Genomic DNA, 110,993 nt, shown 5'->3' on the forward strand with positions numbered 1-110,993 from the left:
GATCAGACGACCGATGGCCACCGCGACATTGTCATATGCGAGACCGACCAGGATGGCCGCGACGACCACCGCGAGCCCGCCGACCCGCGCCCGCAGACGCACAGCGACAATGCACAACCCGAGCATGGCGACGCCGATGGCCGCCATGATCAGGGAGGTCATCAGGCGGCGGCGAGCACGGAATCGATCACCGAATAGAAGAGTCCCAGACCGTCGTCGCTGGGTCCGGTCAGCGCCTCGGTGGCGTGCTCCGGGTGCGGCATCAGTCCGACGATGCGGCCGTCGGCGCTGGAGATCCCGGCGATGTCGAGTGCCGAGCCGTTCGGATTGCCTCCGGAATAGGTGAACACGATGCGACCCTCACCCTCGAGCTCCTCGAGTGTGGCCTGCGGTGCGACGTAGCGGCCCTCGCCGGACTTGAGCGGGATGAGGATCTCCGCGCCTCGCTCGAACCGGCTCGTCCACGTCGTCGTGTTCGATTCGACCTTCAGCCATTCGTCACGGCAGACGAAGTGCAGGCCCTCGTTACGGGTCAGCGCGCCCGGAAGCAGCCCCGCCTCACACAACACCTGGAAACCGTTGCAGATCCCGAGGACCGGCATCCCCTTGGTCGCCGCCTCCAGAACCGACCCCATCACCGGCGCGAACCTGGCGATGGCGCCTGCACGCAGGTAATCGCCGTAGGAGAAGCCCCCCGGCACGATCACCGCATCGACATTCTTGAGGTCGGCGTCGCCGTGCCACAGTTCCACCGGCTCGGCACCGGCCAGTCGCGCCGCGCGCACCGCGTCGATGTCGTCGAGCGTGCCAGGGAAGGTGATGACCCCGATACGAGCACTCATGAATCGGCCCTCAGTCCGCGACGCGCGAGACGTTGAAGTTCTCGATCACCGTGTTGGTGAGCAACTCCTCGGCGATACGTTCGAGCGCCAGGTCGTCGACCGAGTCGTCGACCTCGAGTTCGAACCGCTTGCCCTGCCGGACGTCGGCGATCCCGGAGAATCCCAGCCGACCCAGGGCTCCCACGATCGCCTGCCCTTGCGGGTCGAGGATCTCGGCCTTCGGCATCACGTCGACCACCACTCGCGCCATGGGCACTTGCTCCGTTCTCGCTGGTGCGCTGTTCAGCGAACACCTTACCGGGTGGTCGCGGGCCACACGGCGTCTGCATCGCTGCGCCGTGCTGCACGACCGGACACACACTCACATCGATCGGCCCGACTCCCCGCCGATCGGGGAATCGGGCCGATCGACGAGTCGACCTGCCGCCGTTGGGTCAGAGAGCCGCTTCGATGGCCGAGATCACCGCCGGGTCGTCCGGCTCGGTGCGGGGACGGAAGCGATTGATCACCGTGCCGTCGGCGCCGACGAGGAACTTCTCGAAGTTCCACTGCACGTCGCCCGCCTCACCGTCCGCGTCGGTCGCCTTGGTCAGCTCGGCATAGAGCGGGTGCTGGTCCTCGCCCTTGACGTCGGCCTTCTCCAGGAGAGGAAAGGTGACGCCGTAACTGGTCGAGCAGAAGGTGGCGATCTCTTCGGCGGTGCCGGGCTCCTGACCCATGAACTGATTGCACGGCATGCCGACGACGGTCAGACCGCGGTCACCATAGGTCTTCGCGATCTCCTCGAGGCCGGTGTACTGCGGGGTCAGGCCGCATTTGCTCGCCACATTGACGACCAGCATCGGTCCGGGGAGGGCGGAGAGATCGAGCGCGCTGCCATCGAGCGCCTTGACGGGGATGTCCTTGACGTTGCTCACCCCTTCGACGCTATCGCAGCCTGGAGATCGGAGGCGGATATCACCCCCGGTATGACCCCCGTCACTGCGCGGCATCCGTTATGCCGGATCTCACCGTTACTTGCGTTTCCGAAATAGTTGCGTAGGCGTTAGTTTTGTATCCGTGGCCGAAACCCCGACGCAGATCCGCGACTCGTCCCCCGCTCCCGCGGGTTCAGTCGACGCCGCCTGCGACATGCTCACCGGCTTCCTCGACCGGCTCGCCTGCATGGGCAAGGCGCACACCATGGACACCCTCGCCGCCACCGAGCTGACGTTCTCCCAACTGCGCGTTCTGTTCGCACTCGGAGCGCACGGTGACGGAGTCGAGTGCATGTCGGTCCACGAGATCGCCGATCAGGTCAACCTGTCGCTGGCCGCCGCGGGCCGGACGGTCGACAAACTCGTCGGTACCGGGCTCGTCGATCGCCGCGAGGACGCGGCCGACCGTCGGGTCAAACGGGTGTCACTGACCACTGAGGGCCGGCAGATCGTCGACTCCCAGCTGAGCATCAAACAGGACCTGATCCGCGGTTTCATCGGCCGACTTCCCGAGCCGCTGCGACGGGGCCTGTGCGGCGCCCTGAACCCCATCGTCGACAACGAGGTCGACTATTTCTCCGGTATCGGCGACCCGTCCCCGGCCTCCGATCCTGCCCCTCCATCGGACAGTTCACAGAAAGCCAATTCATGACCTCCTCGTCAACGCCGGCGCACGCACACGCGGGCCCGCCGGACACCAAGCTCGACCGGCACATCCTGATCGTCGCCGGCGTGGTCGTGCTGGGCGCGATCATGTCGATCCTCGACGTCACCGTTGTGTCGGTGGCACAGAACACCTTCCAGCAGGAGTTCGGCACCGACGCCGCCGGTGCGGCCTGGACGATGACCGGCTACACGCTGGCGCTCGCCGCGGTCATCCCGCTGTCCAGCTGGGCCGCAGCACGTTTCGGCACCAAGAAGGTCTATCTCACGTCTCTGGTGCTGTTCGTCATCGGTTCGGCACTGTGCGCCCTGGCCTGGAACATCGGATCGCTGGTCGCGTTCCGCGTCATCCAGGGTCTCGGCGGTGGCCTGCTGATGCCCATCGGCATGATGATCCTGACCAAGGCGGCCGGGCCGGAGCGCGTCGGTTCGGTGATGGCCGTGCTCGGCATCCCGATGCTCCTCGGTCCCATCGCAGGTCCCATCCTGGGCGGCCTGCTCATCGAGAAGGCCTCGTGGCACTGGGTGTTCCTGATCAACGTGCCGATCGGCATCGTCGCGATCATCTACTCGTGGTTCGCACTGCGCAACGACGAGGAGACCTCCCGGCCGTCCATCGACTTCGTCGGGCTCCTGTTGCTCTCCCCAGGTCTGGCGTTGTTCCTGTACGGCATCTCGTCGAGTAGCGAGGCGGGTACGTTCATCTCGGCCAAGGTCCTGGTGCCGGCCATCATCGGTGCCGTCTTGATCGCCGGGTTCATCTGGCACGCACTGCGTAGTGACAAGCCACTCCTGGACCTGCGGCTGTTCCGCAACCGCACCCTCACCGTCGCGGTGATCTCGATGACGCTGTTCATGATCGCCTTCTTCGGTGCGTCGCTCCTGTTCCCGCAGTACTTCATCGGCGTCCGCGGTGAAACGACGTTGTCTGCCGGTCTGCTACTGGCGCCGCAGGGTATCGGCGCGATGCTGACCATGCCGATCGCCGGCCGGATGACCGACAAGATCGGTCCCGGAAAGTTCGTGCTGTCCGGCATCGTCCTGATGTTCCTGGGCATGGGCACCTTCGTGTTCGTCGGTGCGGAGACGTCGTACCTCATCCTGTGCGGCGCGCTGTTCGTCCAGGGCCTGGGCATGGGCATGACCATGATGCCGATCATGACCGCCGCCCTGGCGACCCTGACCAACTCGCAGGTGCCTGACGGCTCCACGCTGGTGAACGTGGTCCAGCAGACCGCCTCGTCGATCGGTTCGGCCGTCATCGCGGTGATCCTGGCGACGAATCTCAAGAACGCGCCGGAGGGAATGCTCGCCATCGTGTCCAACACGGCACCGGACAAGCTCCCCGCCGGCATGCAGGGCGCACCCGTTCCGACCTCGTTCTTCGAGGCTGCGGCGAACGCCTTCGGTTCGACCTTCGTCGTCGGCGCGATCCTGATCGCACTCACGCTGATCCCCGCGTTCTTCCTCCCCCGCAAGAAGATCGCATCCTCGCTGACCGAAGAGGACATGGACCGCGCGCCGATCGTCATGCACTGACAGTTCCGGCCGGGGTGGTGACACCTCGAGATCGCCGGCCGGGTACAGAATCTGTGCCCGGCCGGCGATCACCGGTTCGTCAGTCGGGTACGTAGGCCCCGGTCTGCTGGAGAATCCACGCCAGCTCGAAGGCGACCTCTTCCCACTGCTTGTAGCGGCCACTGACGCCGCCATGGCCTGCCGACATCTCCGTCTTGAGCAGCACCAGATTGTCCGAGGTGCTCATTTCCTGTAGACGTGCCACCCATTTCGCGGCCTCGGTGAACAGCACGCGGGTGTCGTTGAGCGAGGTGAGGGCCAGGATCGGCGGATAGGGCTTGGCCCCGACGTTCTCATACGGCGAGTATGTCTTCATGTAGGCGTAGACGTCCGGGTCGTGCAGGGGGTCTCCCCACTCGTCCCATTCGATCACCGTGAGCGGCAACGACGGATCGAGAATCGACGTCAGGGCGTCGACGAACGGCACCGAGGCGAGGATGCCGTTGAAGAGCTCCGGGGCCAGGTTCGCGACCGCGCCCATCAGCAGGCCACCGGCCGAACCACCTTCGGCCACCATCTGTTTCGGCGTGGTCCAGCCGGATTCGACCAGGTACCCGGCCGCATCGACGAAGTCGGTGAAGGTGTTCTTCTTGGTGAGGGTCTTCCCGTTGTCGTACCAGTATCGACCCATCTCGCCGCCACCGCGGATGTGGGCGAGAACGAACACCACCCCGCGGTCGAGCATCGACAGCCTCGACACCGAGAACCCGGGATCGATGCTCGTCTCGTACGACCCGTAGCCGTACAGCAGCAGGGGTGCGGGACGGTTGTCGTCGACACCCTTGCGCCGCACGATCGACAACGGGATCCTCGTACCGTCGGCCGCCGTCGCCCACTCACGTGACTGCACGTAATCGGCCGGGTCGTATCCGCCGAGAACCGGCTGCCGCTTGAGCAGGGTGCGTTCGCCGGTGGCGACGTCGAGATCGAGCAACTCGGTCGGCTCGATGAAACTGGCGTATCCGATGCGCAGTTTCGGCGTCACCCACTCCGGATTGCCCCCAAGTCCCGCCGACGACAATTCCTGCTCGAACTCGATCTCGTGAAAGTCTGCGGGAGCAGGGATTCCGTCGATGGCACGCAGATCGGCAATGGCGAGCTTCGGAAGTGCCGCATGGCGGTAGGACAGCACGAGGTAATCACGGAAGGCGTCGAGATCCTCGATCCGACGCTGCGGGTCGTGTGCGATGAACTCACGCCGGGCCGACGGATCGTCGACCGGTGCGATGTCGATGGCGAAGTTCTCCGCCTTCACCCCGTCACGGATGTCGTTGTGCACGACCACGTAGTAGTCGTCGCCGGAGATCACGGCGTGCTCGACGCTGTATTCGACACCTTCGACCCGCGGCGCGATGCTGCGGAACTCTCCGGTCGGGTCGTCGGCGGCGAGCACGTACACCTCGGAGGTGATCTTGGACCCCACGCCGATCATCAGGTACTTGTCGCTTCGGGTGGAGCCCATGCCGACCCAGTACCGCTCGTCGGGCTCGTGGAACACCCGCACGTCGTCGGTACCCGCACCCATGTCGTGACGCCACACCGTGTCCGGGCGCCATGCGTCGTCGACGGTCTGGTAGAAGACGTGCTGGGCATCCGACGACCACACCGCACCGCCCGCGGTGTCGGCGATCTGGTCGTCGAGGAGTTCGCCGGTGCGAAGGTTCTTGAACCGCAACAGATACCGCTCGTCACCGACGGTGTCGGTACTGTAGGCAAGCCAGTCACCGTCGTCGCTGACCGAGAGTGCACCCAGGCTGAAGAAGTCGTGGCCCTCGGCCTCGACGTTGGCGTCGAGAAGGACCTGTTCACCCGGGAGCGTCGCATCCGCGACGACCTCCGGCGGAGTCCAGTCGTCGTCGGCGGAGATCGGGCAACGACACCGGATCGCGTACTGCTTGCCCTCTTCGGTCCGTGCGTAATACCAGTACCGGCCACGGCGGCTGGGCACCGACATGTCGGTTTCCTGTGTGCGACTCTTGATCTCGCCGAAGATCTGCTTGCGCAGTCCGTCGAGCTGCGCCGTGTGTGTCTCGGTGAACGCGTTCTGCGCCTCGAGATAGGCCACGACCTCAGGATCTTCCTTGTCCCGCAACCATTCGTACTCGTCGACGAAGGTGTCACCATGGTGGACACGTTCGCTCGGCACTTTCTTGGCCACCGGGGCGGCGACGTCGGACTTCACCATCATCTCCTACTCGTGATCCGGCCAGTCGGCGAAGGATCTCTGCGAAATCCACTCGTAGGCCTCGATATAGCGTTCTCGGGTTCGATGCACCACCGAGTCCGGCAACGACGGGGGTGGCTGATCGGCCACCCGATCCCAGCCGGAGTCCGGTCCCGTCAGCCAGTTCCGCACGATCTGCTTGTCGAAACTCGGCTGCACCTCGCCGGGCCGATACGTCGCCGCCTCCCAGTACCGTGACGAATCCGGGGTCAGTACCTCGTCGGCCAGCACGAGCTCGCCGTCGTCGCCGAGACCGAATTCGAACTTGGTGTCGGCCAGGATGATTCCGCGCTCGGCAGCGATCCGCGCGCCGCGCCCGTAGATGTCGAGAGTCACCGCACGCAATCGCTCCGCGCGTTCGGCGCCCTCTTGCTCCACCACCCTCTCGAAACTGATGTTCTCGTCGTGGTCGCCCTGCGCAGCTTTGGTGGCCGGGGTGAAGATCGGCTCGGGTAACGCGCTCGCCTCATCGAGTCCTGTCGGCAGTTCCACCCCGCACACGGCGCCCGTCGCACGGTAGTCGAGCAGGCCCGATCCGGTGAGGTATCCGCGCGCCACACACTCGACCTGCACCATCGGCAACTTGCGGACCACCATCGAGCGGCCGACGCACTCGGCCGGGATCCGCTCGTCGGTCGGCCCGCCTGCCAGATGGTTCGGCACCCCGAGCACATCGAACCAGTAGAAGCTCATCGCGGTCAGGATGCGGCCCTTGTCCGGTATCGCCGGACTGAGGATGTGGTCGTACGCCGAGATCCGGTCCGAGGCGACCAGGAGAAGGGTGTTCGCGTCGATCTCGTAGATCTCGCGGACCTTCCCCGACGCCAGGTGCGTGTACGACTGCAGTTCAGGACGCATGGCTTCGACCCTAGAGGTATGACATCCTGCATCGCATGTCCGGTCCGTTGATCTCCATCACCTACTGCACACAATGCAACTGGCTGCTGCGGGCGTCGTGGATGGCGAGCGAGTTGCTCAACACGTTCGGCAGCGAGTTGGGCTCGGTGACACTGGTCCCGGGCACCGGGGGTGTGTTCCACGTCGACGTCGATGGGCAGCAGGTCTGGGAACGCAAACGCGACGGCGGGTTTCCCGACGTGGTGACGCTCAAACGCCTCGTCCGCGACACCGCGTTACCCGACTGGGATCTCGGGCACGCGGATCGCTCGGCGGATCCTTCGTGACCTTCTTCCAGACGGGTCAGAGGATCGGTGCAGGCGCGTAACCGGCGGCGTCCGGGTAGTCGGCGATGATCTTCTCCGCGGCGGCGACGACGTCGGCCACCTGCTGCTCAGCTGCGCCGACGAACACCGTCTTGTCGGCGAGGAGCGCGTCGAGCTCGGCACGATCGAGCGGAATGCGGTCGTCACCCGCCAACCGATCGAGCAGATCCGGCTCCCGCCCCTGCTCACGCATGGCGAGGGCGACCGCAACCGCGTTCTCCTTGATCGCCTCGTGTGCGGTCTCGCGACCGACACCGGCCCGCACCGACGCCATCAGCACCTTGGTGGTCGCCAGGAACGGCAGGTAGCGGTCGAGCTCGTTGGCGATCACGGCCGGATAGGCGCCGAACTCGGCGAGCACGGTCAGGAAGGTCTCCATGAGCCCGTCGATGGCGAAGAAAGCATCCGGCAACGCGACGCGACGCACGACCGAACAGAAGACGTCACCCTCGTTCCACTGCGCCCCGGCGAGCTCCGCGGCCATCGAACCGTAGCCACGAAGGATCACCTGGAGTCCGTTGACCCGCTCACAGCTGCGCGTGTTCATCTTGTGCGGCATGGCCGAGCTGCCGACCTGCCCCGGCTGGAACCCCTCGGTGACCAGTTCGTGGCCGGCCATCAGGCGGATGGTGTGGGCCAGCGACGACGGACCGGCGGCGACCTGGACCAGCGCCGACACCACGTCGTGGTCGAGCGACCGCGGATAGATCTGACCCACGGACGTCAGGGAACGCGCAAAACCGAGATGATCGGCGACGCGCGCCTCGAGGTCGGCGAGCTTGGTGGCGTCACCGCCGAGGAGGTCGAGCATGTCCTGCGAGGTCCCCATCGGCCCCTTGATGCCACGCAGCGGGTAGCGATCGATGAGCTCACGTAGCCGGGTGAGAGCGATCATCAGTTCGTCGGCGGCGCTCGCGAACCGCTTGCCGAGCGTGGTGGCCTGGGCGGCCACGTTGTGACTGCGGCCTGCCATCACCACCGTCGAGTACTGCGCGGCCCGCTCGGCGATGCGCGCGAGCACCGCGACGCCGTGCGCGTGTACATGCTCGAGCGAGCGGAGGATCTGCAGCTGCTCGACGTTCTCGGTGAGGTCTCGGCTGGTCATCCCCTTGTGGATCTGCTCATGCCCGGCCAGGGCATTGAACTCCTCGATCCGCGCCTTCACGTCGTGGCGGGTGACCCGCTCCCGTTCGGCGATGGATGCGAGGTCGATCTGGCCGACGACCTTCTCGTAGTCGGCGATCGCACCGTCGGGGACGTCGATGCCCAGGTCGCGCTGGGCCTTGAGGACGGCGATCCACAGCTGGCGCTCGAGGGCGATCTTGTGACGCGACGACCAGAGTTCCGCGAGGTCCGCGGAGGCATAACGACTGGCCAGAACGTTGGAGATGGCAGGCTTCGACACGTGCACAGTGTAGTCGCGAGGGCCTCGACCCCTGCGACCGCGGTCACCCGAATGGCGTTTGATCGGCTCAGTCTCGTGATGAGACGTAGAATGACGAGATGCGTCGCGTGTCTTTCTCGCACTGGCCCTGCTCGATGGCTCGGACCGCCGACCTCGTGGGCGATCCCTGGACCGCACTGGTTCTCCGAGAGGCGTTCTACGGAACCCGACGGTTCGACGAGTTCCAACGCGAACTCGGCATCGCCCGCAACACCCTGACGGACCGTCTCCGACGGCTGGTCGACGAGGGCATGTTGGAGCGGAACCCCTATGCGAGCGAACCGATTCGCCACGAGTACGTCCTGACCGACAAGGGGGCCGACTTCTGGGACGTCCTGTTGGCCATGTCCGCGTGGGGTGACCGCTGGCTGGTCGACGATGCCGGTCCGCCGGTGACCTTGCGTCACACCGCCTGCGGACACGAGACCCGCGCACGGGTGGTCTGCGAACACTGCGGCGATGCGATGCCGATCGAGGAGTCCCGGATGTCCTTCGGCCCCGGTTACCCGGTACGGCTGCGGGATCGGCCGGACGTGAAGGCCCGATTCGACCGGATGTCCCGCGACTGACCCCCGGGCCACGATTTACAGGGCCTTGAACTCCACGGTCTCATCATGCAACCATCTGGGTGGGTTGACGTGATCGCGAGAGATTGGATCGGCAATGGAGTGGACAGGAGCCCGATACGCCGACGGGCCGACCGCGCAGGTGCACATCAGGGTGGCGGCGCCGCCCGTCGTCGTGTGGCAGGTCGTCAGCGATGTGGAGGCCATGGCCGAGATGAGTTCGGAGTTGCAGTCGGTCCGCTGGACCGACCCGACTGCCGAGCGGGGGGTCGGGGCGACGTTCATCGGCGCGAGCCGGCATCCCGCGATGGGCGAATGGTCGACGACCTCACACGTCGTCGAATGGACTCCCCTCGAGGCATTCGCCTGGGCCGTCGAGGATGTGGACTCCCCATCCGCCACCTGGCGGTTCACGCTCCAAGCCGACGGCGACGAGACGGTGCTGACCCAGTGGGTGCGGATGGGGCCCGGTAGATCAGGGCTATCCGCCGCCATCGACGCCATGCCGGACAAGGAGCAGAAGATCGTCTTCGTGCGGATGCGCGAGTTCGAGGCGAACATGACCGCGACCCTTGACCAGATCAAGGACCGCGCCGAACTTCTCGCGCAGGGTGCCGACCGGCAGGCCGGCGGCGCGACGACGACACCTGAAGCGCGGTCATGAGGACGGCGACGACCGTCGAGGTCTCCCGGGACGCGACGGAGACCACCACATTCGTCCTGGAAGCCGAGCGCCTGGGACTCGACATCTGCTGGGTTGCCGAGGCGTGGGGTTCGGACGCACCGTCCTACCTCGGCTACCTGGCCGCCCGCACCGACCGAATCCTCCTGGGCTCCGGGATCATTCAGATCGGCACGCGCACTCCGGTGGCGATCGCACAGGCGGCACTGACGCTCGCCGGACTGTCGGAGGGCCGCTTCCTTCTCGGCCTCGGCGCATCAGGACCACAGGTCATGGAGGGCCTGCACGGAGTCGAGTTCCGGCGCCCGCTGACCCGGATGCGGGAGACGGTCGACGTCATCCGGGAGGCGTTCTCCGGTGCCAGGATCTCGTATGCCGGCGAGACCGTGCGCATACCGCGCACGACGGACTCCAAACCGATGCGATTGTCGATCCCTGGCCGCGATGACATACCCATCTACCTGGCATCGATGTCGCCGAAGATGCTCGAGCTCACCGGAGAGATCGCCGACGGCTGGCTCGGCACGAGCTTCGTTCCGGAAGGGTCGGCCGCGTACTTCGATCATCTCGAGGCGGGACTACGTGCGGCCGGACGGACCACAGACGCCATCGATGTGTGTCAGGGTGCCGAGATCGCCATCTTCGACGATGCCGACCGCCTCGCTCAGCACGTCAACGGCCGGAAGAAGGAACTGGCGTTCAGCATCGGCGGTATGGGCAGCGCCGACACCAACTTCTACAACGCCGCCTACGCACGGCAGGGATGGTCCGAAGTGACCGGTGAGATCCAAAGTCGTTGGCAGGGTGGTGATCGCGAGGGTGCGGTGGAACTCGTCTCCGACGAGATGGTCCTGGCGACAACCCTGATCGGGACACGCCCGATGGTCGCCCGGCGGTTACGCGACTGGGCCGCGACCGGGGTCACCACCGTGAGGCTTTATCCCGCAGGCGATACGCTCGACGAACGGCTCTCGAATCTCGCCGACGGGATCGAACTCGCGGCCGGCACGGTCGCGCCCGCCCGGTGAACACCTCAGGTCAGAGCGCGAAACACGCCCATCCGGAGCCGTATCCCTGGTGCACACGCATCACCGCGACCGGCCCGCGGACCCCACCCTGTTTCGCATACAGCAACCGATCGCCGATCCGTCGGGGCACCCATCGGATCGTTGCGATGGCCCCGTCGGCCCGCGCAGCGCCGATGAACCGCTCCGGATACCCCTGCCTGCGCTCCCAGAAGGTGACCGGTCCCGACGCGTTGACATCGACGGTCAGGTTGTAGAGACATCCGGTTCCGTACACCACCGACGAGAACGGCACGCCCGCGTCGATCTTGCCGACCGGTACGGCCCCGGCCGAACCCGGTGGCACGATCGACAATCCGATTGTCGCGAGACCCATTGCGAGAGCCCCGGACAGCGCGGTCCTCCTGCGTCGCCTCACTGTGTGCTGCTTCGACACCTCTCCCCCTCCACTGGTCGCCTCGATCGTCATTCCCGCGGCGCGAGGACGTCGATGACCTCGTGCAGTGCTTCGCGTGCGGCGGCATACGGGCTGACCTGACGCTGGCCGAGTGCACCGACGACGGCGCCGTCCTCCACGGCGATGAGTTGCCGGACGTGCATCGGCTCGGCCAATCGGAACGATTTCTGCAGAACGTCCGAATGCATCTCGGCCAGCAGGACCCGGCGGTCGATCACCACCTCGCGCAACCGCGGATAGCGCGCCGCAAGGGCGATCGTCTCGTAGCGCGCGGCGAGGGTCTGGATGGTCGTATCGGGTCCGATGAACACCTCGGCGAGCGCATCGGCGGTTGCCTGCCCGCCACGTCGTCGTCGGGGTAGGGCATCGCGGCGCGTGGCGATGCACTCTTCGTCGTTGCGGCACACGTAAGCGGCCGCCTCCGCCATCAGATCCTCCAGCGAACCGAAGTAGTAGGTCGTCGATGCGAGCGGCAACTTCGCCCGGTCGGCGACGGCCCGATGACGGACCGCATCGAATCCACCTTCGAGCAGCAACGCGCCGGCGGCCTCGATCAGTCGGGACCGCCGTCGCAGTCCCTTCGGGGTTGCCGCCGACGTCATGGAATCATGCTGCCAAAGGCGTTACCTGCCACGGGTTGCTTTGACAAAAGCCGTAACGCGGTCAACGAATTCGCCCAACGTCGGACCAGTTGTCACGCTGCCTGCGACATGAACGTGCGCCGCGCGCACCGATTCCTGAGACGATGGCCGGATGGACGACGACGCGCTCCTGCGCCATGCGATCGATCTCGCCGCTGCCGCGCGCGCCCGCGGTGACCACCCTTTCGGGGCGTTGCTCGCCGACGCCTCCGGCGACGTGATCCTGACCGCCCAGAACAGCGTCGGCACCGACGACGATCCGACGGCCCACGCCGAGACGAATCTGGTGCGTGCCGCCGGCCGCCGATTCACCTCCGCCGAGCGACGGTCGATGACCCTGTACACCAGTACCGAACCATGTGCGATGTGTGCCGGTGCCATCTACTGGGCCTCGATCCCCACCGTCGTGTTCGCGTTGAGTGAGGCCGAACTGCGATCGATGACCGGCGACGATCCCAAGAACCCGTCGCTCGACCTGCCCTGCCGGGAGGTATTCGCACGCGGCGCTCACCCGACCGCGGTGCGCGGACCCTTCGACATCCCCGCCGCACGTGAGGTCCATGCGGGGTTCTGGCGGACATCGTGATCTGAGGGCGCGTCCCAGATCGCGTGAGGCGTTGTCCGGGCTACGAGTTGTCCGGGCTACGAGATGTCCGGGCTAGGAGAAGTAGTGGCCCGCGTCGAGGTCCTCGATCAGTCCGGGCAGTTCGGGCTTCCAGCCCATCAGCTCGCGGGTGATCTCCGCCGATGTCGGATTGTCCACCGAGACGAATGCCGACAGGAACCGGAACACTTCCGGGGCATCCTCGGGTTTCACTGTGCGCGTGGGAATCCCGACACCTCGACCGATGGCTTCGGCGATCTCCCGGAACGGGACGCCCTCATCGCCGACGGCGTGCAATCGCGTCCCTGCCGGGGCACTCTCCAGCGCGAGTCGATACAGACGGGCGGCATCGCGGGTGTGGACGGCAGGCCAGCGGTTGTCGCCGGTGCCCTGATATCCGGAAAACCCGTTCTCGCGGGCGAATCCGATCAGCGCGGGCACGAACCCGTGGTGGTCGAGGTCGCTGTGCACCGACGGCGGCAACCGGAGAACCGACGACCTGACACCGTGCTCGGCCAGTCCGACGAGCACGTTCTCCGCGTCGATGCGGTAGCCGCCGTCGAACGCATCCGACTCCGTTCCCGGCCGGCCGGTGACGCCCATCATCGGGATCATCGCGGTTCCCGATGTCCCGACCAGCGGCTTGCCCGTTCCGGTCAGCGCCGTCCCCAGTGCGTCCAGAGCCGCCAGGTCCGCGGCTGCGGCCGACGCCAGATCCCCGGCCGCCATCGCGTCGTGTTTGAACGCCAGGTGGATGACCCCGTCGGCGTCGCGCGCGGCATCGGCCAGACCCTCGAGGTCGTCGAGGTCGCCGCGACGGACCCCGGCGCCCAGATCCGCCACTGCCGCGGCAGCGGCATCCGAGCGCGCGAGGCCGACGACCTCGTGCCCGGCCTGCAACAGCTCCGGGATGACGGCAGACGCGACGTGTCCGGACGCACCGGTGATGAATACCCGCATGAGACCTCCTTGGCCCGTGATCCGTGAGCTGGTGACCCACGTTCGGCGATGTTCGTGATGTCATGTTCTGACATCACCGACTGTACTCCTGATGTCAGTTCCTGTCATCACGTATCCTCGGCAGCATGGGACGATGGCCGACGGGCTCGCGCGAGCGCCTGCAGCAGGCGGCGTTGGCCCTGTTCGTGGAGAAGGGCTTCGACCAGACGTCGGTCTCCGACATCGCATCGCGGGCCGGCGTCACCGAACGAACCTTCTACCGGCAGTTCGGCGAGAAGCGTGAAGTACTCTTCGACGGCGGCGAGTCACTCCAACTCGCCATCACCGAGCACCTTTCCACCTCACCCCCCGATGAGCGGCCACTGGAGGCCGCCGAACGTGCACTGATGCACGCCGCTACCGAATTCTTCTCCGACAGACTGCCTTTCGCCAGGAAGCGACAGTCCGTGATCGACGCGAATCCGGAACTGCAGGAGCGCGAGCTGCTCAAGATGGCCTCGCTCGTCGACGCCATCCGCGACTCTCTGGCATCCCGCGACGTCCCCGAGACCGCATCCCGACTCGCGGCCGAGATGGGCGTCGCCGCATTCAAGGTGGCCTTCGGCCGTTGGATCGATCCCGCCAATGGCCGCTCGCTGGCCGATCTGATCCGCGACTGTCTCGACGAGATGCGAGACGTCGCAGCACGCTGACCCTCACCACCGCACGGTCGTTGGCTTGCGGACGGGTCCATCCTTGCTGCCAATATACCCCCAGGGGTATAGTGGCAGCACAGGTACACCTCCCGGGTTCCTCACCCGGCGACTGACAGGACAGACACATGGTCGGCGACGAAGAATCGATCACGGTGGTACTCAACCGATTACGTCGCGCACACGGCCAGTTGGCCGGCGTGATCTCGATGATCGAACAGGGCCGCGACTGCAAGGACGTGGTCACCCAACTCGCTGCCGTATCCCGGGCACTCGATCGCGCCGGTTTCAAGATCGTGGCGACCGGACTGCGGGAGTGCCTCACGGGCGACGAGGCCGAAGGCAGCGAACCGATGACCGAGGAGCAGCTCGAGAAGCTGTTCCTCGCACTCGCCTGAGAGCCGCCACCGAAAGGAAAGATCATGCAACTCGGATACTCGACAACGCTAACGACCACCTTCGACGATGCGGTCTCCCGAACACGGGATGCATTGGGCAATCAAGGATTCGGCGTTCTCACCGAGATCGACGTGACCGCCACCCTCAAGCAGAAGCTCGACGCCGACATGGAGCGGTACCTCATCCTCGGCGCCTGCAACCCGTCCCTGGCGCACGGCGCCCTCGCCGTCGACCGGCAGATCGGACTGCTCCTGCCGTGCAACGTCGTGGTGCGCGACGACACCGACAACGCAGGCACCGTGATCGTCGAGGCGATGAACCCGGACATCATGGTCGAGGTCACCGACGCCCCGGGCCTGCGCGACGTCGCCGCGGCCGCGTCGGAGAAGTTGCAGGCCGCCATCGCGGCGCTGACCGACTGACCAAGACCCGGTCCGCCGAAGGTCGGCTCCCAGTTCCACCGATGACTGAGATGACACAAATTTGTGTTATCTCAGTCATCGGTGCATAGTTGAGTCATGCCCGATGACGCACAGCTCACATTCGCCGACCACATGGCCCGCTACTACGCGCGGCGCTTCAGTTTTCCGCCGATGGTCGGACGGGTCATCGGCTACCTGTCGGTCTGCGACCCGCCCGGCCAGAGCATCGCCGAACTGAGCGAGGCATTGCTCGCCAGCCGCAGCGCGATCACCGGCGCCATCGAGAACCTCGAGAACCTCGGGGTCGTCAAACGCACCCGCACTGCAGGCGAACGCATGGACCGCATCGCCATCGACCTGTCGACACCGCGATCACTGGGATTCGACATGAGCGAGTACGAGGAATTGGCGGACCTCGCCCGCGAAGGGCTCGAGGTCATCGGCGACGCAACCGCGGAACGTCGAGCAGCTCTGTCGGAGACAGCGGCGCTCGCGGACTTCCTCATCGATCGCATCCCCGCGCTCTACGAGGAATGGAAGAAACACCGGGCAGCACTGGTCATGTCGGGTGACCTCTACGACCCGAATGCCGACGGCACACCCGACGAGGACGGAGACCGGAAATGAATCCACGAAGTGTGCACGACCTGGCCATCGAGGCCCGCGGTCTGGTGAAACGCTACGACGACAAGCTCGTCCTCGATGGGCTCGACCTGACGATCCCGCGAGGCGAGGTCTTCGCCCTGCTCGGGCCGAACGGGTCCGGCAAGACGACAACCGTGAACATCTTGTCGACCCTGATCGACGCCGATGCCGGACGGGTCGTCGTCGGCGGTCACGACCTGGCCGACAACCCGAACGGAATCCGATCCATCATCGGGGTGACCGGGCAGTTCGCCGCCCTCGACGATCTCCTCACCGGCCGCGAGAACCTCCAGTTGATGGCCGATCTGAATCATCTCGGCCGCGGACCCGGCCGTGCCCGCGTCGATGCACTGCTGGTCGACTTCGACCTGGTCGATGCCGCCGACCGCGCGGTGTCCACCTACTCCGGTGGCATGCGCCGACGCCTGGATCTCGCCATGACCCTGGTGTCGACGCCGGAGGTGATCTTCCTCGACGAACCGACGACCGGACTCGACCCGCGAAGCCGGCGGACCTTGTGGGACACCATCAGCGGGTTGGCACGCGACGGGGTGACGGTCTTCCTGACGACGCAGTACCTCGAAGAGGCGGACCGTCTCGCCGACCGCGTCGCGGTGCTCGACCAGGGCTCGATCGTCGCGCAGGGCACGCCGTCGGAGCTGAAGAGCCTCGTTCCCGGATCGTCGATCCACCTCGTCTTCGCCGACGACGACACCTTCGACCGGGCACGGTCGGTATTCGCCGACGCCACCGCAGTCCCCGGCTCGCGCCGACTGGACCTGTCCACCGACGACACCGTCCGATCGCTGCGAGAAGCGCTGGGGCGCATCGAATCCGAGCAGCTCGACCTCACCGACGTCTCGGTTCACACCGCCAGCCTCGACGACGTCTTCTTCGCCTTGACCGGCCGCGCCGAGCCGCAGGCCGATGACCAAACCATCCCGCACGAAGGAGCCGCATGATGTCCACGCTCACCTATGCCGTCGAGGACTCGACGACGATGTTGCGCCGTAGTCTGCGTCGCATCATCCGCTACCCGTCGATGACAGTGCTGCTCATCGGCATGCCCGTCGTGTTCCTGTTGCTGTTCGTCTATGTGTTCGGCGGACAGTTGGGTGCGGACATGGTCACACCGTCGGGCAACACCGGACGTGCCGCCTACCTCGACTACGTGGTGCCCGGCGTCCTGCTGATCACGGTCGCGGCGGCGGTGCAGGGCACATCGATCTCGGTCGCCATGGACATGACCTCCGGGATCATCGCCCGATTCCGGACAATGGCCATCAGCCGGTCGTCGGTGCTCACGGGCCACGTGATCGGGAGCCTGCTGCAGACGCTGGCCAGTCTGGTCGTGGTACTCGCCGTCGCCCTCGCACTGGGCTTCCGCCCGTCGGCGACAGTGGTCGAGTGGCTGGCAGCGCTCGGCCTGCTGACCCTCTTCTCGGTGGCGCTGATCTGGCTCGCGGTGTATCTCGGGCTGTCGGCGAAGAGTGTGGAGACCGCCAGCAACACCCCGATGTTCCTGACCCTGCTGCCGTTCCTGGGCAGCGGCTTCGTGCCGACCGAGTCGATGCCGCCCGGTCTGCGCCAGTTCGCCGAGTACCAGCCGTTCACCCCGGTCGCGGAGACGCTGCGAGGCCTGCTCACCGGCACCGCGATCGGAACCGGCACCACCGTCGCCGCGCTTGCGTGGAGCATCGGGATCGCCGCCGTCTGCTACGTCGCCGCTCTCCGGACCTACGACCGGCGTCGCGTCGCCTGATCCGAATGCGAGGTACTGCCCGGGGTGATGTGCATCACCCCGGGCAGTACGCGACGCCGAGTCCAGTTGCGCCACATCCGTCACACCTCGGCGTGGCGGATCCGGCGTGTTTCGAACCGGTCGCCCCACACCAGTAATCTGTGGAGTCGATGAAGCCCCAACACGAGCCACCGATGCATCCGGCTGACCCGACCGAGCCCGGTCTCGGCCGGGTCACTCGTCGTTCGGTGCTGGCCGGGGGAATCGGTGCCGCCCTGATCGGCGGACTCGCGGCGTGCTCGGGTGAGGAACCCACCAAGGTCGAGCCTCGCAAACTGGAGACCCGCGCCGCCGACGATGAGCTGCCGTCGGAGACCAGCCCACAGACGATCGCGAGCGGTCCACCACTGGTCACCGGGAGTTTCGTCTCGGCGAAGATGGGCGGACGGCAGACCCGATGGGCAGTCGCCCGGCCGAGTGGTGTCTCGGGCCGGCTCCCCGTCGTGGTCGTGCTGCACGCACTGAACACCAACGAGAAGTCCATCTTCTCCTCGAAGCTCGAGATGCAGAACGTGCTGCAGAAGTATGTCGACGCAGGCAATGCGCCGTTCGCGCTGGCCGCGGCCGACGCCGCGCGCAACTACTATCACCCGCGCGTCGACGGCACCGACGCGGCGGCGATGATCCTCGACGAGTTCCTGCCGATGCTGGCGTCGAACCCTCAACTCGATCTGTCGACCGAACGGATCGGCCTGTTCGGCTGGTCCATGGGCGGTTACGGTGCACTGCGGCTGGCCGCGCTGCTCGGGGCCCCACGCGTGGCCGCGGTCGCCGTCTGTTCGCCGGCGTTGTGGGCGGACCCGCGCAACTACCCGCCCAGGGCCTTCGATTCACTCGAGGACTACCAGGCCAATTCGCTCTTCGGCCAGCAGGCCGCCTTCGCCAAGATCCCGCTGCTGATCTCGATCGGTTCGTCGGACCAGTTCTTCACCTATACCCGGCAGTGGGCCGCCGGACTGCACCCACCGGCTGCATTCGGGACGTCGGCAGGTGGTCACACCAACCGCTACTGGCGCAGTGTGCTCCCCGAGCAGGTCGAGTTCCTGGGCCGCAACCTCGCCCGATAACCCACCCCCAAACCCCCCCTCCGCAGCCGCGACGGTTTCCGTCAACCGCGACGGCATTCTGGGGGCGCGGTTGACGGGAACCGTCGCGGCTGCGGGGGGGGAGGGGGGGTTAGAGGGTTATACGGCCGTCGAGGGCGGCCTTCCCGATGTCGGTGCGGTAGTGCGAGCCGGGCAGCTTGATGTTCCCGATCCGGTCGTAGGCCTGGGCACGTGCCTCGGCGAGGTCGGCACCCGTCCCGACGACGGCCAGCACCCGCCCGCCCGCGGAGATCACCGCGCCGTCACCGTTGCGCGCGGTACCGGCGTGCAGCACCCCGTCGCTCTCGGCGCCGGTGATCACGTCGCCGGTGCGCGGCTTACCCGGATAGTTCTCGGCTGCGACGACCACCGTGACGGCGGCACCATCGGCCCATTCCAGCGGCGGCAACTGGTCCAGCGCACCGGTGGCGGCCGCGTTGAGCGCTTGTCCCAGTGGGGATTTCAGCAACGCGAGCACTGCCTGGGTCTCCGGGTCGCCGAACCGGCAGTTGAACTCGACGACGGACGGGCCCTGCGCGCCGATCGCCAGGCCGGCGTAGAGCAGACCGGAGAACGGCGTCCCGCGCTTCACGAGTTCCGCGGCGACGGGTTTCACCACGTCGTCGACGATCTGCTGGGTCACCGCGTCGGGCAGCCAGGGCAACGGTGCGTACGCGCCCATCCCGCCGGTGTTGGGTCCGGCGTCGTCGTCGCCGACCCGCTTGTGATCCTGCGCGGGAATGAGCGGCACCACCGTGTCGCCGTCCACCAGCGAAAAAAGCGACACCTCGGGTCCGTCGAGGAAGCTCTCCAGCAGGACCGGGTGCCCGTTCTCGAGTAGTTCGGCCGCATGGTCGCGCGCGGTCAGTCGATCTGTGGTGACCACCACGCCCTTGCCGGCCGCCAGTCCATCGTCCTTGACCACCCAGGTCGGGCCGAATCGGTTGAGGGCCGCATCGAGTTTGGCGGGGTTGTCGACGATCTCGCTGTGCGCCGTCGCTACTCCTGCAGCCGCCATGACGTCCTTGGCGAAGGCCTTCGACCCCTCGATCTGCGCCGCCGCGGCACTCGGGCCGAATGTGGCGAAACCTGCGTCTCGCAACGCATCTGCGACCCCGAGGACCAGCGGCACCTCCGGGCCGATCACCACGAGGTCGGCGGCGATGCTCGTCGCCAATGCGACGACCGCATCGGCGGACGCGACGTCGACGGCGTGATTGGTGGCGATCGCGGACGTCCCGGCATTACCGGGGGCGACGTGCAGGGCGGTCACCGAAGGGTCCGCCGACAGTCCGATGAGCAGGGCATGTTCGCGGCCGCCCGAGCCGATCACGAGTACGCGCACGGTGTCGACTCTAGTTCCCCGGTGGCACAGTCATCGAACCCATCCTTGATCATTCGCTTCGACGTCGGACGTCGAAAGGCACGTGCTGGTGTCGACGCAGCCATTCTGTCAGTTCAGCGGAAACGCATGCTCTTCGTGTGCACGGAATCTGCGTACACCGATCGGGGCCATGCCGTGGATCCGCTCACCGACCGATCTCGGCCCCCATCGACGCCAACACCTCGGCACGTCTCGGCACACCCATGACCTCGTCGACGACGACGATCATCACCGGCGCCAGGGTCGTCACGACCACGGCGATCACCACCGACACACCGGCCGCGGCGAGCCAGACACCGACGACGAGAAAAGCGACTGCACCCAGGGCGAGGATCACGCTCAGCGGATCGAACGGCAGCAGGTAGTCGTAGAAGGCGAGCAGACCGAGACAGTAGATGCCCAACGGCACCGCGAGCGTGGCGACGACCGCACCGGGACCGATGTGTGTCTCGTGCTCGATGTAGAGCGCCGCGACGTGCAGACCTGCACCGACTGCTGCGGCAGCCGTGAAGATGAAGATGTGTCCGTACCCCCAGACGAAGCTCTTCTCTCGATGGGCATGCAGCACATCCCCGACCGGGACGATGAAGTACATCCACCACATCGCGAAGGTCACGCCCATGGCGGCCAGGCCGAGAACTGCCGTCTCCACGGACCAACCCTCGGTCTCGATCAGCGCCCCCAGAACGGCAACCGTGCCGACCACACCCTCACCGAGGGTGATGATCGTCAGCAACGAGTAGCGCTCGGCGATGTGATGGGGATGCCAGGGTGTTCCGCCGCTCGTGCGCTCACCGAGGTAGGGCCCGAGGAGTTCGACCAGGATGCAGCCGATCATCGCGAACATGGTTGCCAGCGGCCGCATGTCGGCGATCAGTACGCCGACCCATCCGATCTGCGCGACGAGGGTCATCCCGGCGTAGATCAGCGCACAGCGCCGATGTTGTTCGCTCTGCACGGCGACACGCAGCCACTGCGCGACCATCCCGACGCGCATCACGATGTATCCGATCACCAGCACCCGGTTGTCGACGTGCTCGTGATGGCCCAGTGACTCGAAGATCGGCGGGATACCGAGCGCGATGATCGCGACGCCCACCATCTGGACCAGGGTCACCACCCGGAAGAACCAGTCGTCGGTGTCGAATGCCGAAGCGAACCAGGCGAAGTTGATCCACGCCCAGATCGCGGCGAACGTGCACAGCAGGTAGCCGAAGATGGCGACCTGGTAGTGGCCCTCGGCCAGCTGATGGGCGACCTGGGTCCCCGCAGTGGAGAAGGCGACCACGAAGACAAGGTCGTAGAACAGCTCGAGACTGGTGGCGGCGCGGCCCTCCTCATGGGGATCGCGTCCGGTCATCCGCCGAATGGGGTGTCCGATCGTGAAGCTCACGATCGGAACTCTAACGACATCTGGGGTCGCATCGGGGGCAACCTGGCCTCGCGTGAACGCAGAGACCTCACCCGTCGTCGGAGACCTTCTGCTGGGCAGAGGTCTCCGACGACAAGTGAGGTCTCTCGGCGGTGCCGTCCGGACGGCTCAGTCGGTGGTCGCGGTCAGGTCGTACACCGTGGTCCCATCGACATTCGTCGCGGTGTAGTTCTCCTGCACCCACGCGGCGATCTGAGCCGACGGCCGCGTCGTGTCCGAGCTGCCGAAACCGCGCCCACCGCCGATGAAGTAGTGGATCTTCTTCTCTGCCACCAGTTTCTGGAACTGCTCGAGGGTCGGCGATGGGTCCGTGCCGTTGAACCCGCCGATCGGCATCACCGAGTGACCGGATTCGAGCTGATAGCCCGACGCCTCGTTGGAGCCGACCGCCGCGGCAACCCAGGTGTACTGGTCGGCGTCGGTCCGCAACATCGCGACGAGTTCCTCGCTCGGCTTCGATCCGTTCAGCAGGCCGCCGGGGCCGCCCATGCCTCCGGGCCCACCCTCGGCGGACATGCCACCGGGACCCGCCATTCCACCGGGCACGCCCATGCCGCCTCCCGGCATGCCACCGGGTCCGTTGGCCCAGCCCGGTCCATTCGGGCCACCAGGCATCATGCCTGCCCCACCGGGCATTCCGCCGCGCATGCCGCCTCGGCGATGGTGACCGCCGGGGCCACCGCCACCAGGACCGAACTCGCCGCTGACGCGCGGACCGGCCGAGATGATCGATCCCTCTTTCGCCGTCGACACGGTGTCGATCGTGTAGGCGACCGGGCCGGCGAGTGTCGCAGCGAGCGCGGTGGCCACTGCCAGCGCCGACAGGTACGGCCGGTGCGCCACCAGCATCGCGGCACCGCCGACGACGCCGACGATCAGCACCATCCAGCGCAGCCACGGCACGAAGTCGGGCGACCGATTCAGGAGCGCGAAACCCCAGATCGCCGCGATCCAGACCGCAGCGGCGAGCACGATGCGTACCCAGAGCCGGTCACGAGCCGACCAGCAGACCGCCGCGCCACCTGCTGCCACCGCGGCGACCGCCGGTGCCAGGGCAGCGGTGTAGTAGCTGTGGAAGATCCCCGCCATGAAGCTGAACACCGCCATGGTGACCAGCAACCACAGTCCCCACACCGCAAGATATGCGCGCCGCAGATCGGTGCGGCGGGCCTTGCCGATGACGACCAGCGCGGCGATGGCCAGCACCAGCCCGGTGGGGATCAGCCAGGCGATCTGACCACCTTGGGCCGGCTGGAACATCCGGAGCCAGCCCGTCTCGCCCCACATGCCGCCCGCTCCGCCGGGACCACCACCGGGCGGTCCGCCCATCGCGCCCGCGTAGGCGTTCATGCCGGCGCCGGTGCCGTACCCACGGCCACCGCCGGGGACGACGCTGCCGGTCTCGTTGCCGTTGAGGCGCCCGAAACCGTTGTAGCCGAAGGTGAGTTCGAGGATCGAGTTGTTCTGCGAGCCACCGATCCACGGTCGCGACGACGCAGGCCACAGTTCGACGGTGAGAATCCACCACCCGGCACTGACGATCATGGCGCCCAGCGCCGCGACGAGATGACCGAGACGCTTCACCCAGGAGTGCTGCCCGAACGCGAGATAGGTGATCGCCAGCGGCGGCACGATCAGCATCACCTGCAACTGTTTGGTGAGGAATCCGAATCCGACGAACACGCCGGTCAGGATCATCCACCGGATACGGCCGTCCTCGACTGCCTTGAGCGTGGCCCACACTGCCGCGACCATCAGGAGGATCAGCAGCGCTTCCGGGTTGTCGAAGCGGAACATGAGTGCCGCGACGGGCGTGACGGCGAGCGCCGCACCGGCCAGGATTCCCGCCCAGTGACCGAGGTACTTCCTGGTGATGACGTAGAGCAGCGCGACCGATGCGACCCCCATCAGGGCCTCGGGGATCAGGATCGACCATGAGTTGAGTCCGAAGATCCGCACCGAGATCCCCGGAATCCACAGTGCGGCAGGAGGTTTGTCGACGGTGATGGAATTGGCCATGTCCGACGACCCGAAGAACCAGGCCTTCCATGACTCGGATCCGGCCTGGATGGCCGCCGAGTAGAACGAGTTGGCCCAACCGTTGGCCGACAGGTTCACGATGTAGAGCACACCGGTGCCGACCAGCAGGACTGCGAGCGAGACACGGTGCCACACATGGGCGTTCCGCCCGGACGCGGGAGCGTCGGGCGGAACGGAGGCGGATGCGGGACTGTCGACGACAGTGCTCATTCGGCTGCCCCCTCGGCGATCGGTTCGGGATTCGCTGCGGCCAGGTGTCCGCGGAAGACCCACCGTAGCCCGACGAAGCGGGTCATCGTCGCGACCAGGTTGGCGACCACGAGCACGACCAGTTCCAGATGCTTGGTGGAATCGGGGGCGAAGGCGTGGAGCGCGACCAGGGCTCCCGACGTGACGAGCCAGCCGAACACGAAGACCCCGAGTCCGAACAACTGGTGCCGGACGGCGCCCTCGCGACCCTGGATGCCGAAACTGAAGCGACGGTTGGCCGCGGTGTTGAGCACCGCGGTGATGGCCAGCGCGACGAAGTTGGACACCTGCGCACCCATGAACGAGTGCAGCAACAGGTAGAGCACCGCGTAGGCAATGGTCGACGCGACACCGATGACACAGAACCGGGCGAGCTGACCGACCAGGCCGAACGGCACACCGTCGAGCTGCGGACCGGGAGCCCGGTCCCGGCCGATCGTGTCGCGCAACTCGGCGATCGGCAACCGTCCGGTGGTGAGCGCGTACCCGACGCGGGCGCACCCCTTCAGGTCCGCGACGGCAGTCGACACGATGTCGACCGTGCTGTTCGGATCGTCGACCCAGTCGACCGGGACCTCGGCGATCCGCAGCCCGATCCGCTCGGCGAGGACCAGCAGTTCGGTGTCGAAGAACCAACCGGTGTCCTCGACGTAGGGCAGCACCTGCCGGGCGATGTCGGTGCGCATCGCCTTGAACCCGCATTGCGCGTCGGAGAACTTCGCACGCATCGTGGTCCGCAGGATCAGGTTGTAGGAGCGGGAGATGAACTCGCGCTTGGGACCCCGGACGACCCGCGACGAGCGCGACAGGCGTGTACCGATCGCGATGTCGGAGTGCCCGGAGACCAGCGGTGCGATCAGCGGCATCAGCGCGTTGAGATCGGTGGAGAGATCGACGTCGCAGTAGGCCACGATCTCGGCGTCACTGGCCCGCCACACCGCGTTGAGGGCACGCCCTCGGCCCTTCTGCTCCACGTGGACGACGCGGAGTCCGTCGACCTCGCCTGCGAGTTGCGCGGCGATCGCGAGCGTGGAGTCGGTGCTGGCGTTGTCGGCGACGGTGATGCGCGACGGGTACGGCACGTGGGTGCGCAGGTGATCGCGCAGGCGTCGGACCGATCCGGCGATGTCGGCCTGTTCGTTGTAGACCGGCACGACGATGTCGAGAACGGGCGCCGGCGTCGAACTGTCGGCGACGATCGTCGACGGCGAGGCGGCCATCGGGAGGGCGTCTGGTGTCATGGTCCAAGAATCGGGTGTCAAACTTCACCCACTCTGCGGCGACGCTGTCAGGTTCCTGTGAGCGGATTCGTGTCTGTGCACAACGGTGTGCCCCTGTCACCACCGCCCCTGTCACCACCGCCCGTGTCACCACCGGCCTGTCACCACCACCCGATAGGTTGGCGTCATGTCCTCCGAGACCGCGACCTTGTCACCCGACCAGCAGCGAGCCGCCGACAGGGTGATCGAGAGCCTGGCGGGTCCGGGCGCGCACCTGCGTGAGGATCAGCTGACCGCGGTGTCGGCACTGATGGCACCGGCTGCACGAGTGCTGGTGGTGCAGGCAACCGGATGGGGGAAGTCGGCGGTCTACTGGTCGGCGACGGCGATCCGCCGGGAAGGCGGTGGTGGGCCGACCCTGATCGTGTCGCCGCTGCTGTCGTTGATGCGAGATCAGGTCAACGCGGCCGAGCGGGCCGGGCTGCGGGCGGCGACATTGAACTCGTCGAACTTCGACGCGTGGTCGGCGATCGAGGGTGAGCTCCGGTCGGGCGAGCTCGACGTCCTGCTCGTCTCGCCGGAGCGGCTGGCCAATCCGGGGTTCGGGCGCCGCGTACTGGACGCCCTGGCCGGTCAGCTGGGCCTGCTGGTCATCGACGAGGCACACGCGATCTCGGACTGGGGGCACGACTTCCGGCCCGACTATCGTCGGGTGTCCGACGTGTTGCAGACGCTGAATCCGCAGACCCCGGTACTCGCGACCACCGCGACCGCGAATGCGCGGGTGACCGAGGACGTGGCGGCCCAGTTGGGTGACGACACCCTTGTGCTGCGCGGCTCGTTGGCGCGGAAATCACTTCACCTCAACGTGATCGACGGATTGTCACCGATCGACCGGTACGGCTGGGTGGCGCAGTACCTGCCGAGTCTGCCCGGGTCCGGCATCGTCTATGTGCTCACGGTCGCCGACGCCGACCGGCTGGTGGACGCGATCCGTTCAGTACACGGCGCCGACTATCCGATCGCCGCCTACACCGGGCAGCTGGACGGCGACAGCCGTCATCGGCTCGAGGATGCCTTGCTGCGCAACGAGGTCAAGGCCCTGGTCGCGACGTCGGCACTGGGTATGGGTTACGACAAACCCGATCTCGGGTTCGTGGTGCACGTCGGTTCTCCGCCGTCGCCGGTCTCCTACTACCAGCAGGTCGGTCGCGCCGGCCGTGCGCTCGACGACGCGGTGGTGATGCTGCTTGCCTCGCGGGCCGACGACGCGATCTGGGACCATTTCGCCACCGCGACCATCCCGGACCCGGACCGGATGGAGGTTCTCCTCGACACACTCGCAGGCGCCGACGGCCCGATGTCGGTGCCCCAACTGGAGTCGTCGACCGGATTCCGCAGGGGCCGGGTCGAATTGATGTTGAAGCAGCTCGCCGTCGAGGGCGCGACCGAACGCGGCCCGGACGGCTGGGAGTCGACCGGCAGGCCCTGGACCTACGATCAGGAGCACTACGACGGTGTGCTGGCCGTCCGGCGCCGCGAGGCGGACATCATGCGCGCCTACGTGGCGGGTCGCGAATGCCTCATGCAACTGTTGACGTCGTCGCTCGACGATCCGGCCGCAGAACCGTGTGGTCGCTGCTCGGTGTGCCGCGGCAGGCTCACCGAGCCATTGTCGTCGGAGGTGTCGCCGGAACTCGTCCGCACGATCACCGGGTCGCTCCGCCGATCGGCGCTGACCCTGGAACCGCGAAAGATGTGGCCGGGCGGCGCATTCGGGACCCGTGGCCGGATTCCCGCCGGACTTGCGGCCGAGCCGGGACGCGTTCTGGCGCACGCCGACGCCCCGGAGTGGACCGATCTGCTCGCCGCCGCACGGCGCGGTGACGGGCAGGCGTTGGCAGATCTCGGTGATGCCGCCGTGGCGACGTTGTCGTCGTGGGTGCGCGATGGCGGAATCCGGCCGGACGTCATCGCGTCCCTGCGGCTGACCGGGACCGTAATCGCCGACAAGGTCGCCGATCACCTCTGCGAGGTCGGGCGACGCCCTCGCCTGACGGTGCCCGTCAGGTCAGGAGACGGCGCCGGGAGCGCAGCGAGCGGGCCGAATCAACACGGCGCCGGGAGCGCAGCGAGCGGGCCGAATCAACACGGCGCCGGGAGCGCAGCGAGCGGGCCGAATCAACACGGCGCCGGGAGCGACGGCGCCGGGAGCGCAGCGAGCGGGCCGAATCAACACGGCGCCGGGAGCGCAGCGAGCGGGCCGAATCAACACGGCGCCGGGAGCGCAGCGAGCGGGCCGAATCAACACGGCGCCGGGAGCGGAGCGAGTAAGCACAGCACAGCGAGCGGAGCCACCGAGGCGGTGTACTGGCGTGATCGCCTCGGCGAGATGCCCGATGTCGCAGGTCAGAACGTGTTGCTTGTCGTCGACGAGACGTCGTCGGGGTGGCCGATCACCCTCGCGGCAGCGGCGCTGCGCGAGACGGGCGCCGACACCGTCCTGCCGCTTCTGATCCACCGGACGGTGTAGCCCGATCAGGCGTCGGCGACGTACTCGCCGTAGCCCGTGTCACGCAGGGCCGTGCGGATCTTCTCGGCGGCGGCGTCGAGTTCGGCCGGGTCGGGATCCTTCTGCGCGTTGCCGAGGTCGAAGGCGTCCATGCTCTCCAGCGGAAAGACGTGCACATGCACATGCGGCACTTCGAGCCCGGCGATCATCGTGCCGACCCGCGACACCCCGAATGCCTGCTTGACCGCGCGACCGACCTTCTGCGAGACATCGGCGAGGTGTGCGTAGGACGCGGTGTCCATCTGCTCCCAGTGGTCGACCTCCTTGCGGGGCACGACGAGCACGTGACCCGGGGTCACCGGGTTGATGGTGAGGAATGCGACGGCCTGACCGTCCTGCCACACGAACCGTCCGGGCAGTTCTCCGTTGATGATCATGCTGAAGACCGATGCCATGGCAGTCAGTGTAGGTGCTCACATGTCACGGGCCGTCGTGTTGTCGCGGTGGCTGTCGGGGGTCCATGACATTCTTTTCGTGTGAGTCGCCCAGAGTTCACCAGGACCGTCGTGTCGACGGAGGTCGTCGCGATGGCCCAGCGGTTTCCGCGGTTGCGGTACATGGGTTCCAAGTACCGGCTCCTGCCCCACCTCGAACGGACCTTCGCCGAGATCGGCGGCACGACGGCCGTGGATGCCTTCTCCGGGTCGGGCGTGGTGTCGTATCTCCTCAAGCGACAGGGTTTCCAGGTCATCAGCAACGATTTCCTGAACTTCCCGCACATCATCACCAGGGCGACAGTCGCCAACTCGAGCGTGCACCTCGAACCCGACCTCGTCGAGGAGATCTGCGGACCGCCCGCCGACGACCGGGACTTCATCCAGACCACCTTCGACGGTCTCTACTTCTCCGCCGAGGACCGCGCCTTCCTCGACTCGGCGTGGTCGCACATCGACCGGCTGCGCGGATATCGGCGCGACCTCGCCATCTCTGCGCTCGTGTTGTCGGCCGCGCGCAAGCAGCCGCGCGGAGTGTTCACCTTCACCGACTCGTCCCGCTATGCCGACGGACGCCGTGACCTCCGGATGTCGTTGCGCGACCACTTCCGGCTGCGCGCGGTGAACGAGTACAACTCCACCGTGTTCAGCAACGGGCAGTCGAACCGCAGCGTCAGCGGTGACATCTTCGACCTCGACGTCACCGGCCTGGGTTCGGCTCCCGACCTCGTCTACCTCGACCCGCCCTACGCGCCGCCCACCGACGACAACGACTACATCAAGCGGTATCACTTCCTCGAGGGGCTCAGCGCATACTGGCGCGGTATGACGATCATGGAACACACCAAGACCAAGAAGCTGACCAAGCGCTACACGCCCTTCGCATACAAGCACACCATCGAGGACGCACTGGTCCGGACGTTCGAGCACTTCGAGTCGTCGGGGGCCATCGTGTTGTCGTATTCGTCCAACGCGCTGCCCGGCGCCGATCGGATCATCGACCTGCTCGGCAAGGTCAAACCGTCGGTGGAGGTGGTCGCCATCGATCACAAGTACAGCTTCGGTACCCACGTCGCCGCGACCCGGCGCGACGTGAGCGAGTACCTGTTCATCGGGCGGGACTGACGAAGAGATGCCCTCAGCACGATGAGTGACGCGGGATCATTCGCCGACTATCTGAAGACGCTGGGCCGGTTGACCTCTCACGTCGATCCGACCGCGTCGACACCCGAGGCCGAACGCATCATCCAGGCCACCGGCACGCTGGGCGACATGCTCGACACCGATGTCGCGGGGCTGGCAGCCTGGGTTCGTGACCACCCCGCCGACGTCCCGGTGCTCGGCCTGGCGGTCGGGCTCTCGCAGGAGAAGTTGAAGAACGTGCTGCGAGACCGCTTCGGCACCACGGGCTGGCACGGCGTCGCGCGCTCGCAGCCAGTCGATCTGATCACCTGGCTGGACACCGAGTTCGACCTCGTGCGGATGCTCCGGACCCAGCTGGAACGCACCTACACCTTCGCCGACATCCTGGTGGCACGCGCGGGCAGTCGGGTGACCGCCACCCGGGCGGGGGCGTCCGGGCGCCACATCGAGGACGAGATCGAGGCCATCGCACACGATCTCGGCCTCGATTACGTGACCCGATCCCGGTTCACCGGCCGCAACGGCCGCACCGCGCCGGCGGATCTGATCATCGGCGACCCGGACACAGCCGATATCGTCGTCGCGGCAAAGGGTTTCGATTCGACAGGTAGCAAACTCACCGATGCCGTCCGCGAGATCGAGGAGATGGCCGAGGTGCGTCTGCCGAAACAACTCGTACTCGCGGTGATCGACGGCATCGGCTGGAAGTCACGACAGTCCGATCTCCGCCGTATCCATCAGCTGTGGGCGGATCGCCAGATCGACGGGATGTACACACTGGTCAGCCTCGACCGCTTCCGCGACGACGTCCGCGAGTTCGCAGCGCTGCGCCGCCTGATCTGACGCAGCCGCGACGGTTCCCGGCATCCGCGACGGGTTTTCGGGGGCGCGGATGCCGGGAACCGTCGCGGCTGCAAGGTCACTCGCCGTAGAGCCGCGCGAAGTCGGGTGAGTCGAGCCAGCCCGAGTAGGTCGGTGTCGTCGGCCAACCGTCTGGCATGTCCTGCCATTCCTCGCGACGACCTCGCGGCAGGGTGTCGATCAACGGGAACGTGTGCGAGAGCTGTTCCACCCCACGGCCCGACGTGTGCCAGGTGCGGTAGACCGTGTCGCCGTCGCGGAGGAACACGTTGACGCCGAACCCCTCACCGGGGGCGGCGTCGACGTCGGCGCCGAACGTGCTCTCGGCCGACGAGTACCACGCCATCGCGTTGCCGACTCTCGCCTTGTATGCCAACGCCTCGTCGATCGGTCCATTGGTGACGATCACGAATCGGGCATCGTAGTTGTCCAGGAAGTCGAGCCGGGTGAACTGTGCCGTGAAGCTGGTGCAACCACCACATTGGAACTCGGCGCCGTTCGACCACATGTGGTTGTAGACGATAAGCTGTGAGCGGCCGGCGAAGATGTCGACCAGCCGGATGGGTCCGTCCGGGCCGATCAGCGTGTAGTCGGGCATCTCGACCATGGGCAGTCGGCGTCGCTGCGCGGCGATGGCGTCGAGTTCGCGGGTCGCGGCCTTCTCCCGGACGCGCAGATCCGACAGCGCATCGCGCCACGTTCGATCGTCGACGACGGGTGGCAGGGCATCAGACATGGGGAGATCCTTTCGTCCTCCTCATACTGACCGCGCGGGCGCCGGGTAATCATCGGTTCCGGCGAGGTTGTCGATCAGCCGGCCAGCCGCGGCAGCCGTACCCAGAAGGTCGAACCCTCCCCCGGCGTCGAGTCCACCCCGACCGTGCCCTCGTGGGCGTGGACCAGTGCCGCCACGATGGACAGCCCCAGGCCGCTGCCACCGCCGCCGTCGCCGCGATGACGAGACGCATCACCGCGATAGAAGCGCTCGAAGACGTGTGACGCCTCCTCGGGAGTGAGCCCCTGCCCCGTGTCGGTGACGCGCAGGAGCACGTCGTCGCGGCCGTTCGTCTGGTCGACCCCGACGCCGACCGTGATCGAGGCCTCGGCAGGGGTGTGGGCGATCGCGTTGTTGATCAGATTCCGCAGCACCTGCAGCAGACGCGGCGAGTCACCCGAGACCACCGGCGGTTCCGCCGCGTCCCCGACGTCGATCCGGATCGCGCGGTGCGGCGCCGCAGCTTTCGCGCTGTGCACCGCATCAGCGGCCAGGGTCAGCAGGTCGACCGGCTGATGAGCGATCGGCCGGTGCGCGTCGAGGCGGGCGAGCATGAGCAGGTCCTCGACGAGCAGGCCCATCCGGCCGGCCTCGGCGTCGATGCGTCCCATCGCGTCGGTCGCGTCGGGGACACCGCCCTGTTTGTACAGCTCGGCGAACCCCTTGATCGAGGTGAGCGGAGTACGCAACTCGTGGCTGGCGTCGGCGATGAACCGCCGCATCTTCTCCTCGGAGGCACGTGCCTGCTGCTCTGATGCCGCGGTGCGCGCGAAGGCCCGCTGGATCTGACCGAGCATCGCGTTGAGCGAACCGGACAGACTCCCGACCTCGGTGTTGGGCGGCGCGGGCGGCACCCGCATGTTCAGGTTGCCTGCCGCGATCGCGTGAGCGGTCTCCTCGACGCGACGCAGCGGCCGCAGACTCGACCGCACCAGCAGGTAGCTCAGCACCCCGATGGCCACCACGACGAGGGCACCGATCCCGAGCTGCAACCACATCAGGCGCGACAGGGTGGCGTGTACGTCTCCGAGTGGGGTCGCGACGACGGATTCGCCGTACGGCGTGGACGCCTTGACAACTCGCCAGTCGGGGCCGTCGCCGTCGGCCGAGCCCACCGTGGTCGGCCCACTGTTCCCAGACGGCAGGCCGTCGAGGTCGGGCTCGTCGGAGAAATCGTTGTTGATGATCGTGTCGCCGCTGCCGATGGTGATCATCGAGTAGTACTGCGACGGTGGGCGGCGCGGCCCCGGTGGCATCCCCTGCGTCGGGGCGCTCGCCGGGTCGCGCGGGCGCGCCCACGTCTGGACGGCGTTCGTGAGCCCGTCGTCGGTGCGCGAGAGCAGATCCTGCTTCATCGCCGAGGTCACCGCCAGGCCCGACGCGAGCAGGCCCAGCACGACCAGCACCAGCGTCAACCCGACCAGGGACAACCGCAGTGGTACACCCCGCTTCGGTGTGTGGCCGGTGTCGGGGGCCGACGGCGCAGGCCTGCGGTCGGGAGGTGCGGTGGTGGGCGGACTGGTCACCCGCGGGGCTCGCGCATCACATAGCCCACACCGCGCAGGGTGTGGATGAGCCGCTTGTCGCCGGTGTCGAGTTTGCGCCGCAGATAGGACACATACGATTCGACCACGTTGACCTCGCCGCCGAAGTCGTAGTTCCACACGTGATCGAGGATGCGCGGCTTGGACAGCACCGTGCCCGCGTTCACCATGAAATACCGGAGCAAGGTGAACTCGGTCGGCGAGAGCGACACGAGTTCGCCGGCCTTCCACACCTCGTGGGTCTCGTCGTCGAGCTCGATATCGGCGAAGATGAGCCGCGCCGATTCTTTGGCCTGCTCGTCGAATCCGCTGCGTCGCAACAGGACCTGCAGACGCGCGACGACCTCTTCGAGAGAGAACGGCTTGGTGACGTAGTCGTCGCCGCCGATGGTGAGCCCGTTGATCTTGTCCTCGATCGAGTCACGCGCCGAGAGGAACAGCGCCGGGGCGGCGACACCGTCGGCACGGAGACGACGGAGCAGACCGAAGCCGTCCATGCCGGGCATCATGACGTCGAGGATCAGCACGTCGGGCTTGAAGGTGCGGCAACGGTCGATCGCTGCGGGACCGTTCTCTGCGGTCGAGACCTCGTAGCCCTGGAACTTGAGGGAGACCGACAGCAGCTCGCGGATGTTCTCCTCGTCGTCGACGACGAGCACCTTGGCGCCCTGACCGGCGCCCTGACCCTTCACAGCTTCGCTCATGGCATCACCTTCTCCCACCAGGCTGCCATGAGTCTGGACCATTGCTGGGAGATTTCTGTGAATGCCGACCTGCGGCGATGGTTGCTCTCGGCGGGAAACAGCTTGCTCGCGGCGATCAGCGGCGCATGAACGGTGCCGGATATCCGGGCGAGGGCCGGACGTCGCCGAGCCACTCACCGAGTCGCTCTGCTTCCGCGGCCAGCGCGCGGGTCGCAGCGCGTGGCAGCTTCTCGAGCGGATGCACCTCGATCCGGCCACCGTCCTTGTGTTGTCGCCAACCGCCCACGATCCGGCCGTCCCACCACGCGGTCTGCCCGCCGTTGCCGTTTCGGTCGAAGACGTGCTCGACGTGCGGGCCGAGATAGAAGTCCCGCTGCTTCCAGCCCATCGTGGTCGGGTCGAGTTCGGGGAGGAGAAAAGCGACTGGGTCCGCCGTGTCGTCGGCAGGGCCATCGCCCGGCACGTCATCGGCGAGGACATACCCGATGTTCCCGTCGTCGAGGTCGACCTCGACGACGTCGAGTCCGGCCAGAGCTGTTCGCACCGCCCGTTTCGTCGAACCCAGCCACCAGACGAGATCGGTCTCGGTACCCGGGCCGAACGACCGCAGCCAGCGTTCGATCATCGCGCGGTACCCGTCCTCGACCGACACCACGGGCAGTTGCTCATCGAGCCACGTGCTCATCGACGACCACGACGGCCTCGAAAGATGCCAGCCGGCGGAATTGGGTCCGCGCACGATATCGCCTGCCGCGCTCATCATGTTGAGCACCCTCGGCCCCATCGGGGCCCGCGCCTCCCACTTGGTGCCGACACCGTTGACAACATAACCGTCGAGAGCCGGCAGGCGTTCGCGGAGCTGCGTGGAGGTGCGCAGCGAGCCGTCGGCGAGATCGCCGCGAACGGCGGCGCGCGCGGTGTCGATCCACGTGTCCGGATCGTCGAAGCCGGGGCTGCGGCGGAGGTCGCGCAGCATGTTGGTGCGCTCCGAGGCCGTGACCCGCGGACCCACCGCCCCGACCGCGTCCGCGAGGACCGGACGGGTGAACACGAACAGGGTGCGGCGCATCGCGAGCTGTTTGATCAGGCTGCGGTCCCGATACAGCGCGGCGTCCATCTGCTCCGGCCGGAATCCCGCGATACGGGCCCACGCCGAGAGGTACACGGTCGAGGGGGTGGTCGCGTGGTAGCCGACAAGGGAGTCCGCGAGCTCGGTCACCGATGACGCGTGCCCGCCCGCGCCGAGACGATGTCGGCGGACCAGCCGTGCACGCCGTTGCGCGTCGCTGATCGCGGGCCGAGCGCCCATCAGGCGGGCAGTGCGGCGATCGCTTCGATCTCGACCACCTGTTCGTCGTAGGGCAGGACGGTGACGCCCATCATCATCGCCGGTGGAACGGCGTCACCGAACTGTTCGACGACCGAGTCCCAGGCGACCATGAGGTCGGCCTGCAACTGCTCGGCGACGTAGATGGTCAACTTCGCGACGTCCGACATCGACGCGCCCTGCTCGGTCAGGATCACCGCCAGGTTCTGCAGGCACGTCCGTGTCTGACCGACCACATCACCCGGTGCATCCACGGCACCGCCGGTGGTGAGTGGGCTGATCCCTGCGGTGAACAGCAGCGGACCAGGTGCGACGGTCGCGCTGTAGGCGAAACCCCCGTCGTGCAGAGCGGACGAACCGTTCAGGCGTACTCGCGACATGGGCCGATCCTACGACGGTGGTCCGACGGTCCCGACAACGATCGAGCCCTGCCGGACGTTTCCGGCAGGGCTCGATGTCGACCGTCTGGTCGGTGGTCAGTACTTGGGGAACAAGGACAGCGCCAGTTCGCCTGCCGGGCCCAGCTCCGGATTGGTGGCGACCGCGCGATCGATCCCCAGCTTGATGTTGTCGAGGGTCGGCGCGGCGTTCTCGACCGTCGGCTCGACCTTCGGCAGCGGTGCTGCGCTCGCAGGCGCCGCGGCAAACGCAAGCGCGCCCGCCATCGCCGCTCCGGCGATGCCCGCGCCGATGACCCGCCGTGCGACGCGACCCGAACGCCGCCGTGACCCCATGTTGATATTCCGGTCCATGTCGTCGACCGCCTTTCCCCCGCACCACGCGGAAGTCGTGATGAATGTCTGCAGTGCTCCAATGTATGCGGTCGGCGACGGTTGGCATGCGCCGACATGGGTCAATTCACACATCAGACACCCGGAACCGATGGAACCGACCCCACGAACGCGCATCGTCGATTCGACAACTGCCATCGGGTTTGCCGTTCCCGCCGACCTCGTCTCGCCTATACGGTGAGACACATGACATTTCAGGGCCGGGTGGCGCTCGTCACCGGAGCGACGAGCGGGATCGGACGTGCGACGGCGACGTTGCTCGCGGCGCGCGGCGCCCACGTCGTGGTGACCGGCCGGGACGTCGACCGGGGCCGGTCGGTGGTCGACGCGATCCGCGACGACGGCGCAACGGCCGACTTCGTGGCCGCCGACCTCTCGGGGGCGGCTTCCTGTCAGGCCCTCGCGGACGAGGCGATCGCGACCGCGGGACGGGTGGACATCCTGATCAACAACGCTGCCGTCGGCCCCCTGGGACCCACGGTGTCCATCACCGAGGACGTGTTCGACGCGTGCTTCGCCACCAACGTCAAAGCGCCGTTCTACCTGGTGGGCGCCCTCGCGCCGGCGATGGCCGAGCGCGGGGACGGTGTGATCGTCAATGTGAGCACCATGGTCGCGTCCTTCGGCAGCGCCGGTGCCGCGGTCTACGGGTCCAGCAAGGCCGCGCTCAATCTGTTGACCAAGTCGTGGGCCGCGGAGTTCGGCCCCCGTGGCGTCCGGGTCAACGCGGTCGCACCCGGTCCCACCCTCACCGAGGGAACCGTCGAGGTCTGGGGCGAGGCCGGACTCGAGAAACTCGCGCGCACCGCCCCGGCCCGCCGGGTGGCCGCGCCCGAGCACATCGCGGAGACCATCTGCTACCTGGCCGGTCCGGCAGCAGCCCTCATCCATGGCGCAGTGGTGCCCGTCGACGGCGGGCGAACGGCGGTCTGAACGCCGATCGGTCTAGCGAAAGCTGAGTACCTCGTCGCCCCAGGCGCGACGGATGCCGGCATCGAGGTCGTCGACGACGCGGTCGGTCTCGTCGATGACGAGTGTCGACCGGGTGTGTTCGTCGAACGGAGGCCAGGCAGGGTCGGCCCCGGCGCCCGGGTCGCCGCGATGGGCGAACGACGTCCAGCGACTCTGCATACGTGCCGAGATCTCCTCCCCGGTCTTGCGACCGCCGAGTCTGAACGTGATGTCGGCGGAACCCGCCACCAGGTTGCCCCACACGTAGGGCAGTTCGGTCGCGTGCGTCGCCCCGACCCGCAGCGCCCGCAGCATCCGGGTGGCCCAGTCGAAGCGGTAGAGGAACACCGGCGCGTGACGACTGTGCGACTCGGCGAGCCAGAGGGTCGGCATCCGGAAGGCGATGTCGCGCGCCACCCCGAGGCCGGCGACCTTGGGGCGCATCCCGGAGTAGGCCGAGGTGATCTGTGCGCGTTCGGGCAACGCCACGTCCGGATACTCGGCCATCATCGCCGCGAACATGCGCTCGATGTCGGAGGGCTTGATGGGCATCAACGGTGACTTCATCCACTTGAACGCGGACGCCTCGTCCTTGTTGGTGCCGATAAGCAGGGGGACGGACAAGGACTCACCCGCCCGGAACACGTCCATCGGGTGACGCGGCAGCAGATCACCGTCGATGACCGGCGCGAACGCGATGGTGCCGGGGTTGTCGAGGGGAACCGCGGTGAAGGCAGCCATGGTGGCCGAGATGATGCGGTCGACGCCGACGGTGTCGAGCTCGGCGGTGTCCTCCTGACCGATGCCGATGGCATCGAGGAATCGCTGCGCGATGCCTGCCGACCGCTCGTGGTCGTACATCGAGGTCGCAGGCGAACTCTCCGCGATCGCCTTGTGGAACAGACCGTCGGCAACCGTCATGGTCAGCAGCGTGGTGACCAGACCTGCGCCGGCCGACTCACCGAACACGGTGACGTTGCCGGGATCACCGCCGAAGCCCGCGATGTTGTCGCGGACCCAGCTCAGGGCGAGCAGGACATCGCTGAGTGCGGCGTTGGACTCGAAGCGCGGATCGCCATCGGGATCGTTGAGCGAGGTGAGATCGGCAAAGCCGAGCGCCCCGATCCGGTAGTTGAGGGTGACCACCACCACGTCACCGCCCGATACGAGGTCGGTTGCGTCGTAGAGCGCCTGACTCCCACTCCCGAACACATACGCACCCCCGTGTAGCCAGACCATCACCGGGAACCGGGCTGCGTCGGCTGCCGCGCCGCTCGGCGACCAGACGTCGAGGAACAGACAGTCCTCGTCCATCCGCACGTCCTTGCGGAGCAGGATCGCCGGATTCCGCTCCTGTGGGCAGACGGCTCCGAACGCGTCCGCATCGACGACGTGGTCGTGCGGCCGTGGCGCGCGCGCACGACGCCATCGGAGTTCACCGACCGGGGCGGCCGCGTACCGGATGCCCTTCCAGACATCGCCCCCCGGCCCCGCGGACCCGCGGACCGGTCCGTGGCCGGTGGGGACGACCGGTCGCTGATCTGTCGGCATGAATCCATGGTGTCCCATGACCGGCGCTCTCTGCCGGGACTGCGCAGAACACCGCCCGAGAGAATGCCGGACGTCCGACGGACACCCTACTGTCGGGAGTGTGCCGCTCACCGATGTGATCCCGTTGCCCGGCGGTGTGTTCCGGATGGGCTCCGACCACGACTACCCCGAGGAACGGCCACAGCACGACCGTGTCGTCGCGCCGTTCGCGATCGAGCGCCACCCGGTCACGAATGCGCAGTACGCGGAGTTCGTCGAGGCGACCGGTTACGTCACGGTCGCCGAGGAGCCCATCGATCCCGCCGATTTCCCGGGAGCCGATCCGGCCGAACTGGTACCCGGATCCCTGGCCTTCACACCGACATCGGGTCCGGTGGACCTACGCGACTGGCGGCAGTGGTGGCGCTGGCAGCCGGGGGCGTCGTGGCGTTTGCCGGATGGCGATGCCTCGGCGGTCGACCACCGGCCCGATCACCCGGTGGTGCACATCGCCTACCGGGACGCCACGGCATATGCGCAATGGGCAGGACGCCGCCTGCCCACCGAGGTGGAGTGGGAATACGCGGCGCGCGGTGGGCTCGACGGCCACACCTTCCCGTGGGGCGACGAGTTGCGGCCGGGAGACTCCGACATGGCGAACACCTGGAAGGGACGGTTCCCCTATCGAAACGACGGTTGGGGCACCACCTCTCCGGTCGGCAACTATCCGCCGAACGGTTTCGGCCTGCACGACATGATCGGGAACGTCTGGGAGCGTTGCGTCGACGTCTACGTGCCCCGCCACGTCCGCCCGGCCGACGGATCGGTGGACGCGGACGGCCGCCCTGACCTGCTCGCACCGACCACGTCGCCGCGCGTCATGCGGGTCACCAAGGGAGGTTCCTACATCTGCGCCCCGGAATACTGCCGGCGGTATCGGCCGGCCGCGAGGTCGGCCCAATCCGACGATTCCGCGACCTCGCACATGGGGTTTCGGTGCGTGATCTGACACCGGCGATCCGCGACAGATGAGTCTCGTCACAAGCGGGAACGAGACCGCTCACGAGAAGCGTTTCCCTTCGGGCTCGACGCCGAGGAAAACCGATGGAGCCCCCTGTCAGGATTGAACTGACGACCGCTCGCTTACAAGGCGAGTGCTCTACCACTGAGCTAAGGAGGCCTGCGTGCGCGAGTATATCGGCCGCGCGTTGGGGTACCTGAACCCCATCCACCTCGTCGGTGACCGTCAGGCCACCATCGACACCATCGAGCCCGGCAGCATCATGGTGTCGCCGCGCAAGCCGATCGACCGCTTCGACGTCGCCGCCATCACCGAGGTTCTCGATCTGGCGACGAAGATCGGGGCGGTACTGCTGGATTCGGGCACCGCCGCGACCGACACACAGCGCCAGATCGAATTCGTCGCAGGCGTCTACGGCCTCGAGGACGTCGACGTCGACGTCACGTACAACACCATCGTGGTGAGTGCGCGGCGCGGAGCCACGCTCCCGCCCATCACGACGATGGAACAGGTCTACTACCGCTCGATGGACTTCACCCGACTGGCCGAGATCGACCGGCTCGTGCGACGCATCCGCGACATGGCCCTCACGCCCTCGACGGCGCACCGTCTGGTCGACGAGATCATCACCGCGCCCCACCCGTATCCGCACTGGGTCGCCACCTCGGCGTGGGGCCTGATGGCCGGCGGTATCTCCGTGTTGCTGGGTGGCGGATTACTGGGCGCCGTCCTCGCCTTTGTCAGCACTGTCGCGGTGATCCTCGTGAATCGCCGGCTGAATCGGATCGGTACCCCGGTGTTCTTCCAGCAGTTCACCGGAGGCGTGATCGCAGTGGTGCCTGCTGCGATCACCTTCGGTCTCTCCGAACGCTTCGATTTCGACCTGAGTCCGTCGTTCGTCATCGCGGCAGGCATCGTGGTGCTGCTCTCCGGTCTGTCGCTCGTCGGCTCCGTGCAGGACGCGATCACCGGAGCGCCGATCACCGGTGTCGCCCGGTTCTTCGAACTCCTGCTCATGACCGGGGGACTGATCGCAGGCGTCGGTATCGCGATCCAGTTGTTCGAACATGTGGGCATCTACCTCCCGACGATCACCCCGGGCACCACGTTCCCCGCCGTCGAGCTGCCGTCCCGCATCTTCGCCGGGGCCGTCGCCGCGCTGGCCTACGCACTGGCGAGCTACGCCGAGAAACGCGCTCTGCCCGTGGCGTTCGTGGGTGGTGCCATCGGCGCGGCCGTGGTCGCGGTGGCGACGTTCACCTCGATCGGCGACGTCGTCGCGAACGGTATCGCCGCCGCGCTCGTCGGCTTCCTCGGTGGCCTGATGGCCCGCCGGGCCCTCACCCCGCCGCTGGTCGTCGCGGTCGCGGGTATCACGCCGCTGCTGCCGGGTCTGGCGGTCTATCGCGGTCTCTACGGCATCCTCAACGAACAGACGGTCGACGGATTCACCTGGATCACCAGTGCACTCGCGATCGGTTGCGCCCTGGCCGCCGGGGTCACCCTCGGTGAGTTCGTCGCACGCTCGCTGCGCCGACCTCAGCTGCCGGTCCGACCGGCCTGGATGGCGATGCTCCGACGCAATCGCGTGCACGGACGCTTCCCGGTGGGTGACCGACGTCGCCAGGTCATGGCCCAGCGACCACGACCGAGCAGGTAGAATCGGGTGTCGCGCCCACCACACCAGGCGCGGCGCCGCCAGCCACCGCTGGACACACGATTGCGAAGCAAGAGGAACACTTGCCTGCGAAGACAACCGACATCCCCGACGACGAGTTGGAGCCGGTGGCCGACGAGACCGCCAACTCGGCGCGCCGCGTCGTCGCCGCCTACGCGACCGACGCCGACGAATGCCGGATGCTCCTGTCCATGTTGGGGATCGCGCCGGGCGAGAACGCCTAGCGGGATGGCGGAGTCCGGGCACGTTTCGAACGGCGGGACCACCGCCGAACAACCCAAGGGAGACGCGCAGTTCGTCGTCGTCGCGAACCGTCTCCCGGTCGACAAAGAAGTGCTGCCGGACGGCACCGTCAACTGGAAACGCAGTCCCGGCGGCCTGGTCACCGCACTGGAGCCGATCCTCCGGGCGCAGACCGGGGCGTGGGTGGGATGGTCCGGCATCGCGGACTCCGACGACAACCCGGACATCGAGGGCGTCGAGATCTATGCGGTCCCGTTGTCGACCCGGGAGATCGCCGAGTACTACGAGGGCTTCTCCAACGCGACCCTGTGGCCGCTCTATCACGACGTCATCGTCAAACCGGAGTACCACCGCGAATGGTGGAACACCTATGTCGAGGTGAACCGCCGGTTCGCCGAGAAAACCGCCGCAGCGGCCGCCGAGGGCGCGATCGTGTGGATCCAGGACTACCAGCTGCAGCTGGTCCCGAAGATGCTGCGGATGCTGCGGCCCGACCTGAAGATCGGTTTCTTCCTCCACATCCCGTTCCCGCCGGTCGAGCTGTTCATGCAACTCCCGTGGCGGACCGAGATCGTCGAGGGCCTGCTCGGCGCGGATCTGATCGGGTTCCATCTGCCCGGCGGCGCGCAGAACTTCCTCTTCCTCGCCCGCCGGCTGGCCGGACAGGCGACCAGCAAGGGCTCGGTTGGCGTGCGATCCCGCTTCGGTGTGGTCCAGGTCGGATTCCGCACGGTGCGGGTGGGCGCCTTCCCCATCTCCATCGACTCGGGCGAACTCGACGCCAATTCCCGGTCCAAGCAGATCCGCAATCGGGCGCTCGAGATCCGCGAGGAACTCGGCAATCCGAAGACGATCATGCTCGGCGTCGACCGGCTCGACTACACCAAGGGCATCGATGTGCGGCTCAAGGCCCTGTCAGAGCTCTTGGCGGAGAAGCGAATCGACCCCGAGCAGACCGTCATGGTGCAGTTGGCCACCCCCAGCCGCGAACGTGTGGACAGCTACGTCCGGATGCGCGCAGGCATCGAGCAGCTCGTCGGGAACATCAACGGCGCCTACGGCAGCGTTGGCCAGCCCGTGATCCAGTACCTGCACCGCCCGGTCCCCCGCGACGAACTGATCGCCTTCTTCGTCGCCGCCGACGTCATGCTGGTGACACCCCTCCGCGACGGCATGAACCTGGTCGCCAAGGAATACGTGGCCTGCCGCAGCGATCTGGGTGGCGCGTTGGTACTCAGCGAATTCACCGGCGCAGCAGCAGAATTGCGGAGCGCATACCAGGCAAATCCGTACGATCTCGATGGGGTCAAGGACGCGATCGTCGCCGCCGTCGAGCAGACCCAGGACGAGGGTCGACGGCGGATGCGCGCACTCCGCCGTCAGGTCCTCACCCACAATGTGACGAAGTGGGCGGAGAGCTTCCTGGGCACGCTGTCGTCGTTGTCGGAGACGGCCGCCGACGCCAACCGTGGCGTCCACCTCGTCGACGGCGGTTCCGAATCGTCCGGCCGGGACGAATGAGCGCGACCGGAATCCCGGCCGACCTGCGCGAGGCGTTGCTCAGTGCCGCGCAGACGCGACGCCTGTTGGTGGCATCCGACTACGACGGCTGCGTCTCACCGCTGGTGTCCCGCCCCGAGGACGCGGTGCCCGATCCCGCCTCCGTCGCCGCGATCGAGGCGGCAGGCAGTCTGCCGGAAACCGCAGCCGCAGTCATCTCCGGGCGTGCGCTGTCGGTGCTCGCGGAGTTGTCGGGGCTCACGGCGCCGGTGACCCTGGTGGGCAGCCACGGTAGCGAGTTCGAATCCGGATTCGCGTCGGAGATCACCGACGAGCACCGCGTTCTGCTCGGCCGCATCGTCGACGAATTACGTTCCATCGCAGCCGATTACCCCGGCGCCATGGTGGAGACCAAGCCGGCGAGCGCGGTCATCCATGTGCGCAACGCAACACCTGCCGACGCCGAGACCGCTCTCCGTCGCACCCGATCGGGCCCTGCCACATGGCCCGGGGTCGAGGTCACCGAGGGCAAGGCCGTCGTCGAACTCGCCGTCATCGAGACCAGCAAGGGCCATGCGCTCGATGTTCTGCGCGATCGTTTCGACGCCGACGCGGTGATCTACCTCGGTGACGACGTGACCGACGAGAAGGCTTTCGCACATCTGCGAACCGACGACGGCGATGTGAGCATCAAGGTCGGCGCCGGCGAGACCACCGCCTCCTACCGGATCGAGGACACCGACGACGTGGCGACCGTGCTCGAGTTCGTCACCGGCCGTCGCCGGGAATGGTTGGCGGACAAGGCCTGACCCCGGCCCCGACCTCGCCGCCTGGCACACGATCTCGCCGATCGGTGAAGGCCAGTCAGGCAGACGTCATCGGGACGTCGACGAGGGGGTCGTGGGTATGGTGGCGCTTCGCGGTCTCCCGGATAACCCGGTGCACGAAGCCCAGTTTGCGGACCACCGGCTTCGGGATGTCGAACGGGTAGAGCGGCCGACGACCCATCGCGGCGTTGACCCGGTTGAACATCGTGGACAACCACTTCCAGTCGTAGAGCAGACGCTCGATGGGTTCGTCGGCATACGAGGCCAGCGGGACGATGTCGTGATCCATCGTGAAACGGACCTGGTCACTCTCCAGCATGAGCCCGGATTCCCTTGCGGTGTCTATGGTTCCGGTGATGTGCAGATAGTGGGCGAAGCACTCGGCGAAGTCTTCCCACGGATGCATCGTCGCATACTCCGAGATGAACGAATCCTGCCAGTTGCGCGGCGGCCCGTACGTGTAGTGCCGGGTGATCGCATCGGCGTAGCCGGCCCGTTCGTCGCCGAAGATCTCGCGGGCCTTGTCGAGGTATTCGGTTGCACCGTCGCCGGTTTCGACCAGGATGTGCTCGAAATAGTGCCCGACCTCGTGCCGGAAGTGACCGAGCATGGTCCGATACTGCTCACCGAGATCCACCCGCAGCCGTTCACGGTAGGCATCCATCGACTCCGCGAGATCGATGGTGATCACCCCGTTGGCGTGACCGATCATCACCGGACGCCCGGTGGTCAGACTCGACAGCAGGTCGAAGGCCAGACCGCCGTCGGAGCGCCAGAACGGTTCAACCGGCAACCCGAGGTCGACGAGTTGATAGATCAGCATGCGCATGTCCCGAGCGGTCGGGTTCAGCTTCTCGAGGGCGATCGTGTCGTCGGCCTCGGGGTGGCGACGCACCAGTGAACCGGGAAAGCAGCGGCCCCGCAGCCCGATCGAGCTCTCGTCGACCTCGGCCAGGGTCATCCAGTTGCAGCCGGTACCCGCCCAGTTCGAGCAGCGGACCCATCGTCTGCCGTCGATCTCGACACCGTCTTCGGAAGCCACCACCAGGGAACGCGACGGCAGGTGAACCCCCACCGTGGTGCCGCATCCTGGGCATTCCTGGTTGACGAAACCCGAGAGCGCGTTGCAGATCGGGCACGTGAGTGCATGCATGGCGTCAGCCTATGCGGATTCGCTGCTCTCCGGTGTCGACCGGAAGATCCCCCCGCACCGTCGCGGTGACCTTGTAGTAGTTGAGGTTGATCGTCCCGCGGTGATTGTCGAGAAAGGCGGTGTCGGCGGCGTCGCGGCCGGTGGAGATCCGGACGAGGCTCTGCCGGGGCGCGAGGCGGGTGGCATCCACGGCGACCCATTCGTCGTCGATGATGGCCTCGGCCACCGCGTGGAAGTCCATCGGGTCGCAACCCGGCGCGTAGACGGCGACCAGACGCGCCGGGATGTTGAGCGCGCGCAGCAGCGCGACGACGAGATGCGCGTAGTCGCGGCAGACGCCGGCACCGGCGAGCAGGGTGTCTGCCGCGCCGTCGATCGGGTCGCTCGCGCCCGGTATGTAGTTCAGCCGGCTCTGGACGAACTCGGTCACCTGGATGAGCAGCTCACCGGGCGGCAGGCTCGTGTCGAACTGTCCTGCGGCGAACCCGAAGAACTTGTCGCACTCCGCATACCGGCTGGGCCGTAGGTAGATGGATCGATCCGTCAGGCCGACCGGAATCGGATCGGCCGGTGTGGTGACCGACGCCGAGTACTCGATGGCCACCAGACCGGACTCGATCTGGAGGCGGTGGATGCGACTGCCGTGCTCGCCGACGATCTCCTCCGGCTGCACCGGGTTTCCGTCGATGGTGACGGTCAGACTTTCGGTCATCGTCAGACCGGGCAGCCGGGCGACTGCTATCTGCATCTCCAGCTCGGTGGCGGCGGAGACATATACCTCGAGAGACGCCGCGACGTCGCGTGGGGATGTGGTCATGGCACCACGGTAAGTCATCGACGGTCCGCCGGTACCGCGGGCATTGTCCGATCCGCTCAGTCGGTGGCGGTCGCTCCGACCGGATCGGCATAGATGACGCTGAGCGCAACCACCACCGCCGCACTCTCCTGCACGCGAATTCCGAAGCGGGACGGCGCGATCTCGAGTGGCCGCCGAGTGGTCGACGCCTTGTCGAAGGCGGCCTGCACCGGTGCCAGGCCGTCGGGATGTGCGGCGAACGCGTCGCCGGACACCACGATCGCGTCGGGGTTGATGACGTCGCGCATCATCGCGACAGCGGCGCCGAGCACCTCCGCACGATCGTCGGCGATCTGTGCCGCGTCGTCGGCGATCCCCAGCCGCTCCGCCGCCCGGCGCGCCGGACTGCTGCCGATCACCTGCTGGAGCGTGGCAGCGCCTGTGGGCGCAAGGACCGACGCGTTCACCGGTAGATGCCCGATGGTCCCGGCCCCCCGCAACGGCATGTGGACCTTGCCGTCGATGGTCATCGCCATGCCGACCGTCTCCCGCGCATAGAAGAACAGGGCCGTGCCGTCGAACTCTCGCGGGTAGGTCAACAGCAGTTCGGCCGCCGCCATCGCCTGGACGTGCTCGCAGACAGAGACCGGCACCCCGAGTTCTGCCGACAGCATCGTCCCGATGGGCACCCGGCGCCAGCCGAGCACCGGGTGGTCGATGACGCCGGTCGCGGCGTCCACCAGTCCGCCCGATGCGACACCCGCCCAGAGCAACCGTCGGCCACCGAAACGCGCGGCGAGCTCGCGCAACTGCCGGCAGAGGTCGCCGACCTCGGACTCGTCGTGCGGGGTGCGCACCGCGTGACTGTAGAGCGTGCGACCACCGAGATCGGCGATCGCCAGCAGCGTCCGGCGGGCCCCGATGTGCATTCCGGCGACACAGAGCTTGTCCCGATCCAGGGTCAGCGGATTCTTCGGCCTGCCGATACCGCCGGGGTCGACCAGATCGGGCCGCTCGACGACGAGGCCCAGACGCGAGAGAATCGTGACCTGCCGGTTGATCGTCGCCGGCGACAGTGATGTGGCCGCCGCCAGGTGGTCGCGGGTGACCGGCGCGTTGACCCGGACCGCCTGCAGAACCGCGGCCGCGGGGATCGAACCCACCTGCAGCGCCGCGGGTACGACTCCGGTGGGCAACATGCACTGAATCTAGCAATCCGCGAGCGCCGCTAAGCTGAACGCATGAGTAGCAGCACGGCACAACCAGGTTCGTCGGAGTCCGAGCAGAAGGTCGCGGTGGTGACCGGCGCGAGCTCGGGCATCGGCGCGGCGACGGCGCGACAGCTGGCAGCGCAGGGCTACCACGTGGTGCTCGGAGCGCGACGGACCGAATTGATCGACGCGCTTGCGAACGAGATCGGTGGCACCGGTCGACAACTCGACGTGACCGACGAGACCTCGGTGAATGCTTTTGTCGCAGGGCTCGAGAAGGTTCATGTCGTGGTGAACAACGCTGGCGGCGCCAAGGGGCTCGACCCGGTGGCCACCGCCGACCTCGACGACTGGCGATGGATGTGGGAGACGAACGTGCTCGGCACCCTGCGGATCACCAAGGCGCTGATCCCGGCACTCATCGCCTCCGGGGATGGACTCATCGTGACGATAACCTCGATCGCCGCGCTCGAGGCCTACGACAACGGATCCGGATACACCTCCGCCAAGCACGCGCAGGCGGTGATGCACCGCACCCTGCGTTTCGAACTGCTCGGAAAGCCTGTACGCCTCACCGAGATCGCGCCCGGCATGGTGGAGACGGACTTCTCTCTCGTCCGTTTCGAGGGTGACAAGGAGCGGGCGGATGCGGTGTACGAGGGTCTGACCCCGCTGAGCGCAGACGACGTCGCCGAGGTGATCGGCTTCGTCGCGTCCCGCCCGCCGCACGTCGATCTCGATCAGATCGTCATCAAGCCGCGCGATCAGGCATCGGCCCGCCGCAACGTCAAGACCGGCTGAACGACAGCCGGTTCCGGTGGATCAGCCGGGCGGCGCCGGTGCGGGCGCGTTGGACGTCGGCGCGCCGGACGGGGTGGCGGGTGCGGTGACCTGGGACGGGTCACCCTTGATCGCCGACATCCCGGTCCACGAGTTCCAGTCGTAGATCCAATCGAAGATGTCGCCGTCGGCCTCGGACAGGGCGATGCGGGTGCCGGTCACCTCCACCGGGTCGCCGTAGATCGCGGACTCGAAGTACCGCTGCGCGTTCTCCAGCGAGAGGTTGATGCAACCGTTCGTCACGTTCGACGAACCCTGCACGCCAATGGTTTCCGGGTTCGCATGGATGAACTCGCCGTTGTTGGAGATCCGCACCGCGTAGCGCTCCCGGATGTTGAAATACCCCGCGGCCGGGTTGCTCATGAAAAAGTCCTCGTACTTCTCCGTCACCACGTGGATACCCGAACGCGTGACGTTGCGATCGAGGTCTCCCCCGCCGTAGCTGCACGGCAGCGTCATCAACACGCCTCCGTCGCGCACGACGACGATCTGGTGCGACGTCGCCTCGGCCTTCACCACCTGCGATCGGCCGATGGCGAAATCGCTGGTGACATCGGCTGCGCCGTATGCTCCGCCGCCGTGATCGAGGCCGTACAGCTTGGCCGACATGTGCACCTTGGTCCCGGGTGCGTAATACTCCTTGGTCCGCCAATGCGCCCGCGATCCGTTGTCCTCGCCGAGCCACGCCCACGCGCCCTCGGTCGGCGGGTCGGTGGTCACGGTGAGGGCCTTCTCGACCGCTTCCTTGTCCTCGACGGTGCCGTTGAACTTGAGGATGAGCGGCGCCGCGATGCCGACCTCCTGGCCGTCGCCGATGTTCACCACCACGTTCATCTGCGACGCAGGCGACAGCGTCGTGAAGGATCCGGTCACCTGCGTGGCGACCCGGTCGTAGCCGACTGCGCTGCCATGCCAGGTGTACTGCGAGCCGTAGCCGAGCGGCTCGCTGATGGTGAAGGTCTTCCGATCCTCCGACAAGGTGCCTGCGACGGCCTTGCCGCTGGGATTGAGGAGCTTGACATCGGGGTTGAGCAGGCCGTTCTCGGCCTTCACCGAGACTGTCGCGGTCGGGTTCGGGGCGTCGTCGGAATCCAGCGCGGGCGTGTAGACGACCTTGACGGTGGGGGCATCGGGCTTTGCATCGTCGGTGCTGCCGGGCTTGTTGGTGGAACAGGCCGCCGCGGCCACGCCGACGGCGCCGAGACCGGCCGCTGCGAGGACGGCTCGACGTGAGAGGGGAGGGTGCGCGCTCATAACGTGTCCAGCGTACCGATGAAATCCGAGAAAACCCGGCCTGCCTGCTGTGATGTCGCTGAATTCACGTGTGTCCCATCTCGCCCGTCGGCGCGGCGCACGCGTACTCACCCGGGGATATGCGCCCGCTCACCATCGTGATCGAAGATCGACACGATCTCGGCGGGCCCGTCGACCGCGGTCATTCCGTGCGGAACCATCGTCGAGAACTCCGCCGCCTGACCCGGCGGCACCAGGATCACGCGTTCGCCCAAATGGAGGCGAATGGTCCCGGAGATCACGGTGAACCACTCCCGACCAGGGTGAACCCCGAGGTGTTCTGGATCGACGCGATGCTCCGGAGTCACCCGCATCTTGGCCACCGTCACCCCGCCGGGCGTGCCGTCGCGGGAGAGCTTCCAGACGGTCATGCCCGCCGATGTGTGCGGCTCGGGCCGGATCACGACGTCGTCGTCGCCGACCGGTTCGACGAGCTGATCGAGCGAGGTGCCCAGCGCGCGGGCGATGGGCACCAGTTGATCCAGCGCGACCCTGCGGTGGCCGGTCTCGATCCGGCTCAGTGTCGACGGGCTGAGAAAACAGCGTGCGGCCATCGAGTCGAGGGTCCAGCCCTTCGCGATGCGTAGGCCCCGAATGCGCTGACGGACGACGGCGTCGATTTCTTGCTCCATACGCAAGACTATATGCGCGTGGAGCATACCAGCGCTACTCTCGATGCCATGACGCATTCCCACGACACCCATCACCACACGCACGGACACGGGCACACGCACGGACACGGGGATCATCACGATGCCGAGACGATGGCGACGGCCCTCGACCTCGACGCCGCCGTGAACGGGCACTACCTCGACGAGGTCTCCGACCTGATCGCAGCGCTCGTGCCCGAGCCCCGCACCATCATCGACCTCGGCTCCGGAACCGGTACCGGGACACTCGCACTGGCACGGCGATTCACATCGTCGCAGGTCATCGCGCTCGACAACTCGACAGACCTGCTCGAACGCGTTGCCCGCGCCGCGCAGCAGGCCGGACTCGACGGCCGGGTCCGCACCGTGCCCGCCGACCTGGACAGCGCACTCCCCGACGACATCACCGACGTCGACGTCGCGTGGGCGTCGTCGACGCTGCACCATTTCGCCGACGCGCAAGCGCTGCTCCTTTCGACATTCCGGGCTCTGCGGCCCGGCGGTGTCCTCGCCGTCGTCGAGATCGAGCGGCCGCCGACCTTCCTGCCGCGGCACTCCGCCGAGGGTGAGATGGAGCAGCGACTGCATGAGGCGATCCTCGGCCGAGGGTGGAACGGCGGATGGAACGGGAGACCCGACTGGGCACCGACCATCACCGCAGCCGGCTTCGAGATCGTCGAGACCCGCGATATCCCGACCGACCTCGCCAATCCGCCCGCCGCGACGACCGACTATGCGGTCGAGTGGCTGTCGCGGGTGCGGGCCGGCCTCACCGACGTCGCCTCCGCGGACGATCTGGCAGCCGTCGACCGACTCCTGCACGACGACAACCCGGCCTCCCTGCGCCGGCGCGACGATCTGGTCGTGCGCAGCAGTCGCATCGCCTGGATCGCACGACGACCCGAGATCTCCTAGATCACCTGCCGAAAGTGAGAGAAACCATGAGCAGCAACACCTTCGACGTCGCCATCGTCGGCGGCGGCCCCGCAGGCCTGAGCGCCGCGACGACCTTGGCACGATCCCTGCGCTCGGTCGTCGTCCTCGACGCCGGCCAACCGCGCAACGCCCCGGCCGGGCACGCCCACAACGTCCTCGGCCACGAGGGCATCCCTCCCCTCGAGTTGCTCGAGAAGGGGCGCGCCGAGGCCCGCGGTTACGGCGTCGAGATCCGCGCCGCGGAGGTCGTCGACGGAACACGCAGCGACTCCGGCCGTTTCGATCTCACGCTTGGCGACGGCACCGTGATCACCACACGCCGCGTTGTCCTCGCGTCCGGTCTCGTGGACGAGCTACCAGAAGTCCCAGGCGTGCAGGAACTCTGGGGATCGTCGGTGCTGCACTGCCCGTACTGCCACGGATACGAGGTGCGTGGTCGGCGCATCGGCGTGCTCGGCACCAGCCCGATGTCGGTGCACCAGACACTGATGTTCCGCCAGCTGAGCGACGATGTCACCTTGTTCACACACACCATCCCGGAGATCGGAGACGAAGAGGCGGAACAGCTCTCGGCTCTGGGTGTCACGGTCGTCGACGGACTCGTCGACCATCTGGCGATCGCCGACGGCGCGGTGCGGGCCGTGGTCCTGGCCGACGGCTCCGAAGTGGAGCGCGAAGCCGTCGTGGTCGCGCCTCGGTTCGTGGTGCGCTCGGAGCTGTTCACCCGACTCGGCGGCACACTCGCCGATCATCCGATGGGCGGTCAGTACGTCGCGACCGGTCCGATGGGCATGACCGATGTCCCGGGCGTCTGGGCAGCAGGCAACGTCGCCGATCTCGCCGCCACGGTCGCCGTCTCGATGGGGGCCGGGGTGAGTGCGGGCGCAGCGGTCAACGCGGATCTGATCTCCGAAGACGCTCGCGCGGCAGTCGAGTCACGCCGGGTGCGGGCCTAGCGGTCCGGTGCAGTGACTCCTGTGCCGCATCACCATTCGCGATGCACCCGTACGGGCGTGGTCCGCCGCGATTGTCCCAACCGGCTACGCCGGGAAACCCTCCAGCACAGCGCGCGACGACGACAGTCCCAGCCGCGTTGCGCCGGCAGTGATGAGTTCGGCGGCGAACTCGGCGGTTCGGATCCCGCCGCTCGCCTTGACGCCGACGCGATCGCCGACGGCCGCGCGCATGAGCCGCACCGCTTCGACGCTCGCGCCGCCGGAAGGGTGGAATCCGGTGGAGGTCTTGACCATCGCGGCCCCGGCCTGCACGGCACGACGGCACACCTCGGTGACGGTGTCGGGACCGGTCAGCTCGAGCAGTGCCGCGGACTCGATGATGACCTTCAGCACGATGCCCTCCCCGATGGCCTCACGCACGGTCAGCACATCGGCGAACACCTCGTCGAATCGCCCGTCCACGGCCGCCCCCACGTCGATCACCATGTCGACCTCGTCGGCCCCGGTGTCCACGGCCAGCCGCGCCTCGGACGCCTTCACCAGCGAGTGGTGCTTCCCGGACGGGAACCCCGCCACCACGCAGGTCTTCTGGTCCCCGGTGTCGATCGGCAGCATCGACGGCGACAGGCAGACCGCGTAGACGCCCAGCTCGGCGGCCTCCGCGACCGCCGCCTCGGCCGCCGCTCGGGTCGCCTCGGGCTTGAGCAGGGTGTGGTCGATGATGGCCGCGACGTCGCGGCGGGTCAGGTCGCTGGTGGTCACACACACGAGCTTGGCACACTGACAGATGTGGCAGCACCCGAGACGCCCCCCGCAGCGACAACCTCCGACCGAACCGACCCCGAACATCGGTACGTGCTGACCCTCGGGTGCCCGGACCGCACCGGCATCGTCGCGCGGATCTCCGGCTTCCTCGCCGAGATCGGCGGCTGGATCACCGAGGCCGGCTATCACTCCGATGCCGAGACGGGCTGGTTCTTCACCCGTCAGACGGTGCGCGCCGGGTCGGTGGCGATGAGCGTCGACGAGATGCGGGCCCGGTTCGCCGACGAGGTGGCTGCCGAGCTGGGACCCGGGACCGAGTGGCGCCTCACCGACTCCGGGTCTCCGAAGTCGGTGGTGCTGCTGGTGAGCAAAGAGACCCACTGTCTTGTCGACCTGCTGGGCCGCGCCCACCGTGGCGAGTTACCGGCCGACGTGTCTGCGGTGATCGGCAATCATCGCGACCTCGAGGATCTGGTCACGCGGTTCGACGTGCCGTTTCATCATGTGCCGTTCGCGCCGGACAGCAAAGGTGCCGCCTTCGAGGAATTGGGTCGCGTCGTCGACGGCTATTCACCCGATGCGGTCGTGCTCGCGCGCTTCATGCAGATCCTGCCGCCCCAACTGTGCGACGCCTGGGCGGGCCGGGCGATCAACATCCATCACAGCTTCCTACCGAGCTTCATCGGGGCGCGGCCCTATCACCAGGCCTTTGCGCGTGGGGTGAAGCTCATCGGCGCGACCTGCCACTACGTCACGGCCGACCTCGACGCGGGGCCGATCATCGAGCAGGACGTCATCCGGGTCGACCACAGCGACACCGTGGCCGACATGGTGCGCCAGGGTCGCGACATCGAGACGCTGGTGCTGTCGCGAGGACTGCGGTGGCACCTCGAGGACCGGGTCCTCGTGCACGGCCGGAAGACGGTCGTCTTCAGCTAGCGTTTGCCGTCAGAAGTCGAACCCGCCGAAGTCACCACCACCGTCGAAGAAACCGCCGCCGCCGTCACCGCCACCGTCGAAGAAACCGCCGCCACCGTCGCCGCCGAAGTCGCCGCCGCCGTCGCCACCGTCTCCGCCACCACCGTCTGCTCCGCCGCCGTCACCGCCGTCGAGGGCACCGGCATCGGAACCGTCACCGGCACCGCTCTCGAAGGCGTTGGCGTCGTAGTTGACCCCGGCCATACCCGAGAACATCGCGGAGAACAGGAACATCGAACCGATGCCCCAGGCACCGGCGACCAGCGCGGGCTTCCACCACGGCTCGGAGTACCAGCCCGCGGGAACCGGCCGTCCTGCGACGCGACCGCCGGGGTAGTAGTTGGGCGTCCGCGACGACGGGCCAGGTGACGCCTCGACCTGTCGCCCTTCGAAGTCGACTGTCCGATCCTCGGTGACCGCGCCGGCACTCTTCTGGCCTTCCAGTTCCGGGATCGGCGGGCCGGGGTCGAGATTCATCGCTGTCCGCGCGGCGCGGGCGTAGTAGAGGCCCTCGATGGCGGTCTGCTTGGCCAGTCTCGCCTGGGCAACACTGCCGGCCTGCTCGATCTGGGATCCGGCTGCGTTGTAACGCTCCCCGGCATCGGCGAGTGCCTGCTTCGACGCCGGGCCGTCGCCGACCAGCATGAAGACCTGGCCTCCGAGACGTTCGATGGCCTGCCGGGCATCGGCCTTGGCATCGTCGAGCGAACGGGCGGCATTGGCACCCGACCGCTGCTGGGACATCACGACGATGCCGACGACCACCAGGACCACGAGAGCGATCAGGATCAGTGCGCTCATTTTCTCCTCCGTCTGGGTACACCTCACCCGTCAGCTCGGGAGCCGTCGGCATCCCACCAGACCGGTAAAATCGGACATCTCCCAGCGTACCGGCGATCCGCCGACACTCGCGTCGCCGCAGGTCCGGCGTCCGCGCTCAGCCCGGTGGGTGACGCGTCACGCCGCCTTGCAGTCGCCCGAACCGCCTGCGACCTGACCGCTGAGCTTCACGTCGTCGCCGTCCACGGCGAAGTCGACACCCTGATCGGTCACCTTCAGGTTCTTCACGGTGACCTGATTCAGCTGGCCGAAGAGCGAACCCGAGACGCTGTCGACGACCTGCTGGGCGAAGTCTGCGGGGATACCGAAGATGAATGCGTTGGCCTTGACGACCTCGAAGTGGACGTGGCCGTCCTGCAGGGTCGGTTTGATCGTCGTCGACACCGGGATCGGCAGGAACGCGAGCTGCACCGACGAGTCCACCTGGATCGTGCCGTCGGCCGCGTTCCCGGTCATCGAGTCGATGGTGGCGCCCTGCATCAGGCCCGCAGCTCCCGACTGCCCGGCTCCGGACGCAGACGAGTCGGCGCCGGAGGTCATGGATTTGCTCATCGCGACCACCCGGTCGAACGGGACGAAGCCGGTTCCGACCAACGAGTGGATGGTGGAGCTGTCGCCGTCGCCCTTGATGCCTTCTGCTCGTGCGTGCAGGCGCATCTCACCGGGCTTGTCGGCGGTGTCGACCTGCACGAACGGGATGTCGTTGCCAAAACCTTGCAACAACATCGGCTTTCGGCTCAGCGACACCGATGTCTCGGTACCGGTGAGGTCGGAGAAGGCGCTCTGCATGCAGTCGGTTGCCTTGTTGCGCAGGTAGAGCTCACTGCCGACGGCGGCGATGACGAGCAGGATCACGAGGGCCGCCGACGATGCCGCGATGATCTTGCCGGTGCTGCGTTTGCGCCGTGCGGGCGCCGTCGTCACCACACCGGGATCCGCGTTCGGCGGGATCGGGGCAAATCCGTCGGACGGCCCGAATCCCGTCGTCTGACCCTGGTCCTCGAACCGGGTGGTCTCGGCGCGGCCGACCTGCGAGTAGGCGCGCGGGGATTCCTCGGTCGACGGAGGGTCGAACTGGGTCGTGTGCTCACCGGTATCGGCCGCGCGTGGGCTCTCGCTTCCGGGCTGCCGGCCGGCCGGAAGGCCGCCTGCGGGCTGCTCTTTTCCGGTCTGATCGCCACCGGCGCCGCTGTCGGTTGGCCGGTCGCCGGGCTTCTCGCCGGCGGGCGTCTCGCCGCCGGTGTTCTCGCTGTCGGTCATGTCGTGAGGTCCTCAGTTGTCATGGGTGCCGAGGCCGGTCGGATAGGCCGTTGATTGTCGAGAACGGCCAGGGTGTTGCGGGCCTTCTCCACTGCGCGAGTATCGATGTCGTGGACACCGATATGCACGCCTTCGTCATAGTGTGCGACCACGCTACCGAAGGGATCTGTGAGTTGGCTGTGTCCTGTGCCGGTGGGCGCCGACGACTCACGCACCGACGAATCCGCAGGCAGCGCTTGTCCGACCGCCGCGACGAACGCCGTCGAATCCAACGCTCGAGCGGTCGCCAGCACCTCCCACTGGTGAACTTTCCCCGGCCCCGCGCCCCACGATGCCGGCACCACGATCAGCTGCGCCCCGCGCGCCGCCAGTTCGGTGAACAGCGCCGGGAAACGGATGTCATAACAGGTCGCGACACCGACCGTGACATCACCGATCTCGAACGTCAACGGGTCCTCCCCCGGCGCGACCGTGCGGGACTCGGCGAATCCGAACGCGTCGTACAGGTGGATCTTGTCGTAGGACAGACGAGTGCCGTCCGGCCGGGCGATCAGCAGTGTGTTGCGCACCCGATCACCGGCCGGGGTGAACATCCCCGCGACCACGGTGATCTCGTGCCGCGCGGCGATCTCCGACACCGCCGTCGCCCACGGGCCGTCCACGGGTTCGGCCACCGGCCCCAGCCGCACCCCGAAACGGCACATCGTGGCCTCCGGCAGCACCACCAGGTCGGCCCCGCCGTCGGCAGCGGTGTGCGCGGCGGACGCGACCAACTCGAGGTTGGCGGCCGGATCGGTGCCCGACGTGATCTGCGCCATCGCAATTCGCATGGGCACCAGGGTAGCCACCGGCGGACAGCTGACAACCATCCGAACAAACGGCTCCGCCGCGGCATCCGAACAAACGGCTCCGCCGCGGCATCCGAACAAACGGCCCCGCCCCACCTACCTCGGCGCGACCGCCGACCACGGCACCGTCAGAATATTGTCGACGCTCCGCCCCCGGGGGATCACGACACCGGTCCCCTGTGCATCGAGCAGCGTCAGCGCCTGACGCCAGCGAATCCGCGGACCGTAGGCGGCATGCGTCGCCGCCACGTCCCAGCACCGATCCGCGAGTTGCAGGAGCCGGTGGACGGGTTCGCCGGGGACGTTGCGGTGGATCAGCACCTTGGGTAACCGCTCCGCGAGTTCGGACGGCCGTTCGGTGTGCTCGGGCGACCAGCACAACGTCAACGTGCGCGGACCGTCCGCATCAAGGACAACCCAGCAGCAACGACGGCCGATCTCGTCGCATGTGCCCTCGACGATGAGCCCACCCGGCGCGAGTGCCGCCTGCATCTGCGCCCACGCCGTCGCGACCTCGTCCTCGTCGTACTGCCGCAATACGTTGAACGCCCGGACGAGCTGCGGGGTGAGACCGGCCAGTTCGAAACCGCCGAGCGCAAACCGGACACCGGCACGGGGTTCCACCACGCGTTCGGGATCGATCTCGAGACCGACCATCCGGAGTTCCGGAGCCACCTTCCGCAGACGCAGTGCCATCTCGACAGCGGTGTCGGGGCGTGCGCCGTATCCGAGGTCGACGACGACCGGCTGCGGCATGTCAGTCAGGACTCGGACGATCGCATCGTCGTGGACCATCCATCGGTCCACGCGCCGAAGGCGATTGATGTTGGTGGTCCCCCGAGTGATCCGACCGACTCGTTTCATCCGCCGCGCCCGGACGTAGGACTCAGAGGTTCTTGGTGACCCAGTCGGCCGCGTACTCGGCCTCGGCCCGGAAGAGATCGACCAGATTGACCAGCATCAGCTGCTCGAGCTTGCCGTTGACGAACGGGATGAAGACCTTGACCTCGCTGGTCTTACGGATGGTGCAGCCGGTCTCGGTGGGGAAGAGTTCCTGCCAGCCGTTGAGGCTTCCCGGGCCGGCCGGGATGGAGGCGTTGTAATTGCCCTTGGTGTTGTCCGGGTCGAAAACACCGAACGACTCCTCGCGGGTGATGACCATGTCCTTCATCAGGACGGTCTGTGCCAGCGGCGGGAGTTGGTCGCGCCCGATCGTCTGCTTGAGGACGACCTTCATACCGGTCTCGTCGGAGGTGAAGGACTCGACCTCGCAGTGTGGCGAGATCATCTGGAACCCCGCCATCATGTCGTCCCAGTACTGCCGGGTGTTCTGTGCCTGGTAGAGAGTCTCCGCGGGGTGGGTGAAGCGCGCCGAGTAGCTGAGCCGTCGTGCCATGGCGACCAGGCTACGTTACCGATTCGTTGCTTCCCAAGTCACCGTCTGCTCGCGCTCGGAATCGAGGAGTTCGACGAGCTGATCGATGATGGCCTTCTCGATCTTGCCGCCGACGAACGGGACACTGACCTCGACGTCGGCCTGATACGTCGCCGACGCCGGGTCGCCACTGGCCACCAGGGTTCCGTCGACCTTGGCCGGCGCGCCGGCAACCGTGGCGGTGATCTCGCCGGTGATCTGATCGCCGGCGAGGGTGAAGGTGCTCCGGCGCGGGATCTCCAGATCGCCCGGCCGGACCTTGGTGACGATGGAGGGCAGCTTTTCCTCGGGCACACCCTGCTGCATGGTGACCGTGATCGTGTCGTCGGCGAACTCGAACGACTCGAGCTTGCCGTGGCTCGAGTTGATCGCCTCGAGCAGATCGCGCCAGTACTGTTCGGTCGAGAGGACCTCCCAGAGCCGCCGTACTCCGAACGGGTAGGACACCGCGTGCTCCATCTTGCTGGCCATGAGGGGGAGAGTACCGGACCACCGAAATGCCGCTACGGTTACTCGGGTGACCGATTCAGGGGTGAACCGACCCGCGCCGGCGGCCCAGGGCACCCGTCTCGCCGAGCTCACCACGCTGCGCCTCGGTGGTCCCGCCCGCGCCGTGGTGCGATGTCCCGACACCCGCAGCCTGGTCGATGAGATCGCCGCCCTCGACGGCCGGGGCGAACGCACCTTGCTCGTCGGCGGCGGCTCGAATCTGGTGATCTCGGACGACGGTTTCGACGGCACCGCCATCGTCATCCAGAGTTCTCGGATCGAGTTCGGCTCCGGCCGGGAGTCGGGCCGTGCGCATGTCACGGCCGATGCCGGCGTCGACTGGGACACCCTCGTCGCCACCACGATCGGAGAGGGCTTCGGTGGGCTGGAATGCCTTTCGGGCATCCCGGGTGCCGCGGGCGCCACACCGGTGCAGAACGTCGGTGCATACGGAGTCGAGGTCGCCGATCTGTTGCGCAGCGTGCAGGTCCTCGATCGGCGGGCGGCCAAACTGCGGTGGGTGGCGCCGACGGAACTCGGATTGGGTTACCGCACAAGCAGTCTCAAGCACCGCGACGACCACGTCGTGGTGGCGGTCTCCTTCTGGCTCAACGACGATCGGGTCAGCCAGCCGCTGCGTTACCGCGAGCTCTCGTCGGCGCTCGGCGTCGAGGCCGGTGAGCGTGCGGATGCGGGCGACGTCCGCGAACAGGTACTCGCCCTGCGACGCGGCAAGGGCATGGTGCTCGACCCGGGCGACCACGACACGTGGAGTGCGGGATCGTTCTTCACCAATCCGATTCTCGCCACGGGCGCAGCCGGCGTCCTGGAGAAGATCCACCGCCGCGTCGGCCGCGACATCACCGTCCCCACTTACCCGGCCGACGACGGTGTGAAGCTGTCGGCCGGGTGGCTCATCGAACGTGCCGGCTATGCGCGCGGATATCCCGGCCCGTCGTCGCCGGTCCGACTGTCCACCAAACACACTCTCGCACTGACCAATCGCGGCGACGCGACCACCGATGAGTTGCTCGACCTCGCCCGGGACGTCCGCACGGGGGTGCAGGAGGCGTTCGGCGTGACGCTGCATCCCGAACCCGTCCTGGTGAACTGTTCGATCTGACGCGGGCGGTCAGGTCACCGGACTCGAGGCCCTCGCCGACTCCGCGACGATGTCGTCGAGGATCTCGTTGAAGCGCACGTCGGCCTCGATGCTCGACATGTGCCCGACGCCGTCCAGGACGATCAGTTCGCGGAGATTTCCGCTGCGCCGCAACACCTCCGCCATCTGCTCGGCGTGTACCGGCGGGGTCAACCGGTCATCCGTGCCGACGACCACGGTGGTCGGCACGGTGAGCGCGTCGAGTCCTGCGGTCACATCGAGCTTGCCCATCGCCGAACCCCAGCCTGCCCGCGACCGGGGCGGGCAGCCCGCGATCATCTCGTCGACGAAGTCGACATGGGCCTTGCGAGCGTTGGGGCCCAGCGCGATGTAGTGGGAGAACCGCGAACCGTAGGCGGTACGCGGGATCGGCATCGGAGTCGAGGTGAACAGTTTGCTGACGGCGCTCTCGAAAGGCTTGGTGTACCGCGGGAGGTCGACCGGGATCAGCAGATGGTTCTGCATCACGGCCTTCGCCGCGGTGGAGGTGAGCGCGACGCCCGAGACCAGCGAGCCCACCTTCTCCGGGTACTGCGCGGCCCACGACATGATGGTCATGCCGCCCATGCTGTGTCCGACGAGGATCGCACGCCGGCCCTCGGGAACCACCGCCGACAACACGGCGTCGAGGTCCTGCCCCAGCATCGCGATGGTCGGCCGGGTGCGACCGAGTTGACTCGTACCGTGGCCGCGCTGGTCGTAGGCGACCACGTCATGGGTGCGGGCCAGGTGATTGATCTGCGGGTACCAGTAAGCGATGTTGCAGGTCCAGCCATGCACCATCACGACGATGTCCCCGTCGCCTGCTTCCGCCGGCGCGTAACGCTCGACGTTCAGACGGGCACCGCCGACCGCGTCGACCGGGATGCGCTCCGGCTCCACGGTGGGCACCGCGAGCAGATCGTCAGGACCGTCATCGACAGCCCGTTCGGCACGCAGCGCGTCCCGGGCCAGGCCCGCGAAGATCGTTCCGATGCCGACTGCGAGCACGCCGGCCCCCGCGGCCACCACCGCTCCCGTCGTGATCGCCAGTGATCGTTTGTTCATCATCTCCCCCTCGGACCGCCGCAGTCATTCCGTGCGGTCGGCCACGGTCCGTGCCCCGTCGGTGTGTTCACCGACATCCACAGTGTCGGTGTCCTCGCCGCCCCCGGTGATTCCGGCGGTGTCCGGCGCTGCCGGATCCTCGTCCGTCGAGGCGTCGAAATAGGTGCTGGCCTCGCCGATCGCCACGGAGATCTGCTTGTCGAGCGCCTGGCGGAAAGTCGACTCGACGATCTCGTGGGCCATCGGCCGCACGGTCTGGATCAGTTCGGCCATCTTGCTGACCTGCTCTTCGCCCAGGTCCGGCAGGTTCTCGTCGAAGTACTTGTCGGTGATGATCGAGACGAAGCTCTTCGCGACGTCCTCGAGATCGTCCTGCACCCGAACCCAGCGGTCGAGCAGGACGTCGATGTCTACACCTGCCTTGACCAGGGTCTCCGCGCCTTCGAGGAGCTCGGGATTGCGGATCGCATAGTGTGCGCCGTCCTTGGCCAGCAGCCCGAGCTTCTGACTCAGCGCGATCGACCGGTCGGTGGCATTGAGGGTCTTGCGGAGTTCGGTGATGGTGATGGTCGCCGCGCGCTTGAAGTTGCGGAACCGTCCCCCCTTCGGGGTACCGCGCAAGATCTGCTCCACGCGCATCCCGTAATGGGCCGCATGCAGGAGTTCGCTGATGGTGGCGAAGGTGTACCCGCGTTCGAGCATGCGGGAGATCAGGTTCAGCCGGACGAGGTGTTCGTCGGAGTACCACCCGGTGCGCCCACGGATCGCCGGGGCAGGAAGCAACCCGCGGTCTTGGTAGACGCGGATGTTGCGCACGCTGACCCCGGACGCCTGAGCCAGGTCGTTGATCCGATACTCGGCCATTTCGCCAGTGTATTCAGTCGCGACCGATGACCCTAACGACCGGCCGTGACTCGGCCGGAGGGATCCGTCACGCCTTCTTGCTGAACCACCGCTTGCCCTGGATGTCGTCGATACGAGGGCGCACGTCGACGAGGTAGACGAGCATGGCCACCACACCGATCAGGCCGAGGAAGTTCACCGCGCCGAACAGCCAGATGAACAAGGTCGCGGCCGCGAGAATCGCCACCCAGATGACCTTGCTCTGCCGGTCGACGGCAGGAAACGCATCGGACCGTTGGAGAGCTGCATGCACCAGCGCAACTGCCGACGCGACGCCGGCGATCACGGTCAAGGCCAGCAGGATCAGGTTTTGCCCATACGCCATCACACTCAGAAGGTCCACGCCTCCACCTTAGACATGTCCCGCGGTTCGCGATTCGGACGAACCCGTCATGCCTTCTTGGTGGCGGCCTTCTTGGCGGCGATCTTCTTGGTGGCGGCCTTCTTGGCGGGCACCTTCTTCGCCGGGGCTGTCTTTGCCGGGGCTGTCTTCGCCGCCGCCTTCTTCGCGGGCACCGTCGCAGCCGTCGTCTTCTTCGCGGGAGTTTGCTTCGCTGCCACGGCCTTCCTGGCCGGCGCTTTCTTTGCAGCCGGCGCCTTCTTTGCAGGAGCCTTCTTTGCGGGAGCCTTCTTTGCGGGAGCCTTCTTGGTCGCCGCAGCCTTCTTTGCAGGCGCCTTCCTCGCTGCCGGGGCCTTCTTCGCCGGGGCCTTCTTCGCGGGAGCCTTCTTGGCGGGAGCCTTCGTGACCGGCGATCGTTTCGACGGCTCGAGTACCACCTCATCCGCCTTCCCGCCGGTCAGGCCGGCAAGGGCAGCGGCCCGTTCTCCGACCGCGCGAGTCTGGCCCGAGATGCTGCCGAGGGCATCCTCGGTGAGACCCACGGCGTCGTTGTAGACCTTCTCCAACTTGGGCAGGTTCTCTTCGACGAGCGGCTGGGCCTTGATCCGCTCGACCACCTCTTCGCCGCGTTCGGACAGTGCGGTGAGCAGACCGGCCGCGACGGCCAGGTAGGCCTCGGCGACCTTGCGGAGTTCCTCCGGGGTGAACCGGGTGCGCAGGTCCTCGATCTCGGTGGGGAGTTCCACCGGGAGGGAGGACAACTTGGTCCTCGCCTCCTCGAACAGTGCCAGAGCCGAATCCCGCGTCTCGTCGACCCGTGCCTGCGCCTTGCTCTGGGCGTCACCGAGTCGCTTCTGCGCTTCGTCACCGGCGGCCTCGCTGCGCTCGCGGAGGTCGGTGAGCAGGGCGGTCACCTGCTCGATCACGGTGTTCATCGGGTTCTCCGGCATTGGCTTCACTCCTTGGCGTCGGTGTTCTCTCTCCGGAACGACTCATAGATCTCGAGCAGCATCTGTTTCTGGCGTTCGCTGATCGAGTCATCGGCGAGCAATGCATCGCGAACCGGCCCGGCCGGACGTTCCTCGAGAATTCCGGCGCGCACGTAGAGAACCTCGGCGGACAGTCGCAGGCCCTTCGCGATCTGGGCGAGGACGTCGGCCGACGGCTTGCGGAGTCCCCGCTCGATCTGGCTGAGGTACGGATTGCTGACGCCTGCGCGTTCAGCCAGCTGCCGGAGCGACACCTCGGCGGCGACCCGTTGGGCGCGGATGAAACCGCCGATGTCCTGGGCGGCTGTCGCCACCGCATCCTGGGCGGCGGTGGCCACGGCCTCGACTGTTTCCACCGGGCCCGTCGAACTGTCGTCGTCGGCCGATGGCTGCTCGCCTCCGGCCGGGTCGGACAGGTCGTTCTCGTGCGCCGTCATCACACTCCCGTTACATTCCCAGTCGCTCCGCTCGCCCCGGTTCCTGCAACCAGTATCTTCGGGTGTGCTAGCTAGTGCAAGCAGAGTGCTAACCGAAGATCAGCACCGACACCGTATAGATCGCGAGTCCGGCCAACGCGCCGACGACCGTTCCGTTGATGCGGATGAACTGGAGATCGCGGCCGACCTGGAGTTCGATCTTGCGACTGGTCTCATCGGCGTCCCACCCGCGGACCGTCTCGGTGATCACCGAGATGATCTCCTGCGAGTAGTTGACCGCGACGTGGCGGGCCGCGCGCGCCACCCAGCCGTTCATCTTCTCCTGCAGCGGACGGTCGTCCCGGATTCTGGTGGCCAGCTGGATCACCGCGTCCGACAACGAGTTCCGCAGGGTGCTGTTGGGATCGGTGAGCATCTGCTCGATGACGGCCTTGCCGGTCTTCCAGGCCGTCGAGGCCGCATCCGAGACCTCGTCGCGGCCGATCAGTTCCTGCTTGATCGCCTCGAAGCGGGCGATCATCTCCGGATCGTGTTGCAGGTCGTCGGCGAACTGTTCGACGAACTGATGCATTGAACGGCGGAGCTGGTGGTCCGGCTCGGTACGCACCTTGTAGGTGAAGTCGACGAGCTCGCGGTAGATCTTGTCGCCGAGCATGGCGTTGACGAACTTGGGTTTCCACGACGGCCCGACATCCTGGTCGACGACACGGTCGATCAGATCCTGGCTGCCCAGAGCCCACTCGTGGGCACGGTCGCACGCCAGCTGGAACACCGGCTCGAGCCGGTCCTCGGCGATGAGCTGCTCGAGAATACGTCCGAGGGGCTGCGCCCATTCGGGCTCTCCTGCCCATTTGATCGCGTACATGATCAACTTCTCGACGTCTTCGTCGCGCAGCATCTCCGCCGCGAGCGAGATCATCCGCGCCGCCTCATCGGACACCCGCGGGGCGTTGGCCGGGTCGGCGAGCCAGGTGGACAGGCGCCGGGGCAGCTCCAGGCTGGTGGCACGGTCTTCGATCACGTCCGGGGTCATGAAGTTCTCTTCGATGAATCCCCCGAGCTGATCGCCGATGTCGTCCTTCTTCTTACGGATCAGCGCGGTGTGCGGAATGGGCAAACCCAGCGGATGCCGGAACAGAGCGGTGACCGCGAACCAATCCGCCAGGGCGCCGACCATGCCTGCCTCGGAAGCTGCTCGGACATAGCCGACCCAGGCGGCGACGCCCACTCCGTCACGGTGTTCGAGATAGCGGGTGAAGAGGTAGACGACTGCGGCGAAGACCAGAAATCCGGTGGCAACCACCTTCATCTTGCGCAAGTCGCGACGGCGCGCGGCGTCGCCGGCACCATCGGAACCGAAGCCGAGAGATGACTGCGGCGGCTCCTGCGCAGGTGGACGGTCCGGCCCACCGGATACGTCCGATACGACTGTTGGCGGCATTGGACCAGTTTTACCCGCCACCCACTACGCTAGCCAGGTGATGGCCAATCGCCCGAGCCCGGCCGCGGCAGCCCGTGCCGCCGTGGCCGCCGCCACGAACGTGACCCGGGGCCTCGAGCAGGCATTGATCAGTACCGTCACCGAGGGCGTCGCCAAACCCGACGGCCGGCGACAACGCTGGGAGAAGCACAAGGCGGCACGACGGACCGAACTGACCGACGGCACCATCGACGCGGTGCGCACGCTCGGCGCCGACGTCGGGATGGACGAGATCGCCGCACACATCGGTGTTTCCAAAACCGTTCTCTACCGGTACTTCACCGACAAGAGCGATCTCGGTGTCGCGACCGCGGTGCGCTTCTTCGAGACGATGCTGCTGCCACGCCTGACCGAGGCGATCACCGACGATGTCGACGAGTACACGCTGACCCGCACTGCCATCGGTGTCTACGTCAACGCGGTCGCCGACGAACCGAACCTGTACAAGTTCGCACTGACCAGCCCGCCGTCGTCGGCGGCAACCGCCGACTCGGAGAAGCTGGTCGCACAGCTGATGACCGCCGCTCTCGTCCTGCGGATGACCGAGCGCGACGCCGACACCTCCGGCGCCGAGGTGTGGTCCAACGCGTTGGTGGGCGCGATCCAGCGCGCGGTCGACTGGTGGATGACCGAGCGGTCCATCCCGGTGGGCGACCTGATCGACTATCTGACGATGCTGTCGTGGAGCTCCATCGTCGGCATCGCGGCATTCAACGGTTCCCGGGAGGCGTTCGTCGCCGCACCTCCGCCCCTTCCGGAACCACCCATCACCGACAACGGAATCGAGGACACCGAATGAGCCGTACCGCACTGGTCACCGGAGGCAGTCGCGGAGTCGGACAGGGTGTGGCCACCGCGCTCGTCGCCGCCGGGTGGACCGTCTACGTCACCTCACGTCATGGAACCGGGCCGGACGGGACCATCGCGCTGGCCTGCGACCACACCGACGACGATGCGGTTGCCGAGGTGTTCGCCCGCATCGAGCGCGACACCGACGGACTCGACCTCCTCGTCAACAATGCCTGGGCCGCACCGCGTGGCTTCGGCGGCTTCTCCGACCGGTTCTGGGAACGTCCGGTCGACGACTGGGACACCCTGATCGACGTCGGACTGCGCGCCCACTACGTCGCGTCCGTTCACGCCGCCCGGATGATGGTGGCGCGCGGTAGCGGGCTGATCGTGTCCATCTCGTCGTTCGGGTCCCGCGGGCATCTGCATTCGGTTCTGTACGGCATGAGCAAATCGGGGCTCGACAAGATGGCATTCGACATGGGTCATGAGCTCTCCGGTACCGGGGTCACCGCGGTCTCGCTGTGGCTGGGCCTCATCCGGACCGAACTACTGCTCTCCCTCGGGATCGACGAGTTCGCCGGATTCTCGCTGCAACGCGCGGAGGACCCGGAGTTCGTGGGACGCGTGATCGATGCCCTGGCAGGCGATCCCGATCTGGGCGACCACAACGGCCACACTCTCGTCACTGCCGAACTCGGCATCGGATACGGCCTCGCCAACAATGATGGGACCGCACCTGATTCGCATCGCGAGGCCTTCGGTGGCGGACCGTTGTTCCCGCCGGCCACCGCAGCGGCCGAATCGCTCGGCTGACGCTTTCGGACCAGGAGGGCACGACCCGATGGGCAGGCACACCAGGACGGCCGGTTGGACCACGCCCGCTGTGGAGGCGCTGCGCGTGACGGCGACTGGGCCGATCGCCGGATTCGACCCTTCGTCGACCCCCGGCTTCAATGGCGACAAGGAGAGTGGCACAAAGCTTCTCGCCGAGCGCGGCTCCGTACTCGCCGATCTCCAGGAGTTGCTCTACGCCAACGGACGAGCCGGCGACCAGCGGTCGATACTGCTCGTCCTGCAGGGTATGGACACGGCGGGCAAGGGTGGGATCGTCCGACATGTCGGAGGGATGGTCGATCCGCAGGGCCTGACCATTCAAGGGTTCGGCAAGCCGACGCCGGAGGAGTTGTCGCACGACTTCCTCTGGCGCGTGCATCGTGCCCTGCCACCCGGCGGCCGCATCGGCATCTTCGACCGTTCCCATTACGAGGACGTGTTGCCCGTGCGGGTCCACGATCTCGTGCCGAAGTCGGAATGGGAGAAGCGCTACGAGGTGATCAACCAGTTCGAGCGCGACCTCGTGGCATCGGGGACCACGATCATCAAATGCGCGATGGTGGTGTCGAAGCCCGAGCAGAAGTCACGCCTGGCCGAACGCCTCGAACGTCCGGACAAGTACTGGAAATACAACCCCGGCGACATCGACGAACGTGGCTTCTGGAACGACTATCTCGAGGCCTACCAAGCGATATTCGATCGCTGCGACAGCAGCCACGCGCCCTGGTCCTCATTCCATCCGATCGCAAATGGTTTGCCCGGCTGTCGATCTGCGAACTCCTCATCCACGCCCTGGAAGGCCTGGACCTCGACTGGCCGAAAGCCGACTTCGACGTCGAAGCGGAGAAAAAGCGCGTCGCCACCCTGGAGGACTGACTCCGTACACAATTGCAGCGTGAGCGGGGTTCCGCGACAATTATTGTCGTCGCCCCTCGCTCACGCTGCAATTGTGTACGACCTGCCACGGGAAGCCGGCCGCCGGCATCCGACTTCGAGCGAATCCGGCATTGTATCGACAGACGCGCCCGGGGAGTTCTGGAGTACATCAACAAGATTCATGAGACTCGCCCGGCCTGGGCACCGATCACCCGGCACCCACGGGCACGGTGATCGTCACGGTCTCGCCCACCCCGACATCGGGTGGGGCTGCTGTCAGCATGGCCTCGATCTCGGCCGCAGTCACCGCTCGGCCGTCAGCGCAGCACTCCTGAAGGTGATCCAGTGTCGACATGACGCTGTCGAAATCCAGGTTGTATGGGCGCGTCAACAACCGGGTCGAACGGTGTACCCCACTATCCATGCTCTCAAAGGTCACCGAAGGCACGCCGTTGCTCAACTCGCGGAAAACGATCGTGGCGTCGCCGAACACATATCGGGCGCCGTTACCAAACGTGACACCTTCCGAAGAGATCACCAACGGCCCACGATCTCGATAACTTGCCACACCGAGAATCGGGGCAACACTGGCCGCAGCCAGAGCGGGAATGACCAGCCTCCAGGCCTGCGAGGCACCAGTGGCCATCAGCGTGAACATTGCCACCGATACGAAACCACATACCAGCGAGAGCCAGAACGCCGTATTCCGGTGTACCGGCTGCCGGTGCGCAACAACCCGGTCTCCGGTCGCGTCCACTCGGGTCCGCGGAGGAATGAGCAGCGCTACCGGCATCAACGCAATCCCCACAAACGTGACCGACATGAGCGGCATACCGATCATGACGCCCAGCGCTATGCCAGCGATTCCAAGAAGGAAAAGCACCGTGAGACGCTTCATATTGGGCCGATACACAAACGGGCTATGTTTCGTCCACGCATACGAGACGGCGCGGCCTTCACTTTTCAATCCCACAACCAGTCAACACCTTTCGAGGTCAAACGGCACGCGACGCCACCCGCGACAAGCCCGGCAGCAGTCCCGTAGCCCGGACCGAACACATCGTCGCGATCGCGGCACCCGCTTGCGCCACGCAGACGCGCCTCCCCTCCCGGGTGCAACGGCCGCGATCGCCAACAGCGCCGGTGAATCGTGAATCGCCCTGATGCTCAGCCACGTCGCAGCCCGTTGCCCGCCCCGCGTACCCCGCTCGGATCCGTCGCTATTCGACCGGTAACCCACGTGGGTGGAAATCGTGGGCGAAGGGTCCTCCACGGGCTCGACGGTCGCACCGGGAACACCCCCCAGCTCTTCTATGAGATTCACGATCCGCCGCCTACGGGAACGGTCAACTCAACCGACTCGCCAACTGCGATCCCCTCCGGCCGAGCCGCCCGCAGCATCGCCTCGATCTCAGCCGGAGATGTGATGCGGCCCTGTGAGTTCCACGATCGAAGCTGTTCGAATGTGGAGAGCATGGTGTCGAAGTCGATGTTGTAGGGGACGGAAGCAACCAGCAAGACCTTCCCTGTGGGCGGCGTGAGCCTTATCGACGGAGCACCGTGCTCAACTCTCACGAAGTCAATGACTGCAGTGTCGAGCGCCACAGCGTGACCGCTGCCGGAAGTGACCGTTGTTGCCGTGACCTTCAGCGGGCCTCGGTACCTATATGCCAAGACGGCCGTGAGCACCACGCCGACAAGCGCTGGAACGGCGAGGATCGCGATACGCCATGACTGCGTTGCCCCCACTACTACCTGACCGACGATACCGCCCGTCATCGTCATGAAGACAAACGTCATCCATAGCCAGCCGTTCGTGTAGAACGGTTGACGGTAGATGAGTAGATGCTGGGCGCCTGTGCGTAGCTTGGTCCTCTTAGGTAGGTAAACTGGGACGACAATCATAGCCAGTGCCACAAAGACCAGGGCTAACACCTGGGCACCAAGCACAAAGGCAAATGCAACGCCTATGGCACCTAGCGCGACGAGCATCAAGATTCGGCCGTGCGACCGCGGTACTTCGTATGTCGTGTGTTGCTTCCATTCGTATGTGAGACATTCAGAGGTCAATCCCATAGCGCACCAATACCCTTCGATGTGAAGTAGGCGGCAATCTTCGCGATGTCCGCGCGAAGCCGTTTGAGCGATTCCTTGACCTGGCTAATCTCGCCCTCAGCTCTACGAGCTACGTCGGCAACTCTTGTCGCGACCTCACCATGACGATCGAGATGCTTACGGGTCTTGCCGACCGACCCACGAGCAGCGTCGCCTGCAGAACTGTTCCACGTCTCGAACGCGGTCAGTTTCCCCAGCTTGCCGGATGTGTCGAGAGTCACCTTCGTTCTGCCGGGGGGTGGAGTAACGCTGACAAGGAAGATCAGTCGTTCGCGGATGACTGTTGCAGCACAATCGAATCCGCAATGCGGTGCGTCATCCGCGTAGTCTGCTGGGTGGGCGTTGTCCAACAGTTCCTCTGCAGAATCCACCTGTGTCCCCGAAGCGCCCGTCAGCTCTTCGACGAGATTCACGACCCGCCGCCTACGGGCACCGTCAACTCAACGGATTCACCCAATCCCACACCCTTCGGCAAGTCGGCAGTGAGCATCGCTGCGATCGCCGCCGAAGATACGCACCTACTCTGCGAGTCCCACACCTTGAGTTGTTCGAGAGTGGACAAGAGACTGTTGAAATCGATGTTGTAACCGCGCGAAATGATCCTGGCCGAGCGCGTCGGGGCTTCGATATCGGATGTCAATCGCACGGCCGGCACGCCGCTGTTCAACTCGACGAACTCGATGCACGTGCTTCGATACTCGAAGACCGCGCCATTGCCCAGTTCAACTCCCTGCGCCGAGATTCTCAACGGGCCTCGGTCTCGATACGCAAGCACGACAAGGTACGGCGTCACCGCCACGCCGGCGATCGCAGGGATGACCAGCCGCCAGCTCTGGGATGCACCTGCCGCGATCTCCACAACCATCGTGACGGTGATCAAGGCCATCGCAGCAGTGAACACGATCTGGCTGTTGCGATACCACGGTTGCGCGTGCACGACTGCCTCACCACGAGACATTTCGATCCTGGTCGCAAAGGGGAGAACGGTGGCGATCGCCATCAGCGCAAAACCGGCACCACCAGCCACCAACGCCCACAACTCGATCGCGAAACCCAGTATCAACAGAACGCCGCCCAGCGCGAGAAGTCCAACTGCGGCAAACCGCGCTGTCCGGAACACGTGTTTGGTTCGGTTGGCCCAAATGTAGGTCACGTCCGCGCCATCCCTATTCAGTCCCACAGAGCACCGATACCTTTCGATGTGAGGAACGCTGCGACAGCAGCCACGCACACAGACGCAACCTGCCATGACGACCGGGTCTCGAGTTCAATCCGACCCTGACCGAGCTTCCAGCATGATGTCATCAGCGATAGCCGACCAGTCCTGTGTTGCGGTGACCGCGAGTTGGAGTACGGCCAGTTGTCCATCCCCGATCGGGCAAACGACATCGTGGGTGTTCGACACGAGCCCACCGAAAGGTGATGTCAGGGTGCCGAGTAATCGAAAGGAAAATCCCTGGCCTGAAAGACTTTCAGCGTATTGGCTGCGCGTCGACCAGCCCGGCGCCTCGTGGGTCACGTCCGCGACGAGCGATGCAAGCCGAGCAGGCGAGGTCGACATGCCCCCGACGATCCAGCCGATGAGGATTGCGGACGACACGAACTCCTCCCCGTCCACGCCAGTCTCGTCCACGGAGGCGAATGCCGACGAATCCAGCCACGTCACGCCGGGTTGCCCGGCAACCAGTCCGGCCCGGACACGGCGCCATGGCACCGGCAAACCCACTGGGCGGTAACCGAGTTCGAGCGGATCAGACAGTGCATCGAGGGTCACACCCGGGGTGTTCTGAAGTACATCAACAAGATTCATGAGACTCGCCCGGCCTGGGCACCGATCACCCGGCACCCACAGGCACGGTGATCGTCACGGTCTCGCCCACCTCGACGTCGGGTGGGACTGCTGTCAGCATCGCCTTGATCTCGGCCGGTGTCACCGCTCGGCCGTCAGCGCAGCACTCCTGAAGGTGATCCAGTGTCGACGCGACGCTGTCGAAATCGAGGTTGTACGCGCGAGTGAGTAGTCGGGTCGAACGAGTCGACCCGCTCTGCTCACCTTCAAGCGTCAGAGCCGGGACACCGTTGCTCAGGTGGCTGACATTCATCTTGGCATCGTCGAAGGCGTATCGGGCACCGTTTCCGAACTCGATGCCATGTGGAGAGATCACGAGCGGCCCACGATCCCGGTAGCTGGCCACACAGAGAACGGGCACAATGCCCGCCCCGAGGACGGCCGGTATGGCCAGGCGCCAAGCCTGCGACGCACCCGCCGCCATCGCTGCGAAGATGGATAGTGACATGACTCCGCACACCATCGCGATCCACAGCGCTGGATTTGTGTGAAACGGCTGCCGATACAGGGCGACCCGATCTCCTTGGACCTCCACCCTGGTACGCGGCCGAAAGACCATCGGCACAGGAATCAGCGCCATCGCCAGCGACGCGATCGCCAGGAACGGCATGCGAATCGCGAGACTCAGTGCCACTCCACCGATTCCGAAGGCACAGATCACGATCGATGACGACAGCTTCGGCCGGTAGACAAAGGAACTTCTCTTTGTCCATCTGAATGAAACTGTGCGTGCTTCACCATTCAATCCCACAGCCAATCAACACCCTTCGATGTCAGATAGGACGCGACGCCACCCGCGACAGCCCCAACCACAAGCCCGGCAGCAGTCCCATAGCCCGGACCGAACATCGTCCCGATCGCGGCACCCGCCTGCGCCCCCGCATACGCCCCGCCCACCAGACCCGTGGCCGTCGCCGCACCTTCGCGCGTGATCGCCTCACCCCACGAATTGCCGTCGGCCCGGTCAGCGAACACGGAAGGTATTGCGGTGAGCACCCCTACGGCTCCTCCGACGCGCGACACTCGCAGCTTGCCCATCTCTTCGAGCCACGGCGCGATCTTGGCATCGATACCGGTCGGGTTCTCACCGATCGATTTCCGCCAGATGTCTTGAATGATGTCCGTCTTGGTCCCGCTGATCGCGCCGGCACTGCCCATGATCAGGTCGGCCTTGCTCGGCTTCCACTGGACGATGTTCCACTCACCGTCCGCATTCTTGATCGCCGTCGCGAGATCGTGGTCGGCGACGAGTGCGGCTGTCAGCACCGCGGCCAGTTCGAACTTCAAGCGGTCGAAAGTGGCCACATATTCGCGCGCCTGCTCATCGGTCATGTGACTCTTACGCTCGGGGTGCGGGTCTGTGATCGTGTCTGTCTGCGGATCGAGCGCAAATCCGACAGCCGCGATGTCGGCACGTAGCTTCTTCAGCGAGTTCTTGACCTCTTCGACCTCCTGCTCGGCTTTACGAGCAGCGTCTCCGACCTTCGTCGCGACCTCACCATGACGGTCGAGATCCTTACGGGTCTTGCCGACCGACCCACGAGCAGCATCGCCTGCAGAACTGTTCCACGTCTCGAACGCGGTCAGTTTCCCCAGCTTGCCGGATGTGTTGATCGAATGATCAGCGATGTTCGTGGAGATACCGAAGACGTTCGCGATTGCCCCGGTATCCCAGCGGTCGATATCCGCTACGCACAGTTTGCCCATTTTCACCCCCGACGGCACGTCTCACCGAGTACATATCGTGCCATTGCCGATACGCCCGGTCGGTGCCTGGTCATTCAGGCAATGGACCCGGACCTCACATAATGTCCGAAATGCACCCTTTTCCGATGTCCCACTGCCTGTTTCGTGAGTCCACGATTCGACGGATTGTATCGTGGCAATTGAATTGGCCGCGCTCGGCGAAGGGGGATCACAATGGGCGACGAGGCATCCTCGCGATCTGATCAGGTGGCAGTGTCGCCCGACGACCTGCACCACGACGGCTATCGCCTCGCGGGCTGGCAATCGGAATCCGACGACGTGTACTCGGGCGCGCACGCCCAGATCGAAAGTGCGGTGGCGTCGGGGTGGGTCGGGGCATCGGCCGCCGCCATGAGCACCCGCCTGGAGTCGATGCGATCTGCCGCACAGGCATTGACCACCCGGATCGGCGACCATTCGACCCACTTCCGGACCTCGGCGGCGCACTACACCAACACCGACCAATCATCGGCCGGACGAATCGAGGCGACGACCGCCCAGCCGGGCGAATCGACCCTGAACCTCTGATCGACGAGGCGGATGGCCCTCATCCTGTCGTGTCGACTGAACGCCGCGTTCCCGCCCGCAGCACCCCATAGGCCGCCAACCCGATCACCAACCCCCAGAACGCTCCCCCGATACCGAAGAACGTGACCCCGGAGGCCGCCGCGACGAACGTCAGAGCGGCGGGCACACGGGTCTCGGCGGCGGTGAACGCACCGACGATCGCGCTGGCGAATGTCCCCAGAAGTGCAAGTCCGGCAACGGCTTCCACCAGACCGCCCGGCGCGATCGCCGCGATGGTCACCAAGGCACCGGACAGTGCGGCCAGCACCAGATAGGTGATGCCCGCGCAGACGCCGGCGATCCAGCGTCGCGATCGGTCCGATCCGGCCTCGTCGCCGGCGGCAAGCGCCGCCGACAGGGCAGCCAGGTTGATCGCGTGGCCACCGAACGGTGCCGCGACGACGGTGCCGACACCCGTGACCGTCATCGCGGCGCGCCACGGGGTGGCGTAACCGAACGACGACAGCACGGCCACACCCGGGATGTTCTGGGACGCCATGGTCACGATGAACAGTGGCACCGCGAGCCCGACGATCGCGGCGAGGTCGAGGTGCGGCACGGTGAAGGTCAGCGAAGGAAGCCAACTGGTCGGGCCGGCGTCGTCGGCACCATCGACCGCGACGTGGACACCGATGACCACCAGTGCGGTGACCATGGCCAGCGGCAGCGCCCAGCGGGGCAACCATCGGGTGGCCGCCAGCCAGACCAGCAGCACCGGGATCGTCAGCACGGGCGCTTCGACCAGTGACCGCATCGGTGCCAGGCAGAGAGTGAGCAGCACGCCCGCCAGCATCGCCTGCGCGATGGGAGTCGGAATCCGCGAGATCACGTCTCCCAGGGCCGGCACGAGGCCCGTCACCACGATCAGCACACCGACCACCACGAACGCGCCCACGGCTGCCGCCCATCCCGCGTGATAGGTCGCGGCCATGCTGGCCAGGAGTGCCGCACCCGGCGTCGACCAGGCCAGCGTGATCGGCGCCCGGGTGCGCACGCTGAGCACGACGATGCCGAGTCCGAAGATCACCGTCAGCGCCAGAAGTCCGGACGCGGCCTGCTCAGCGCTGGCGCCCACCGCACGCAAACCGGCGATGACCACCGCGAACGACGAGGTGAACCCGACGAGTGCGGTGACGATGCCTGCGACGATCGGCTGCTGCAAACCGGGTTGTGCTGTGCTGGTCACCGGAGTGAGGTTACCTCAATCGTTCCGTAAACAGAACGAGGATCGGAGTGGGAGAATCCAGCCCGTGAGCGTCGAACACCGCAGGCAAGCTGTCGGCAACCGAATCGCGGCCTTACGCGCCGACCGTGGACTCTCCCTGTCCGAGCTCGCCCGCCGCGCGGGTATCGGCAAGGGATCGTTGTCGGAGATCGAGTCCGGGCAACGCAACCCAACGCTCGACACGCTGTACGCGGTCGCCGGGCCGCTCGGCGTCCCTCTCACCGCGCTGCTCGGCGAGGATGCGGGGACCGAGGGCAGCGGCGAGTTCCTGCGCGCACAGATCCTGCACGTCGAGCATCACGCCGATGGGGCGACCACCGAGATCTTCTGGCTCACCGTGCTGTCCGGTGGCACCCGTATCTCGCCCGCGCACGGATCAGGCGTCATCGAGAACGTCCATGTCGTCACAGGCGACCTCGTGGCGGGTGCAGCAGGCAGAGAACAACCCGCCATCGCGGGCGAATCCCTGCAGTGGATCAGCGACACCGAACACACGTATCGCAGCGAATTCGGCGCCACCGCGGTACTCACCATCCACTCGCCTGCACCCTGACGGCGCGAAGTGAAAGGTGTTATCGCACATACGTTTCGGTCCCGCTCACCCCAGGAGGGTGAGCGGGACCGAATTGGCTGAGCGCGAAGCGTTCTCAGATCAGCTGGTCGCCTTCTTGGCCGGAGCCTTCTTGGCGGGAGCCTTCTTGGCCGGGGCCTTCTTGGCAGCGGCGATCTTCTTCGCAGGCGACGCGTTGGCGGTACGACCCTTTGCCTCGACAGTCCCTGCGGCGCCACCGATCTCGTCCGCGGCATCGGCGGTGGAGGACTTGATGGTCTGACCGGCCTCTTCGATGTCGACGGCGACGTCCTCGACCCGGCTGCTCACCCGGCCGGCCAATTTGGCGGCGCGCTCACCGACGACGCGCGTCTGCGACGACACCACACCGAGGGTGTCCTCGGTCAGGTCGACGGCATCGCTGTAGACCTTGCCCGCACGGTCGAGGTTCTCCTGGACGACCGGCTGCTGACGCAGACGCTCGACGGTCTCCTCGCCACGCTCGGCGAGCGAGTTGTAGAACTCGGTGGCGGACTCGAGGTACCCCTCAGCGGCCTTGCGCAGCTCGTCAGAGCTGATCTTGCCGCGCAGCTCCTCGAAGCCGGCCGGAACGTCCTCGGGCAGCGACCCGATCCGTGTCTTGGTCTCCTCGAAGCGCGCAGCCGCGGTGCCACGGGTCTCCTCGAAGCGCGCCTGAGCATTCTCCGATACGGACTCGGTACGCTCGCGCAGCTGCGAGATGATGTCGTTGAACTGGGTGACGACGTAGTCGCCTGCTCCCACGGCCGCGTAGATCGGATTGGCCAGCGTGCGTGTGGATTCACTCACAGCGAACTCCTCATGAGTTGTGATTTGAGATTGTGTGGTCACCAAATACGCCGTGGCACAAATACTGTCGAATGGTCAACGGTCTCGGATCACTCGACAACGCCGTTGCTGTCGATGGCGCATCGGGCCATTTCCTTGGTTCCATCACCCAGTATCCACGTTCTGCTAGCAAATGCAAGCATGCTGCTAGCACTGGTGGCGGATGTCACCGCCAGTTGATCCCCTGGCAACACAGACGATCAGTCGCCGGAGGCGGTCTGCGTTGCGGCGATGCGCCGACGTTCGCGCCGTGCGGCGGCGACCATGTTGCGCAACGACGGTTCGAGGTGCCAATAGTGCCGCGTCTTCAGACCGCCATCGGGGTTGACCCACAATCGTTTCGGATAGATCGCGCTCGTTGCGCGTCGAATGCGCGCATCGATCTCGTCGATGTCGGGGATCGCCGCACTCCGGCTCTCGGACACATCCGTGGACCCTATCCGCAGTTCCCGACCCGATTGGGTGACCTCGGCCCGCTCACCCGATCATGATGAAGGGGCTTGCGCGGCTTACTTGTTCGCCCCGTTCTCGCCATACTGATAGAAGCCGTGCCCGGCCTTCTTGCCGAGTCGTCCGGCCTCCACCATGCGCAGCAACAGCGGCGGCGGCGAATAGAGCGGCTCCTTGAACTCCTCGTACATCTTGTCCGCGATGGCCTTCACCGTGTCGAGGCCCACGAGGTCGGTGAGCTTCAGCGGGCCCATGGGGTGGGCACATCCGAGCACCATCGCCTTGTCGATGTCCTCGACGGTCGCGAAGCCGCTCTCCACCATGCGAATGGCCGAGAGCAGGTACGGCACGAGCAGAGCGTTGACGACGAACCCGGAGCGATCGGCCGAGCGCACGACCTGCTTGCCCAAGATGTCGTGGGCGAAGGCCTCGGCGCGCTCGGTGACCTCCGGCGTGGTCATCAGGGTGGTGACGAGCTCGACCAGCGGGAGCACGGGCACCGGGTTGAAAAAGTGCATGCCGATCACGCGGTGGGCGTTGGCGGTGGCCATGCCCAGCTTCATGATCGGGATCGACGAGGTGTTGGACGCCAGCACCGCGTTCGGGTCGGTGACGACCTTGTCGAGTTCCTTGAAGATCTCGGTCTTGACCGCTTCGTCCTCGACAACCGCCTCGCAGACGAGCTGACGATCGGCGAAGTCGCCGAGATCGGAGGTGAATCGGAGACGCCAGGCGGCTTGCTCGCGCTCACGCTCAGTGAGCTTCCCGCTGGAGACGCCACGATCGAGCGACCGCAGGATTCGGGCACGACCGGCCGCAGCGAGTTCCCGCGTCGACTCGTAGACAAGGACGTCCGCATGCGCGCGGGCGCACACCTCGGCGATGCCGGCACCCATCTGACCGGCGCCGATGACGCCGACGCGGGAGATCTTCTCGGTTGCCATGGTCGGCTCCTCGGATCTGAAAAGTTCGGTGGTGGTCGCTATCCAACCGGCCCCGGATAGCGACGAACCCGGGGTGGGCAGAGGATCACCCCGCCCACCCCGGATGTCATGTCAGGCAACGACTATCAGGCCGCAACGTGACTGCTCAGTGGAACTGCCCCTCTTCGGTCGAACCCTTCAGCGAAGTGGTGGAGCTGGTCGGGTCGACAGTGGTGGCGATGTTGTCGAAGTAGCCGGCGCCGACCTCGCGCTGGTGCTTGACGGCGGTGAAGCCACGCTCGTCGGCGGCCTTGAACTCACGGTTCTGCAGGTCGACGAAGGCGGTCATCTGCTCACGGGCGTAGCCGTAGGCCAGATCGAACATGCCGTAGTTGAGCGAGTGGAAGCCGGCCAGCGTGATGAACTGGAACGTGAAGCCCATGGCGCCGAGCTCGTTCTGGAACTTGGCGATGGTGCTGTCGTCGAGGTGCTTGCTCCAGTTGAACGACGGGCTGCAGTTGTAGGACAGCAGCTGATCGGGGAACTCGGCCTTGACCGACTCGGCGAACTTGCGAGCCAGCTCGAGGTCCGGGGTACCGGTCTCCATCCAGATCATGTCGGCGTAGGGCGCGTAGGACTTCGCACGCGCGATGCACGGCTCGATGCCGTTCTTCACGTGGTAGTAGCCCTCGGCAGTGCGCTCACCGGTGACGAACTGCTTGTCGCGGTCGTCGACGTCCGAGGTGATGAGGGTCGCGGCCTCGGCGTCGGTACGCGCGATGACGACCGTCGGGGTGCCTGCGACGTCCGCGGCGAGGCGGGCCGAGTTCAGGGTGCGGACGTGCTGCTGGGTGGGGATCAGCACCTTGCCACCGAGGTGGCCGCACTTCTTCTCCGAGGCCAGCTGGTCCTCCCAGTGGGTACCGGCGGCACCGGCGGCGATCATGGCCTTCTGGAGCTCGTAGACGTTGAGGGCGCCACCGAAGCCGGCCTCACCGTCGGCCACGATCGGCACGACCCAGTTGTCCACCGAGTCGTCACCCTCGACGCGGGCGATCTCGTCGGCGCGCATGAGCGCATTGTTGATGCGTCGGACGACCGACGGCACCGAGTTCGCCGGGTACAGCGACTGATCGGGGTAGGTGTGTCCCGACAGGTTCGCGTCACCCGCGACCTGCCAACCGGACAGGTACACGGCCTTGAGGCCGGCGCGCACCTGCTGGACTGCCTGGTTACCGGTCAACGCGCCGAGCGCGTTGATGTAGCTGCCGTCTCCGGCGTTGACGCCCTCCCAGAGGATCTCGGCGCCGCGGCGGGCGAGGGTCTGCTCCTCGACGACCGAGCCCTGGAGCTCGGCCACCTGCTCGGCGGTGTAATCGCGCTTGACGCCCTTCCAACGCGGGTTGGTGTCCCAGTCCTGCTGGATCTCCGCGGCGGTGCGTGGCTTTCCGACGTTGCTCATGCCTACTTCGCTTTCGTTGTCCTGCTGCGACCCGGTGGCGCCCGAGCCGGTGTGCTGACAGACAGTGCCCGTGTCGCGTTGAGCCGGTCGCAAATTGTGCGAACAAATCGACGCTGTCCGGTGGTGCCTGTGACAAGGGTGCCACAGAACAAACATGCAGGTCCAATCCCTTTCGTGTGCAAAATTCGGCAAGGATCTGGAAAGCTTTTGCAAAGTTTGCAAACCTGGTCATGTGAACGTTTCGCCCATCGACGCCAAAAAGTACGCGCGTACTGCGTTTTTGTCCGCAGGGAGGGGCGGCGGCCGGCGGGCCCACGCCGTCGTCTGCCGATCGGCGAGGCATCCGGGACGAACCCGATCTGTGAGAGCGTTCACACCCGCGGCGGAGCCCGGTCAGCGGGTGGCGGCCGAGATGGCATCGCCGAATGCCGCTGCGAACTCCGCATCGGTCATGGGCGGGGTCGCCTCTGCCGGCGGCTTGGTGGCGGGGGTCGCCTCGCCACCAACCGTGAGCTGGACGGTGACCGGCGCTGCGCCGGGCCGGGTGACGATCGCATACCCGGCGAAGCCGATCTGGGTACTCACCGCACCGTCGGTGAGGGTTGTGGTGACCGTCGATCGCGTCGCCGTCGACTCCTGCACCGACGACCCGCGGTTGCCCGAATCCGGCGTCGGCAGCGCGGTGTACCGGGTGACGATCCGCGCCCCACGCAGGTTCCCACTGCCGATCACCGTGGTGGTGATCGCGCATCGCCCGGTCGTGGAGCGGATGTCGGCATCGATGTCGCGACGGGCGGTCGAGACGAGTTCGACCAACGAGCCCGCGTCACTGCGTGCCGCCAGTACTGCCGAGTTCGCGGCGGTCAGCTGCGGATTCAGATCCGCATCAGCGGTCGGACGGCATTCCGGCGGGGTGACCACCGCCGATCGCGCCGACTCGATCGGTCCCCGATTCCCCGCCACCAGGTCGGACACCGACAACTGCGCGGGGGTGAAGCCCGCGGGTAGCTCGCCGGGCGACATGAGGAGGTCGGCCGGGACCGCCGCAGGTGCCGGACCGGTCACCGGATCGGCACCCCCACACCCGGCGACCACGGCCGTCACCGCGGCCGCCGCGATGATCGCCGCAGCCGACCATCGGCGCCGGACCAGGACATGCACGCGGTCACCGTACCCTGAACATGCAGGCGAGCAGACCGACGGGATCACGTCCCGACGACCCGCACCCACGCACCCGCTCGGCCCCGGCAGGAGGTTGTCATGACCAAGACCTACGTCGGCTCGCGGCTGCGCCAGCTCCGGTCGGAGCGTGGACTGTCCCAAGTCGCGCTCGCCCAGTCACTGGCCATCTCGCCCTCGTACCTCAACCAGATCGAACACGATGCCCGCCCGCTCACCGTGCCGGTGCTGTCGAAGATCACCGAGGTGTTCGGTATCGACGAGGAGTTCTTCGACTCGCAGGACAGCGTCCGACTGGTCGCCGAACTACGCGAGGTCCTACTCGACGACGACGTCGAGGCCGCGCCTGCGGCGACCGAGGCGCACACCATCAGTTCGCTGGTCGCCACACATCCCGAGATCGCACAGGCGATGGTGAATCTCCATCAGCGCTACCGCATCGCCACCGACCAACTGGCCGCTGCCACCGACGAACGAGGCGACCGGAGCATGCGAGGCTCCATCACGGCTCCCCACGAAGAAGTACGCGACTACTTCTACCAGCGCCGCAACTACATTCACGAGCTCGACGTGGCCGCCGAGGAGATGACGGTACGGATGCGGATGCACTCGGCCGACATCCGCCGGGAGATCGCCAACCGGCTCGAGAACGTGCACGGCGTCAGCATCATCCGCAGAGTCGATCTCGGGGACTACACCCTGCACCGATTCGACCCGGAGACACGCCGCCTGGAGTTCTCCGCCGCGCTCTCGGCGGGACAGCGCACGATGAAACTCGCCGCCGAGCTTGGCTACCTCGAATACGGGGATCTGCTCGACCGGCTGGTCGACGACGGCAACTTCACCAGCGACGAGGCCCGGTCACTGGCACTACTGGGGCTGGCCAACTACTTCGCCGCGGCGGCAGTCCTCCCGTACAGCCAATTCCACGGTGCGGCCGAGGATTTCCGATATGACATCGAGAGACTGTCGGCGTTCTACTCGGTGTCCTACGAGACGATCTGCCACCGGCTCTCGACCCTGCAGCGACCCAATCTGCGGGGCATCCCCTGGTCGTTCGTCCGCGTCGACCGGGCGGGGAACATGTCGAAACGGCAGTCCGCCACCGGTTTCCACTTCTCCTCCAGCGGCGGCACCTGTCCCCTCTGGAATGTCTACGAGACCTTTGGATCTCCGGGAAAGATCCTCACCCAGATCGCCGAGATGCCCGACGGCCGCGACTATCTCTGGGTCGCCCGGACCGTCGAGCGTCGAGCCGCCCGATATGGACAACCCGGCAAGACATTCGCCATCGGACTCGGGTGCGAACTCCGCCACGCGGGCCGGGTCATCTACTCCGACGGGCTCGAGATAGGTCCACAGGCGCAGATCACACCGATCGGGGCGGGCTGTCGGGTGTGCGAACGCCAGAACTGTGCGCAGCGTGCGTTCCCGGCACTCGGTGCAACGCTGCACATCGACGAGCACCGCAGCACGGTGTCCCCTTATATGACGAATTGACCATCAAACCAGTCCAATTGATGTGATCCCGATCACAGTTCAATCACGGTTGCGCATGTCGGTCGTGTGTCCAAGTCAATCGACTTGGACACAGTCGTACGCTTCGGCCAGTGAGGAGGTCAACGGGGATTCCCCTCACACCCGAGAGGGAGTACGCCATGAAGCGGAAACGCTCATACCTTGCGGCCCTTCGATTCCGGGGTGGCGTCGCCACCCTCGGGGCGGTCGCGGTGATCACCACCGCCACCACGATGACCTACGCCGCGCCGGCCGCGGCCGAACCACCGAACATGCTGCCGGTCCCGTCCCAGGTGCCGCACGCCATCAACGGGGCGTTGCCGCCCCCACCCTTCCCGCGACTCGGCAGGATTCCACTGCGCGCACAGGCCAAGGGGTTCGACCACCGCACACTGGAGTTGCGCGAGGCCGCCCTGCCGTCGCCGACCGGGGACCCGATGTTCGATCGTTGGCCGACGAATCTCGCGGCGCTGGCACCGGGACAGATCATCGCCACCCGGGACGTGACGGCGACTGCCGCGCCGGTGGTGACCACTCCCATCCGGTTCGCGCGGTTGATCAAGTTCCGCAGCACCGATGCCACCGGTGCACCATCGTTCGGCACCGCGACGATCCTGGTACCGCGCACGTCGCGCTCCACGTCGCGTCCGATCCTCGTCAACAATCTCCCCATCGATTCCCTCGGCACCGCGTGCGACCCGGGATACACTTTGGCACATGGTTTTTCGATAGCAACCAATGCCACTGATCTCATCCCGCCGACCACCCAGCTGGCCCTCTCTCATGGGTATGCCGTGCTCATTCCCGACCACCAGGGTCCACGGATGGCATATGCGGAACCCGTCGTCGCGGGCCATGTCGTGCTCGACGCCATCCGAGCGGCGGGCAATCTCGATCGCCGTTCCTTCGGGGCATCGCGGATCGCCATGACCGGTTACTCCGGCGGGGCGATAGCCACCAACGGCGCGACGAAGCTGCTGGCAGGCTACGCCCCGGAGCTGATCGGCCGCGTCGTCGGCGCGGCGCTCGGTGGGGTACCCGCCGATTTCCGCATGCTCGTCGGCAGCATGAACGCCAATCTCGCCACCGGCCTCTTCCATGCCGCCACCTTCGGCATCGCACGCGAGCGAACCGAGATCCTGCCGATGGCAAATGATTTCGCGCAGTGGCTGGCCACGTCGCCGCTGAAGAACGTGTGCACGATCCCTGCCGCTCTCGCGGGCCAGACATTCTGGCCGATGCAACTCCTGTCGAACAACCCGGATCCGTTCCACTCACCGGTTGCCGAGCACATCTACCGGGTGACCAAGATGGCCGACATCAAATCGGCTGTCCCCCTGTATATCTACCACGGAACGTACGAGTGGTGGATTCCGGCGGCGGGCGCCCGGAGCCTGTATCGGGAGCAATGCCTGCTGGGTGCACGGGCGACGTACCGCGAGGTGTTCGGCGAGCATGTCAGCGCCGCCGTGTTGGGATTCCCGGCCGCCGCGCAGTGGCTCGATCGCCGATTACGCGGAATCCCTGCCGGTGACGAATGTGGCGAAGCACGCGGCCCCCGGTGACCTCCGGACGGGCAACCGAACCGCATTCGGATTCCGCGCGCGGGCACGCACCCCGACCCCTAGGATCATCGGAGATGAATACGCGAGTCAGGGTGCGGCGGTGGTGACCACCGTCGGCCGATCCCGAATCGCCCGCAGCAGTACGAGGAGTGAGCGATGCCGGCGATGAACGGATGGGGACGAGTCCTGCGACGCACACTGACGGGCGCGATGGCGGCAGTCACGGTCATGTGCGCGACGGCGGCCACCGCGACCGCCGATCCGCCGAACATGTCGCCGGTGCCCGCCCAGATCCCGCGCGACATCGAGGACAGCGTTCCGGCGCCGACACTCCCGAACCTGTCGCGCATCCCCTTGCGCGCGCAGACCCCCGGCGCCACCAAGCAACTCCAAGAGCTGCGGGAAGCGATCATGCCGTCGCCGACCGGTGACGACTTCTTCGACCTCTGGCCGGGCGATCTCGCACGACACCGGCCCGGTGACATACTCCGCAGTCGTTCGGTCGCCAAGGTGGCGGCGCCGCTCCTCGAGGTCCGTGTCGGTTATGCGCGACAGATCAAGTTCCGGACCGTCGATGCCCAGAACAGGCCGTTGTTCGCCACCGCAACCCTTTTCGTGCCGCCCACGCCGTGGCAGGGACGCGGTGCCCGTCCAGTGGTGGTGAACAACCCACCGATCGTCGCGCTGGGCACGCGATGCACGACGGGTTACACCTTCGCGCACGGCAAGAGCGGCGACACCAACAACACCGATCTGCGCCCGGAGACCACCCAGGAGTCACTCGCCAGGGGCTATGCCGTGATCGTGCCCGATCACACCGGGGCCAGGATGGCGTATGCGGAACCGTACGTCGCGGCGCACGTCGTCCTCGACGCGGTCCGCGCAGCCGCGTCCTTCGATCGGACGAACTTCGGCGCAGGCCCCATCGCGATGCTCGGCTACTCGGGCGGGGCCATCGCCACGAACGCGACGGCGAAGCTGGTGTCCACGTACGCGCCCGAACTGGTGAACCGGTTCGTCGGTGCCGCGATCGGTGGGGTGCCCGCCGACTACCGGACACTGGCCGGATCGATGAACGCGAACCTCGCATCCGGCGTGTTCCATGCGGCAGTCCTGGGGATCGCCCGAGAGCGTCCCGAACTCCTGCCGATGGCGAACAACCTGGCCCGGCAGCTCGCCACCAACGACATGCTGAAGAATCTGTGCACCGGGACGATGGGCTACTTCGGCTTCACCTTCGCGCCCACCCAGATCCTGTCCACCGATCCGGACCCGTTCCGCTCGCCCGTCGCCGAACGCATCTTCGACATCACCGCGATGAGCGGCGACAAGGCCACGATGCCGATCTACATCTACCACGGCGCACAGGAATGGTGGATTCCTGCGAGCCAGGCGCGCGCACTGTTCGCCGAACAATGCCGGCTGGGCGCCAACGCGAGCTACCGCGAGTATCCCGGGGAGCACATGACGACGGTGTTCGTCGGGTTCCGTGACGCGATGAACTGGCTCGACGACCGGCTGTCCGGTCACCGGCCGGTCAGTCAGTGTCCACGCCGATGACCCGGGACACCGCACGTCGGCTGCAGATCAGTAGACGAGGACCCGGACGTTCTCCGCGACGCATGCCGGCTTCTCGACGCCCTCGATCTCGATCGTGTTCTTGACGACCATGTTGACGCCCGCCGGTGTCTCGTCGATCGAGGTGATCACGGCATTCGAACGGATTCGGGAGCCGACCTTCACCGGGTTGGGAAAACGCACCTTGTTCGCGCCGTAGTTGATGACCAGTTTCGGACCCTCGACGGTGAAGATGCCGCCGGCCAGCACCGGGAGCAGGGACAGCGTCAGGTAGCCGTGCGCGATCGTCGCACCGAACGGGCCGTCCTTCGCACGTTCCGGATCCACGTGGATCCACTGATGGTCGCCGGTCGCCTCGGCGAAGGCGTCGACACGGTCCTGAGTGATCTCCAGCCATTCGCCGGAACCCAGATCCTCGCCGATCGCGGCCTTCATTTCGTCGACACTGGTGAACGTTCGCTGTGTGGTGCTCGTCATAGTTTCGGTAGTCTACCGTGGGCGTCATGAGCACTCCCCACGTCGCGCCCGACGACATCGGCACGCCCCGCGTCGCCCCCGGCGGTCTCCGTGAACTCGGCCCGATCAACTGGGTGTTCGCCCGCGGCGCGGCCCGGGTGATCGGTGTCGACAACGCACGCATCTTCTCCACGCTGGGCCGGGCCAAGGGCCTGTTCCGCGCCTGGCTGCATTTCGGCGGGCGGCTGATGCCGTTCGGCGCCCTGTCGCGCAAGGAATCCGAGATGATCATCATCCGGGTCGCACACCTGCGCGACTGCGATTACGAGCTCGACCACCATCGACGGCTGGGGGCTCGGGCGGGCGTCAGGGGTGAGATCTTCGATCGGGTGCTGGAAGGCCCGGAAGCGGGTTGGGGCGATCGCGAGCGGGCGCTGCTGCAGGCCACCGATGAGCTCGTCACGGCAAAGGACATCAGCGACAACACGTGGTCGGCCCTGCGCCGCCACCTCGATGACGGCAAACTGATCGCGTTCGTCCTGCTCGTCGGACAATACGACATGCTCGCGACCACCATCGGCACCCTGCGGGTCCAGCGGGACACCCGGGTCTGATCCACACCATTGCGGGGGCGACATGGATTCGATCGCGCAGCAGTTGATGCGCAACACGGTGTTCTCCCATGTGTACGAACAACTCTGGCGACCTGTGTTCACCCGGCTGTTCAGCCTCGGCGGGTCCGGAACCGCCGATTTCGACACAGCGCTGTCCGCTTACCTGTCGAGGCCCGGCGATCGACTGATGCTCGACGTCGCCTGCGGCCCCGGCAATTACACGCGCCGATTCGCCGACGGCCTGAGCGGCGACGGCCGATGCATCGGGATCGACTTCTCTCCGTCGATGCTGGCCAAGGCGACCCGGACCAACGCCACTGAGCGCGCGAGTTATGTCCGGGCCGATGCGCACTCGATCCCGTTTGCGGACAACACCTTCGACACCGTCACGTGCCTGGCGGCGCTCTACCTCATTCCTGATCCGCTGCCCGTGGTCGACGAGCTGCTCCGGGTCACGCGCCCCGGGGGCGAGGTGGTCATCTTCACGTCCGTACGGACCGATCTCACCTCGGTGCCGGGTGTCCGCGAGATCGCGGGGATGTCGGGCTATCGGATCTTCGGCAGGCACGAGATCGTCGAGCGACTGCATGCGGCAGGCGCCGAGCACGTCGAGCAGACCATCACGGGCCAGGGCCAGTACGTGCTCGCGACCAAGGCGCACCGACGTCTCGCCGTTCAGAAGTCCCGATAGTCCCGCACCGTCATGCGCGGCCCGCGCCGCTGCGGCCGCGGGCCGTGGAGTTCGATCATCCGGATGATCCGCTGGCGTTGCCCCGCATAGGGTTCGAGCAGTTCGAGCATGCCGTCGTCGTCGACGGGTTCGCCGATCAAGGCCTGCCCCACCAGCGACGGGATGTGGTAATCGCCCACGTTGACCACGTCGGTGTCGCCGACTGCGCGCGCGCGTGTCTCCGCCTCGGTCCATCGGCCCACGCCACGGAGCAATCGAAGACGATCGGGATGGCGTTCCACGTCCATCGAGGTCGCACCACGGATGGTGCGCATCCGCACCGGCTCGATGCCGCTGCGATGCCACTCCCAACTCGGAATCTGCGCCCACGTCGGCTGCGGCGGCGGCACCCGCATGGTGTCCGGCACCGGGCCCGGAGCGCGCTCTCCGTAGCGCCGCAACAGGTATCGCCACGCCCGCCACGCCTCGGTACCGACGACCTTCTGCTCGAGGATGGCAGGCACCAGCGCCTCCCACACCCGGTCGGTGCGCCCCATCCGCAGACCATCGGATTGCCGAACCAGGCGTTCGACGACGTGGTCGCGCGGCGTCAGCGCACTCGGATCATCTTGTGCACCAAGGAAATCCGGCATCTGGTCGAGGAGCCACGCGGCCCCCGCCCCCCACGCGCGTCCCGTGACCGTCGTACCGTCGAAACCGACCGCCAGGGTGCCCGGACCGTCGGGAGTGTGGACCGCGCGCCAGACCGAACCGTCCCGGCCGTAGACAAAGGCGGGATCGCCGCTGCCGCGGCGAAGATGCCCCACCGTCGCACGGATGTCGAGCGAATGCCCCGGAGCCCATTCGCGGGTGCGCTCGCTCATGCTCACGGCGATTCCGTAGCAGTAGTCCGCTGCCGGCGCGGACTACTGCTACGCATCAGGACTCAGAGGTTGATCATGTGGCCGATCGCGCCATGGAACGTCTCTTGCATCGCCTCCGACAACGTCGGGTGGGTGTGCACGTTGCGCGCGAGTTCCTTGGCGGTCAGGTCCCACTTGTGGGCCAGTGTCATCTCCGGGAGCATCTCGGAGACGTTGTCGCCCACCAGATGACCACCGAGCAGCTCGTCGGTGTCGGCGTTGGTGAGCAGCTTGGCGAATCCGGCGGTCTCGCCGAGGCCCTGGGCCTTGCCGTTCGCGCTGAACGGGAACGTGGTGGCCTTGACGTTGTAGCCCTCGTCCTTCGCCTGCGCCTCGGTCAGCCCGAACGACGCGACCTGTGGCTGGCAGAACGTGGCGCGCGGCATGAACCGGTAGTCGCCGAGCGTCATCGTCTCCGCACCGGCCATCACTTCGGCGGCCACCACACCCTGCGCCTCGGCGACATGGGCGAGCATCAACTTCGCGGTGACGTCGCCGATGGCATAGATGTTGTCGACGTTGGTCCGCATGAAGTCGTCGATGGCGATGGCACCGCGGTCGGTCAGCTCGACACCGGTGTTCTCCAGACCGAAGCCCTCCACGCGCGGGGCGAACCCGACAGACATCAGGACCTTGTCGACGGTGATCTCGCCGTCGTTGTCCTTGGCGTCCTTGTAGCTCACGGTGACACTGTCGCCGTTGTCGGTGACGGTCTGCACCTTGGTGGAGGTCAGGACCTTGACCCCGAGCTTCTTGTATTCCTTCGCGATGGCCTTGGACGCGTCGGCGTCCTCGTTCGGCAGCACGCGATCGAGGAACTCGACGATGGTGACGTCGACACCGTAGTTGGCGAGCACGTAGCCGAACTCCATGCCGATGGCGCCTGCGCCGACGATCACGATCGACTTCGGCAGCTCACGGGTGAGGATCTGGGTCTCATAGGTGACCACATTGTCCGAGAGCTCGACACCGGGCAGCAGCTTCACGGTGGAGCCGGTGTTGATGATGACGTTGTCGAAGGTGATCTCACGATCTCCCACGACGATCGTCTTCGCGTCCTTGAACTTCCCGTACCCGTCGATCTCGGTGATCTTGTTCTTCTTCATCAGGAAGTGGACGCCCTTGACGATCCCGTCCGACACCTTGCGGCTTCGGTCGAATGCCGCGCCGAAATCGAACGACACGTCGCCGGACATACCGAACGTCTTCGCCTGATGGTTGAAGATGTGGGCCAACTCGGCGTTCCGCAGAAGCGCCTTGGACGGGATACATCCGACGTTGAGACAGACGCCGCCCCAGTACTTCTCTTCGATGACGGCGGTTTTCATGCCCAGCTGGGCAGACCGGATCGCGGCCACGTACCCACCTGGACCTGCACCCAGGACAACTGTTTGAAAGTGTTCAGACACGTCTGCCAGCCTACGTCGCACCATGTCGCGGCCGCAGGGCGTCCCCATACCGAGCGGTAACCTTCCCACCCTCCGGGAGCATTTCAATCATTGATTGAATCACTGATTGAGTTGTGCTTCCATCGACAGCATGCCCGCGCCGACAGCAACCCATCGCGGTGAACCGACCCGAACGGCACTCCTCACCGCGGCCGAGTCGTTGTTCCTCACCGACGGGTACGAGCAGGTGTCGGTGCGTGCCATCTGCGCAGCGGCCGACGCGAACCCGGCAGCTGTCCACTACCACTTCGGTTCCAAGGATCGACTTGCCGTCGAACTCCTCGAGGACCGGCTGGCGCCACGCTGGGCCGACCCGCTAGACCGGTTCGACCCCGCGACCTCCGACCTCACCGAACTGGTCGACCTGATCCTGGCGCCCTTCGTCGACATCCAGGACGACCCGGTCGGCCGCCTACATCTTCGGCTGCTGGCGCGTTTCGTCCTCACGCATCCACAGGCCACCTGGACTCGCCCATGGTTTCAGCTCGACCGCTGGTCCGGGGTACTCGTACAGCTGATCGACGGCATCTCCGACGACGACGCGTGCCGTCGGTGGGGACTCGCGTTCCAGCTCGTACTCACCCAATTCGGCGGTGAGCAACCACTGTCTCCCGCAGCCACCGCGGCACTCGCGGACTTCGTCGTCGCCGGACTCGCCGAGCCCCCTCGCACATCGCCACGTACAGCCCCACCCGCAGCCCAGCCCAAGGAGAACTCATGACCGCACCCGATCCCTTCACCCCGGCCCGCCTCGGCCCGCTCACGCTGCGCAATCGCCTGATCAAGTGCGCGACCTTCGAGGGCGCCACCCCCGACGCGCTGGTGACCGACGACCTCGTCGAGTTCCACCGTGAGGTCGCCGCGGGCGGCGTCGCGATGAGCACGGTGGCCTACTGCGCCGTGGCCCCCGAAGGCCGGACCGACCGACATCAGATCTGGCTGCGAGACGAGGCGATGCCGGGTCTCCGACGGCTCACCGACGCCATCCACTCCGAAGGCGCCATGGCCGCCGCACAGCTCGGACACGCGGGTCCGGTGGCGAACTCGGTGTCCAATCGCAAGAAGGCGCTCGGCCCCTCCCACATCCCGGCACCGATGGGCATGTCCGTCACCCAGAAGCTCGACGCCGACGGGATCACCGCGATGCTGGTCACCTTTCGTCGAGCGGCCCGCATCGCGGTCGACTCGGGGTTCGACGGACTCGAGATCCATTGCGGCCACAACTACCTGATCAGTAGCTTCCTGTCCCCGCTGCTCAATCACCGCCACGACGGCTACGGCGGCTCCCTGGTCAACCGTGCCCGGTTCGCCCGCGAGGTCGTCGAAGTGGTGCGCGACGAGGTGGGCGACGAGGCCGCGGTCTGGGCCAAGCTCAACATGTTCGACGGTGTGGGACGCGTCGATTCGGACCGCTCGCCGCGGTCCCGGCGCCGCCGCGGCTCCGGTCATGGTGGACGCCTGCACGGCTTCAACATCGACGAGGCGTGTGCCGTGGCGCAACTCCTCGAGTCCGACGGCCACCTCGACGCGATCGAGCCCACCGCAGGCAGTTCACTGCTCAACCCGATGTACCTCTTCCACGGCGACGCGCCCCGCGACGAGTTCGCCGACGCGTTCCGCGGCGCGATGCGCGCCGGGCTGAAGGCGATGGGCCCGATCTTCCTCAAGCATTACGAGTATCACGACGCGTATCTGCTCCCCCTCGCACGACAGCTCCGCGCTGCGGTGCGAATGCCCCTGATCCTGTTGGGCGGCATCACCGATCGATCCTCGATGGAACTGGCACTCGCGGAGGGCTTCGACTTCGTGGCGATGGGCCGGGCCCTGCTGCGCGAACCGGACCTGCCGCTGCGCATCCAGGCCGACCCGTCCACGACGTCGCGCTGTGTGCACTGCAATCTGTGCATGCCGACCATCTACAGTCACACCCGCTGCCCGATCCGGGCGGGCGAGGTGCCCGATCCGCTCGCGGTCGAGGCCGCCGCACGGTGATCGGAAACGTCGGTTCCGGCCTGGATCGGTCGTGCGTCAGCGCGTGAATTCGCCGTTCGACGTCCCGTCGTCGTAGTACTCCACCGTCATCCGCGCGCTCGCTGCGCTCCCGGCGCCGCTCGAACTCGGCCCGCTCGCTGCGCTCCCGGCGCCGGCGAACGAGACCTTGGAGATCGATCCCGGCTCCGCGTTCTCGGTGCGCAGCGTGAACGTAAAGGTGTTGCCATCCCAGTGCGTCAGCTCATGGGTCGTCTTCCCGCCGGGGCCCAGGGCGAGGACGAGTTTGCCGTTCTGCTCGCGGACCACGGCGGGCCCGTACACATCGTTCTGATACGTGCCGGCATAGGTCGACAGCGGCTGCGCCGGTGCCGGGTTCGCCGGCGGCTGCTGTCCGACGAGGCTGCCGGAGGGCTTGTTCATCTCGGCGTAGGCGTGCGCGTACAGGGTGCGCCAGTCGTGGCGCACCTCGCCGAACTGGACGATGTCGGCGAACTCACCGGTCAGCGCGTCCACCGCCCCGATGGGAGCGGCGTTGGACAAGGCGACGATCGCGACGTCGGCCGACGGCATGACCAGGAAGTTCGTTCCGGCCCCCATCGAGAAGGCCCCGGAGTGGCTGTATTGCGTGCGCGCGCCTTCGGTGACCGAGACGTTGAATCCGTAACCGTAATAGCCGGCCCGTGCGTCCGGTGAACCAGCGGGCGACGAGATCATCTCCGGCGTCACCGCCGGTAGCAGCGCATCCTCACCGACGATCTGTTTGCCGTTGTACATCCCGTTGCCGAGCAGCATCGCCATCCAATGCGTCAGGTCGTTCACCGACGACGAGATACCACCGGCAGGCGATTGGGCGTCGGGGTCACGTTGCTGCGGCGTCTTGACCCAGTTGCCGCCGTCCTGCACGTGGCCGACCACCCGGTCGGCTTCGGCTTCGAAGTCGCGGAAACGGGAACTGGTGTGGGTCATGCCAAGTGGTCCGTAAAGTGCCTGCTCGGAGAGCGTCGCCCAGTCCGACCCCGCCTTCCGAGCAACCGACTCGGCCGCCGCGGTCACCCCGAAGTTGGTGTAGTTGTAGGTGACGCGGAACGGGTCCAGCGGCATGTAGCGCAAGCGGGCGAGGATCTGGTCCCGGTCGTAGCCGAGCTCTTCGAGTTTGTCCCCCGCATGATCGGGCAGCCCGGAACGATGCGAGTACATGTCCCCGATGGTGACGTTCTGGCTCACATAGAGGTCGGAGAGTGCAAAGCCCGGAAGATTCGGCGCGACCGGGGTGTCCCATCCCACCACCTTGTCGGTGATCAGCTTCGCGATCACGGTTGAGCCGATCGACTTCGACATCGATGCCAGCGGGAACACCGTATCCGCATCGACTTTTCGGTCGGTGCCCACCTCCGAGACGCCGAATCCCTTCGCATACACCGACTTTCCACCGTGCACCACGGCGACTGCCATTCCCGGGATCTTGGTGGACCTCATCAGCGAATCGACGAGACCGTCCAGCTTTCCGACGGCGGTGTCCACCGCATTGTCCGGGAGAGCCTGCGCAACGGCGGTGTTCGGGTCACCGGGCTCCTCGGCGGCCGAGGCGGCGGGCGACGAGGGACCGGACACCGAGGACGACTCCGATGACGTTGTATCGCACGCGGCGACGGCGGTGGCGGCGACCACCGCGACGACAACGACGGCGGTCGATCGTCGGGTTCGCGCGCGCGATGAGGTTCGAACGCCCATGAGTCCATACCCGCTTCCTCGAGGTGCCCACTGGCCCCGACCAGGCGCGATGCCCGTCCGATCGACCACAGAATATCCGCAATCGGAACTTCTCGGGCGTGGTTGCGCGGAGTCGGCGCACCGAACCTTCCGGGCTCCGGAGGCTGCGGCGGCGTACACGAGTGTTACGCCGGCATTGCGCCGGGCGCCCTGATGAGAACGTCGCGTTACGGTTCCGGAATCCCGCAACCGTTCCTCCGGACCTCTTTGCATCGTCCACATATGCTGTGCTGCAACGCATCACGATGTCATGTCGGGTTTGCCCCATTCCGGCGGACCTGTCGCCTGTTCTCACCCCTGACCTGGGCCTTTTGCACAATCCTCCGCTCGCGGCGAGGTGGGTACGCCGCGATTGACGACGCCCTCAGGACTCCATAGCTTCGCTTTTGGGATCCCAAACGGGTCCCCGGCCACTACCCGGGAAGGCGCCACGCAATGACCGCAGACCACCACGCAGGCAGAGATCTGCAGATGGTGCCGAGCGACGGAACTGCCGGACGCCCTCTGCGCGAATCGATCCGAGACAAACTGCGGGAGCGGATCATCGAGGGCACCTACGGACCCGGCGACCGGATCGTCGAACGCGATGTCGCCGCCGACTTCGGCGTGTCCCGTCTCCCGGTACGCGAGGCGTTACGGATGCTCGACACCGAGGGATTCGTCGAGATGCTGGCCACCCGCGGGGTGATCGTCAAGAAACTCTCCCGACGTGATGTGCTGGAACTCTTCGATGTTCGGGAGGCACTGGAAGGACTCGCTTTCCGCCGGGCCGCGGAGCGACTCACCAAGAGGGACGCAACGCATCTGGGTGCGTTGCGGAGCAAGGCTCGCAAGGCCCTGGAGGCCGCCGACGGTCCGGCACTCCATGGATTCAACGAGGAGTTCCACGACACCGTCAACCGATTGGCGCGTAACGACCTCCTGGCCTCGATTCTGGAACCCCTGGAAGGGCGGCTGCACTGGATCTTCCGTCAGAACGATCGTCCCGATCAGCTCTGGCGCGAGCACGAGGAACTGTTGGCCGCCATCGTCGATCGGGACGGTGACCGCGCTGCCGACCTGGCCGTCGCACACGTGCGCGTGAACCGTGATCGCGTGCTCTCACACCTCTTCGGGGACCATCCCGAAGGCACAGCCGCAGCAGGCTGATCATCGGGTACGCAGCGTCGCGTATCCATCATCGATTCACCCGAATTCCGCATGTAGCGACATGCGGTCTCTGCCAAGGAATCACCATGACTCATGACGTAGGCCAGCAACCCGATCGCCCCGCCGATCTCGGCGAGGAATACGAGCACGAACCCGTTCCCATCGAGGCCCGACGGAGCCTGTCGTCGATCGCTGCCGTGTGGTTCGGCTTCCCGATGAACCTCGGCAATGCCGTGTTCGGCGGGGTGATCGTCTACAACCTCGGCTTCGTCAACGGGATGATCGCATTGCTGCTCGGCAATCTCGTCCTGTTCGGCTATGTCGGCGCGCTGAGCTACATCGCGGGCAAGACGGGACGCAGCTTCTCACTGCAGGCCCTCGCGACCTTCGGCACCACCGGTCGCCTGATCGCCACCGGGTTCCTCGCGACCGTCGTGATCGGCTGGTTCTCGTTCCAGATCGGCCTCACCGGCACCACGATGCATGATGCCCTCGGGTGGTCGCCGATGCTCGCGGCCGCCATCGGTGCGCTGATCTACACAGGTCTCACCACGATCGGAATCCGCGCACTGTCGTGGCTGGGCATGATCGCGACGCCCCTGTTCGTCATTCTGGGCGGCATCGCGCTGTATTACGGCGCAACGGGTAACAACCTGGCCGTCGGCGACGTCGTCGGCTACGAGGGCTCCGGAACCACACTGACCTTCGGCGCGGCCGTCGGGATCGTCATCGCCGGGTTCGCCGATTCCGGCACCATGACGGCTGACTTCACCCGGTGGTCGAAGTCCGGGAAGTCCGCGGTCGCAGCGACGTTCACCGCATTCCCGGTGTCGAACTTCGTCGCCTACGCACTCGGCGGTCTGGTCGTCGCCGTCGGCGGATCCACCGATCCCGCCACCAATGGCGGAGGCTTCCTCGGTCTGTTGACCGGTCACAGCGCGCTGCTGACCGCCGTCGCCGTGTTCTTCGTCTTCGCCAACCTCGGCAGCGTCGCCAGCCACTGCCTCTACAACGGCGCGGTCGGGTGGTCGGGCATCACGAAGCTCACGATGCGCCCGGTGGCCGTTGCTCTCGGCGTCCTCGGCGCCGCGATCGCACTCACCGGGGTGTGGTCGTACTTCCTCGACTGGCTGAACATCCTGGGCATCTTCGTGCCGCCCATCGGGGCGATCCTCATCGTCGATCAACTCGTGCTCAAACGATCCGTGGCGACCGTGACCCGCCTGCGCGCCAGTGCGTTCACCGCGTGGGTGATCGGGGCAGGCCTCGCGACGGTGTCGCACTACCTGGTACCCGGATCGGTCGACGCGCTTGTCGGCATCGTCGTCGCGGCAGCGGTGTTCTGGACCTACGAGAAGGCGCTGGGACGGGCGGCGACTTCGGAGTCCCGGACCGCACCTGCGCAGGCCACGCCCGCGGTGACCGCATGATCGACGGGCGATCGTGGCCACCGGTGGCGGAGTCGGCGGCATCGGTCGGCCGGGGTGAGACCACCGCGACGTCCCTCGTCACCACGGCGATCGACCGGTGGGCAGAACTCGACGAAGAACTCCACGCGTTCTGCACCCCCACCCCGGATCTCGCACTGTCCGGCGCAGCGCGCATCGACGCCATGGTCGCCGACGGTCGGCCGGTCGGGCGGCTAGCCGGTGTGCCGTACGCGGTGAAGGATCTGATCTGCACCAAGGGCACCCGGACGACATCGGGCTCGGTGCGCTATCGGGACTTCGTCCCGTCCGAGGACGACATCGTCGTCGAGCGGTGCACGGGCGCCGGTGCCCTCAGTCTGGGAAAGACGAATGCGAGCGAGTTCGGTTACAGCGCAACGGGTACCAACCCGTTGTTCCCGACCACCCGGAATCCGTGGGACACCCGACTGACACCAGGAGGATCAAGCGCGGGATCCGCGGCGGCGGTGGCGGCCGGCATCGTGCCATTCGCCCTGGGCAGCGACGGAGGCGGATCGATAAGGATTCCGGCCGCATTCACGTCACTGGTCGGGTTCAAGCCATCGATGGGCCGGGTCCCGGTGTACCCGGGCTGCCGGGACCCCGATCATCCCGGCGTGTCCGGGTGGGAGAGCATCGAACACATCGGCCCGATCTGCCGGACGGTCGACGACGTGTGCACCGTGATGGGTGTGCTGGCCGGGCCCGATCCGCGTGACCGGCACACGATCCCGGCCGGCGACGTCGCCTGGCACACCATCGTCGCCGACATGCATGATGATCCGACGGTCGTCGGTGGCCTGCGCGTGGCATACAGCGAGGACTTCGGCTACCTGGCCGTGGACCCCGCTGTCCGAGCGGTTGTCGGGGATGCGGTCGCCCGGTTGTCGGCGGCGTTGTCATGGAACACGACTCGCGTCGATCCGGGCTGGGACGAGCCCGGTGACGAGTTCACCGCCCTCATCATGTCCGAGACCGATCTGGTGGGCATGCGCCGCATGGTCGACGACATCGGCGACCAGATGTCCGCGCACCTGGTCGCCATGCTGCGCAGAGAATGGTCGGCCGAGGATTTCACCTCGGCGACCATGTGGCGCAAGTCGATCGTCAATCGCATGGCCGCGCTGATGGGCGATCACGACATCGTCATCACGCCGACGGCGTGCGTGCCGCCGTTCGAGGTCGGCATCCAGGGACCGTCGGTCATCGACGGACGCGACGTGGCCGACACCGCGTGGCAGGGATTCACATTCGTGGCGAACCTGACCGGTCAGCCGGCCGTCAGTGTTCCGGTCGGTTTCACCTCGGACGGACTGCCGATCGGGATGCAGATCATCGGACGACACCTCGACGACGCGACCGTACTGCGGGTTGCCGCCGCGTGCGAACAGGTGGGAGTCCACCCGATGGGAACTCCGGCCCGGCGCGATCAGGTCGCCTGACGGGTTCCCAGCAACGCCGCTCCCGGCCCCGCGAGCGCGCCGGCGACCACCGGACGACCCGACACCGCGAGCAGCAGATCGATGGCGGTACCGCTCACGGTCGGGCCCGAGCCGTACTCGAGTTCCGTATCCGTTGCCACGAGCCGGAGGTCATCGCGTCGACCGTCGCGGCAGGATCGGCGCGCTTGTTCTTCCGGATACCCGTCTCGTTGTCCCGGTCGAAGTCGAATCGCGCGATGGCCATCCGCCGCACGAATCCGAGCCTGGTGGTCGTCGCGGAGTCGATCAGGTGGCCAGGACATCGTGGACGTCCCAGCCGACGCACAACGAGGGGGTGGTCCAGACCTCGACCGGCGCCGGATCTCATCGCCGCGCTAGGTTGGCGGGAGGAGCTTGGCGTGACCGCAGCAGAGCCGGAGGACATCGATGAGCACTGAGCGTGCAACCGACGACATGACCCACACCGACGACGATCCCTACCTGTGGCTGGAGGAGGTCAGCGGCGATCGGGCGCTGGACTGGGTGCGCGCCCACAATCAACCCACCGTCGACGAACTGACGTCGGATGAACGGTTCTCGGTGCTCGAGTCCGAGACCCTGGAGATCCTCGACACCGATGACCGGATCCCGTATGTGCGGCGGCGCGGAAACCACCTGTACAACTTCTGGCGGGACGCGGCGAACCCGAAGGGGCTCTGGCGGCGGACCACGCTGGAGTCGTATCGAACGGACTCCCCCGAGTGGGATGTCCTGATCGACGTCGACGCGCTGGCTGCGGCCGAGGACGAGAACTGGGTGTGGGCGGGCGCCACGGTGCTCCGGCCCGCGTACCGGCATGCGCTCGTGTCGTTGTCGCGGGGCGGCGCGGACGCGAGCGTGGTGCGCGAGTTCGACCTCGAGACGCGCGAGTGGGTCGTCGACGGTTTCGTCCTCCCCGAGAACAAGTCGAGCGTCGGCTGGATCGACCACGACACCGTGTATGTCGGAACGGATTTCGGCGAGCAGCCGAATGGTCGCGGATCGCTCACCACGTCGGGTTACCCCCGGGTTGTCAAACGGTGGGAAAGAGGCACCGCCCTCGACGACGCGACAACCGTGTTCGCGGGTGAGATCGACGACGTCTCGGTCGGGGCCACCTTCGACAGCACGCCCGGGTACGAGCGGCATTTCGCCAGCCGTGCCACCGACTTCTTCAACGCACTGCGGTACGAGATCCGTGGCGGCCAACAGATTCTCGTCGATGTCCCGACCGACGCACACTCCGGGGTGCGGCACGACTGGCTGTTCGTGATGCCACGGTCGGACTGGACGGCCGGCGGTGCCACCCATGTGGCCGGGACGCTGCTGGTGTTCGACTACGACGACTATCTCGCCGGCGGCCGCGACGCGACGGTGCTGTTCACCCCGGATGCCCACACCAGTCTCAGCGACTACACCTTCACGCGCTCGCACCTCGTCCTGGTGACGCTGCACGACGTACACACCGAGGTCTCGGTGCGTGAACTGGGCACCTGGGCGCCCGTCGAGATGTCGGGCCTGCCCTCACTGGCCACGGTCTCGGTACTGGACACCGATGCCGACGAGAGCGACGAGATCTTCTGGTCGGCAAGCTCGTTCACCACGCCGCCCAGCCTCCTCCACGGAGAGTCCGGGTCGGGGCCCGACGTGATCAAACAGTCGCCGTCGTTCTTCGATGCCGACGATGTGGTCGCCGAGCAGCACTTCGCGACCTCCGACGACGGCACCCGCGTCCCCTACTTCGTCGTGCGACGCAGCGGGGTCACCTCCGGACCCACGCTGCTCTACGGGTACGGAGGTTTCGAGAATTCGCTGACACCCGGATATCTGGCCGTCAGCGGACGCAGCTGGATCGCCCGGGGCGGCATCTATGTCATCGCGAACATCCGCGGCGGGGGCGAATACGGGCCGTCGTGGCACACGCAGGCCCAGAAGGCCGGGCGTCACCTCGTCTACGAGGACTTCGCCGCCGTCGCACGGGCATTGGTCACCGAGGGACTCACCACGCCGGGCCAGTTGGGCGCCCAGGGCGGGTCCAACGGCGGCCTGCTGATGGGCGTGATGTTGACGCGGTATCCGGAACTGTTCGGCGCCCTGGTCTGTCAGGTTCCGCTGATCGACATGCGCCGGTATCACCTGCTCCTGGCAGGTGCATCGTGGATGGCGGAGTACGGTGATCCGGACGATCCGGACCAGTGGTCGTTCATGCAGCCGTTCTCGCCGTATCAGAACCTCCGGTCCGACGCCGACTATCCGCAGATCCTGGTGACCACCTCCACTCGCGACGACCGTGTCCACCCCGGCCATGCGCGCAAACTCGTTGCGCGCCTGGAGGAACTCGGCCACGATGTGGCCTACTACGAGAACATCGAGGGTGGCCATGGCGGCGCGGCCGACAACAAGCAGGCCGCGTTCAAGTCCGCGCTGGCCTACGAATTCCTGTGGAGGACACTGGCCGGGGAGTGACCGAATCGGCGCAGTGTGTCCAGCGGATTCCACGGTGGCGCGTGGCGGGCCTTCGCGAGTGGGTACCAGGCCAGCCCGATCAGCAGCGACGAGAAATGCCCGATCCCGGTGAACGTCACGTCGATGACCACGGGCAGGCCGTATACCGCGAGGATTCCGGCCAGGTAGACCCAGCGCCACGGGTAGGCGATCCGATAGGTGAGTACGCCGACCACGGCGGCCAGGAAGTAGCTCACACCGACGTCGGTCACATCGACCAGCGATGAGCTGGCCATGCCGTTTCTGATCGCCACGCCGAGGATGCCCTCGCTGACGTAGGTGGCGATCACGTGCGCGCTGAGGCCGACCACCAGCCAGCGCAACGATCCCAGCCACCGCTCGGCAGGCACGTGGAAGACACAGAACAAGATCAGGTACGGGAGCCAGAACGACCCGTCGATCCAGAACAGGCTGGTGACCAGGACCTGGACCGGATCGCTCGACAGATGGTGCAGGTTGGTCGACCGTTCGCCGAGGAGCCGGTTCAGTTCGTCCGGGGTCATCGAGTGCTGGATGATCGTGGTGATCAGCAGCACCACCAACCACGCAAACGTGAGTGGCGCACCGCGAACGATGCGCCACAGTCGTACACCGATGACACGTGAACGGGACACCTCGTCGATTATCGTCGCGGCGTCGCGCTCAGGTGCGGTTTGTGCCGACGTCCGCGGCGATGCCGCCCACCCAGTCCGCGATGATCGCCGGAACGCGTGCATCGCGCGCCCACCGATTGTGACCGAGCGGCGCCGCGACATGATGCGTGTCGACGACGCAGTCGGCCAGCTTGGCGGTGAGCGCGCTCATCACCCGTGGCGGGGCATCGGTGTCCGCACCGACCGTGATGGCGCATACCGGGAGCCGCAGCTGCCGCATCGCGGCCTCGTAGTCGACATCGGCATCGCGCGGCGCGAACGTCCCGTTCCTGTTGAGGTACGTCCAGTCGCGGATCAGTACCCGTGATTGCCGCCCGTACCCCTCGATGACCGAGCCGGGCCAGTACCCGAGCGTCTTCGACACGCGGTGCATCGCGGGCGGTCCGACAGCGGCCAGCAGGCCCTGGCCGCCGCGATAGAGCTTCCAGTACGGCACGCCCGACGCGACGAGGATCAGGCCCGCGATCTCCGAATCACCCCGAACGGCATTGCGAGCAGCGAACATCGACGCGATGTGCCCACCCATCGAGTGGCCGGCGATGAACAGCGGGGACGTCGGCGCATGCCGACGCGCGACGGCGACCGCGGCCGGGATGTCTTCGGTGGTCAGCGCCTGCTGACCGAAACGACTGGCCCGCGACGGCCGCGGTCTGCTGCGGCCCTGGCCGCGCAACTCGCCGACCACGACGTTCACCCCCGCGTGCCCGCACCGGCAGGCGAACAGGTCGAAATATGCCGCGGGTACCCCGAGTCCCGGCCACAGCACGATGGTCGGACGATCGGGTGCGGTGACGAAAACCCGCAGGGGCGTCACGGTGCCGTCCGGGAGACGGATCTCCTCGACGACCGGCTCTGCCCGCGGCCCGGGGTCGGTCATCTGCGCGCGGGCGACCGGCCGAAGGCGAGGCGCGCGACGAATCCGACCACCACCACACCGGCGCCGACCGCCCCGACGATCAGGGCCAGATGATGCAGGTCGGCGACCGTACCGTCGATGATCACCCCGGCGACCTCACGGCCCGCGTCCTCGGTGCCGTCGACCTCCTGTTTGGCACGCTCGGCGAAGAAGATACCGACGGCCCATGCGAATGCCGCGGAAGCGATCAATCCGACACCGAGCCACGCGAGTACGGTCCCGCGACGCCGCGCGATGAGCAAGGCCAGCACGCTCGCCGCCACCGCGACCACCAGGGACCAATAGGCCATCTCGGTGATCTGCCGCCCGACGTCGTGATAGCGGCCCGCCTCCAGGCCCGACCCGTCACGGTTGAGGGGTACCAGGATGGGACCCGTCACGCGGGCACCGATGTTCGTCTGCGCGATCACGCGGTTCACCATGTCCGTGATGTCGAGCTGCATGACGGTGGTGTCGCCGGTTTCCGGCGGCGGATCGAACAGCCACGCGTGCTGTTGGGACAAGACGTCCACGAAGTCGGCCTCGAACGCGTCACTGTGTGTGTACGCACGCGCCGCCGGTTCCACCACGGCCGACGCCGCGGGGATGTCCACCTGCTCGGTGACCGACGACGAGATCTGGCTCGCGAGGTAGTCCTGGACCTTCGCGTCCTGAGCCATCGGTGTCACCGTGGTGACGAAGCCCTCGGGATCGACCAGACGTTCCTTCACCCAGAGCGACGGGAAGGCCAACACGATCGCCACCATCGCCACCAGTGTCAGGAGCCCGCTGAGGAATGTGCGCACAGCCACGAGGCTACCGAGGCCGCCGAGCCAACCGCGTGGTGGCTACTCCCCGACCAGATCGCGTGCGCGTCCGACGATCAACGGGTCTGGCTCACCGACGAAATCGGCGTTCTTGCCCTTGTAGTCGAAGAGATTCAGGACGTGGCGCATCGCGTTGATGCGGGCGCGCTTCTTGTCGTTGCTCTTCACCACGGTCCACGGCGCGTACTCGGTGTCGGTGGCCGCGAACATGGCTTCCTTGGCCTCGGTGTAGGCATCCCACTTGTCCAGCGACGCCAGATCCATGGGCGACAGCTTCCACTGCCGGACCGGGTCGATCTGGCGGATCGCGAACCGGGTGCGCTGTTCCAGCGGGGTCACCGAGAACCAGAACTTCACCAGGTTGATGCCGTCGTCGACGAGCATCTTCTCGAACGCAGGCACCTGCTCGACGAACTGGTTGTACTGCTCGGATGTGCAGAAGCCCATGACCCGCTCCACGCCGGCACGGTTGTACCAGGAGCGATCGAAGAAGACCATCTCCCCGCCGGCAGGCAGGTGCTGGACATAGCGCTGGAAGTACCACTCGGTCGATTCACGCTCGCTGGGCTTCTCCAGAGCGATCGTCCGCGCACCGCGCGGGTTGAGATGTTCGTTGAACCGCTTGATGGTCCCGCCCTTCCCGGCGGCATCGCGGCCCTCGAACACCAGCAGGTGCCGTTGACCGGTCTGCTTGGACCACTTCTGCAATTTGAGCAACTCGATCTGGAGATGACGCTTGGTCACCTCGTATTCGCGCCGGCTCATCCGCTCGTCGTAGGGATAGTCCTGCCGCCACGTGTCCACCACATTGCGTTCGGGCAGCGTCAGCAGCACCGGGTCGTCGTCATCGTCGTCGTTGACGGCGAAGGCGGTCGTGTTGTGCAGGTCGACGAGTTGCTGGAGGGCCTCCCGGCCGTTGAGCACGCTGAAATCGGGGCCGACCTCGATGGAGGTCCCCACGGCAGGATCGTGTAGCTCGGTCACCGTTCAACGATATGCGCATCGACGAAACAGCGCGTGGCCACGAGGTGAACCGGCGCGTGTTCCGACTCAGTTACGGAAGTCGATCGATCCCGAGTGGAGGCACGCCTTGCCAGTGGTGCTGTCGTATGCGGTGGCGAATCCGCCCTGGCACACCGTGCCCGCCGCACCGGCGATGGCCTGTCCACCCCATCCACCGATCGCGATGGTGGTGCCACCCTGGCGGGCCTGGGCGAGTGAGAATGCCTTCGGTCCGGTCGTCACCGAGTAGGAGTTGCCCCGGGTGGTGGCACCCGCGAGTGCCGACGATCCGGGCTGCAGGTTGCGCGCGTTCGCGTTTCCGCCCTTGTCGGCGACGGCGATCGCGGTGCCCTGATTGCTCGTGTCCTCGGACTGGGCACTGCTGCCCGGTCCGGCCTTGGCGCCACACCCACCATTGCCGACGATCCGCTGGATCTGATGCCCATCCGTGGCGGCACATGTCGTCGCGGCGCCTGCGGTGGCACCGCCCGCCAGACCGATCATCCACGCCAACGAGGTACCACCGATAACCAGCGCCGCGGCTCGAGCACCGAATTTGTTGATACGCATAGAGATTGGCCTCCTCATTCGCCACGGATCGCAGAGTGCAGCAGCACTGCACGCAAGCGTACCCAGAGGCCGCCGAAACATGGGGCCCGGGTTGGCAAAACGACCCCGGCCGAGGCCGGGGTCGCGCCGGATGTCGTCGGTCAGCCCGCCGCGCGGCGTTGGACCTCGGCGGTCAACCCCTTACGGGCGGTGTCGACCGCCATCTTCTGTGCGCGCTTGACGATCATGCCCGGCAGCTTGATCTTCAGCTCGACGTCGAGGGTGAACTCCACATGTGAGCCGTCGCCATCGGGGGTCACGACATAGACGCCGTGCTGTTCGCTCAGCTGGTTCGCCTCGATCAGATCCCAGGTGCACGAATTGTCGGTCCACGTATAGGTCAGGGTCTGCTCGTCGGAGATGCCCGCCGCGGTCACCACCACCCGAACCTTGCCGGGGGTGCCGTCCTCGTTCTCGCTGAGGATCTCGGCCTCCTTGTGGGGCCCCGACCAATCCGGCAGGGATTCCACGTCCATCAGCACCTCCATCACGACGGACGGCGGAGCGGCGACTTCGAATTCGATCTTCGCGGAGACAGCCATGGCTGAGAACCTACCGTGCGGCGCAAGTGCCGACGCGATGAACCACCGGGATCAGGCCTCGCGGTCGACGAGGTTGAGCGGCCACGCCTCGTCCGGGATGTCGCGCAGCGTGCAGGCCTGGTCGACGGCGGTGAACCAGCCGCGAAAGTGGAGGATCTCCCCGACGACCGGATTGCGGACGGTCGCGTCGCACCGGAATCGCTGCCGCTGGTCGTCCCAACCCTCGATGTATTTCAGCTGCGCGGAGAACAGCCCCTTCATGCCGACCTTCGGGCCACGTCCGAGCCAGCGCATCGGCCCGCTCTCGAGAAGGAGTTCGCCCGCCCTGGTCACCGACGGCTCGATCGGATACAAGAGTTCCGGTCCGTCGCCGAAGTAGTCCACGAGCCCGCCACGACCGGACACCAACAGGGAATTCAGATTGCGGGTCCCGGTCGTGTACTTGAAGGCGCGGAGAACGGCGAGACACTCGCGGCCGATCTCGTCGGCATAGCAATAGTGGCCCTGCGTGAAGGGGACCATCCGGCTCGACTTGGCAGGCAACGCGTTCCGCTTGGCATAGTGCCACCAGAACGGGGGCGGCAGCGCAGAGGAGATGTAGACGGACTCGTAGATCCCGGTGGCCATCTGTGCGACGCCCGAGGTCGAATCGATGCTGTAGCGCCACGCCACGTTGGGGTGGAGACGATCGAAATCCGATCCGAGGATCTGCCGGTACACCGGCGTCATGACGTCTACCCTCCCCATCTCACTCGGGCGCCGACGTGATGTATACCACGTGGACGCACGCGTGTCCTGGGAGTAGAACCTACGCGACACGACCAGGCAACTTGACGCCGGGGAGTGCGGTCAGGCAGCAGCGGCCTCGCACAGGCGTGCCAATTCGCCGATCACCCGGTCGAGCGGTTCGACGGTCCGCTGGGTCTGACACAGCCCGACGGCACCCTCGATCGCCGCGATGATCAGATGGGCCAACGAATCTGCTCGTTGCGCCTCCACACCCTCGTGGACCAGGCGCGTGGAGATCAGCCGCGTCCAACGGCCGAAGATCTGCTCGGCCTCGTCGGCCACATCCGGCTCGGACCGGCGCGCGAGCCCACCCGCCAGAACGGGACACCCGAACTCGAAATCGGTGGTCACCAGCATCCGGCGCCAGACGTCACTGATCTCGGCGACGGCCTCGGCCGGGGTGGCTGAGCCCTCGCTGCTGATCCGACCGGCCATGTAATCGCCTGCATGCCGCACGGCCTCGGTCATCAGCTGGGTCTTGCCGCCCGGGAAGTGGTGATAGATGGACCCGCGGGGAGCCGAACTCGCGGCGATCACGTCGCCGATCGATGTCGCCGCCACCCCGTCACGGCCGATCAGATCGGCCGCATGTACGACCATGCGCTCGCGCGGACCGCGTTCGGCCGCAGGTGGCCGCAACTCCTCCGGAGACCTCGCCTCCGCAGGATGCCCGTCTACCGAACTCATCACACTCCCTATGCAGGTCTTCATAATCGGCGTGTTCTATGCCATCCTACATAGTCATGAGCTCTGATACCGAGATTCTTGACCCGTCCACCTTGACCGGGCTGCAATTGCTGCGGGCGGCGATGAGCAACCCCGACCCCGACCGTCCGGGCATCTGGAGACTCCTCGGCATGAGCGCCAAGGAGATCGACGAAGGGCGGGTGTCGTTCACCGTCACCCCGCAGGCCGACTTCGCGAACCCGTTGGGCACCGTGCACGGCGGCATCTGCGCGACGTTGCTGGATTCGGTGATGGGCTGCGCCGTCCACACGACACTGCCGGCCGGGGTCGGCTACACCACCCTGGAACTCAAGATCAACTACATCCGATCGGTGGCCGTCGACGCAGGCGAACTCACCGCCGTCGGCACGGTCATCCACGTCGGCGGACGCACTGCGACCGCCGAGGGAAAGGTGTTCGCCGACGACGGCAAGCTCGTCGCGCACGGGACCACGACGTGCATCGTGTTCCGCTGACAGACTCCGCTACTTGATGATCCCCTCGGCACGAGCCCACTCCTCGACCCGCGCCATGCCCTCGGGGATGGACACCAGCGGCTGGTAACCGAGGATCTTGCCCGCCTTCTCGATCGAGTAGGTGCCCGGACGGTTGAGCAGCAGCATCGTGCCCTCACAGAGGTCGCTCTTCTGCCCGACGCGACGCAGGACGTTCCCGAGGACCCCGGCCAGCGGCGCCGCGACACTCATCGGGAGGGTACGGATCGTCCCGCCGCTCATCCTGGCGAGATGCCCGAAGAACTTGCACGGCTCAAGGAGAATCCGCACGACGCGAAGATCCTGCTCGACCCGTCGCGGGTCGACGGCTAGGAACGCCTGCCTGCGGATTCGATCGGCGCGCCGTCAGCCCTCGACGAGGTACTGGCTGCGCAGGGCATCCTGCGCAGCCAGGTCGATGCCGAGCGCCTCGGTGAAGTAGTCCGCGACCGTCCCGTATTGGATGGCCACCTCGTCGAAGGCCACGGTGAGATAGGAGGACTGCACCCCCAGCAGCGGTCGCAGCAGATCCGGGTCACCGCCGGCAGCCTCGAAACCGTCGAACACCGCAGCCATCGCGGGCAGGAACTGCTCATTGGTCAGCAGGTAGTCGTCGAACACGTCGTCGCGGCCGACACCCATCAGTGACAGGAAAGCTGCTGCAGCCCAACCTGTTCGATCCTTACCGGCGGTGCAATGGAACAGTGTCGGTGTGCCATCGAGCAGCCCGGAGAAGAATGCCCGATAGGCCCGCTTGGCGCTGGGCAGATTCACCAGCCCGCGGTATGCGCCGATCATGTGCTCGACCCCGCTGCCGGTGGCGAGTCGGTCGTTCGCCTCGGCGACTGCTTCCGGGTCGCCGATGAGTTTGTCCAGGTTGGCCGGAGCGCTGATCCGTTCGGCGTCGGCCAGCACATCGAGTACCACTCCCCGCGCGCCGGTGATCTGAGGATCGGGAGCGGCATCGACCTCGGGCACCGACCGCAGATCGACGATCGTCCGCAGACCGAGGCCTGCGAGAAACGCGCGGTCGGTCTCCGATGCCTTGTCGAGTGCGGCCGATCGGAACAGCCGGCCGGTGACCACCTGCCGTCCGTCGATTGTTCGCCAACCACCGAGGTCACGAAAATTGGCGACGGTGATGAGTTCGAGGCGGTCGGTCTGTTCGGTCACACGCTCCATTGTGGCGGGTTGTCCACGCCGAGATGAACCCCCGGGTGCTCGGGCGTCGAGCTAACGCGGGTCTGTGTCGAGGAGGAGCCGCCGCAGACCCTCCTGATCGTCGGGTCCGACGCCGAGTCCGTCCGTGAAATAGCCTTCGATGCCCCCATAGGTCGCCGCCACCTCGTCGAACGCCGCGTCGAGGTAGTGCGCGTCCACGCCGAGCACCGGTACCAGCAGATCGGGGTTGCCGCCTGCCGCACCGAACTGATCGAAGACGGGTTTGAGGGCGGGCACGAGGCGTTCATTGGTCAGCAGATAATCCCGGTACACGTCATCCTTCGCTACTCCCATCAGGGTGAGCAGCGCTGCGGCAGCCCATCCCGTCCGGTCCTTGCCGGTGGTGCAGTGGAACAACGACGGCGACTCGTGTTCGCCGAGAAGCCCGCGGCAGAGCGCTCGATATGCGTTGAGCGCACTGGGCAGGGTGATCATCTGCCGGTACGTCCCCGCGATGAGTTCCTTGGCCTTGGAACCCGACAGCTCTTTGGTCGCCATCGCCACCGACGCGGGATCAGAGAAGTAGTTCTGCAGGTTGGCGGGTATCGCCGTCCCCGAGTCGGCCAGCACATCGAGGTGGATGTCGACCACGCCGCCCAGGTCGGGATCGGGCAGCGCGGTGCGCTCGACGGCCGATCGAAGATCGTAGATCGTGCGGATTCCGAGTGCCTCGAATCGCGCCAGATCGATCGTTGCCAGCGACGAGAAGTCCGTCGATCGGTACAGCACGCCCGATCGCACCGTTGCACCGTCTGCTGTCGTCCACCCACCGAGGTCGCGGAGGTTGGGCAGGGTGGACACCGGACTCGGGGCGACGGAGTGCGTCATGGGCACAAGTGTGCCGCATGACGAGTGGTGACCACTGCACCTGCTCGGCCTGCGCGACGGCCGACCGTTCTCGGGCACACCGAACGCCGAAGGCCGGCCACCCGTGAGGGTGACCGGCCTTCGGTCTGAGATGCGTTGGATGAACGCAGGATTCTGATCAGGAGGTCAGAATCCCATCCTCGTCGGAGACGAGATCAGAATCCCATTCCGCCCATCTCGTCGCCACCCGGCATTGCCGGGGCCGGGTTCTTCTCCGGCTTGTCGGCGACGACGGCCTCGGTGGTGAGGAACAGAGCCGCGATCGACGCAGCGTTCTGCAGCGCCGAGCGGGTGACCTTCACCGGGTCGTTGATGCCGCGGGCCAGCAGGTCCTCGTACTCGCCGGTCGCGGCGTTGAGGCCGGTGCCCAGCGGGGAGTTGCGAACCTTGTCGGCCACGACGCCCGGCTCGAGCCCGGCGTTGATGGCGATCTGCTTGGCCGGAGCCTCGAGCGCGACGCGCACGATGTTGGCGCCGGTGGCCTCGTCACCGGTCAGCGACAGACCGGAGATCGCAGCCTCGGACTGCAGCAGGGCCACGCCACCACCGGCGACGATGCCCTCTTCGACGGCAGCCTTCGCATTGCGGACGGCGTCCTCGATGCGGTGCTTGCGCTCCTTGAGCTCCACCTCGGTGGCCGCGCCGGCCTTGATGACCGCAACACCGCCGGCCAGCTTGGCCAGACGCTCCTGCAGCTTCTCACGGTCGTAGTCGGAGTCGCTGTTCTCGATCTCGCTGCGGATCTGGGCCACACGGCCGGCGATCGCGTCGGCATCGCCTGCGCCGTCGACGATGGTGGTCTCGTCCTTGGTCACGACGACCTTGCGAGCGGTACCGAGCAGCTCGACGCCTGCACCCTCGAGCGAGAGGCCGACCTCTTCGCTGATGACCTCGCCACCGGTGAGGATGGCGATGTCGGCCAGCATGGCCTTGCGACGGTCACCGAAGCCCGGAGCCTTGACGGCGACGGACTTGAAGGTGCCGCGGATCTTGTTGACGACCAGGGTCGAGAGAGCTTCGCCCTCGACGTCCTCGGCGATGATCAGCAGCGGCTTGCCGGCCTGGATGACCTTCTCCAGCAGCGGCAGCAGGTCCTTGACGGTCGACACCTTGCCCGAGACGAGCAGGATGTAGGGATCCTCGAGGACGGCTTCCTGACGATCGGCGTCGGTCACGAAGTAGCCCGAGACGTAGCCCTTGTCGAAGCGCATGCCCTCGGTGAGCTCCAGCTGCAGCCCGAAGGTCTGAGCCTCCTCGACGGTGATGACGCCTTCCTTGCCGACCTTGTCCATCGCCTCGGCGATGAGCTCGCCGATCGAGGAGTCGCCTGCCGAGATGCCTGCGGTAGCAGCGATCTGCTCCTTGGTCTCGACCTCCTTGGCGCTCTTCAGGAGGGACTCGGTGACGGCCTCGACGGCCTTCTCGATGCCGCGCTTCAGACCCAGCGGGTTGGCGCCGGCAGCGACGTTGCGCAGACCCTCACGGACGAGAGCCTGTGCCAGGACGGTGGCGGTGGTGGTGCCGTCGCCTGCGACGTCGTCGGTCTTCTTGGCGACCTCTTTGACGAGCTCGGCACCGATCTTCTCGTACGGGTCCTCCAGCTCGATCTCCTTGGCGATGGACACACCATCGTTGGTGATCGTGGGGGCGCCCCACTTCTTCTCCAGGACGACGTTGCGACCCTTGGGTCCCAACGTCACCTTCACTGCGTCGGCGAGGCTGTTCAGGCCCCGCTCGAGGCCACGACGGGCCTCTTCGTCGAACGCGATTTGCTTGGCCATGGGTAAGTGATCCTCCGATAGGGGGTGACACCAGGTATCTATGGCCGGAACTCGGTGCCCGCGACGGACGACCGGTGTGTCATTCGGTACCGGTCTCACCGTCCCGACCTGGCACTCACAGCTTGCGAGTGCCAAACTCGTTTTTAGCACTCGACCGGGGCGAGTGCAAGGTGGTGGTTACTTACGCAGCAGCCGCACCAGCACCCCGGATGCATGGGCCTTGGCGGCGCGTTCGGCCTCGTCGGCGTCACCTGCCTCCAGCGCGGCGACGATCCGCCGGTGTTCGGCGACGGCCAGCCGCCGGTTCACGTCGTGCGACCACATGTCCGAGCGGTACAGGTGCGTCTGGGTGTCCAGCCGGAGGAGCGCGTCGCACAGCGGCTTGTTCGCCGACGCCGTGCGGACCTCGGTGTGGAAATCGAGGTCGAGGTCGGCATCACGCCGGTGGTCGGGAGCGGCGTCGAGCAGCGTCTCCTGCTCCCGGACGCGGGCCCACAGGTCCTCGAGCTCGGCCAGGGTGACCAGGGCGGTCGCCTGTCGCGCGGCGAGACCGTCGAGCACCTCCCGGACCTCGAACACATGCCGCAACATGTCCTCGTCGAAATCCGCGACCTTGGCGCCTGCGCGCGGGGTGTAGACGGCCAGACCGTCGACGACCAGCTGCTGGACCGCCTCGCGGACGGGACTGCGCGAGACCTCGAGCCGCGAGGCGAGCCCGGGCACCGAGAGTGAGGTGCCCGGGCTCAACTTCCCGGCGAAGATCTCGTCGCGTAGCTGCCGCAGGACGGCCTGCGTCAACAGGGCGCCGTCGGTCGTGGGGATGCTCATCGTTGCTCAAGCCTAGGTTCTCGCCCGGTACCCGGCCGGAATCTCATCTGGCGGCCATCACGCGCTTCGCCTCACGATCGGCACCGTCGGGTGCCACGCCCGACTTCATACCGGCGAGTTTGGCGTTGATGTGTTCGGCGACGGTGATCGGCGGGTAGTCGGGGCGGTCGGCGATCGCGCACCCGGGCAACGTCTCGATCACCGCGTCGTGGTTGCCGTCGAAGAAGAAGGCCGCCGACCTCCGCCGGATGATCCGGCCGTCGACGACGGGCGGATCGACCCGGTGCACCGTCGAGCGCCACCGGTCGTTGGTCCACCGCGCCATTGCGTCCCCGAGGTTGACCAGCAACGCTCCGTCGGCGGGCTGGACGTCGTGCCAGGTCCCACTGTGGTCCAGGACCTGGAGACCCGGCACCTGATCTGCCCACAACACGGTGAGGATCCCGAAATCGGTGTGGGCACCCATTCCGGTGAGCTCGCCGGCGAGTTCGATGTCCCCTTCCGGGAGCGTGTAGTTGTTCATCTTCAATGCGTCGATCGAATGGTCGACCATGGCGTCGAAATGGCCGGGATCGAGCCCCAGCGCATCGGTGCAGGCGGTCAACAGCACCCGCGACACCGACCGTGCGGCGTCGAACCATGCCTCGACGGCCGGACGGAGTCCCGGCGCCGCAGCCGGCCAGGTGTTGGCGGGATAGCTCGTGACCGGCAGGTCGAACCCGTCGAACCAGGCCTGTTCCGAACCGACGGTGAACGCCTCGTAGAAGTCGTTCATCTGGTTCGCCGCCGCCACCCCGAGGCTCATGCTGAGCGATTCGCTCTTCGGCGGGCTGTAGCCGCGATTCTCGCCCGGGCGGGTGTAGCGCTTCTTGACCTCGAGCGGCAGGGCGAAGAACTCGTCGAGTGCGGCCGCGAGTCCGTCGATCGTCTCCCGCTCGATGCCGTGTCCGACGATCTGGACGAATCCGACCTCACGGCAGGCGGTATCGAGCCGGCGCGCCACGTGCGCACGGTCGCGTGCGGTCCCGTCCGGGTCGACGTACCCGGAGATGTCTACGATCGGTACGGTGAACATACCTGTCTCCCTTGTGTTCTGAAATGTGCCGCCGATCAACGACGGCGGTTGACCATCGCGTTGAGGACGCTGAAGATGCCGAAGACGACGATGCCGAACAGCGACGCGAGCACGATCGCGGCGATGAGGTCGTCGGACTGTAGTCGTGCGCGATAGATGTCGAGCAGCGTGCCGATCCCCGGCTGACCC

General features: G+C 66.5%; 116 protein-coding genes, 1 tRNA gene and 2 pseudogenes (2 of these 119 only partly in view). 45 read left to right on the plus strand and 74 right to left on the minus strand.

Annotated elements, in window-relative coordinates:
• The 4 genes from IDF66_RS08865 to IDF66_RS08880 all read right to left on the minus strand — a co-directional run.
• Nucleotides 1-162 carry the 5' portion of a hypothetical protein gene (locus tag IDF66_RS08865; protein ID WP_190266572.1) on the minus strand. 516 nt of this gene lie to the left of the window's left edge, so the window shows 162 of its 678 coding nt (coding positions 1-162); it begins with the start codon at nt 160-162; its stop codon lies off the left edge, out of view.
• Complete coding sequence (gene purQ / locus IDF66_RS08870; RefSeq protein ID WP_190266573.1) at nt 162-842, minus strand: phosphoribosylformylglycinamidine synthase subunit PurQ; 681 nt, start codon at nt 840-842, stop codon at nt 162-164. Before purQ ends, IDF66_RS08865 begins: the two co-directional genes overlap by 1 nt.
• Before the next feature lie 10 nt (nt 843-852).
• Nucleotides 853-1,092: a phosphoribosylformylglycinamidine synthase subunit PurS gene (purS, locus tag IDF66_RS08875; protein ID WP_164307588.1), complete on the minus strand. Its 240-nt coding sequence runs from the start codon at nt 1,090-1,092 to the stop codon at nt 853-855.
• A gap of 184 nt (nt 1,093-1,276) precedes the next feature.
• Nucleotides 1,277-1,759, minus strand: coding sequence for a glutathione peroxidase (locus IDF66_RS08880; protein WP_190266574.1), 483 nt, complete (start codon nt 1,757-1,759; stop codon nt 1,277-1,279).
• Between the two features lie 142 nt (nt 1,760-1,901).
• Between IDF66_RS08880 and IDF66_RS08885 the strand changes: the two genes are divergently transcribed.
• Nucleotides 1,902-2,471 carry a MarR family winged helix-turn-helix transcriptional regulator gene (locus IDF66_RS08885; RefSeq protein WP_387998996.1) on the plus strand — a complete coding sequence of 190 codons (570 nt, stop codon included), beginning with the start codon at nt 1,902-1,904 and terminating at the stop codon, nt 2,469-2,471.
• A complete protein-coding gene (locus tag IDF66_RS08890; RefSeq protein ID WP_164307590.1) occupies nt 2,468-4,021 on the plus strand; it encodes a DHA2 family efflux MFS transporter permease subunit in 1,554 nt (517 codons plus the stop codon). The genes IDF66_RS08885 and IDF66_RS08890 overlap by 4 nt, the downstream gene beginning before the upstream one ends.
• Before the next feature lie 79 nt (nt 4,022-4,100).
• On the opposite strand, the gene IDF66_RS08895 is transcribed toward IDF66_RS08890, so the two are convergent.
• Nucleotides 4,101-6,248 carry a S9 family peptidase gene (locus IDF66_RS08895; protein ID WP_190266575.1) on the minus strand — a complete coding sequence of 716 codons (2,148 nt, stop codon included), beginning with the start codon at nt 6,246-6,248 and terminating at the stop codon, nt 4,101-4,103.
• Nucleotides 6,249-6,251: 3 nt separating this feature from the next.
• The gene (locus IDF66_RS08900) at nt 6,252-7,142 is read right to left on the minus strand and encodes a phosphoribosylaminoimidazolesuccinocarboxamide synthase (RefSeq protein WP_190266576.1); all 891 of its coding nucleotides are present in this window, start codon (nt 7,140-7,142) and stop codon (nt 6,252-6,254) included.
• 35 nt (nt 7,143-7,177) lie between these two features.
• Here IDF66_RS08900 and IDF66_RS08905 point away from each other — a divergent pair, with 35 nt between their 5' ends.
• Nucleotides 7,178-7,468, plus strand: coding sequence for a SelT/SelW/SelH family protein (locus IDF66_RS08905; protein WP_190266577.1), 291 nt, complete (start codon nt 7,178-7,180; stop codon nt 7,466-7,468).
• A gap of 16 nt (nt 7,469-7,484) precedes the next feature.
• Here IDF66_RS08905 and purB read toward each other — a convergent pair whose 3' ends face one another.
• Nucleotides 7,485-8,912, minus strand: coding sequence for an adenylosuccinate lyase (gene purB, locus IDF66_RS08910; RefSeq protein ID WP_190266578.1), 1,428 nt, complete (start codon nt 8,910-8,912; stop codon nt 7,485-7,487).
• Nucleotides 8,913-9,010: 98 nt separating this feature from the next.
• Here purB and IDF66_RS08915 point away from each other — a divergent pair, with 98 nt between their 5' ends.
• From IDF66_RS08915 to IDF66_RS08925, 3 genes are all read left to right on the plus strand, one after another.
• Complete coding sequence (locus IDF66_RS08915) at nt 9,011-9,520, plus strand: winged helix-turn-helix transcriptional regulator (RefSeq protein ID WP_190266579.1); 510 nt, start codon at nt 9,011-9,013, stop codon at nt 9,518-9,520.
• Nucleotides 9,521-9,614: 94 nt separating this feature from the next.
• Nucleotides 9,615-10,181 (plus strand): SRPBCC family protein, encoded by a 567-nt coding sequence (locus IDF66_RS08920; protein ID WP_164307596.1) that lies wholly within the window; start codon nt 9,615-9,617, stop codon nt 10,179-10,181.
• The gene (locus tag IDF66_RS08925) at nt 10,178-11,227 is read left to right on the plus strand and encodes an LLM class flavin-dependent oxidoreductase (protein WP_190266580.1); all 1,050 of its coding nucleotides are present in this window, start codon (nt 10,178-10,180) and stop codon (nt 11,225-11,227) included. The genes IDF66_RS08920 and IDF66_RS08925 overlap by 4 nt, the downstream gene beginning before the upstream one ends.
• Nucleotides 11,228-11,237: 10 nt before the next feature.
• Here the strand turns inward: IDF66_RS08925 and IDF66_RS08930 are convergent, their stop codons facing one another.
• Nucleotides 11,238-11,600 (minus strand): hypothetical protein, encoded by a 363-nt coding sequence (locus tag IDF66_RS08930; protein WP_190266581.1) that lies wholly within the window; start codon nt 11,598-11,600, stop codon nt 11,238-11,240.
• Nucleotides 11,601-11,689: 89 nt separating this feature from the next.
• Nucleotides 11,690-12,283 (minus strand): TetR/AcrR family transcriptional regulator, encoded by a 594-nt coding sequence (locus IDF66_RS08935; protein WP_164307599.1) that lies wholly within the window; start codon nt 12,281-12,283, stop codon nt 11,690-11,692.
• Nucleotides 12,284-12,434: 151 nt separating this feature from the next.
• Between IDF66_RS08935 and IDF66_RS08940 the strand changes: the two genes are divergently transcribed.
• Nucleotides 12,435-12,908 carry a nucleoside deaminase gene (locus IDF66_RS08940; RefSeq protein ID WP_190266582.1) on the plus strand — a complete coding sequence of 158 codons (474 nt, stop codon included), beginning with the start codon at nt 12,435-12,437 and terminating at the stop codon, nt 12,906-12,908.
• 72 nt (nt 12,909-12,980) lie between these two features.
• Here the strand turns inward: IDF66_RS08940 and IDF66_RS08945 are convergent, their stop codons facing one another.
• Nucleotides 12,981-13,886 (minus strand): SDR family oxidoreductase, encoded by a 906-nt coding sequence (locus IDF66_RS08945; protein WP_190266583.1) that lies wholly within the window; start codon nt 13,884-13,886, stop codon nt 12,981-12,983.
• Between the two features lie 125 nt (nt 13,887-14,011).
• Between IDF66_RS08945 and IDF66_RS08950 the strand changes: the two genes are divergently transcribed.
• The 7 genes from IDF66_RS08950 to IDF66_RS08980 all read left to right on the plus strand — a co-directional run bounded on the left by IDF66_RS08950 (nt 14,012) and on the right by IDF66_RS08980 (nt 18,912).
• Entirely contained in the window at nt 14,012-14,578 is a 567-nt protein-coding gene (locus tag IDF66_RS08950) for a TetR family transcriptional regulator (RefSeq protein WP_190266584.1), read from the plus strand.
• A 128-nt stretch (nt 14,579-14,706) separates the two neighbouring features.
• Nucleotides 14,707-14,976, plus strand: coding sequence for a metal-sensitive transcriptional regulator (locus IDF66_RS08955; RefSeq protein ID WP_164307603.1), 270 nt, complete (start codon nt 14,707-14,709; stop codon nt 14,974-14,976).
• Between the two features lie 24 nt (nt 14,977-15,000).
• Nucleotides 15,001-15,399, plus strand: coding sequence for a DUF302 domain-containing protein (locus IDF66_RS08960; RefSeq protein ID WP_190266585.1), 399 nt, complete (start codon nt 15,001-15,003; stop codon nt 15,397-15,399).
• A 96-nt stretch (nt 15,400-15,495) separates the two neighbouring features.
• Nucleotides 15,496-16,026 carry a GbsR/MarR family transcriptional regulator gene (locus IDF66_RS08965; protein ID WP_190266586.1) on the plus strand — a complete coding sequence of 177 codons (531 nt, stop codon included), beginning with the start codon at nt 15,496-15,498 and terminating at the stop codon, nt 16,024-16,026.
• Nucleotides 16,023-17,006, plus strand: a complete 984-nt coding sequence (locus IDF66_RS08970; protein ID WP_190266587.1) for an ATP-binding cassette domain-containing protein — start codon at nt 16,023-16,025, stop codon at nt 17,004-17,006. The genes IDF66_RS08965 and IDF66_RS08970 overlap by 4 nt, the downstream gene beginning before the upstream one ends.
• A complete protein-coding gene (locus IDF66_RS08975; protein WP_190267406.1) occupies nt 17,006-17,806 on the plus strand; it encodes an ABC transporter permease in 801 nt (266 codons plus the stop codon). The genes IDF66_RS08970 and IDF66_RS08975 overlap by 1 nt, the downstream gene beginning before the upstream one ends.
• A gap of 173 nt (nt 17,807-17,979) precedes the next feature.
• Nucleotides 17,980-18,912: an alpha/beta hydrolase-fold protein gene (locus IDF66_RS08980; RefSeq protein ID WP_190267407.1), complete on the plus strand. Its 933-nt coding sequence runs from the start codon at nt 17,980-17,982 to the stop codon at nt 18,910-18,912.
• 109 nt (nt 18,913-19,021) lie between these two features.
• On the opposite strand, the gene purD is transcribed toward IDF66_RS08980, so the two are convergent.
• From purD to IDF66_RS09000, 4 genes are all read right to left on the minus strand, one after another.
• Nucleotides 19,022-20,275, minus strand: coding sequence for a phosphoribosylamine--glycine ligase (gene purD / locus IDF66_RS08985; protein WP_190266588.1), 1,254 nt, complete (start codon nt 20,273-20,275; stop codon nt 19,022-19,024).
• Nucleotides 20,276-20,459: 184 nt separating this feature from the next.
• Nucleotides 20,460-21,674: a low temperature requirement protein A gene (locus IDF66_RS08990; RefSeq protein WP_190267408.1), complete on the minus strand. Its 1,215-nt coding sequence runs from the start codon at nt 21,672-21,674 to the stop codon at nt 20,460-20,462.
• A 180-nt stretch (nt 21,675-21,854) separates the two neighbouring features.
• The gene (locus IDF66_RS08995; protein ID WP_190266589.1) at nt 21,855-23,996 is read right to left on the minus strand and encodes a glycosyltransferase family 39 protein; all 2,142 of its coding nucleotides are present in this window, start codon (nt 23,994-23,996) and stop codon (nt 21,855-21,857) included.
• Nucleotides 23,993-25,276: a bifunctional glycosyltransferase family 2/GtrA family protein gene (locus IDF66_RS09000; RefSeq protein WP_190266590.1), complete on the minus strand. Its 1,284-nt coding sequence runs from the start codon at nt 25,274-25,276 to the stop codon at nt 23,993-23,995. The genes IDF66_RS08995 and IDF66_RS09000 overlap by 4 nt, the downstream gene beginning before the upstream one ends.
• A 166-nt stretch (nt 25,277-25,442) precedes the next feature.
• Here IDF66_RS09000 and IDF66_RS09005 point away from each other — a divergent pair, with 166 nt between their 5' ends.
• Nucleotides 25,443-27,788 carry a DEAD/DEAH box helicase gene (locus IDF66_RS09005; RefSeq protein ID WP_223309396.1) on the plus strand — a complete coding sequence of 782 codons (2,346 nt, stop codon included), beginning with the start codon at nt 25,443-25,445 and terminating at the stop codon, nt 27,786-27,788.
• Between the two features lie 5 nt (nt 27,789-27,793).
• Here IDF66_RS09005 and IDF66_RS09010 read toward each other — a convergent pair whose 3' ends face one another.
• The gene (locus tag IDF66_RS09010) at nt 27,794-28,222 is read right to left on the minus strand and encodes an HIT family protein (RefSeq protein ID WP_164307613.1); all 429 of its coding nucleotides are present in this window, start codon (nt 28,220-28,222) and stop codon (nt 27,794-27,796) included.
• A gap of 132 nt (nt 28,223-28,354) precedes the next feature.
• Between IDF66_RS09010 and IDF66_RS09015 the strand changes: the two genes are divergently transcribed.
• Both IDF66_RS09015 and IDF66_RS09020 read left to right on the plus strand, forming a co-directional pair.
• Nucleotides 28,355-29,386: a DNA adenine methylase gene (locus IDF66_RS09015; RefSeq protein WP_223309511.1), complete on the plus strand. Its 1,032-nt coding sequence runs from the start codon at nt 28,355-28,357 to the stop codon at nt 29,384-29,386.
• A gap of 21 nt (nt 29,387-29,407) precedes the next feature.
• Nucleotides 29,408-30,247, plus strand: coding sequence for a hypothetical protein (locus IDF66_RS09020; protein WP_190266591.1), 840 nt, complete (start codon nt 29,408-29,410; stop codon nt 30,245-30,247).
• 76 nt (nt 30,248-30,323) lie between these two features.
• Here the strand turns inward: IDF66_RS09020 and IDF66_RS09025 are convergent, their stop codons facing one another.
• The 6 genes from IDF66_RS09025 to IDF66_RS09050 all read right to left on the minus strand — a co-directional run bounded on the left by IDF66_RS09025 (nt 30,324) and on the right by IDF66_RS09050 (nt 35,367).
• The gene (locus IDF66_RS09025) at nt 30,324-31,001 is read right to left on the minus strand and encodes a DUF899 domain-containing protein (protein WP_164307615.1); all 678 of its coding nucleotides are present in this window, start codon (nt 30,999-31,001) and stop codon (nt 30,324-30,326) included.
• 74 nt (nt 31,002-31,075) lie between these two features.
• Nucleotides 31,076-32,566, minus strand: coding sequence for a sensor histidine kinase (locus IDF66_RS09030; RefSeq protein WP_387998979.1), 1,491 nt, complete (start codon nt 32,564-32,566; stop codon nt 31,076-31,078).
• Complete coding sequence (locus IDF66_RS09035) at nt 32,563-33,288, minus strand: response regulator transcription factor (RefSeq protein ID WP_190266592.1); 726 nt, start codon at nt 33,286-33,288, stop codon at nt 32,563-32,565. The genes IDF66_RS09030 and IDF66_RS09035 overlap by 4 nt, the downstream gene beginning before the upstream one ends.
• A 115-nt stretch (nt 33,289-33,403) precedes the next feature.
• Nucleotides 33,404-34,597, minus strand: coding sequence for a winged helix DNA-binding domain-containing protein (locus tag IDF66_RS09040; RefSeq protein ID WP_190266593.1), 1,194 nt, complete (start codon nt 34,595-34,597; stop codon nt 33,404-33,406).
• Nucleotides 34,597-34,995 carry a RidA family protein gene (locus IDF66_RS09045; protein ID WP_190266594.1) on the minus strand — a complete coding sequence of 133 codons (399 nt, stop codon included), beginning with the start codon at nt 34,993-34,995 and terminating at the stop codon, nt 34,597-34,599. Before IDF66_RS09045 ends, IDF66_RS09040 begins: the two co-directional genes overlap by 1 nt.
• A 96-nt stretch (nt 34,996-35,091) precedes the next feature.
• Nucleotides 35,092-35,367 carry a hypothetical protein gene (locus IDF66_RS09050; protein WP_190266595.1) on the minus strand — a complete coding sequence of 92 codons (276 nt, stop codon included), beginning with the start codon at nt 35,365-35,367 and terminating at the stop codon, nt 35,092-35,094.
• Nucleotides 35,368-35,592: 225 nt separating this feature from the next.
• On the opposite strand from IDF66_RS09050, the gene IDF66_RS09055 reads away from it, so the two are divergent.
• A complete protein-coding gene (locus tag IDF66_RS09055; protein WP_190266596.1) occupies nt 35,593-36,339 on the plus strand; it encodes an SDR family NAD(P)-dependent oxidoreductase in 747 nt (248 codons plus the stop codon).
• 12 nt (nt 36,340-36,351) lie between these two features.
• Here IDF66_RS09055 and IDF66_RS09060 read toward each other — a convergent pair whose 3' ends face one another.
• On the minus strand, nt 36,352-37,908 hold the full coding sequence (locus tag IDF66_RS09060) for a carboxylesterase/lipase family protein (protein WP_223309397.1): 1,557 nt from the start codon (nt 37,906-37,908) through the stop codon (nt 36,352-36,354).
• 16 nt (nt 37,909-37,924) lie between these two features.
• Here IDF66_RS09060 and IDF66_RS09065 point away from each other — a divergent pair, with 16 nt between their 5' ends.
• On the plus strand, nt 37,925-38,896 hold the full coding sequence (locus tag IDF66_RS09065) for a formylglycine-generating enzyme family protein (protein ID WP_190266598.1): 972 nt from the start codon (nt 37,925-37,927) through the stop codon (nt 38,894-38,896).
• Nucleotides 38,897-38,992: 96 nt separating this feature from the next.
• Here IDF66_RS09065 and IDF66_RS09070 read toward each other — a convergent pair.
• Nucleotides 38,993-39,067, minus strand: a tRNA-Thr gene (locus tag IDF66_RS09070).
• A gap of 4 nt (nt 39,068-39,071) precedes the next feature.
• Here IDF66_RS09070 and IDF66_RS09075 point away from each other — a divergent pair.
• From IDF66_RS09075 to otsB, 4 genes are all read left to right on the plus strand, one after another.
• Nucleotides 39,072-40,568, plus strand: a complete 1,497-nt coding sequence (locus tag IDF66_RS09075; RefSeq protein ID WP_190266599.1) for a threonine/serine exporter family protein — start codon at nt 39,072-39,074, stop codon at nt 40,566-40,568.
• 80 nt (nt 40,569-40,648) lie between these two features.
• On the plus strand, nt 40,649-40,810 hold the full coding sequence (locus tag IDF66_RS09080) for a hypothetical protein (RefSeq protein WP_190266600.1): 162 nt from the start codon (nt 40,649-40,651) through the stop codon (nt 40,808-40,810).
• Nucleotides 40,811-40,814: 4 nt separating this feature from the next.
• Nucleotides 40,815-42,350, plus strand: coding sequence for an alpha,alpha-trehalose-phosphate synthase (UDP-forming) (locus tag IDF66_RS09085; RefSeq protein ID WP_190266601.1), 1,536 nt, complete (start codon nt 40,815-40,817; stop codon nt 42,348-42,350).
• Nucleotides 42,347-43,138 carry a trehalose-phosphatase gene (otsB, locus tag IDF66_RS09090; RefSeq protein ID WP_190266602.1) on the plus strand — a complete coding sequence of 264 codons (792 nt, stop codon included), beginning with the start codon at nt 42,347-42,349 and terminating at the stop codon, nt 43,136-43,138. The genes IDF66_RS09085 and otsB overlap by 4 nt, the downstream gene beginning before the upstream one ends.
• A 55-nt stretch (nt 43,139-43,193) precedes the next feature.
• Here otsB and IDF66_RS09095 read toward each other — a convergent pair whose 3' ends face one another.
• From IDF66_RS09095 to IDF66_RS09105, 3 genes are read right to left on the minus strand one after another with little or no spacing between them, the layout of a single operon-like run.
• Complete coding sequence (locus tag IDF66_RS09095; protein ID WP_190266603.1) at nt 43,194-44,309, minus strand: zinc-binding metallopeptidase family protein; 1,116 nt, start codon at nt 44,307-44,309, stop codon at nt 43,194-43,196.
• Nucleotides 44,310-44,313: 4 nt separating this feature from the next.
• Complete coding sequence (locus tag IDF66_RS09100) at nt 44,314-45,126, minus strand: transglutaminase-like domain-containing protein (RefSeq protein ID WP_190266604.1); 813 nt, start codon at nt 45,124-45,126, stop codon at nt 44,314-44,316.
• Nucleotides 45,127-45,182: 56 nt separating this feature from the next.
• Nucleotides 45,183-46,304 (minus strand): ROK family transcriptional regulator, encoded by a 1,122-nt coding sequence (locus IDF66_RS09105; protein WP_190266605.1) that lies wholly within the window; start codon nt 46,302-46,304, stop codon nt 45,183-45,185.
• Between the two features lie 42 nt (nt 46,305-46,346).
• Between IDF66_RS09105 and IDF66_RS09110 the strand changes: the two genes are divergently transcribed.
• Nucleotides 46,347-47,117 (plus strand): SDR family NAD(P)-dependent oxidoreductase, encoded by a 771-nt coding sequence (locus IDF66_RS09110; protein ID WP_190266606.1) that lies wholly within the window; start codon nt 46,347-46,349, stop codon nt 47,115-47,117.
• A gap of 21 nt (nt 47,118-47,138) precedes the next feature.
• Here the strand turns inward: IDF66_RS09110 and IDF66_RS09115 are convergent, their stop codons facing one another.
• On the minus strand, nt 47,139-48,410 hold the full coding sequence (locus tag IDF66_RS09115; RefSeq protein ID WP_190266607.1) for a L,D-transpeptidase: 1,272 nt from the start codon (nt 48,408-48,410) through the stop codon (nt 47,139-47,141).
• A gap of 107 nt (nt 48,411-48,517) precedes the next feature.
• Nucleotides 48,518-49,081: a helix-turn-helix domain-containing protein gene (locus IDF66_RS09120; RefSeq protein WP_164307630.1), complete on the minus strand. Its 564-nt coding sequence runs from the start codon at nt 49,079-49,081 to the stop codon at nt 48,518-48,520.
• 48 nt (nt 49,082-49,129) lie between these two features.
• On the opposite strand from IDF66_RS09120, the gene IDF66_RS09125 reads away from it, so the two are divergent.
• Both IDF66_RS09125 and IDF66_RS09130 read left to right on the plus strand, forming a co-directional pair.
• On the plus strand, nt 49,130-50,014 hold the full coding sequence (locus IDF66_RS09125; protein WP_190266608.1) for a class I SAM-dependent methyltransferase: 885 nt from the start codon (nt 49,130-49,132) through the stop codon (nt 50,012-50,014).
• A gap of 26 nt (nt 50,015-50,040) precedes the next feature.
• Complete coding sequence (locus IDF66_RS09130; RefSeq protein ID WP_190266609.1) at nt 50,041-50,991, plus strand: NAD(P)/FAD-dependent oxidoreductase; 951 nt, start codon at nt 50,041-50,043, stop codon at nt 50,989-50,991.
• 84 nt (nt 50,992-51,075) lie between these two features.
• Here IDF66_RS09130 and deoC read toward each other — a convergent pair whose 3' ends face one another.
• Nucleotides 51,076-51,753: a deoxyribose-phosphate aldolase gene (deoC, locus tag IDF66_RS09135; RefSeq protein WP_190266610.1), complete on the minus strand. Its 678-nt coding sequence runs from the start codon at nt 51,751-51,753 to the stop codon at nt 51,076-51,078.
• Between the two features lie 27 nt (nt 51,754-51,780).
• Between deoC and purU the strand changes: the two genes are divergently transcribed.
• Nucleotides 51,781-52,695, plus strand: a complete 915-nt coding sequence (gene purU, locus IDF66_RS09140) for a formyltetrahydrofolate deformylase (RefSeq protein WP_317628643.1) — start codon at nt 51,781-51,783, stop codon at nt 52,693-52,695.
• Between the two features lie 9 nt (nt 52,696-52,704).
• Here purU and IDF66_RS09145 read toward each other — a convergent pair whose 3' ends face one another.
• The 6 genes from IDF66_RS09145 to IDF66_RS09170 form a co-directional block, all read right to left on the minus strand.
• A complete protein-coding gene (locus IDF66_RS09145) occupies nt 52,705-53,535 on the minus strand; it encodes a DUF1542 domain-containing protein (protein ID WP_190266612.1) in 831 nt (276 codons plus the stop codon).
• Between the two features lie 156 nt (nt 53,536-53,691).
• The gene (locus IDF66_RS09150; RefSeq protein ID WP_164307636.1) at nt 53,692-54,834 is read right to left on the minus strand and encodes an LmeA family phospholipid-binding protein; all 1,143 of its coding nucleotides are present in this window, start codon (nt 54,832-54,834) and stop codon (nt 53,692-53,694) included.
• On the minus strand, nt 54,831-55,664 hold the full coding sequence (locus tag IDF66_RS09155; RefSeq protein ID WP_190266613.1) for a carbon-nitrogen hydrolase family protein: 834 nt from the start codon (nt 55,662-55,664) through the stop codon (nt 54,831-54,833). The genes IDF66_RS09150 and IDF66_RS09155 overlap by 4 nt, the downstream gene beginning before the upstream one ends.
• A gap of 114 nt (nt 55,665-55,778) precedes the next feature.
• Nucleotides 55,779-56,546 carry a class I SAM-dependent methyltransferase gene (locus IDF66_RS09160; RefSeq protein WP_190266614.1) on the minus strand — a complete coding sequence of 256 codons (768 nt, stop codon included), beginning with the start codon at nt 56,544-56,546 and terminating at the stop codon, nt 55,779-55,781.
• A gap of 22 nt (nt 56,547-56,568) precedes the next feature.
• Nucleotides 56,569-57,078, minus strand: coding sequence for a DUF2505 domain-containing protein (locus IDF66_RS09165; RefSeq protein ID WP_190266615.1), 510 nt, complete (start codon nt 57,076-57,078; stop codon nt 56,569-56,571).
• Between the two features lie 15 nt (nt 57,079-57,093).
• A complete protein-coding gene (locus tag IDF66_RS09170) occupies nt 57,094-57,588 on the minus strand; it encodes a DUF2505 domain-containing protein (RefSeq protein ID WP_190266616.1) in 495 nt (164 codons plus the stop codon).
• 46 nt (nt 57,589-57,634) lie between these two features.
• On the opposite strand from IDF66_RS09170, the gene IDF66_RS09175 reads away from it, so the two are divergent.
• Complete coding sequence (locus tag IDF66_RS09175) at nt 57,635-58,729, plus strand: UDP-N-acetylmuramate dehydrogenase (protein ID WP_387998959.1); 1,095 nt, start codon at nt 57,635-57,637, stop codon at nt 58,727-58,729.
• A gap of 9 nt (nt 58,730-58,738) precedes the next feature.
• Here IDF66_RS09175 and IDF66_RS09180 read toward each other — a convergent pair whose 3' ends face one another.
• From IDF66_RS09180 to IDF66_RS09205, 6 genes are all read right to left on the minus strand, one after another.
• The gene (locus tag IDF66_RS09180; RefSeq protein WP_190266618.1) at nt 58,739-59,815 is read right to left on the minus strand and encodes an alpha/beta fold hydrolase; all 1,077 of its coding nucleotides are present in this window, start codon (nt 59,813-59,815) and stop codon (nt 58,739-58,741) included.
• Between the two features lie 24 nt (nt 59,816-59,839).
• Nucleotides 59,840-60,679 carry a MerR family transcriptional regulator gene (locus IDF66_RS09185; RefSeq protein WP_203589020.1) on the minus strand — a complete coding sequence of 280 codons (840 nt, stop codon included), beginning with the start codon at nt 60,677-60,679 and terminating at the stop codon, nt 59,840-59,842.
• A gap of 67 nt (nt 60,680-60,746) precedes the next feature.
• Nucleotides 60,747-61,043 carry a DUF2516 family protein gene (locus IDF66_RS09190; RefSeq protein ID WP_164307828.1) on the minus strand — a complete coding sequence of 99 codons (297 nt, stop codon included), beginning with the start codon at nt 61,041-61,043 and terminating at the stop codon, nt 60,747-60,749.
• 65 nt (nt 61,044-61,108) lie between these two features.
• Entirely contained in the window at nt 61,109-62,008 is a 900-nt protein-coding gene (locus tag IDF66_RS09195) for a heparin-binding hemagglutinin (protein WP_190266619.1), read from the minus strand.
• 5 nt (nt 62,009-62,013) lie between these two features.
• Entirely contained in the window at nt 62,014-62,484 is a 471-nt protein-coding gene (locus IDF66_RS09200) for a helix-turn-helix domain-containing protein (RefSeq protein WP_223309399.1), read from the minus strand.
• A gap of 88 nt (nt 62,485-62,572) precedes the next feature.
• Nucleotides 62,573-63,925, minus strand: coding sequence for a DUF445 domain-containing protein (locus IDF66_RS09205; RefSeq protein WP_190266620.1), 1,353 nt, complete (start codon nt 63,923-63,925; stop codon nt 62,573-62,575).
• Nucleotides 63,926-63,965: 40 nt separating this feature from the next.
• Here IDF66_RS09205 and IDF66_RS09210 point away from each other — a divergent pair, with 40 nt between their 5' ends.
• From IDF66_RS09210 to IDF66_RS09220, 3 genes and pseudogenes are all read left to right on the plus strand, one after another.
• On the plus strand, nt 63,966-64,763 hold the full coding sequence (locus tag IDF66_RS09210; protein WP_190267411.1) for a TetR/AcrR family transcriptional regulator: 798 nt from the start codon (nt 63,966-63,968) through the stop codon (nt 64,761-64,763).
• The gene (locus tag IDF66_RS09215) at nt 64,760-65,569 is read left to right on the plus strand and encodes an SDR family NAD(P)-dependent oxidoreductase (protein ID WP_190266621.1); all 810 of its coding nucleotides are present in this window, start codon (nt 64,760-64,762) and stop codon (nt 65,567-65,569) included. The genes IDF66_RS09210 and IDF66_RS09215 overlap by 4 nt, the downstream gene beginning before the upstream one ends.
• A 28-nt stretch (nt 65,570-65,597) precedes the next feature.
• Nucleotides 65,598-66,466, plus strand: a pseudogene (locus IDF66_RS09220) (polyphosphate kinase 2 family protein).
• A gap of 208 nt (nt 66,467-66,674) precedes the next feature.
• Here the strand turns inward: IDF66_RS09220 and IDF66_RS09225 are convergent.
• The 7 genes from IDF66_RS09225 to IDF66_RS09255 form a co-directional block, all read right to left on the minus strand.
• A complete protein-coding gene (locus tag IDF66_RS09225; RefSeq protein ID WP_190266622.1) occupies nt 66,675-67,439 on the minus strand; it encodes a hypothetical protein in 765 nt (254 codons plus the stop codon).
• Nucleotides 67,440-67,786: 347 nt separating this feature from the next.
• On the minus strand, nt 67,787-68,458 hold the full coding sequence (locus IDF66_RS09230) for a hypothetical protein (protein ID WP_190266623.1): 672 nt from the start codon (nt 68,456-68,458) through the stop codon (nt 67,787-67,789).
• 74 nt (nt 68,459-68,532) lie between these two features.
• Nucleotides 68,533-68,994: a hypothetical protein gene (locus IDF66_RS09235; protein ID WP_190266624.1), complete on the minus strand. Its 462-nt coding sequence runs from the start codon at nt 68,992-68,994 to the stop codon at nt 68,533-68,535.
• Nucleotides 68,991-69,734 (minus strand): hypothetical protein, encoded by a 744-nt coding sequence (locus IDF66_RS09240; protein WP_190266625.1) that lies wholly within the window; start codon nt 69,732-69,734, stop codon nt 68,991-68,993. Before IDF66_RS09240 ends, IDF66_RS09235 begins: the two co-directional genes overlap by 4 nt.
• A gap of 114 nt (nt 69,735-69,848) precedes the next feature.
• Complete coding sequence (locus IDF66_RS09245) at nt 69,849-70,391, minus strand: hypothetical protein (RefSeq protein ID WP_164307652.1); 543 nt, start codon at nt 70,389-70,391, stop codon at nt 69,849-69,851.
• Between the two features lie 25 nt (nt 70,392-70,416).
• A complete protein-coding gene (locus IDF66_RS09250; RefSeq protein WP_190266626.1) occupies nt 70,417-70,878 on the minus strand; it encodes a hypothetical protein in 462 nt (153 codons plus the stop codon).
• A gap of 293 nt (nt 70,879-71,171) precedes the next feature.
• A complete protein-coding gene (locus IDF66_RS09255; protein ID WP_190266627.1) occupies nt 71,172-72,137 on the minus strand; it encodes a hypothetical protein in 966 nt (321 codons plus the stop codon).
• A gap of 213 nt (nt 72,138-72,350) precedes the next feature.
• Between IDF66_RS09255 and IDF66_RS09260 the strand changes: the two genes are divergently transcribed.
• Nucleotides 72,351-72,704: a WXG100 family type VII secretion target gene (locus IDF66_RS09260; RefSeq protein WP_164307655.1), complete on the plus strand. Its 354-nt coding sequence runs from the start codon at nt 72,351-72,353 to the stop codon at nt 72,702-72,704.
• A gap of 19 nt (nt 72,705-72,723) precedes the next feature.
• Here IDF66_RS09260 and IDF66_RS09265 read toward each other — a convergent pair whose 3' ends face one another.
• The gene (locus tag IDF66_RS09265; RefSeq protein ID WP_190266628.1) at nt 72,724-73,929 is read right to left on the minus strand and encodes a benzoate/H(+) symporter BenE family transporter; all 1,206 of its coding nucleotides are present in this window, start codon (nt 73,927-73,929) and stop codon (nt 72,724-72,726) included.
• Between the two features lie 64 nt (nt 73,930-73,993).
• Between IDF66_RS09265 and IDF66_RS09270 the strand changes: the two genes are divergently transcribed.
• Complete coding sequence (locus IDF66_RS09270) at nt 73,994-74,521, plus strand: helix-turn-helix domain-containing protein (RefSeq protein WP_203588840.1); 528 nt, start codon at nt 73,994-73,996, stop codon at nt 74,519-74,521.
• A gap of 99 nt (nt 74,522-74,620) precedes the next feature.
• Here IDF66_RS09270 and IDF66_RS09275 read toward each other — a convergent pair whose 3' ends face one another.
• The 5 genes and pseudogenes from IDF66_RS09275 to IDF66_RS09295 form a co-directional block, all read right to left on the minus strand.
• Nucleotides 74,621-75,346 (minus strand): heparin-binding hemagglutinin, encoded by a 726-nt coding sequence (locus tag IDF66_RS09275; RefSeq protein ID WP_164307658.1) that lies wholly within the window; start codon nt 75,344-75,346, stop codon nt 74,621-74,623.
• A 239-nt stretch (nt 75,347-75,585) separates the two neighbouring features.
• Nucleotides 75,586-75,858, minus strand: a pseudogene (locus tag IDF66_RS09280) (5-methyltetrahydropteroyltriglutamate--homocysteine S-methyltransferase); the annotation flags it as partial.
• Nucleotides 75,859-75,894: 36 nt separating this feature from the next.
• The gene (locus IDF66_RS09285) at nt 75,895-76,779 is read right to left on the minus strand and encodes a 3-hydroxybutyryl-CoA dehydrogenase (RefSeq protein ID WP_164307659.1); all 885 of its coding nucleotides are present in this window, start codon (nt 76,777-76,779) and stop codon (nt 75,895-75,897) included.
• Nucleotides 76,780-76,924: 145 nt separating this feature from the next.
• Nucleotides 76,925-78,220, minus strand: a complete 1,296-nt coding sequence (gene aceA / locus IDF66_RS09290) for an isocitrate lyase (RefSeq protein ID WP_164307660.1) — start codon at nt 78,218-78,220, stop codon at nt 76,925-76,927.
• A 393-nt stretch (nt 78,221-78,613) separates the two neighbouring features.
• On the minus strand, nt 78,614-79,381 hold the full coding sequence (locus IDF66_RS09295; protein WP_190266629.1) for a hypothetical protein: 768 nt from the start codon (nt 79,379-79,381) through the stop codon (nt 78,614-78,616).
• 99 nt (nt 79,382-79,480) lie between these two features.
• Between IDF66_RS09295 and ramB the strand changes: the two genes are divergently transcribed.
• From ramB to IDF66_RS09310, 3 genes are all read left to right on the plus strand, one after another.
• Nucleotides 79,481-80,899: an acetate metabolism transcriptional regulator RamB gene (gene ramB / locus IDF66_RS09300; RefSeq protein ID WP_164307662.1), complete on the plus strand. Its 1,419-nt coding sequence runs from the start codon at nt 79,481-79,483 to the stop codon at nt 80,897-80,899.
• Nucleotides 80,900-81,057: 158 nt separating this feature from the next.
• The gene (locus tag IDF66_RS09305; RefSeq protein WP_387998945.1) at nt 81,058-82,482 is read left to right on the plus strand and encodes a lipase family protein; all 1,425 of its coding nucleotides are present in this window, start codon (nt 81,058-81,060) and stop codon (nt 82,480-82,482) included.
• Between the two features lie 156 nt (nt 82,483-82,638).
• Nucleotides 82,639-84,042: a lipase family protein gene (locus tag IDF66_RS09310; RefSeq protein ID WP_190266630.1), complete on the plus strand. Its 1,404-nt coding sequence runs from the start codon at nt 82,639-82,641 to the stop codon at nt 84,040-84,042.
• A gap of 27 nt (nt 84,043-84,069) precedes the next feature.
• Here the strand turns inward: IDF66_RS09310 and IDF66_RS09315 are convergent, their stop codons facing one another.
• Nucleotides 84,070-84,537: a MaoC family dehydratase gene (locus IDF66_RS09315; protein ID WP_164307664.1), complete on the minus strand. Its 468-nt coding sequence runs from the start codon at nt 84,535-84,537 to the stop codon at nt 84,070-84,072.
• Nucleotides 84,538-84,593: 56 nt separating this feature from the next.
• Between IDF66_RS09315 and IDF66_RS09320 the strand changes: the two genes are divergently transcribed.
• Together IDF66_RS09320 and IDF66_RS09325 are read left to right on the plus strand one after the other, a co-directional pair.
• Nucleotides 84,594-85,130, plus strand: coding sequence for a carboxymuconolactone decarboxylase family protein (locus tag IDF66_RS09320; protein WP_190267413.1), 537 nt, complete (start codon nt 84,594-84,596; stop codon nt 85,128-85,130).
• 22 nt (nt 85,131-85,152) lie between these two features.
• The gene (locus IDF66_RS09325) at nt 85,153-85,821 is read left to right on the plus strand and encodes a class I SAM-dependent methyltransferase (RefSeq protein ID WP_190266631.1); all 669 of its coding nucleotides are present in this window, start codon (nt 85,153-85,155) and stop codon (nt 85,819-85,821) included.
• On the opposite strand, the gene IDF66_RS09330 is transcribed toward IDF66_RS09325, so the two are convergent.
• Complete coding sequence (locus tag IDF66_RS09330) at nt 85,806-86,690, minus strand: DNA-3-methyladenine glycosylase family protein (protein ID WP_387998941.1); 885 nt, start codon at nt 86,688-86,690, stop codon at nt 85,806-85,808. The genes IDF66_RS09325 and IDF66_RS09330 overlap by 16 nt on opposite strands.
• A 56-nt stretch (nt 86,691-86,746) precedes the next feature.
• Entirely contained in the window at nt 86,747-88,132 is a 1,386-nt protein-coding gene (gene lpdA / locus IDF66_RS09335) for a dihydrolipoyl dehydrogenase (RefSeq protein WP_190266633.1), read from the minus strand.
• Nucleotides 88,133-88,262: 130 nt separating this feature from the next.
• On the opposite strand from lpdA, the gene IDF66_RS09340 reads away from it, so the two are divergent.
• Together IDF66_RS09340 and IDF66_RS09345 are read left to right on the plus strand one after the other, a co-directional pair.
• Nucleotides 88,263-88,892, plus strand: a complete 630-nt coding sequence (locus IDF66_RS09340; protein WP_190266634.1) for a TetR/AcrR family transcriptional regulator — start codon at nt 88,263-88,265, stop codon at nt 88,890-88,892.
• A complete protein-coding gene (locus IDF66_RS09345) occupies nt 88,889-90,163 on the plus strand; it encodes an oxidoreductase (protein ID WP_190266635.1) in 1,275 nt (424 codons plus the stop codon). The genes IDF66_RS09340 and IDF66_RS09345 overlap by 4 nt, the downstream gene beginning before the upstream one ends.
• A 36-nt stretch (nt 90,164-90,199) precedes the next feature.
• Here IDF66_RS09345 and IDF66_RS09350 read toward each other — a convergent pair whose 3' ends face one another.
• Entirely contained in the window at nt 90,200-91,894 is a 1,695-nt protein-coding gene (locus IDF66_RS09350; protein WP_190266636.1) for a serine hydrolase, read from the minus strand.
• Between the two features lie 474 nt (nt 91,895-92,368).
• On the opposite strand from IDF66_RS09350, the gene IDF66_RS09355 reads away from it, so the two are divergent.
• The 3 genes from IDF66_RS09355 (at nt 92,369) to IDF66_RS09365 (ending at nt 95,972) form a co-directional block, all read left to right on the plus strand.
• Nucleotides 92,369-93,082: a GntR family transcriptional regulator gene (locus tag IDF66_RS09355; protein WP_203588838.1), complete on the plus strand. Its 714-nt coding sequence runs from the start codon at nt 92,369-92,371 to the stop codon at nt 93,080-93,082.
• Between the two features lie 86 nt (nt 93,083-93,168).
• Nucleotides 93,169-94,512 (plus strand): cytosine permease, encoded by a 1,344-nt coding sequence (locus IDF66_RS09360; protein WP_190266637.1) that lies wholly within the window; start codon nt 93,169-93,171, stop codon nt 94,510-94,512.
• Nucleotides 94,509-95,972 (plus strand): amidase, encoded by a 1,464-nt coding sequence (locus IDF66_RS09365; protein WP_190266638.1) that lies wholly within the window; start codon nt 94,509-94,511, stop codon nt 95,970-95,972. Before IDF66_RS09360 ends, IDF66_RS09365 begins: the two co-directional genes overlap by 4 nt.
• On the opposite strand, the gene IDF66_RS23760 is transcribed toward IDF66_RS09365, so the two are convergent.
• Nucleotides 95,960-96,112 carry a hypothetical protein gene (locus IDF66_RS23760; RefSeq protein WP_203588837.1) on the minus strand — a complete coding sequence of 51 codons (153 nt, stop codon included), beginning with the start codon at nt 96,110-96,112 and terminating at the stop codon, nt 95,960-95,962. The genes IDF66_RS09365 and IDF66_RS23760 overlap by 13 nt on opposite strands.
• 286 nt (nt 96,113-96,398) lie before the next feature.
• On the opposite strand from IDF66_RS23760, the gene IDF66_RS09375 reads away from it, so the two are divergent.
• Nucleotides 96,399-98,456 carry a prolyl oligopeptidase family serine peptidase gene (locus tag IDF66_RS09375; protein WP_190266639.1) on the plus strand — a complete coding sequence of 686 codons (2,058 nt, stop codon included), beginning with the start codon at nt 96,399-96,401 and terminating at the stop codon, nt 98,454-98,456.
• On the opposite strand, the gene IDF66_RS09380 is transcribed toward IDF66_RS09375, so the two are convergent.
• From IDF66_RS09380 to IDF66_RS09415, 8 genes are all read right to left on the minus strand, one after another.
• The gene (locus IDF66_RS09380) at nt 98,420-99,109 is read right to left on the minus strand and encodes a rhomboid-like protein (protein ID WP_317628644.1); all 690 of its coding nucleotides are present in this window, start codon (nt 99,107-99,109) and stop codon (nt 98,420-98,422) included. The two genes, IDF66_RS09375 and IDF66_RS09380, sit on opposite strands and share 37 nt — an antisense overlap.
• Before the next feature lie 28 nt (nt 99,110-99,137).
• Nucleotides 99,138-100,025 carry an alpha/beta fold hydrolase gene (locus IDF66_RS09385; RefSeq protein ID WP_190266640.1) on the minus strand — a complete coding sequence of 296 codons (888 nt, stop codon included), beginning with the start codon at nt 100,023-100,025 and terminating at the stop codon, nt 99,138-99,140.
• A complete protein-coding gene (locus tag IDF66_RS09390) occupies nt 100,022-100,849 on the minus strand; it encodes a hypothetical protein (RefSeq protein WP_190266641.1) in 828 nt (275 codons plus the stop codon). Before IDF66_RS09390 ends, IDF66_RS09385 begins: the two co-directional genes overlap by 4 nt.
• 42 nt (nt 100,850-100,891) lie before the next feature.
• A complete protein-coding gene (gene ppk2, locus IDF66_RS09395; protein WP_164307679.1) occupies nt 100,892-101,854 on the minus strand; it encodes a polyphosphate kinase 2 in 963 nt (320 codons plus the stop codon).
• Between the two features lie 66 nt (nt 101,855-101,920).
• The gene (locus IDF66_RS09400) at nt 101,921-102,442 is read right to left on the minus strand and encodes a DUF6764 family protein (RefSeq protein WP_190266642.1); all 522 of its coding nucleotides are present in this window, start codon (nt 102,440-102,442) and stop codon (nt 101,921-101,923) included.
• A 140-nt stretch (nt 102,443-102,582) separates the two neighbouring features.
• On the minus strand, nt 102,583-103,023 hold the full coding sequence (locus tag IDF66_RS09405; RefSeq protein WP_190266643.1) for an SRPBCC family protein: 441 nt from the start codon (nt 103,021-103,023) through the stop codon (nt 102,583-102,585).
• Between the two features lie 51 nt (nt 103,024-103,074).
• Nucleotides 103,075-103,752: a DUF4166 domain-containing protein gene (locus IDF66_RS09410; RefSeq protein ID WP_164307682.1), complete on the minus strand. Its 678-nt coding sequence runs from the start codon at nt 103,750-103,752 to the stop codon at nt 103,075-103,077.
• 120 nt (nt 103,753-103,872) lie between these two features.
• Nucleotides 103,873-104,412, minus strand: coding sequence for a TetR/AcrR family transcriptional regulator (locus tag IDF66_RS09415; protein WP_223309522.1), 540 nt, complete (start codon nt 104,410-104,412; stop codon nt 103,873-103,875).
• 125 nt (nt 104,413-104,537) lie between these two features.
• Between IDF66_RS09415 and IDF66_RS09420 the strand changes: the two genes are divergently transcribed.
• A complete protein-coding gene (locus IDF66_RS09420; protein ID WP_190266645.1) occupies nt 104,538-105,014 on the plus strand; it encodes a PaaI family thioesterase in 477 nt (158 codons plus the stop codon).
• Nucleotides 105,015-105,023: 9 nt separating this feature from the next.
• On the opposite strand, the gene IDF66_RS09425 is transcribed toward IDF66_RS09420, so the two are convergent.
• The 7 genes from IDF66_RS09425 to IDF66_RS09455 all read right to left on the minus strand — a co-directional run.
• Entirely contained in the window at nt 105,024-105,323 is a 300-nt protein-coding gene (locus IDF66_RS09425) for a hypothetical protein (RefSeq protein WP_223309401.1), read from the minus strand.
• Between the two features lie 75 nt (nt 105,324-105,398).
• Entirely contained in the window at nt 105,399-106,205 is an 807-nt protein-coding gene (locus tag IDF66_RS09430) for a tyrosine-protein phosphatase (RefSeq protein WP_387998927.1), read from the minus strand.
• A 60-nt stretch (nt 106,206-106,265) separates the two neighbouring features.
• Nucleotides 106,266-107,081 (minus strand): tyrosine-protein phosphatase, encoded by an 816-nt coding sequence (locus IDF66_RS09435; protein WP_190266647.1) that lies wholly within the window; start codon nt 107,079-107,081, stop codon nt 106,266-106,268.
• Nucleotides 107,082-107,275: 194 nt separating this feature from the next.
• Entirely contained in the window at nt 107,276-108,901 is a 1,626-nt protein-coding gene (gene groL / locus IDF66_RS09440) for a chaperonin GroEL (RefSeq protein WP_164307695.1), read from the minus strand.
• 177 nt (nt 108,902-109,078) lie between these two features.
• Nucleotides 109,079-109,729 carry a GntR family transcriptional regulator gene (locus tag IDF66_RS09445; RefSeq protein WP_190266648.1) on the minus strand — a complete coding sequence of 217 codons (651 nt, stop codon included), beginning with the start codon at nt 109,727-109,729 and terminating at the stop codon, nt 109,079-109,081.
• A gap of 43 nt (nt 109,730-109,772) precedes the next feature.
• Entirely contained in the window at nt 109,773-110,804 is a 1,032-nt protein-coding gene (locus tag IDF66_RS09450) for an isopenicillin N synthase family dioxygenase (protein ID WP_190266649.1), read from the minus strand.
• 35 nt (nt 110,805-110,839) lie between these two features.
• Nucleotides 110,840-110,993, minus strand: partial view of an ABC transporter permease gene (locus tag IDF66_RS09455; protein WP_190266650.1) — the end only. The gene runs 704 nt beyond the window's last position; only the last 154 of its 858 coding nucleotides appear in the window; the start codon falls outside the window, past its right edge — the gene reads right to left on this strand; the stop codon is at nt 110,840-110,842.

Source organism: Gordonia hankookensis (genome assembly GCF_014673215.1).
Lineage (GTDB): Bacteria > Actinomycetota > Actinomycetes > Mycobacteriales > Mycobacteriaceae > Gordonia > Gordonia hankookensis.

What these genes read in the sequence shown, in the direction of transcription:
- IDF66_RS09325 (WP_190266631.1), top strand. Translation starts at nt 85,153, where the DNA reads ATGGATTCGATCGCGCAGCAGTTGATGCGCAACACGGTGTTCTCCCAT.
- IDF66_RS09050 (WP_190266595.1), bottom strand. Translation starts at nt 35,367, where the DNA reads ATGGACCGGAATATCAACATGGGGTCACGGCGGCGTTCGGGTCGCGTC.
- purS (WP_164307588.1), bottom strand. Translation starts at nt 1,092, where the DNA reads ATGGCGCGAGTGGTGGTCGACGTGATGCCGAAGGCCGAGATCCTCGAC.
- IDF66_RS08920 (WP_164307596.1), top strand. Translation starts at nt 9,615, where the DNA reads ATGGAGTGGACAGGAGCCCGATACGCCGACGGGCCGACCGCGCAGGTG.
- IDF66_RS09110 (WP_190266606.1), top strand. Translation starts at nt 46,347, where the DNA reads ATGAGTAGCAGCACGGCACAACCAGGTTCGTCGGAGTCCGAGCAGAAG.
- IDF66_RS08990 (WP_190267408.1), bottom strand. Translation starts at nt 21,674, where the DNA reads ATGACCGGACGCGATCCCCATGAGGAGGGCCGCGCCGCCACCAGTCTC.
- IDF66_RS08915 (WP_190266579.1), top strand. Translation starts at nt 9,011, where the DNA reads ATGCGTCGCGTGTCTTTCTCGCACTGGCCCTGCTCGATGGCTCGGACC.
- IDF66_RS09435 (WP_190266647.1), bottom strand. Translation starts at nt 107,081, where the DNA reads ATGACGCACTCCGTCGCCCCGAGTCCGGTGTCCACCCTGCCCAACCTC.
- IDF66_RS08935 (WP_164307599.1), bottom strand. Translation starts at nt 12,283, where the DNA reads ATGACGTCGGCGGCAACCCCGAAGGGACTGCGACGGCGGTCCCGACTG.
- IDF66_RS09060 (WP_223309397.1), bottom strand. Translation starts at nt 37,908, where the DNA reads ATGCCGACAGATCAGCGACCGGTCGTCCCCACCGGCCACGGACCGGTC.
- IDF66_RS08965 (WP_190266586.1), top strand. Translation starts at nt 15,496, where the DNA reads ATGCCCGATGACGCACAGCTCACATTCGCCGACCACATGGCCCGCTAC.
- IDF66_RS09375 (WP_190266639.1), top strand. Translation starts at nt 96,399, where the DNA reads ATGAGCACTGAGCGTGCAACCGACGACATGACCCACACCGACGACGAT.
- IDF66_RS09260 (WP_164307655.1), top strand. Translation starts at nt 72,351, where the DNA reads ATGGGCGACGAGGCATCCTCGCGATCTGATCAGGTGGCAGTGTCGCCC.
- IDF66_RS09170 (WP_190266616.1), bottom strand. Translation starts at nt 57,588, where the DNA reads ATGGCCAGCAAGATGGAGCACGCGGTGTCCTACCCGTTCGGAGTACGG.
- IDF66_RS09150 (WP_164307636.1), bottom strand. Translation starts at nt 54,834, where the DNA reads ATGACCGACAGCGAGAACACCGGCGGCGAGACGCCCGCCGGCGAGAAG.
- IDF66_RS09250 (WP_190266626.1), bottom strand. Translation starts at nt 70,878, where the DNA reads ATGTCACTATCCATCTTCGCAGCGATGGCGGCGGGTGCGTCGCAGGCT.
- IDF66_RS09165 (WP_190266615.1), bottom strand. Translation starts at nt 57,078, where the DNA reads ATGGCACGACGGCTCAGCTACTCGGCGCGCTTCACCCACCCCGCGGAG.
- IDF66_RS09000 (WP_190266590.1), bottom strand. Translation starts at nt 25,276, where the DNA reads ATGACACCAGACGCCCTCCCGATGGCCGCCTCGCCGTCGACGATCGTC.
- IDF66_RS09085 (WP_190266601.1), top strand. Translation starts at nt 40,815, where the DNA reads ATGGCGGAGTCCGGGCACGTTTCGAACGGCGGGACCACCGCCGAACAA.
- IDF66_RS08955 (WP_164307603.1), top strand. Translation starts at nt 14,707, where the DNA reads ATGGTCGGCGACGAAGAATCGATCACGGTGGTACTCAACCGATTACGT.
- IDF66_RS09100 (WP_190266604.1), bottom strand. Translation starts at nt 45,126, where the DNA reads ATGACCACATCCCCACGCGACGTCGCGGCGTCTCTCGAGGTATATGTC.
- IDF66_RS09445 (WP_190266648.1), bottom strand. Translation starts at nt 109,729, where the DNA reads ATGAGCATCCCCACGACCGACGGCGCCCTGTTGACGCAGGCCGTCCTG.
- IDF66_RS08905 (WP_190266577.1), top strand. Translation starts at nt 7,178, where the DNA reads ATGTCCGGTCCGTTGATCTCCATCACCTACTGCACACAATGCAACTGG.
- IDF66_RS09005 (WP_223309396.1), top strand. Translation starts at nt 25,443, where the DNA reads ATGTCCTCCGAGACCGCGACCTTGTCACCCGACCAGCAGCGAGCCGCC.
- IDF66_RS09245 (WP_164307652.1), bottom strand. Translation starts at nt 70,391, where the DNA reads ATGAATCTTGTTGATGTACTTCAGAACACCCCGGGTGTGACCCTCGAT.
- IDF66_RS09200 (WP_223309399.1), bottom strand. Translation starts at nt 62,484, where the DNA reads ATGACGGCGCACGAGAACGACCTGTCCGACCCGGCCGGAGGCGAGCAG.
- IDF66_RS09230 (WP_190266623.1), bottom strand. Translation starts at nt 68,458, where the DNA reads ATGCTCGTCGCGCTAGGTGCCATAGGCGTTGCATTTGCCTTTGTGCTT.
- IDF66_RS09015 (WP_223309511.1), top strand. Translation starts at nt 28,355, where the DNA reads ATGGCCCAGCGGTTTCCGCGGTTGCGGTACATGGGTTCCAAGTACCGG.
- IDF66_RS09125 (WP_190266608.1), top strand. Translation starts at nt 49,130, where the DNA reads ATGACGCATTCCCACGACACCCATCACCACACGCACGGACACGGGCAC.
- IDF66_RS09360 (WP_190266637.1), top strand. Translation starts at nt 93,169, where the DNA reads ATGACTCATGACGTAGGCCAGCAACCCGATCGCCCCGCCGATCTCGGC.
- IDF66_RS09105 (WP_190266605.1), bottom strand. Translation starts at nt 46,304, where the DNA reads ATGTTGCCCACCGGAGTCGTACCCGCGGCGCTGCAGGTGGGTTCGATC.
- IDF66_RS09340 (WP_190266634.1), top strand. Translation starts at nt 88,263, where the DNA reads ATGCCCGCGCCGACAGCAACCCATCGCGGTGAACCGACCCGAACGGCA.
- IDF66_RS09205 (WP_190266620.1), bottom strand. Translation starts at nt 63,925, where the DNA reads ATGCCGCCAACAGTCGTATCGGACGTATCCGGTGGGCCGGACCGTCCA.
- IDF66_RS09285 (WP_164307659.1), bottom strand. Translation starts at nt 76,779, where the DNA reads ATGGCAACCGAGAAGATCTCCCGCGTCGGCGTCATCGGCGCCGGTCAG.
- IDF66_RS09155 (WP_190266613.1), bottom strand. Translation starts at nt 55,664, where the DNA reads ATGCGAATTGCGATGGCGCAGATCACGTCGGGCACCGATCCGGCCGCC.
- IDF66_RS09190 (WP_164307828.1), bottom strand. Translation starts at nt 61,043, where the DNA reads ATGGCGTATGGGCAAAACCTGATCCTGCTGGCCTTGACCGTGATCGCC.
- IDF66_RS09040 (WP_190266593.1), bottom strand. Translation starts at nt 34,597, where the DNA reads ATGGGCGCTCGGCCCGCGATCAGCGACGCGCAACGGCGTGCACGGCTG.
- IDF66_RS09315 (WP_164307664.1), bottom strand. Translation starts at nt 84,537, where the DNA reads ATGACGAGCACCACACAGCGAACGTTCACCAGTGTCGACGAAATGAAG.
- IDF66_RS09020 (WP_190266591.1), top strand. Translation starts at nt 29,408, where the DNA reads ATGAGTGACGCGGGATCATTCGCCGACTATCTGAAGACGCTGGGCCGG.
- IDF66_RS08895 (WP_190266575.1), bottom strand. Translation starts at nt 6,248, where the DNA reads ATGATGGTGAAGTCCGACGTCGCCGCCCCGGTGGCCAAGAAAGTGCCG.
- IDF66_RS08925 (WP_190266580.1), top strand. Translation starts at nt 10,178, where the DNA reads ATGAGGACGGCGACGACCGTCGAGGTCTCCCGGGACGCGACGGAGACC.
- IDF66_RS08970 (WP_190266587.1), top strand. Translation starts at nt 16,023, where the DNA reads ATGAATCCACGAAGTGTGCACGACCTGGCCATCGAGGCCCGCGGTCTG.
- IDF66_RS09115 (WP_190266607.1), bottom strand. Translation starts at nt 48,410, where the DNA reads ATGAGCGCGCACCCTCCCCTCTCACGTCGAGCCGTCCTCGCAGCGGCC.
- IDF66_RS09120 (WP_164307630.1), bottom strand. Translation starts at nt 49,081, where the DNA reads ATGGAGCAAGAAATCGACGCCGTCGTCCGTCAGCGCATTCGGGGCCTA.
- IDF66_RS09145 (WP_190266612.1), bottom strand. Translation starts at nt 53,535, where the DNA reads ATGAGCGCACTGATCCTGATCGCTCTCGTGGTCCTGGTGGTCGTCGGC.
- IDF66_RS09255 (WP_190266627.1), bottom strand. Translation starts at nt 72,137, where the DNA reads ATGGGCAAACTGTGCGTAGCGGATATCGACCGCTGGGATACCGGGGCA.
- ramB (WP_164307662.1), top strand. Translation starts at nt 79,481, where the DNA reads ATGACCAAGACCTACGTCGGCTCGCGGCTGCGCCAGCTCCGGTCGGAG.
- IDF66_RS09420 (WP_190266645.1), top strand. Translation starts at nt 104,538, where the DNA reads ATGCCATCCTACATAGTCATGAGCTCTGATACCGAGATTCTTGACCCG.
- IDF66_RS08940 (WP_190266582.1), top strand. Translation starts at nt 12,435, where the DNA reads ATGGACGACGACGCGCTCCTGCGCCATGCGATCGATCTCGCCGCTGCC.
- IDF66_RS08975 (WP_190267406.1), top strand. Translation starts at nt 17,006, where the DNA reads ATGTCCACGCTCACCTATGCCGTCGAGGACTCGACGACGATGTTGCGC.
- IDF66_RS09185 (WP_203589020.1), bottom strand. Translation starts at nt 60,679, where the DNA reads ATGGCCGAGTATCGGATCAACGACCTGGCTCAGGCGTCCGGGGTCAGC.
- IDF66_RS09160 (WP_190266614.1), bottom strand. Translation starts at nt 56,546, where the DNA reads ATGAAACGAGTCGGTCGGATCACTCGGGGGACCACCAACATCAATCGC.
- IDF66_RS08890 (WP_164307590.1), top strand. Translation starts at nt 2,468, where the DNA reads ATGACCTCCTCGTCAACGCCGGCGCACGCACACGCGGGCCCGCCGGAC.
- IDF66_RS09345 (WP_190266635.1), top strand. Translation starts at nt 88,889, where the DNA reads ATGACCGCACCCGATCCCTTCACCCCGGCCCGCCTCGGCCCGCTCACG.
- IDF66_RS09065 (WP_190266598.1), top strand. Translation starts at nt 37,925, where the DNA reads ATGACCGGCGCTCTCTGCCGGGACTGCGCAGAACACCGCCCGAGAGAA.
- IDF66_RS09355 (WP_203588838.1), top strand. Translation starts at nt 92,369, where the DNA reads ATGACCGCAGACCACCACGCAGGCAGAGATCTGCAGATGGTGCCGAGC.
- IDF66_RS09410 (WP_164307682.1), bottom strand. Translation starts at nt 103,752, where the DNA reads ATGACGCCGGTGTACCGGCAGATCCTCGGATCGGATTTCGATCGTCTC.
- IDF66_RS09195 (WP_190266619.1), bottom strand. Translation starts at nt 62,008, where the DNA reads ATGCCGGAGAACCCGATGAACACCGTGATCGAGCAGGTGACCGCCCTG.
- IDF66_RS09210 (WP_190267411.1), top strand. Translation starts at nt 63,966, where the DNA reads ATGGCCAATCGCCCGAGCCCGGCCGCGGCAGCCCGTGCCGCCGTGGCC.
- IDF66_RS09400 (WP_190266642.1), bottom strand. Translation starts at nt 102,442, where the DNA reads ATGCGTATCAACAAATTCGGTGCTCGAGCCGCGGCGCTGGTTATCGGT.
- IDF66_RS09215 (WP_190266621.1), top strand. Translation starts at nt 64,760, where the DNA reads ATGAGCCGTACCGCACTGGTCACCGGAGGCAGTCGCGGAGTCGGACAG.
- purQ (WP_190266573.1), bottom strand. Translation starts at nt 842, where the DNA reads ATGAGTGCTCGTATCGGGGTCATCACCTTCCCTGGCACGCTCGACGAC.
- IDF66_RS09365 (WP_190266638.1), top strand. Translation starts at nt 94,509, where the DNA reads ATGATCGACGGGCGATCGTGGCCACCGGTGGCGGAGTCGGCGGCATCG.
- IDF66_RS09415 (WP_223309522.1), bottom strand. Translation starts at nt 104,412, where the DNA reads ATGGTCGTACATGCGGCCGATCTGATCGGCCGTGACGGGGTGGCGGCG.
- IDF66_RS08945 (WP_190266583.1), bottom strand. Translation starts at nt 13,886, where the DNA reads ATGCGGGTATTCATCACCGGTGCGTCCGGACACGTCGCGTCTGCCGTC.
- IDF66_RS09035 (WP_190266592.1), bottom strand. Translation starts at nt 33,288, where the DNA reads ATGAGCGAAGCTGTGAAGGGTCAGGGCGCCGGTCAGGGCGCCAAGGTG.
- IDF66_RS09350 (WP_190266636.1), bottom strand. Translation starts at nt 91,894, where the DNA reads ATGGGCGTTCGAACCTCATCGCGCGCGCGAACCCGACGATCGACCGCC.
- IDF66_RS08960 (WP_190266585.1), top strand. Translation starts at nt 15,001, where the DNA reads ATGCAACTCGGATACTCGACAACGCTAACGACCACCTTCGACGATGCG.
- IDF66_RS08930 (WP_190266581.1), bottom strand. Translation starts at nt 11,600, where the DNA reads ATGGGTCTCGCGACAATCGGATTGTCGATCGTGCCACCGGGTTCGGCC.
- IDF66_RS09385 (WP_190266640.1), bottom strand. Translation starts at nt 100,025, where the DNA reads ATGACCGACCCCGGGCCGCGGGCAGAGCCGGTCGTCGAGGAGATCCGT.
- IDF66_RS09055 (WP_190266596.1), top strand. Translation starts at nt 35,593, where the DNA reads ATGACATTTCAGGGCCGGGTGGCGCTCGTCACCGGAGCGACGAGCGGG.
- IDF66_RS08900 (WP_190266576.1), bottom strand. Translation starts at nt 7,142, where the DNA reads ATGCGTCCTGAACTGCAGTCGTACACGCACCTGGCGTCGGGGAAGGTC.
- IDF66_RS09405 (WP_190266643.1), bottom strand. Translation starts at nt 103,023, where the DNA reads ATGGCTGTCTCCGCGAAGATCGAATTCGAAGTCGCCGCTCCGCCGTCC.
- IDF66_RS09025 (WP_164307615.1), bottom strand. Translation starts at nt 31,001, where the DNA reads ATGTCTGATGCCCTGCCACCCGTCGTCGACGATCGAACGTGGCGCGAT.
- IDF66_RS09130 (WP_190266609.1), top strand. Translation starts at nt 50,041, where the DNA reads ATGAGCAGCAACACCTTCGACGTCGCCATCGTCGGCGGCGGCCCCGCA.
- IDF66_RS09310 (WP_190266630.1), top strand. Translation starts at nt 82,639, where the DNA reads ATGCCGGCGATGAACGGATGGGGACGAGTCCTGCGACGCACACTGACG.
- IDF66_RS09095 (WP_190266603.1), bottom strand. Translation starts at nt 44,309, where the DNA reads ATGCATGCACTCACGTGCCCGATCTGCAACGCGCTCTCGGGTTTCGTC.
- aceA (WP_164307660.1), bottom strand. Translation starts at nt 78,220, where the DNA reads ATGAGCAACGTCGGAAAGCCACGCACCGCCGCGGAGATCCAGCAGGAC.
- IDF66_RS08980 (WP_190267407.1), top strand. Translation starts at nt 17,980, where the DNA reads ATGCATCCGGCTGACCCGACCGAGCCCGGTCTCGGCCGGGTCACTCGT.
- IDF66_RS09180 (WP_190266618.1), bottom strand. Translation starts at nt 59,815, where the DNA reads ATGAACAAACGATCACTGGCGATCACGACGGGAGCGGTGGTGGCCGCG.
- groL (WP_164307695.1), bottom strand. Translation starts at nt 108,901, where the DNA reads ATGGCCAAGCAAATCGCGTTCGACGAAGAGGCCCGTCGTGGCCTCGAG.
- IDF66_RS09010 (WP_164307613.1), bottom strand. Translation starts at nt 28,222, where the DNA reads ATGGCATCGGTCTTCAGCATGATCATCAACGGAGAACTGCCCGGACGG.
- IDF66_RS09305 (WP_387998945.1), top strand. Translation starts at nt 81,058, where the DNA reads ATGAAGCGGAAACGCTCATACCTTGCGGCCCTTCGATTCCGGGGTGGC.
- IDF66_RS09450 (WP_190266649.1), bottom strand. Translation starts at nt 110,804, where the DNA reads ATGTTCACCGTACCGATCGTAGACATCTCCGGGTACGTCGACCCGGAC.
- IDF66_RS09045 (WP_190266594.1), bottom strand. Translation starts at nt 34,995, where the DNA reads ATGTCGCGAGTACGCCTGAACGGTTCGTCCGCTCTGCACGACGGGGGT.
- otsB (WP_190266602.1), top strand. Translation starts at nt 42,347, where the DNA reads ATGAGCGCGACCGGAATCCCGGCCGACCTGCGCGAGGCGTTGCTCAGT.
- IDF66_RS08995 (WP_190266589.1), bottom strand. Translation starts at nt 23,996, where the DNA reads ATGAGCACTGTCGTCGACAGTCCCGCATCCGCCTCCGTTCCGCCCGAC.
- IDF66_RS08950 (WP_190266584.1), top strand. Translation starts at nt 14,012, where the DNA reads ATGGGACGATGGCCGACGGGCTCGCGCGAGCGCCTGCAGCAGGCGGCG.